This window comes from Paenibacillus sp. sgz302148, from assembly GCF_056120465.1.
Genome location: NZ_JBVYOJ010000013.1, coordinates 1 through 115,343 on the forward strand (window position 1 = coordinate 1; position 115,343 = coordinate 115,343).

Consider the following 115,343-nt stretch of genomic DNA (forward strand, 5'->3'; position numbering starts at 1 on the left):
AAGAAGTATCTCGATATGAAAGAGTACTACGATTGGCGAAAGACCCAAAATCCAAAAGTACCTGTGTAATCCTAAACGAGGATTTTACACACAATATTGGACTTGACCGATTTCCATAAAAATAGATGCAGATTCGCCGTTAATTGTTCCTTTTTTCGTTCAAACGCAGAAAATAACTGTATTTTTGCAGTTATGCTTGATTCCCAACTCTTTTACCAACCCTCTCTCCAGCTCTCCCCCATGCCCTCTCTTTCACTTTAACACTTTAGCGAACTTAAAACTTACCGGTTCCCGCTTATGGTCGGGCTGCTGAACAGTCTAAATCCGACTAGTAACCTAACCCAGTAATCATTGCGATTTACCCCAACAATCGAAAGTTGCAGTCCGGAACATCGTCCCAGGCTGCCACCATTTCGATCATTTATATCTCCAAGAAATTCATTACCGACCTTACATATTCATCCCATAAATAATTTTCGTTCTTAATGATCAGCTTCGGGATCCCCCACTTCTGTACGATGCTATGTACAAACTCCTGGTTGCTTCCCCACATGATGCCAGCCTGCTTAAAATCTTCGTCCGTATATAAGCCGCACCGGTCATGAGCGAACGCCGGTCCGCGCACCTCGCAAATCCAGCGCCAATTGCGCTCCACATCGACTTGATAGAAATAGATCAGCACCGGGTTCATCTCGCTCAGAATGTCCTGAAGTGACGCTGCAAACTCCAAAACCCGCTCATGCTCCATTCCCGTGTTGTAAGCGAAGCTGATTGTATCCTGGAACAACCAGCTCTCGATAATCGTTACTTCGTCGACAGCGCCTCGGTCTTGAACAAAAAGGCGGAACAGCCGCTCGACCTTCGATATGAACTCCTCCGCTTCCTCCGGGGAAGTGAGCGATTCATAGATTTTGTCATATACGCGCAGAGGATGGTTGTCCTCCATCTCGTGATAAAACCGGTTCGGCACCCCAAGGGCGTCAAGCCGATCCTTGATGTGTTGTCCTGTCGTCGATTTCCCGGAGCCAGGAATCCCGTCGATAATGATCAGTTTAGTGTTCAACATTTTGTTATGCTCCTCCTAGGATCAATGTTTCCATTCTCGTTCCAGAACGGAATACACGATTTCATTGCACCATTTTCCATTGCATAGACGGGTCTCTCGCAAAATTCCATCCTTGGTCATCCCGACCCGATTCATTAATTTCTCGGACATTTCGTTGTCCGCATTTGCATAAGCGACAATCCGATGCGAGTTCAACTCGGCAAAAGCATAGTCAATCAGAAGCTTGACCGCCTCCGCAGCCAAACCCTGCTTCCAATAGTTGGGATGCAGTGCCCAGCCAATTTCCCACTCTCTGATTTCCGCCCAGTTCATTTGAATGCTTACACGGCCGATTGGTTTTGTACTGCCATTCAAACATACTGCTAGCTTATATCGCTCGCGCTGATTGCTTATTGAATCATTTAGAGCTTTTTGAAAATCTTCTTGTATCCGTTTATCATCCGGTGCCTTGTTTTCATACCGGTAAGTGAAAGGATGCCGTTCCAGTTCCGCATAAGCGGATAGATCGCTTTCCGTAAAATCTCTTAACCATACTCTGCCACCTGTAAGCTTCAACGTGTCTCAACCTCTCGTTCAACGTAATCTAAGCATAGTCTAACACACGCTCTTGCTTTCTCTTTGGGAAAAAACGCTTATCAGCAAATACTCCTGCTTTCATCCGATGATGTATAATTGACTGGTTGATTAAAAATACCGGGAGCTGACAACCTTGAGCATAACCATTAGAAAAGCGAATAAAGCAGACGCGCCTAGCTTATCGAGTTTATTTATGGAACTGGTAGGGGCCGAATCCAACATCCAAGAAATGCAGCGGCAGCTTGAGATGATTTCAACCCAATCAAACTATTTTGTTGCCGTTGCATGTCATGGCGATCATATCGTCGGTACGGCGATGGGGATCGTTTGTCATGATCTCGTAGGCAATTGCGCCCCTTTTTTGTTAATTGAGAACGTAGTTGTTGCGCAAAACAGCCAGGGCCAGGGAATCGGCAAAATGTTGATGCAAGCATTGGAGGATTTCGCTAGCGCCAATCGCTGCAGCTATACGATTCTGGCTTCAAGCGACGAGCGGGAACAAGCGCACCGTTTTTATGAATCCATCGGTTATAGTGGGGTTAAGCGCGGATTTATTAAGCTTTTGAACGGACATCACTGAAGCTGGAGCAGCAACAGACCAACACATGCAAACGCCTATGCAGCACCTGATCTTTCAGGACGGCATAGGCGTATTTTCAACAACGCTTATCGGAAAAAGAACGACGCGCCGAACGTGACGACAGCGCCAATCAAAGCGGCATAATCGCCGGTGGTAAAAGAGTACTTGCGAATCGGCGTTTTCGCCTGACCGCTATGGTAGCACCTCGATTCCATTGCGACGGCCAGCTCCTTCGCCCGCATAATCGAGAAGACGAACATCGGGATCAGCATCGGCAGCACGCCGCGGAACCGGGACCGGACGCCTCCCCGCTGGAAGCCTGCGCCACGGGCGATTTGCGCTTTGCTGATCTTGTCGAATTCCTCGAACAGCATCGGAATGAACCGCAGCGCGATGGAGAACATCATGACCGCCTCGTGTACGGGAAACCTCCAGCGCTTGAGCGGTGCAAGCAGCAGCTCCATGCCTTCGGCGAGAATAATCGGCGAGGTCGTCCGCACAAGCAGCGACAATAACATGACGACGCCAAGAATTTGCTCGCACATCGCCACGCCGCTCACGACGCCCTCAGGCGAAACCCGAAGCGAGCCGACCGTGACGAAAACCGCATCGGGGGCAGGCAGCAAGAACGTATGGTAGATCATCGTCGATACGAAAAAAAGCGCCAATGACAACACGGTCCACCCCAGCATCCGCCACGGCAACTGAGCTAGCCCCCACAGCACGATGAGCAGCGCGACGAGCGCGCTTTTCCACAGCCAGTCCTGCCCGATCAGCAGACCGGCGGCAAGCAGGAGCGACGTCACGATTTTGGCGCGCGGATCACCTTGCTCCAACAAGGAATCGCGGCGTTGATACAATAAATAGCTTCTTCCCGACATCGCTCCGTTCACCTCCCTACCGTACTGGGCAAATGTCGTCGTTGCTCCGCGAGCAAAGCCGCGGTGTGCCGCACATCCCAAGGCCGATCTCCGGCGTCGATTCCCCGTTCGAGCAGCAGGCGGCGAAGCTGCAGCGGAACCGGCTCTTCCCAGCCGACCGCGGACAGCAGCGCGCGATCGGACAAAATGTCCGCCGGCCGCCCATCGGCGACGAGTCGTCCTTGGTCGAGCAGCAGCATACGCGAGGCGTGCCGCAATATTTCTTCCGGCTGGTGGCTGACCCAGATGATCGTCGTGCCCTGCTCGCGGTTCAACCGCGCAAGCAGCTCGAACAGCGTGCTGCGCCCTTGCAGATCGAGGCCGGCCGTCGGTTCGTCCAAAATCAGCACCTCCGGCTGCAGGACGATCGTCCCGGCGATCGCCGCTCTCCGCTTCTCGCCGCCGCTTAATTCGAACGGATTGCGGTCCTTGTATTGCGCGTAGTTCAATCCGACGCTGTCCATCGCCCAGCGCACTCGCTTCTCGATGTCGGCCGGAGCGTTGCGCAGTGCGAACTGCAGGCCGAAGGCGATGTCCGCATACACGGAGGGCGAAAACAACTGGTGCTCGGGATATTGAAAAATATACCCGATCCGGTCGAACCACTCCGGCTTCCGCGCCTCCCGCGGATCGGCGCCGTCCAGCAGCAGCTGGCCGTCCGTCGGCGACAGGAAACCTTTGATCAGCTGTATCAGCGTTGATTTGCCGGAGCCGGAACGCCCCGCTACGGCAAGGAACTCGCCGTGCTCGACGACAAGCGAAATCCTGCTCAGCACCGGCCGGGACAACGCTTCACCTTTCCCGGCTTGGCCCCGTTTTTTGCGGCGTCCGTATTGAAACGATACTTCATGCAACTCTAGCTGCATATTGCATTCACCACGCTATCGATTGTCGGAAGGGCAGGCACGGAAAGGCCTAGACCCTTCAGTTCATGAGCCAATGCCGGCACATACGGGATTTCCAGCCCACAGGCGGCGAGCAATCCCGGCTCGGAGAGCAGGTCGGCGGGCTTCCCATCGGCCATGACGGCTCCCTCCGCGAACAGAACAAGCCGGTCGGCCTCCAGCACCTCCTCCAGATGATGAGTAATATATATGAGCGCAAACGGCACTCGGCTGCGCACTTCGTGCAGCGCCTCAAGAAACTGCTTCCTGGACATCGGATCGAGCATCGATGTCGCCTCGTCCAATACCAAATATTGCGGCGACAAGACGAGCACGGAGGCCAAAGCCAGCTTCTGCTTCTCGCCGCCGGACAGCTCGCTCACGAGCCGGTCGGGGTCGTGGTGCAAGCCAACCTGCCGCAGCGCCCAGTGAATGCGCTCCTGCATTTCCTCGTGCGGGCATTGGATGTTGGACAGCCCGAACGCAATATCTTCGGCCAGCGTAATGCCGACCTGCTGGCTTTCCGGATTTTGAAACACGACCTGGACCTGGCGGCGGATTTGCGACAAAGCGCGAGCGTCGTCCGTCCTTATGCCGTCAACCTTGACGATGCCTTCATCCGGCAAAGCGATGCCGTTCAACAGCCGGGTTAACGTCGATTTCCCAGATCCGTTCGGCCCCAGGAAAGCGACGAACTCATTCGGAGCGATGGTAAGCGAAACTTGCCGCAGAGCCCAGCGGTCATCCTCCACACCCGGGTACCGGTACGACACATTGTCGACAGTGATCATCTTGATAGCCTCCTCTCGATCTCGCTACGTAGCGTTGACTGCTCCGTACACGGAACGCGGATCGGACGCGTCGAACGTGCCTTCCGCCGTGTCCGGGATTTGCCAGAAGTAATCGACGTTAACGCCCGCTTCCCTCGCGTAGGCTTGGAACTCTTCCATGAAGACGCCCTTCCCCGGATCGCAGGACGGACTGGATTGAATGCCGAGTCCACCGGCAATCGTATAACCGTGCTGCTGATAAACCTTCAATTGGTCGATAACGCTGGCGAGAATCGTGCGGCAATGTGCCCGAAACTCCGGCGTATCGTATTGCTCCCGCGTCATCGGCGGCCTCTCCGGCCCGAGGTACGTGAACTCCGGGCAAGGCAGCTGCACGATGCCGTAACCTTGATCATGGCACCAGTCGACCGCCGATTTCATGATGCCGGGACTTCGCGCCTCGACGGACACGACGGCGTTCTGGTTCAGGACGCAGTGCGACGTGACGATCAATACTTTGCTACGCTGCATGGGAATCGCTCCCCTTCGCGGAACGGGCCAACACCGACTTCGGGATTTGCTTCAGCACGTAGTAGACGAGCAGGCAGGACAAGATTTTATCCACCAGGTTGTCGAACAGCCTTGGAATAAATGCCGCCGTAAACACGCTGCTGCCGGACCCTTTCAGCCACAGCACGAAGACGTCGAGCGGTCCGCCGGTTAATCCGCCGAACACGGCCACCGCAATCGGCGTGCCGATGATCGGGCAGAGGATCGATAGGACAACGCCGGTAATAAGGGCGGAATAAAAGCGGAATCCGAATTTGACCGCCACGAAGCCAACGACCAGACCGATGACGCCGTTTACGAGTCCGAACGGAATCGACGTATACGAGCTCGTCACCCCAAGCACGAGATTCGTCAGAACCCCGACCAGGAAGCCCCAATACGGGCCATATACGGCTGCGATAAAAATCGTGCCGATCGCGTCGAGAAACAACAGCGGGATTTTCAAATTGCCTACCACCGTACCCGCCACCACATTAATGGCAACGGCCAAAGCGCCCAGCGTAATGATTGTCGTTGTGTTGCGATTCATCGTTAACTCCTCCTTGTTGTTATCAAATAGGCATGGTTATAAATAAAAAACTCCCGCAGTCATATAGCATTTGCGGGAGTCTCCAGTTCGTCCGGTCGACATATTATATTATTCCTATTTGATTAATATGAATTATTCTATTCCATTCTTTATGAAAAGTCTATGCTTCATTTTTTCCAAAAGTATATTTTTTTGTTAACGGGTCATCGGTTCCGATTGAGCTGGCTGTACAAAAAATCGACCACATGCATCGCCTGCATGTGCCGGCTCATGCCGTGCTTCTCGATGCCATGCTTCATCTGCAGAAGGCAGCCCGGATTACTCGTCAGCAGCACATGCGCCTCCGTCTTCTTGACGTGCTCCATCTTATGATCCAGAATGTTCCCGGCCATCTCCGGCTGCGTCAGGTTGTAAATGCCCGCCGAGCCGCAGCAGCGGTCCGACTCGAACATCTCGACGAACTCCGCTCCCTCCACGCGGCGCATCAGCTTTCTCGGGGCATCCGGACTGCGCATCACGTTGCGCAAATGACAGGAGTCCTGGTAGGTGATCTTGATCGTCTGCCCCTCGGCCGGTTTGCCGAATGAAGGAGGCAGATTGCCTTGATCCACCAGAATCTTGCTGATATCTACCGTGCGGGAAGCGAACCATGCGGCATCCTCTTTCCATTCCGGTTCATCGTGCAGCAAATGTCCGTAATCGACAAGCATCGCCCCGCAGCCGCCGGCATTGGAAATAATCCAATCGACGCCCGCTTCCTTGAACGTGCGGATGTTCCGTTTCGCCAGCTCTTTCGCGTCGGACTGCTCGCCGCTGTGCGCATGCAGGGCGCCGCAGCAATTTTGGCTCTCCGGAATGACGACGTCGAATCCGGCGGCATTCAGCAGCCGAACGGTATTGATATTCGTTTCGGTGAACAGGACATCCATGATGCAACCGCGGAACAGGCCGACGGTAGCGACTTTTTCGCCTATAGCCGGGTGGCGGGAGCCGATTTTTTCGATGACGCCTTTGGAGGACGCGTCGGGCAATATTTTCTCCATGTCCCGCATATGAGCCGGGAACATCTTCATAATGCCGACATTTCTTGCCACGCTGCGCAATCCCGACCGTTGATACAGCCGGAGCGCTCCGCCGACCAGCCGCATTCGGTTCTGATAAGGGAACACGCCTTTGAAAGCCGCTTTGCGCGCAAGCTTGACCCACCAACGATGGGAATCGGTATGCTTCTCCACGGCGTCCCTCGCCTGCTCGATCAGTTGGCCGTATTTGACGTCGGCCGGACATGCCGGCTCGCAAGCGCGGCAGCCGAGGCAATGGTTCATTTGCGTTTCGAAATGCGGGTCAGGCTCCATGATGCCGTCAACGACGGCTTTCATCAAGGCAATCCGGCCGCGCGGCGACTCGGCCTCGATGCCCGTTTCACGAAAGGTCGGACATGCCGGCAAACAAAAACCGCAGCGCATGCAGTTGGTCAATTGGTCGTAATCGAGCGTACGCTTTAACGTATCCGCCATCGGACTGCATGCGGGTGTCGCGCTCGGCAAGGCCGTTCCCACAGCCGAAGTGAGTTGTTCCTGTGTCTTAGCCATGATCGATGACCACCCTTTTGCGCGTTTCTTTGGCGAACATTTTGCCGGGATTGAGCAAGCCCAGCGGATCGAATGCCATCTTGATGCCGCGCATCATCTCAATGCCGGCGCTTCCGACTTTCCATTCCAGATAAGGCGCCTTCACCATCCCGACACCGTGTTCGCCCGTAATCGTGCCGCCCAGCCGGATCGCCGCTTCGAAAATTTCCTCGAACGCCGCTTCGACGCGATGCACTTCTTCCTTGTCTCGCGCGTCAGTAGTCGCTGTTGGATGCAGGTTGCCGTCGCCTGCATGGCCGAAGGTGCAAATTTGCACATCGTATTTTTTCGCAATCCGGTTAATCTCCAGCACCATGTCGGCAATTCGCGACCGCGGCACGGTAGCGTCCTCCAAAATCGTCGTCGGCCGCAGACGAGCGAGCGCCGTAAACGCGCTGCGTCTGGCAGTCATTAGCTTTAGCGCATGCTCCGGCGTTTCGGCCACTTCGACCCTTGCCGCGTTCTCGCCCCGGCAAATCGATTCGATGACCGCGATATCCCGCTCCACCGTCTCCATCTCGCCGTCCTGCTCGATCAGCAGAATGGCCTCCATATCGAGCGGCAAGCCCAGCTTCGCAAAATCGTCGACGACGCGAATCGTCGGATTGTCCATGAATTCCAGCGTCGCCGGGATCATCCGGTTTTCGATGATTTTGGACACGGTGCGCGCCGCCCCGTAGATGTCCTTATACATCGCCAGCATCGTCTTCTTGTACTTGGGCGGGGGAATCAGCTTAAGCGTCGCTTCCGTAATGACCGCAAGCGTCCCCTCCGAGCCGACGAGCAGCTTGGTCAAGTCGTAGCCGGCCACGTCCTTCATCAGCTTGCCGCCCGTGCGAATAATTTCGCCGCTGGCGAGCACGGCTTCGAGACCGATGACGTAATCTTTGGTCGTCCCGTATTTAAGCCCCCGAAGCCCGCCGGAGCATTCCGCGATGTTGCCGCCGATCGTAGAAATCGCCATGCTGCTCGGATCAGGCGGATAGAACAAGCCAAGACTCTCCACGTGGGTAATGAACTCCTTCGTGATCATCCCGGGCTGCACGGTCGCCGTCAAATTTTCCAAATCGATATCGAGAATCCGGTTCATGCGATGCATAACCATCACGATGCCGCCTTGCACGGGAACCGTTCCCCCGCACAAGTTCGTGCCGGAGCCCCGGCTGACGAGCGGAATGCGGTGCCGGTTCAGCACCTTGAGGATGGCTGCGACTTCTGCGGTACTTCCCGGGTAAATGACGCCGTCCGGGAGCGCCTGCTGCATCGGTGTTCCGTCATAGGAATGGGTAACAAGAGATTGGGCATCATCCCGAAAAAACGAATCGCCCACGATCGAGCGCAGCTCGCGTTTCACTTCTTCCTCCAGCACGATCAATACACCTCTTCATATGAAAATGAAATAACAAACAATTAATCAGGTCATCTGATGACTTTATGCAAAGATTAGTATACACTAAAATATATTGCATGAAAACCGCATTCGGAAGGAATGAAATAAATAGATGAATACGCTTCAGCCCAAACCGCTTAAAAACTCCGATTGGGTCATGCAGGACCTGAAACGAAAAATCGAAGAAGGCCTTCTGCTCGCGGGCGACCGGCTGCCGTCCGTCGTCGATTTGGCCGTTCAATATCAAGTCGGGCGTTCGACCGTTCGGGAAGCGCTCAGCTCCCTGAAGGCGATGGGCTTGCTCGACGTCCGGCAAGGAAGCGGCACGTTCGTCCGAGAGAAGCCGGCCGAGCACCCGCATCCGGCCAACCTGCACCCCGAATCGTGGGTGAGCCGCGCTCGATCGCTCAAGCATATTCTCGAAGTGCGCCGCGTCCTTGAAGTAGGGTGCGTAAATCTTGCCGCGCTCAATCGAACGGAACAAGACCTTGCATCGCTGACGAATATTCTTCGGGAAATGGAGATCAAGCTGGACGACGAAGTATTCGGCGAGCAAGCCGATGTGCATTTTCACGAAACGATCGCGCAAGCGACCCACAATCCCGTTCTGGCTGATTTGATGTCGTCACTGTCGCAGCAGTTTCACGATACGATGAAGGATACCCGCGCGTTATGGTTTTATGCCGAACGTTCCTCGGCCGAGCGCCTGCTTCGAGAGCACCGAGAAATTTACGAAGCGATCGCCGGAGGCGACGGCAAACGAGCGCAGCAGTTGATGGAGCGTCATATCGCCAAGGTCGAACGGGTATTGGATGAAAATCAGTATACGCATCCCGGAAAGCCGGATGCTGCCGAATGATGAATGCACGTCCATAGGCAGCCAACCTTTAATTTTCAGCCCCAATAAAGACAACGATGATGGAGCTATTCCCTTTTTTTGATTTATAATTTCCCTTCCCCCAATTTTCGCCGTCACTTGCGGTACGGTTCTCCGCGCCATCTGGAACGGCGAATTTTTCGTTTTATCTCAGTATACTGCGATTTTATAATGGGGATTTTCTTGTGCAGGTGCTACAAATCCGATTCGGTATCCGTCTTACAATCGAAAGGGGGGCGCGTCAACATGGAGGAAGGCGCTCAAGTACCCGAGCTGTTCCAACGCCTGTTCCGGGAGCATTATCCCGGAGTGGTCCGAAAGCTCTATACGTTGACCGGCGATTATGAGGCGGCGGAGGATTTGGCCCAAGAGGTGTTCCTACGGCTCTACCGGAGCCCTCCGGACCGGCTGGAGGCCGTCGGCGCTTGGCTGCACCGTGTGCTGACCCGGGTAGGCTACGATTATTTGAGACAACGTTCGTCGGACAAGGCGTTATTGGAGAAGGAAACCGCCCGTGTAGCGGCTTGGTCGGAAGGCGCCTCCCCTTCGGGAGAAACGGAGGTCATCCGCGAGTGGGAAATAGACGTGGTCCGCCGAGTGCTGCAGAAGCTCTCGGACCGTGACCACACCGCCCTCCTGCTTCGTGAGGAGGGGTACAGCTACGAAGAGATTGCCCTCCGGCTGGAGGTCAATCCGAAGATTGTCGGCACGCTGCTAGCCCGGGCGGAGGAACGGCTGAAGAAGAAGTACGGGCAGGAGGAGGAGCACTACGATGGCGGACGACGCGAAAAAGACCGGAAGGGAACCGGTTATTGATACGGATCGGGCTTGGGCTCGGTTCGAGAGGCTGGCGGGCCGGGAGCCGATTCCGGCGTTTTGGAATCAAGCGGAGGAAAGTCTACGTTCGAACGAAACTAGGTTCCAGGCACGATCGGAAGAGAATCCGAATAATCACGAGAAGGATAGTGCGGTTGAGATGAAACGGACGGAAGCATTCCGGGTAGCACAGGGGTCCTCGGTTGTCAGAGATTCAGGGACTCTAAGCTCGGCAAGGAATATCGGGACGAACGGTTCCTGGCGTACGGAGAAACCGGCCAAGCGTAAACTTCGGAGACTGGCAGCCGGAGTTGCCATAGCCGCAATAGCCATCGGTCTGTTCTCCACCCCCCTTGGGGACCGGGCGCTGGCCGCCATGCAACAAGCCTTTCGCATTCAGCACATGGTCGGAGTCGGGATCTCGGCGGACGACATGGCGGCCATCTCCGATCTTCTGGACCGTGGCTCGCCAGAGGGAGACCGGAGTTTCAACCTGGCCCAATACGGCGCTTTGACCCAGTCCGGTGGCGGGAAGGCCCGTACCATTACATGGGGCGAAGCGGAAAAACGGATGGGCGCCTCCCTTCTCAAGCTAGGGGATTCCACCGCCCCCGACTACCAGCCCGCTACCACGCTTACCTTCAAGCTGAATGTGAATGCGGTCAACCGGCTGCTCACACGTTTGGGCGGCACCACTACCCTGCCTGCCGAAGCGGACGGTAAAGCCATCCGGCTGAATATCCCGGAGGGAATCTCCACAGAGGGCACCTTGTCGGGCAAGCCGGTGCGGCTGCTCCAATTCGGCAAGCCCGAACTGACCGTGGAAGACGGCATCGATGCGGCAGCCGTCCGTGAAGCGGTACTGGAGCTGCCCGTCCTGCCTGACAGCCTGCGAACCAAACTGGCCGCCATCGGCGACTGGCGGAGCACTTTGCCGGTACCGGCCCCTGACAGCGTGACCACCAGCCTCCGGCTGGGCGATCATGATGCGGTCATGACTGCGAACGGCAAGAAACGTTTTCTGCTCTGGCTCGATGGGAATCGAATAAGTCTGCTCAGCGGGGAAGAGAAGGACTTCCCTATGGAATCCGCCTTCGAGCGGGCCGTAGAGGAGCTTATCCAGCCATGATGATCATAGAAACGGAACAATTGACCAAAACCTACAACGGCCGCGGCGGTTGCCGCGGCATCACCTTGCAGGTGCCGGAGGGCTGCATTTTCGGCCTGCTGGGACCCAACGGTGCCGGCAAAAGCACCTTCGTCAAAATGCTGGCCGGCCTCCACCGCCCCGACTCCGGGCTGGCCTTCGTGCTGGGGCAACCCCTGGGCCGGCCGGAGGCACGGCAAAAGCTCGGATATTTACCCGAGCTGTTCCGCTTTCAGGATTGGCTGACCCCGGCGGAAGTGTTGTCCTTCCATGGTCAGCTGGGAGGACTGCGCCCGCAGGAAACACGGGCGCCCGCTTTCCGCAACCGGGTCCGGGATACCTTGGAACTGGTCGGTCTGTCCGAAGCCTCGGACCGTCGGGTCGGTGGCTTCTCCAAGGGAATGCAGCAGCGCCTCGGCCTGGCTGCCGCCCTGCTCCTTGATCCCCAGCTGGTGATCCTGGACGAACCCGCTTCGGCCTTGGACCCCCTTGGCCGCTACGAGATCCGCAACCTTCTGAAGCGGCTTCGGGGCAAGGGCGTAACGATTTTCCTCAATACGCATCTGCTCGAGGATGTGGAGGAGCTATGCGATGAAGCCGCTTTTCTGTTCGGAGGCGAGCTGTTGGCCTCGGGACCGCTGCACGAGTTGCTCCGCGGCACCGGGGGAAGCGACGGCAACTGGCGCTTCCGGCTCGGCGGCTGGCTACCTGGGACGTTGGCGGAATTGAACGACGCCGGCATCGTCTCCCTGCTGCGCCTGGTCGAAGCCGATGAGAGCGGCAACGCTCTTCTGACCGCCCGCGTAACGGACAGGGAACAGGCTGGCTACCTGTGTTCTCTGTTCATCCGAAGCGGCCTGACGCTCTACGAGTCCGGCCCCGAGCCGAACAGCCTGGAGGCCTGGTTCCTCCGGATGGCCCAATCCCGACAAGGAGGTGTTCCGCAATGACCTCGTACATCTCCGTCACCTTTAAGGAGTTGACCCGCAAGCGGGTGTTCCTGGTTACGCTAATTATAACCTTCGTCTTTTTGATCGTGTTCGCCTTCGGGGTCCGGGAGTTGGCTGGCACGGTGGTGCAGAACCAGGCCTCCCCCGCCGAATCGCTGTTGAACCGAATGGTGCTTATGGTGCTGGGACTCTTTTTCGCACAATTCCTGACGGCCTTCTTCGTGCTTTTCTCAGCCATGGGGATTATCACGGGCGAACAGGAGAACGGTTTGCTGCTGGCCGTCGCTGCCCGTCCCCTCCCCCGCTGGAAGCTGTATCTAGCCAAATGGCTGGGCCATGCCGTCTGGATCACCGTATACAGCACAATCCTGTTCATTTCCGTGGTCTGGACCATCCACAGCTTCGCCGGACTTCCCATATTTGCGGGGGACTTGCTGCGAAGCTTCGGGCTTTTTATCTGGATGCCGCTTCTTCTCCTCTCGTTGACCATGCTGGGTTCCGTCTATTTGCCGATGCTTGGGAACGGGATCTGCGCCGCCCTGCTATACGGGTTTTCCCTGTTCAGCGGTCTGGTCGAAGGTGTAGCGTCCTATGGAGCGAGTCCCCCCGCACTGGACAAATTCCTCTTTCTAATCGGGCTGATCCTGCCTACGGATTCCGTCTACCGAAGAGGCCTTTACGAGCTTCTGGGGGGAGCGGATTTTGCCGGATTGGCGTTGTCCGACATGGGGCCTTTTTCCATGCGGAGTGTTCCTTCAAATTCCTTCCTCCTGTTTACGGTAGGGTATGCGGCGGTTCTGCTCCTCCTGGGGTGCCGGGCGTTCAGCCGGAAAGATCTGTAGTTTGATCGTTAGGATTTATACTAACTTTGAAAAGAGACGGCGGCAGCCCAGGACAATAATAAAGTCCTAAGCTGCCGTTGCGCCATTTCACGTAATGGCTTACTGCTTTTCTCGATCGTCATTCCGACCGGCCCGTATGCGGCGCAGGTCTTCGTTATCTGGCAGCTGGCAGTCATTCAGCCCTGCCTGTTCAAAGCGTCGATCGCAAAATCCAGCTCGAAATCGAGCCCTTTCAAATATTTCTCCTCGAAAGCCTCTTCATTGAACGGAATCTTCACATCCGGCGCCACACCACCCTCACCAGTATAGTCGCTATCGCCTTGAATCGTTTCATTGGCGTCAAGCGATCTGCCGTCCGGGAGATGGACCGAATACCCCTCCGGCATCCGGATCTCGATCGGGCTTGTCGCCATGCCGAAGGAGCCGTTCGTGCCCGTCCTCCCGACAATGGTGACGTTCGGCATTCCTTTCAGGGCAAGCGGCAGCCCTTCGCCGGAGCTGGTCGTCCTGCTATTGATCAGAACGGCGATTTTGCCGCCGTAATACGGCTGCTTCGGTTCGATGTACCGGGTTTCACTGCGATTGATCTCGAATCGGCCCGTATACCTGTTATAATAGCTCGTATACTCATAGAACCGCTTCTCCTTGACGAAATATCCCGCCAATCTAGTGACCAGCCCGTCATAACCGCCCGGATTGTCGCGCAGATCGATGACAAGGCCCTTGATCCGCTCCCGCTGGAACCGTTCCAATGCATCCTTCAGCGCTTGTTCGGATTCGGACCCGAACAACTCGGTAGGATACCTTCGAATTCGGATATACCCGTAGCCACCGTTCAATACTTTCCCTTCGACCGTGGCGCCGTCGTCTGCGCTTATCAGCGTTTTATACTGGTCGTCGTAAGCCTGAAGCGTCGCTTCGCGGACGTCGGTTTCGCCCCAATTGCGGAATGTGACCTGTATGCTTCGACCGATCGGCGCTCGGGTCAAAAACCGTTCTTGATTGCTCAGCCTCGCTTGTTCGGTAGCCCAAGGGCTGATCGGCGAAGCGGTGTCCGCCAAAGCCGCCTTGACGTCTTTCCCGTCCCAAGCGACAATCTCGGCACCCACCTTGATCCCGCTCCGTTCCGCCGGGCTGTCCTTCAGCACGAGGTTCATCAGTGCCCGCCCGTCATCCAGCCGGACGACGCCAATCCCGAAGCCGCCCCCGATCACTTGCTTCATCACGTTCGGATCTTCGTTCTTCAGCGCCACATGCCCGTCGTGAATCGAAAATACGTAATCCCGCAGCGCCTTGGCATACGCTTCCTTGTTATGGTCTTGCTCGGCTTGCCGAAAGATCGGTTCGAATTTCGCCTTCAGGGCGTCCCAGTCGAGCTTTTTCCATTCGCTGAACGGATATTCGACCGCAATTCGCGCATTCAGCTTCTCAAAAGCCTCGGCATATCCCATGCGACTAAAATCGCTGACGGGATTGTACCTCAACTCGCCGGCATAGATAAACCCGAGGGCGAGCGGAGCCAAGCCGCACAGGCAGAAAACTACCCGAACGATGCGGCCTCCCGCCTTATTCCAACGTGCCCCTGGTTTTATCAACCTTCTCACCGTGCACAAAAACACGATCGCCGTCACGGCATACAGCAAAATCGCGATATCGGACATATCGCCGCCGATCCAGCTTGCAATCGCGATGACGACCGCCGCCGCGGGCACAAAATCAACCCACCTGTGCAGCCGCTTCACTGGCAGGGCATACGCGACAAGCGCGCCGGCATTCATCAACAATAACATCGTTTGCAAGACGGTCAGCCATTTAAACGAATCGAAAATCCACGGAAATCCCATCCCATTCCTCCACCTCTGATTTTGAATAATCAATCGACGGTTCGAATTATAGGGGGGAAATCTGAAGATTTTGTCTAGAAATTTCTAATGTTTTTATGAAAAAAGCTCCTATTCGAAGCCTTCGATGATTGCCTACTCCACCCTGCGCTCGGCCAAATAATCCGCCGGAGCAAGCCCGGTCACCCGCTTGAACACGCGGTAAAAATACGACGGGTCCTTGTAACCGAGCGTTTCGGATATTTCCGCCACGGTAAGCGTCGAATGGCCCAGCATATAAATCGCCGTTTTGACCCTCTGCGCATGAACAAAGTCGCTGATCGTCTGCCCGGTGTGCTTGCGGAACAGCATCGCGGCATAGTTCGGGCTTTTGCGAGTGACTTCCGCCAGCTGCTCCTTTGTCACGTGTTCCCGGTAATGGTTCTGGATGTACGACTTCATGAGCTCGACCGTTTGCACCGTCACCGCGGCTGGCTCGCCTTGATCCATTTCCCTGTTGATATAAACAAGAAGCTCCGTACATAATGCCTGGCACATCGTTTCATAATACGGCGTCTTCTCGGCCCACTGCTCCATCATCACCCGGAGCCGCTCCACAAAAAGTTCATATTTGGTCGTACGCAGCCGGATCGTGTCCCGGGACTGCAGAATAGGCAGCAAATTTGGGCCTGGGTCAACCGTAAAACGGATGACGTATTTGGCGTGCATTTGTGTCGGAATGCTTTTGGCGTAAAAGGCGGTCCGGTCCGGAACGAGCAGCAATTGCCCTTTCTCCAGCACGATTTTATCCCGATCGATCCAATACACACATCGGCCATAAGTAACCCAAACAAAGTTCCAGCAGCTTTCCCGCTCGTCTTGCTCGACGAACCAATCGCCGGCAGGGCCGGATGTTATCGATTCAATGCGGATCATCCAGGTCACCTCCCCATCTGACTATAGTACATTTATCATACTATAGTTCATAGATTATTTCCTCGACTCGGACTACAATGATCGGGTAATGTTTAAAATCCAGACCAAGGGATGAGTGAATATGCGCAAAACAAAAATTCTTTGTACGCTAGGTCCGGCTTGTGATTCCGTTGCGACGCTTACGCAAATGATCGAAGCCGGCATGAACATGGCCCGCCTGAATATGGCGCACGGCGACCTGGATGAGCACCGCAGACGGATCGCGGCCGTACGGCAGGCGGCGGAGCTTGCGGGAGTCACCATTCCGATCCTGATGGACATCAAAGGCCCGGAAATCCGCATCGGCCAGCTGCAAGAGCCTTCTTACGAGCTGCAAATCGGCGACAAGCTCATCCTGACGACGGAGCAGATTGTCGGCGACTCTCGCCGCGTCTCCGTGTCGTATGCCGAGCTGACGCAGGACGTCGCTCCCGGCGCGCTTATTCTGATCGATGACGGCTCACTCGAGCTGAAAGTCGAAGCGATCGACGGCCGGGACGTCATTTGCCGGGTGCTTAACGCGAGCCAGTTGAAGCCGCGCAAAGGCGTCAACCTGCCCGGCGTCCACACTTCGCTGCCCGGCGTGACGGAACGCGACGTCATGCACTTGAAGTTCGCCGCCGAGGAGAACATCGACATCGTCGCGATGTCGTTCGTCCGTAACGGAGATGACGTGCGCACGGTGAGAGGGCTGCTGGAGAGCTTCGGCATCGGCCATGCGCCGATCATCTCCAAGATCGAAAACGAAGAAGGCTTGGATAACCTCGCCTCCATTCTGGAAGCGTCGGACGGCATCATGGTCGCGCGCGGCGATCTTGGCGTCGAAATTCCTTGCGAGGAAGTGCCGATTGCGCAGAAAACGATGATCGAGCAATGCAACCGCGCCGGCAAGCCGGTCATTACGGCTACGCAAATGCTCGACTCCATGCAACGCAACCCGCGCCCGACCCGCGCCGAAGTGAGCGACGTAGCGAACGCCGTCCTGGACGGAACCGACGTCGTGATGCTGTCCGGCGAGTCCGCCGCAGGCAAGTATCCGGTCGAGTCGGTGCGCATGATGGCACAAATCGCCGAGCGCGCGGAGGATACGATCGATCATGACCAAGCGTACCGGAAAATAAGCCAATCGATTGCCGCGGACAACGTCACGGAAATCGTATGCCAATCGGTCGTCGAAGCATCGCTTAAATTGGATGCGGCCGCGATCTTGACCCCGACGGAAAGCGGCTTTACGGCGCGCATGATCGCCAAATACCGGCCGAAATCGCCGATCATCGCCATGACGCCGAATAAGCAGGTGCTGCCTTATTTGACGATGATGTACGGAATTACGCCTGTTCTTGGCGTGAAGAGCGAATCAACGGATGAGCTCATCCACAATTCTTTGGAAGATGCCAAGTCCAAAGGACATATCCGCGAAGACGACTACGCCATTATTTCCGCGGGTATTCCGATCGGCCAATCCGGCTCGACCAACCTGATGAAAATCGTGAAAATTTAACGATCCGCAAAAGCCGTTTGCCGACCGACATTCTCAAATGTCGCGCCGACAAACGGCTTTTCTTTTTTACACGATTACGCAATGTAAAATATACTTGACATTATGAATGATATTTATTACATTGTGTATATAAAACTTAACTCAAGCTAAAAAGAAGGTAAAGGTGGTATCGTTCATGACCTATCAAGAAAAGAAAAGCATCGTATCGTTAATCAGCGCCATCCTCATTTTCGTATCGTATAGCGCGTACAAATACGTGCAGTATCCGGAGGCGGGGCTTGCGGCAACGGAAGCCTATCGTTATTGGGGCTCCTTCGTCCTCGTCCTGACTTTGGTTTCCATCGTTGCGCATATTGTGATCAGCATTGTTTTCAACATCGTCTTTCGGATAACGACCGGAGAGAAGGAACCGGCATTCGCGGACGAACTGGATAAACTCATTGAGCTAAAAGCGAACCGAAATTCTTTCTTTGTGTTTATCCTCGGTTTTCTTCTTGCCATGGGAGCGCTGACCATCGATCAGCCGTTACAAGCGATGTTCGTGATCCTGATCGCCTCGGGATTCATTTCTGATGTGACCGGCTCCCTTACGAAACTTTATCATTATCGGAGAGGAGTTTAAGATGGGTAAAAATCTTGTCGGCAATCACATCCGAAAACTACGATTCAATAATAACGAAATGACGCAACAGCAACTCGCTGACAAGGTAGGCGTTACAAGACAAACCATCGTGGCTTTGGAAAAGGGGAACTACTCCCCTTCTCTGGAACTGGCTTTTCGCATCGCTCACGCCTTCAGCTTGCCTTTGGAAGAGGTATTCTTCTACGGGGATAACAGTGAAGAGTAAGAACTAGGTATAAAGGAGAGGTCAAAAATGAATACAAACAAATTAGCGGCCAAAGTTGTGGGAGTCCTGTTTATCGTTGCGGCGGTTTCGTCGATCATAGGTGTCATTTTATACGATCCTATCTTAAACGGCCCCGATTACCTGATTAATGGTTCCGCTCATGCCAACCAAGTGATACTGGGAGCTCTTATGGAGTTAATTCTTGTCGCTTCGGCTGTCGGTACTTCGATTACAATGTTCCCGTTTTTAAGAAAATACAATGAGACGTTAGCTCTTGGACACGTTTGCTTCAGGTTTCTTGAGGCCGTCATCATCACGGTCGGCATCATCAGCGTACTGTCTTTATTGACCTTAAGTCGGGATTTTACAGCTGCAGCTGTGCCGGATCCCGCCTCTTTTCAAGCTTCGGGCACATTATTAAAAGCCGTACATGACTGGACATTCATGCTTGGGCCTAATTTTATGCTGGGTATAAATACGATGATGTATAGTTACATCTTTTATCGATCCGGACTCGTCCCCAGGTTTATTCCCATCTTGGGTATAACGGGATCAGCACTCGTTTTTATTGCAGCTTTGTTGGAAATGTTCGGTGTCATTCCTCAGCTTTCGGTTTGGGGTGCTATTTTGGCGCTGCCGGTTGCTGCGAATGAAATGATCCTCGCAGTATGGCTCATCATTAAAGGCTTTAACTTATCCGCGCTCAATAACAGCATACAACAGAAATTTGTAGGGTCGGAGTGTTGACTCCTTATTAAAAAAAATAGTGGAGCAGCATGCCGCGGCAGTTGCTCCACTTTTCGTTCATTAAAGGGCTGCCTTCCAGCTATAGTTCCTCCCCATATACGATCGACTCGATCCGTTCTATGCTAAGGTGGAATAGCTCCGCTAGCTTCTCCATGTCGATTCCGCTACGGTACCGTCTCACAATATCCGCGTTCCGTTCGCGTAACTCCTCCCGGCTTCCCGTCGCCGTTCCCCATGCTTTCCGCTCTGTGCATGGAATGTACAGATGCTTGCCCTGTACGTATTTTTGGATTTCTTCGATAAGCGATTGCGGGAGCACCTCTTTGGCGTTTACATACTTTTTCAACGTTCCGCAACCCGTCTGGTCATTCGATTTTGCACCGAAGGAGCGGAGCCTTGAAAATAAAAACCTTCAGCGAAAAGTTCGAGAAAACAGTCATAGTCCCGAGACGATACTCGACCGCTGGCAAAGATGATGTCCAATTGTTTCATCGAGGCGATCACAGCCTGTATAAATCGCCGCTTTTCACTGCGGGGTAGCCGATGCATCGGTCTGAAATGGATGCCAGTATCCCAAGCGCCATATCCGTCGTACGTTTTTCCATTACCTTTGTCCTTAAACCAGCTTACCTGATAGTAGGCAATGCCTGCAATCTCTCCGCTTTCCTTGTCCTTCATAGTCAAAAATACGTGATCCGGCGTCAAGCTGCCAAAGTTTGCACGAAACTCGTCGGCAAGGCACTCCTCACGGTCCTCGTTCAAAATACGTATAATATCGGATATTTCCGCCGGGTTCACTGGCTGAATGCCGTCTACGTTCAATTGTTCCGGAACATTCCATTCATCGACCTCCAGTTTGAGCAGCGCAAGGAAGTAGGGATCGGCCCGAAAGCCATAACGTTCCCAGAACGTGATCTCGTCATTGCGGATTTGGCCTGGATCTAATGAAATAAACCGGCCTATCAATTGTCCGCCGTGAGCCCGTGTTATTTCCGAGCAACGATCGAGCAAAGGCCTCAGCTCCTCTTCGCACCCGGACTCAAACCCTATGGAGAGAAGGCCGTTTTTATTATTCTCGGATACTCGAACGCCTGCAAAAGCAACGATGTGTTCGTCACGAATCGATACGAATCCTTGAATAGCCGCACAAGCAGCACGATCATTTCAGAAAAAAGAGCTGTGCAAATGCTCGGGTGATTCGACATAGTGCTTTTTTTGATCATGTCTAAGCGAGTTCTTGATCAGATCTCTGATACGGGAGAAATCGTCTGTATCCCGCAATTCTCTTATGATGCCGGTTGACATTGTACATCGCCTCCTTAAATTAAGGGAACTATGTACAGTTTTACTTATTTTGCCTTTACATTCAACATTGAGAAAAAGTAAAAAAAACTTTATTCATGAGGGACACTTCCAATCCGTATTCTGGCTTGCCTAGCCACTGACATTAGCCATACGCAATAGGCGATCATGACGAGCCGATTGGGCCAACCGATGAACACATCAGGACCGAATTTCCCGCCGTTTTGCGACAGCGTTACAACCAATATCACGATCATCAAGAGAAGACTCATCCAAATAAAATTTGCTGACCACAGAAGCGATCTTCGCGCCGGTGACCACGATGGTATTCGAGCCAGTGAACGGCTGATAAGTATTGCTGCAATCGTCTTACCGGGAATGCCAATCATCGCAGCCAAACCATGAAGATTGCCGTGGGTGGTCAACTCCTCCTTGCTTGCCGTCATGGGGTCCGCTGTAAATACGGCAGCTGCTGCTATCGCGACTCCGCTAATCAAAAGCAAAACTAGACCGATTTTGCCTCCGATAGTGCTTATCTGCGTGCGGATTGCTGCGAATAAGGCAATACTGCCTATGGACATACTCAGAAAAGCGAGCATCATGACCCAACCGTAACGTCCGATCGAATATTCGCTGACCATTCGCCACGAAGGATCAAACTCAGGTTTAAGGAAATGCAGAACAGCGAGCAATACGAGAAACGCAGCGGCTGCCCCCCATGTAAGCCGTGCCGCCGTCAGTGGAATCGACATCGCCTTCTTAGTCGTAACAGTTTGCATAACATAACCTCCCATAAATAATTGTTTTCTCCGTTATCTCCGTTTTCCTCGCTGTTCCGCATGTCTTTTCAACTACATTGGTAGTCGAAGCGCCTTATTGCTTAACGATTTGCCATGTGACGCCGAATTTGTCTATAACTTCGCCGTAATAGGCTCCCCAAGGCTGAAGTTCGAATGGATATTTGACTGCACCGCCCTCGCTGAGATTCCCATAGGCTTCCCGTGCTTCAGCCTCGCTTTCAAATGCCAGCGCCAGCGCAATGCCGCGGCTGCTTTCGGCCGGTTCAAAGGCATCGGACAAGAACAACGTATTCCCGCCAGCTACCGTCATCACCAAATGCATGACTTTGTCCTTGATCGCTTCCGGCGTTCCCGGCGTCTGACCGTAAGTCATCACCGACAAGATTTCGCCTCCGAGTGCTTTCCGGTACATATCGGCTTGGGATCGTGCATCTTTCGACATCAAATAAGGGGTTAGCTGTGCTTTCATGTTCATCAACCTTTCTCAGTGGGTTTGAATTTTGGCCTCTACCAACACAACGAACGAAGAGCGACAAAATCGACAGATCCTAAAAAAATTATTTTTTGTTTCAAATGATTCTGAGGATGCGAAGGAAATACATGAGATACATCGGAATGACCAAGAAGTTCTTCAATATAAACAATACGGATTTCGATAAATCCCGAACGTCAATCGAAGAGTTGCCAGCCAAATTCATTACCCAACCCACGACGGCTTCGCTGCTTATCGTCTCCGTCGCAAGCTTAAGGCCTGGAATAATCGCAAATTGAAACCAAAGGTATTGCCATACCGCCGTAGCGATCATTTCAGCAATGATCAGAAAGGTCAGTTCATGTAGAACAACCTTCTCTCGATTCTTCCATCCGATCCAAACAATCGCAACGAATAAGCCGATACGCAAGATCCATAGAATGACTTCGAGGGTTTCCGGGGTATAACCTGTGTACATCTGATAGCCCCTAATAACGGAAGGCACTAATGCCAAGATCACCAACACGATATTCGAAAAATAAAAAGCGAACCCCCAGGAAACGAAGCGAAATGGAGCCAGCAAGAAGCGTATAAGGGCTTGTCGAACGGCCATCGTTAATTCTCCCCTTTCATCACCATAGATAGATGAAATCCTCCTGATGCCGTGTTCACACGGAGAACATGTTCTCCGGTACCGGATTGGCCAAGCAAGCGATGATCGGATTTTTCCAGAAATTGAATTCCGGTCAGATCGATATCTCCTTTGCCCGTTTCGCTTTTGAAATCGACTTTCAAGGATTCCGGATAACGCTCAAATTTGACCTCCACATCACCTTTCGCCGTCTCCAGACGACAATCACCCGCGAATTCAGTACCCATTAGATGAATATCTCCCGTTTGGACGCTTACGAGTGTGCTTTTGCTCTCGATATCTTCAAGTTTGATATCAGCCACGTTCGATGTTATACGGATTGCCTCATATACCTTGCGAGGAAGGCTTACTTCGACCCTTTCACGATAGAATAGAACGCCGATATTGAAGCTAAAAGGGTCTTTCCTCGTCACTTCTATTTTCAGTTGTCCGTCCTCCTCTGATATTTCTACCTTATACAACTTTCCGCGGCTCTCTTTGCTCGCTTTTAATTCTGCTGTGACAGCATCCCCATCGGATGGCTTCACGATAATGTCCGTATCCGGAGAATCGATCGTGATTGTCCGAAGCGGTTGATTTGATTCAAACTGCTTGTGTGCCAGAGTATAGAACTGGTTGACGCCAGTAACCCGCAAGGTATAGATAACTCCGCTAATTCCAATTGCGAAAAGTACCAATGCGATGATGATGACCTTCTTCATATCGTTGCTTCCCCCTTTACAAGCTTAAGTTGGATCTTGGTTGAAGCGAGTGCCCACTTGCTAAGACGTTTCCCGATTAGGTACAAACCGGTTGCTCCGAGAATGCCCAAGCTGAAAAATGTGATGGATAAAAAAATATAGAGCATCAAGTCGGTACGGTCATAGAAAGGCATCGTCGCGAGTAGTGTCAGAGGTGCAATCAATAGCATCACAGGTAAAATGCAGATGAAGAGGAAACCGCCGATCGCAGCGAGTACGGGGATCAGTCCTATAAGTGCTTTTAAGCCGATGCTCATCGTAGCCGACACCGCACGCAGCATACCCGAAAATGATTTTGTCCGCTCCGCCGCAACGATCCGGTATTCGGCGATCAGTTCTTTGACGATCATACCGGGTTCGCCAAGCTTCCGGCTAATTTCCTCTTCGGTCAATCCGGCTTCCAATCCTGAAGCGAAATACTCTTCGAAATCGCTGATGATGTCGTTTCGTTCACTCATTGGCAGTCGCTTAAGTCCCGCTTCCAATCGAAGCATATACTTATTTTTGTTCACGCTTCATTTCCCCTTCGATGAAATTGTGAATCGCCCCAGAGAACTGATTCCATTCCTCCAGTAAATCTTCCATGTATTTCATGCCGGTATCTGTCATGGAGTAATATTTGCGTGACGGGCCTTCCGTCGAATCGACTTGGTAAGTGGATAGGAAGTTTTGCGCTTTCAGTCTGCGTAACAACGGATACAACGTCCCTTCGGCGATGTCAATTTGCTTGGAAATGCTCTCCCCTAGTTCAAACCCGTAATAATCTCTTTTTGAAATTAAAATGAGCACACAAAGTTCAAGTACGCCTTTTTTAAATTGAACATTCAAACTGCGGTCCCCCCCATATATAGTCATCATTCACTACTGAACTTTGTTCACTACCTCAGTTCAAGGATTAACTTAATTTTCCACATCTCGATAATAAGGGTAATAAAAATATTTCGCATCCGACTTGCGCCGCAAAATCTGCTGGACTTAAGTCGAGGCAGGCGGACCCAATTGCCTCATCAACTTAGCAATTAAGAAGAAATCACATTTCCAGCGGTATGGTAGTATGGAATCGTATCTGATAGGATATATAACCTGATGGAAGAGGTGTCAAGCATGCAAGACCGGAATTACACGATGGTGCAAGCAGGTCTGTTCGAGAAGCTGGGAAGCGTTACGGAAGCTCCTGCTAAGGGGAAATTTTTCTTGAAGGCTCCTCTTGAGTTAACCGGCATGGAGGTTTCGCTGAACCAGCTGCCTCCCCGGGGGGAGGTGCCTTTCTATCATAAGCACAAGGAGAATGAGGAGTTGTATGTGTTTATTCGCGGCCAGGGACAGGTTCAAATTGACGGCCACATTCTCGAGGTGACGGAAGGAAGCGCCGTACGCGTTGCACCGCAAGGTGTACGTGCTTTGCGGAATACGTCCGAGACGGAGGATCTGATCTTTATCGTCGTCCAGGCCAAGGAACACAGCTTGACCCAATGGGTGATGACCGACGGCATTATTCTCGAAGAACCTGTGAAGTGGTGAGTTAAACGAAAGGAACGAAGCTTTCAGTAAGTATGAAAGTCCTGAATATAAAAAGCCAACTAACGAACTCTTTCGTAGTTGGCTTGTATTATATTTTCCCTTATATCTGATTGACCTTGCTCATTTCTTCAAGCATACGTTTTCGAACGATGATGGGGTTAAGATCGGGAGAAGTAATGTGCTTCACATAAGATGAGGCACTATTCTCGATTTGGTCATCCATCGCCTTGACCGCGCCATACAATTTATAAGGCGGCAGGAACGCCATGCCGATTTGATTGGAAAACACTTGAATGGGTCGGACCAGTTCGCTGATCGTATAGCCGATTAAGCCACCCGACTGATAGGAAGCTTCATCGCTTCCAATCGACATGGCAAGAACGAGCTCTTTCCCCGCAACGGCTTTACCGCCCGCTCCGAACAGCCACGATGTCGTGAACACGTCATCGAGCCATTGCTTGAGCAAAGCCGGCGCGCTATACCATTGGATTGGAAATTGCAATACGATGCGGTCATGCCGCGCAACGAGGTCTTGTTCATTCTCCGCGTTGATTGCAAAATCAGGGTATGCCTTATATAGTTCATGAACCGTTATTTGATTCGGGTATTCACGCAATTCCGCCAGCCAGCGTTTATTTACGCGAGACTGTTCGATCTTCGGATGAGCTGCAACGACTAGTATTCTCATCGATCTCCTCCTTTTGCTTCGGCCTCGATGGTTTCTTTCATAACCTCTGCTCCGCGATTTACCCTCGCTTGAATCTCGGTACCCAGATGTTCCGGAAGGAAATCGGTGATCCATACGAGCTTGGCGTCGTTGTCGCCATGCGGGAGAACTTGGAAGGATGCATGATGATGCAATAGCGGCATGCGTCCTTCTTTTACCGCATACGCCATTCGACGTTCCTTTTCATCGATAGAAACGATGAGCTCGCGCACCATGCCGCCGTTTGGCAGAATGAGCGTTCTTTCGTGACCGTTCATAAGAGTGTTCTCGGTATAGCCGGGGACCAGACGATAATGAACAGCACCTACGTCGCTGACCGCATCCCATACTTGCTCAGGCGAGGCATCAATCAAAATCTCCTTGCGAATCGTTGGCAAATAATCACGCTCCTTGAGCTTATTATATTTTTGATTGAGTTATCAGTCAATATTAAGGTGTGAAAAATATTGACGTTTATGCAAACAGCCGCCGGCTCTAAAAGCCAGCGGCTGTCCATATTTCCTTACTTGACTTCGTTCAGGCGCTCTTCCAGGCGATCCCAAGTTTCGGTGATGCCCTGCAGCATGCCCATATCCATGACGGTCTTGAGAGCCTCCGCGGACACATATTCGCCGCGATTGACCAGCTTCGTCTTGCCGCCCAGATCGACGAATTCCAGCGTGACCTCGGTCGACGGCATGGAGTCATTCGAATTGCCTTCGGCATCCGAGAAGTAATCGGTATAGACGATCTTCTCCGGCTCGACAATTTCCTTATATACTCCTTTGCCCCAAGATTCCATGCCGTAAAATTGCCCTTGGTTCTGATCGACACACTTCATGCAGTAGTGCCAGGTGCCGCCTGGACGGAAATCAATGGTGCAAACCGGAAGCTCCCAGCCTCTTGGCCCCCACCAACGCTTCAGATGCTCGGGTTCTTTAAACATCTTAAACACGAGATCGCGCGGTGCGTCGAATACGCGCTCCAGCACCAGCACCCGATCGTTCTCTACTCTCGAAACCATTGCGTTGTTAGACATTGTAATTCCTCCTTGAATTGTATAAAATTTTTGGTTTTATAATTTTTCCTTGTTTTGCAGTTCCCGCAAGTATTGTTCCAGATTGTCCAATCTGTCTTCCATGACGCTTCCGAAGGACTTCACCCAAGAATCCAGCGCTTGGAAGGGCTCGGGCCGGAGCTTGTAGATCCGGCGGTTGGCTTCGGCCTTCACCTCCACAATCCCGCTCTCGCTAAGCACCTTCAAATGCTTCGAGGCTTGGGGCTGGCGAAGACCCAGCAGATCGGCGATCTCCCCCACGGTCAGGGGACCGTCCCGCAAAAGTTCGACGATCGCCATACGTTTCGGTTCGGCCAAGGCGCTCAGCGTTGTCATGTCCATGCCCGGATTCTTCCCTGACATGTCGCTCACCTCGTTACATGATGGTCTCTCGGTATCCTCTCATCCCCTTCATCATTATGGTCATCTTCCTGTTGATTTCAATATACACTATCAGGAATATTCCTGTCAAGGAATATTAGTAAAATAAATGGCGACGTTTCGTTGAGGATGCCATTTGAGCAGCATACCGCTGCAGACACCAAAAGGAGCTTGGTAAAGGGGAATAAGGTACAAAAAAACGATACTACTTAAGTATCGTTTGGTTATTTTTAAGCGATTCGTTCACGGCACTATTCGTTTCGATCACGGGCCTTTTTTATGCCCGGCTCTGCCGATACGCCTCCTTCACCCGTTCGATTTGGGCGAGGTGGTCACGGACATGCTGAACGCGGTATTCCAGCAGTTGCTTGAATGTGAACCGCTCCTGATCGACATACACCCCCACCCGCTCGCTTTGATCGCTAGTCAGATTGTCCAGAATCGTCTGCATACTGGAACGCAGCAATTTGAACAGAAGCAGATGCTGTTCTCGGTCCATTTGATCATACCCTAAGTTGTTCGCCCACACGTCTTGATCAAACGAAATCAGAATCGGCTCCTCCTCCGCCAATACTTTTTTCAACCGAGATGTAGACGAGATCTCGGAATCCGTCACATGTATGAGAATTTGATGAATGCTCCATTTGTCAGGTGCGGGCTTGTACCGAAGCTCCTCCTCGACCAATCCTTCAATGGCTTCCCGCAGCATTGCGTAGCCGCGACCGTATTCTTCAATCAACGCTTCCAAAAGTATCCCTCCCTTGTTTTCGAACCCGATTCCCACTTATTGTAGTACGATTCAGAGTTATTGGGAATTAAAAAAGAACAATTAGAAGGGGCAGCGGCTTTTCGAGTACCTAGAAGGCATGCAGATCAAGCTCAAGAAGACTAGTCGTTGAACGGCCCAGCGTACTGGATATATGGTTTACCGTTTAAAAGCAATCAATCGGAGAAGTATCGCGATTCATCGATAATTTCCCGCCATGGCCGATAGGTCGCCTCTACCGCCGATTTTCCGTTACGCCGCAAATATTCGTTTACGACCCGGTACCCGACCGAATAGCCGGCATATGCCGGGATGCCCGCCTGCGGATTGCCGAACATGTAGCCCATGATAACCGGAAACCCGGTCGTCGACAGCGCTTCCCGATAGATCGGTTTGACCTGCTCATGCTGTTCGTCGTCAAGCGAATGAACCCAGGGGCCTAGTTTGTCTTCCCCGTACATTTCGGCGGCAAAAGCTTCCGCCAGCCCCTCGACCACGATATATTGGCCGACTGTCGTATTCGCGCTCCACGGCTCGTAGGACAGCCGGACGTTATGGTGAAATTCGTGTGCGGTAATCGCAGGGAGCCGCGGCACGTTGTAGTCGCTCGGCCATACGAGCACAATCGCTTGTCCCGGCGTTCCGCCGAAGCCGGTGTAGCCATGCAGATGCCCGAACTTTGTAGGGCTCGCAAGGACTAGCGAATACTGGAGAGCATCGAGGAAGATGCCGTAATCCGTAGGTCGCAGTAGTCGTACTGCTTGTTCGATTGCTTCCAGGCATTTGTGCCAAGACCCGGCTCGCTCGAGCCAGGCGATTGCCTCTAGCCCTTCCTTGCCATCCGGATCCGGCGGGTACACCCCCATCAATCCTGTTGGATCCGATGTATCTTGCCCAGGCGGCATCTTCGCCAGCATCGATTCCCAGAACGGCCTGAGCGGCTCGATCACCAGTTCTCTGTAAATGCCCGATCTCTGCTCCGGCGCGGCCTCCAATACGAAACGTTGGTTTCGCAGTATATCAATTCCGTTAATAATCATCTATATTCCTCCCTAATACGAATCTCCATTGTCCGTTTCGAGAGAAGCATATACCTTTACGTAACGTGAATGTCAAGCTTACGAAAATCTTTTATAACGCATGATTCTAAGGTACATCGTTTTATCTTTGAACAAGAGGAAAGGAGTGATATCCGGCTTGAAATTCACTTCAATAATCCAAACTTTCCCTCTACGGTCCAATCCCATGTCCAATCCAATGGTACGCAAGCTGGGAAAGGAATGATGGAGCCGTTCGGCCGCTATAAGGGAAATGGCGTGAATGCGGCTCAGCGCTTCTTGTCGGCGAGGTTTCAAGATGCACCGATGAAGCGCTTCTTCCGCTTTCATGATCTCTCCGGCTGCATTGGTAATGACATAGCCCCTTGCCGCTACTTTTGCGAAGAGACCGGTTACGGTCCAAGGCGACTTCGAATTACGCTGCACCATGACCCTGATATCGAAGGGCTGGCCGTTTATGGTTAAGAGGGGAATCCGTTGTTGAACAATGTAACGATGATACCTCCGGAAAGAATAAATGGGCTGGATTCCGCGAAATATTGTTCTTTTATGTTCTGCATGAAGCTCGTAACGGCGGTTTGGTTTCGCCAAAACCTGAATCACGCCGTAACCGTGGCACCCTCGTCGCGGTTTGAGGAAAATGCCCTCATACTTATTCAACAGTGCTCGGACATTCTCTTTCCCCATCAGCCGTGTGTCCGGCAAGGCAACGAGAAGCCGGTTATCCTTCTTCATGATGCGGTAATGTACCCATTTGTCTCTTACCATGGTTTATGTTCCCCACCATATCCTCGACGTTTCAACCAATCCGGTTTACGGTAAAAGCACTTTCAGATACTTCAATTGTGGTATCCGCTATCAGATTAACGCGAACATCAAGCACATCACCTGCAGAAAGACTCAAATGGATCGTTTTGGCGACATGTGCCTGAAGAATAAGAGAAGTGTTATCGGAGGTGAATATATTACCGGTAAATTCGACTATAGAAACGGCGACTTCGGCATCTTGGACAAAAATAGAACCGGTACCTGCCTCCCCTATAAATGTATCTACGTCAAGCGTAAATCTTAAACTGATGGAAAGTTCATAAACTCCCGATTGCATAATGGTGATTGTATCTTTCATTGGATCTACGATTACATTTAAAGCGGGGCCTGGCGTGTCAAAATCAACCTTCGTCAGCTGTTGTGTTACTGTTTGTTGCACCGTTTGATAAAGAGAACCGAAAGCAGGCGGCGTGCCAGGTCCTGCCGGCCCGGCAGGGCCTTGTTGTCCTTGTACTCCTTGTTGTCCCTGCACTCCTTGTACGCCTTGCACTCCCTGTGCTCCTTGCGGCCCGGCTGGGCCTCGTGGGCCTTGTGGTCCTTGCGGACCCCGAGGACCTCTTATGGGGCGAATTCCCACTATGTTCAACCTCCTGGTATACAACCGAATTTGCCAAGCACATTTCATTTCAAAGCCGCCTCTTTCCGCAAAACACCTCCTTGTACATACAACACATCTTATGTGCAGCTAAACGGAAGAAGATTGGACGTGTATCTAACGAGGAGGTGCATGCATCCCTATTTATTTAAAATTAGTCAACCATCCTATTAGGTCCAACAGATTCATAACCGGAACACACTGTGTTGACATCGTGTATACAAACGGATTACAATTACCTTATTATTTTCAAGGGAGGCATCGGCGAATTGGATACGAATTTGCACATCCGCATATCCAAGGATCTCAAGGATAGTTTTCAACAGGTCGCAAAAGACAATAATAAAGATACTTCTTCTCTTGTGCGGGACTGGATTTCGGCTTATGTAGCCGAACATCAGAAATCCGATGAAGCCATCGCGGCTGACCTGTATATGGCAGGGTACCAGTTGCAACAAGCGCTTGGGGGGAGAGAAAAAGTCAGTAAGGAGTTTGCAAAACAATTGCAGGAATATTCCTTAACAGACCAGCCAAAATTCGCTCAGCTTATACTAACCACCTACTTGGACCTGGATCTGACCATTCCTTCGAGTGTCTCGAAAACGTACAAGGGGTTCGCTTATTCTCAAATGTTTTTGCTCGGCTTAATCGGGGATAAGCCCAAGGAAAGATGATCGTTTCATACCTGTGCATGTAAAGCTGAAAACAAGGAGTGATCACGTGAAGAAAAAAATAGGGCACGTTTCGATTTTGGTGCGAAACTATGACGAGGCTATTGATTTTTATATCAATAAGGCAGGGTTTGTATTGTTATCGGACAATAATTTCGGGAACGGCATGCGATGGGTAACGGTAGCGCCGTCAAAAGATTGTGAAACGGCGATTGTTTTCGTTGAAGCCAATACGAATGAAAAAGCCGAGAGGGTAGGCAATCAAGCCGCTAACCATGTGTTCCTAGTCGTACAAACGGATGACTGTTATCGAGATTATGAGGAAATGAAGTCCAAAGGGGTAAAATTTTTCGGCGAACCGAAGGAAGTTCCTTGGGGAGTCGAGGTCGTATTCGAGGACCTATACGGAAATCGACTCGATCTTCTCCAGCATAACGGATTCTAAAAAAAAGCAGCCACTCAAAAGAGTGGCTTTCATTATGGCTATTTTACATGCTGATCCGGTCTTTCGGCGGGTTTTTCGGCCAGAGCGTGTAGCTGAAGCTAATGACCGCGTCAATGGCAAGCACCACGGACCACCCTTTTACAAGGCCAAGGAGCGTTTCGGTTTGCTCGGGATTGCCCACGAACCAGATCATGCCGTACAACAGCGCCACGCCGATGACCCAGGCGAGCAAATGCCGGTACCACCCGACCCGCTCGCGGCGGGCGCGTTCCTGGCCGTACTTCGCCGCTTTTTGCGGGGCGGCCCCTCCGGCAAAACGATACGCGAACCGTTCGTCCGCCCAGCGAATCATCGAATGGCCGAAGGCGATCGTCACGCCGATATAGATCGCCGCCAAGCCGTGAAAGAAGTCCGCTTTGGCTCCGCCGCTCAAATCGACGACAGTAAAAATGAGCAGCAGCAAATCGATCACCGGTGTAAGCAGCAGCAGCACAGCGCCAAGCTTCTTCTGCCGAAAAATATACCGGGCGATTAAACCCGCTAGCACGACAACCCAAAAACCGATTTCACACGCCAAAATCAACCAACCGATCATGCTCTCGCTCCTCCAAATCCATTTCTTTCTTTTTAACACGATTGTATTATTTAATCTAGCACGATTGTATTAAAAAAGCAACACATGGTATACTAGGGACATGCCAAAAATCGTTGAGCACGACAAACGCAAGGAAGAGCTGGCCGAGGCCGCATGGCGGGTCATCCGGCGCGACGGGATCGAGCACGCTTCGGTACGCAGCATCGCGCAGGAAGCAGGCATGTCGGTCGGGTCCATGCGCCATTATTTCTCCACCCAATCGGAGCTGTTCGCCTTCTCGATGAGCCTGGTCGCCGAACGGGTGAACAGCCGGATCAGCGCCGTCCATTATACCGGGCATCCGATCCGGGACATACAGACGCTGCTGTTCGAACTGATGCCGATGGATGAAGAACGACATGCGGAAATGGAGGTTTGGTACGCTTTTACCGTCAAAGCGCTATCCGATCCGGAGCTTCATGGATTAAACGAAAAGATTTATTTGGAGATGCGAACAGGGATGGCGAGGATTATCGAGGGGCTCGTGCACACCGGCCTCGCAGCGCCCGACCTGAATCAAGAGGTCGAGATCGAGCGGTTGTCTGCGCTTGTGGACGGACTTTCCGTTCATCGCATCATTCAGCCGAATCATATTTCCACCGAAATGCTGCACCAAGTCATCGTTCGTCATTTGGAGTCGCTCTGTTTGAAGGAACGTTTGTGAAGCTGGCAGGCATTGGTGCTATTTTTTCACGCCGCACTGGTCATGGAAAGACGGCTTGCGCCGCCCATTGGCGCTTTTCGTTTACAGCTTGAGACCAATGCCTCGCCGCATTCTTCACCTTTAAGCTCAATGTCTTGTCGACCGGAATGTACAGGGGCGATCGAATTCCATTGCAATTCGTACAATGGAATCCTCTGATTTTTCGAGAATCAGGCAATCCATTGTAAAATGTGCAATCAAAATCAGCATAATCCACCTAAAAAGCCCGGTAAAATCATTTTTCATTGTACTCCATACAATGGAAAGTGCTAATAAGCTTAGCCAGTCTATTTTCCATTGCACAAAATACAATGGATTTGCTGCAAATTTCAAAAATGCGGGCAGCAAGCCTCCTCTTTCCACTGTATGCTGGAACGCGGAACCTTTACCGCCCCAAAAAATGCCCCTGTCGAACCCGACAGGGGCATTCCTTTATGCACATCCCTTTACACCAAATGGCATGCGACGTAGTGGTCGCTGCCGACGTTGCGAAATTCCGGTACCTGCTGCTTGCACTGCTCGACGGCGAACGGGCACCGCGTATGGAACTTGCAGCCGGACGGCGGATTTGCCGGATTCGGGATGTCGCCGCGCAGCACGATCCGCTCGCGCTTCAGCTTCGGAATCGGAACCGGCACCGCGGACAGCAGCGCCTTCGTGTACGGGTGAAGCGGATTGCGGAACAGCTCGTCCCGCGAAGCCGTCTCCATCATCGAGCCGAGGTACATGACGCCGATACGGGAACATAGATGCTCGACGACGCTCAGATCGTGCGAGATGAACAAATAAGTAAGCCCGCGCGTTTCCTGCATGCTGCGGAACAGATTGATGATCTGCGCCTGAATCGATACGTCCAGCGCCGATACCGGCTCGTCGGCGATAATCAGATCCGGGTTCAGGATGAGTGCCCGCGCGACACCGATCCGCTGCCGCTGCCCGCCGGAAAATTCGTGCGGGAACCGGTCGTACTGGAACGACGACAACCCGCAAGAAGCCATCACCTCGAGCACTCGGTCGCGAACCTCGTCCTTCGTCGCGAGACCGTGATCGAGCAGCGCCTCGCCGATCGCCTCCCCTACGCGGATCCGTGGATTGAGCGAGCTGTACGGATCTTGGAAGATGAGCTGCATTTGCGGACGAATCCGGCGCAGCTCCGTATTCGATAAGCCGTACACATCTTCGCCTTTGAACTTGACCTCGCCGGACGTCTTTTCGGTCAACCGGAGAATGGTACGGCCGACGGTGCTTTTGCCGCTGCCGGATTCCCCGACGAGGCCGAACGTTTCCCCCTTCCCGATCCGGAAGCTGATGTCATCCACCGCTTTGACGTGGCCGACGGTACGATTGAATAAGCCGGACGTGATCGGGAAATATTTTTTCAGATGATTGACTTCAACGAGCGCCTCAGACATGAGCTTCCACCTCCTCGTACAACCAGCAAGCGACTTTCTGCTTATCCCCTACCTGCCTTAACTGCGGCTGACGGGTGCGGCAAATCGACATGCATTGCGAGCAACGGTCGTGAAAATAACACGATTCCGTAAGCTCCAGCGGATTCGGCACTTGCCCCGGAATCGAATACAGCTGCTCCTGGCGCTGCCCGATAATCGGCTTCGATTTCAGCAGCCCTTGCGTGTACGGATGCTTCGGGTTCGCGAACAGCTCGGTCACTTCGCCTTCCTCGACGATTTTGCCGGAGTACATGACGATGACGTAATCGGCCATTTCCGCCACGACGCCAAGATCATGGGTAATGAGCATGATCGACATATTGGATTCGTCCCGGAACTTCCGAAGCAGATCAAGAATTTGCGCCTGGATCGTTACGTCCAATGCCGTTGTCGGCTCGTCGGCGATCAGCAGCTTCGGATTGCATGAAATCGCGATCGCGATCATGATCCGCTGCAGCATGCCTCCGCTCAGCTCATGCGGGTAGGCGTCGACGATTTGCGCCGGACGGGAGATGCCGACGAGCTCGATCAGCTCGATCGCCCGCTCGCGAGCCGCTTTTTTGCTAAGCCCCTGATGCTCCATGAGCGGTTCCATGATTTGTTTGCCGATCGTCAGCACCGGATTCAGCGAAGACATCGGCTCCTGGAAGATCATCGCGATTTCGTTGCCGCGCACCGTACGCAAATCCGCTTTGCCCATGCGAAGCAAATCTTTGCCGTCAAAACGGATGCTGCCGCCCTCGACTTTGCCGGACGGCCCTTCCACCAGCCCCATGATCGACATGGCCGTCACGCTTTTGCCGCAGCCGGATTCACCGACGATGCACACCGTTTCGCCTTCTCGCACGCGCAGGCTCACATCGTTCACCGCTTTGACCGCGCCGGCCTCGGTATAAAAATAGGTGCTGAGGTTGTCAATTTCGATTAAATTGTTCATCATCTTCACCTACTTTTTTTGTTTAGGATCGAGAACGTCCCGCAAGCCGTCTCCGAAAACATTGATGGCGATTACCGTCGTAAAAATCGCAAGGCCCGGCGGAATCCACAGCCATGGATGCTTCTCGAAATCGATCAGGTTGTTCGCCGCGTCGATCATGTTCCCCCACGTCGCCGTCGGAGGCATAACGCCAAGGCCGAAGAAGCTGAGCACCGATTCGCTTAAGATAGCGCCGCCGATATTGAGCGTGGCGACAACGATCAGCAGCGGAGTCAGGTTCGGCAGCAGATGGCGGAACAGCTTCCGCCGGTCGCTTAAGCCGAGCACAACGGCCGCCTGCATGAACTCGCGCTCGCGAAGGCTGAGCATTTGCCCGCGAACCAAGCGGGCGAGCCCCGGCCAGTTGACGAAGCTCAGCATCAGCATGACGATATACATCCGGTAATCGGTCGGCACCTTCCAGTCGGACAGCAGCGCGCCCAGAATGAACAAAATCGGCAGGCCCGGAATCGTCAGCAGCAAATCGGCGACCCGCATAATGATTTGGTCGACAACCCCGCGATAATAACCCGCGATGGCGCCAAGAATCGAGCCGATCAACACGGACAGCACCATCGAAGCAAGGCCTACGGTCAAGGAAATGCGCCCGGCCTGCAGCAGCCGGGTCATAACATCCCTGCCCAGCATATCCGTGCCCAGCCAATGATTCCAGCTCGGCGCGTTGTACATGATCGCCGTATTGATCTTGTTATTGCTGAACGGCGAAAATAACGGCCCGATGAAGCAAGCGATAAACATAAGCACGATAAAGAGGAAGCCGGACATGGCTAACTTGTTTTTAAGCAGACGGCGGAACGATTGCCGCCATAAAGACGACCGGGCTTGAACCGGTCTCGACACGCCGACCTCCGTCGCGCCGCCGGTAATGGATGACATGATAGTTACCCTCCTAAAGGCTTTCCGTAGGAAAGCCACTTCGTAAGCATTAGCTTAAGTTTTCCGAAGGAAAACTTACTTCGTAAGCATGGGCTAGGCTTTCCGAAGGAAAGCCACTTCGTAAGCATTCGCTTAAGTTTTCCGAAGGAAAACTTACTTCGTAAGCATGGGCTAGGCTTTCCGAAGGAAAGCCACTTCGTAAGCATTCGCTTAAGTTTTCCGAAGGAAAACTTACTTCGTAAGCATGGGCTAGGCTTTCTCTCCCTACAATCTGACGCGCGGGTCGGCGACCCGGTACAAAATATCCGAGATCAGCGTGCCGATGACCGTCAATATCGCGATAAACATCGTAAAGCCCATTAGCAGCGGATAGTCCCGCACGGAGAACGACTGCATATACAGCTGGCCGATGCCCGGCCAGTTGAAAATTTTCTCAATGATCAGCGATCCGCCGAACAAACCAGGCAGCTCGAAGCCGACAAGCGTAATCGCGGGCAGCAACGCATTGCGCAGCGCATGGCGGAACATCACCGTCCGCTCCTTCATCCCTTTGGCGCGAGCCGTGCGAATATAATCCTGCCGGATCACATCCAGCATGTTGCCGCGGAAATACCGGGTAAGCGATCCGACGCCGAGCAGCGTCATGACGATAACCGGAAGCGCCATATGGTGAATGACTTCTTTGACGTACTCCATGCCGACGGCATTGCTGCCGGTCGTCATCATGCCTCCGGGCGGGAGCCATTTCAGGTCGACGGCCATGATTTTGATGAGCAACAATCCGATAAAAAAAGACGGAATCGACATCGCGGCGAAAATGAAAACCATCACCAGCGTATCGAACCAGGAATATTGCTTATAAGCGGAAGCAACGCCAACAATGACGGCAATCAACCACGTAAAAAACGTCGATACCGCCGCCAAGAGAAACGAGTTCCATATATATTCGTTAAACAGGGTCAGTACGGGCTTCTGCTGCGCCAGAGAATATCCGAAATTGCCATGAAAAGCGTTGTTCATCCAGGTCAAGTAACGATCGATCAACGGCTTGTTCAAGCCGTAAATTTCCCGCAGCTCCGCCTTGCGCTCCGCGGTCAGCTTGATATTGCTCGAGACGAAATCACCCGGCGTGAGCGCGTACAAGAAAAAGATCAGCATCGAAGCGGCCAGCAAAATCAGAACCATATACATCAATCTTCGAATTAAATATCCACTCATGTTCGGGGCTCCTTACCTAAGCCGACCCCGGCCGAAACTCCATGGCCGGGGGGCGGAATAAATATTACTTCAAGCTCCAGTTTGGCACGCTGCCGGAAATTCCGCTATACGGATTAACCGTAAGCCCTTCGATGCGGCCGTTATACGCGTAGACCAATTTACCGTAGCTGGTAAAAATATAAGGGGCATCATCGTTGATTACTTGGTACAGCTCTTTGTATATTTTTTTGCGCTCTTCGATGTCGGTTGTCCCTAACCCTTTCTCATACAGCTCTTTAACCTTCGGATTATCGTAGCCTTTCACGTCGCCGTTCACAAAGGAGATGACGCCGTCGGAAGGATCAAGCATCAGCGACGTCGAGAACGAGACGAGATCGTAATCGCCGCTTTCGAATTTGGAGATCTGCGCGTTAAAGTCGGCGAATTGCTCCGCTTCGAACTGAACGCCGATAGCCGCGTAATTTTCTTTTGCCACCGCAATGAAGACATCCGTCGATTTTTTCTTCGATCCGATATAATGAACTTTCAGCTTCACGCCGTCTTTCTCGCGAATACCGTCGGTACCCGGCACCCAGCCCGCCTCATCGAGCAGTTGCTTCGCTTTCTCCGGATCATAGTTGTAAGGGTTGATGCCTTCTTCCGTGTACGACCAGGAGATCGGCGATGTCGGCACGTTTGCGACCGTTGCAGCGCCCTGAGTGGAATCCACGTAAATCGTTTTGCGGTCCAGACCGTAAGTGAGCGCTTGTCTTACCTTTTTATCTTTAAGCGGAGCGTGCTCCATGTTGAATTGGATGTAGCCGTAATTGCTTGGCGTGTACGAATCGATGTTCAGGTAGCCCAGGTTTTTCAGCTTTTCGATATTGTCCGCCGTCGCTTCGAATCTGCCGTAGTCCTGCTCTCCCGTTTCGATAAACTGCCAAGTGTCGCCTTCCGTCGTTTTATAGATGAAGTGCTCAAGCTTCGGCTTTCCTTTGTAGTAGTACTCGTTCGCCACGAAACGAACTTCTTGGCCCGGGATGAATTTCTCCAGCTTGTAAGGGCCGTTACCTACAGGGTTGGCATGCAGGTTCTTAATGTAGTCGAGCTGGCCGAATTTGTAGTCTTTGCCGTAATACGCTTTGGACAACACGTCGCCGCCGAGCACCTGCAAAGCCGTTGCGTTAACCTTCTCGAGCGTAACAGAAATCGTCTGCGGGTCGATCACCTTGATGCCTTCGATTGTTTGAGCTTTGCCTTCTTTGTAAGCTTGCCCGCCCTTCACACGCACCGCCGTAATGTCGACATCGCCGTCATAAGCTTTGTCATGCAGCAGCGTCCAGGTGAACGCCACGTCGTCTGCCGTGAGCGGAGAACCGTCGCTGAACTTGGAGTCTTTGCGCAGATGGAATGTATAAGTCAGTTGGTCAGGCGACACTTCGAAGCTTTCCGCCAAATCGGGAACCGGAATCCCTTTGTCGTCGACGGTTACGAGCGAAGCGTACAACAGCGAAGATACGTTGCCGTCATAACCGCTTTGCTGGAAATACGGTGTAAACGCCCCGCTCGGATCGGTTAGTCCGACGATGACCGTGTCCGTACGCTTCTTCGCAGGCTCAGGCAGCTTCGACAGATCCGTTGCCTTGAGCAGACCCGTAATCCCCCCGGATGCTGCAGGCGTTTCCGCAGCGTTTTGGTTTTGCGTTTGCGTCTGAGCTCCGTTGTCGTTAGCGGCTTTGTCGGCCGGAGTGTCGCTCGAGCAAGCGGATAGCGCCAGCGAGCTTGCGAGCGTAAGTGCAACCAGGGAATAAGCGCTTTTTTTCTTCATGTTCATCCACCTCATTGGTTTAATTAAAAATTCAATCAATAACTATTCCGATCTTCTAAGTATGAATTGTATCGCGATAGGGTTATTATAAAAACATTTTTCGGTTCTGTAAATAGAGAACCAGAAAAAATTTCTTTGTTCAAAGAATACGTCATCATTTTAAAAAATGAACTAAAAAACAAAAAAACCGCCTTCACCCGCGCGGAACGGTTGAAAGCGGCTTGCCCGGTCAGGGCTGCTCGATATAATCGATCAACAATTTCTGTAATTGCCGAAATGCACTTGATCTCAAGCTGTACTCGGTTAACGTCTCGCCTTCGAAATGGGCATAGATCAGGCCTGCGCTGCGCAGCTTGGAGACGTGGTCGTGCGTGATGCCTTTCGACAATTCGAGGTGCCGGACGATCTCGATGAAGCTGCGCGGTCCTTTGTTCAAGTAACGCAATATTTTGAGCCGGCTCTTCTCGCCTAGGCAGCGGATCATCCGGTATTCATGCGGCGAGATGAAGATTTCCTCATCGAAATAAATTCGCGCGGCATAATGGCAGATCGTAATTTTACCGTAATGGGCGACGACGTTTACCGGCTGAAAATGGTATTGCGGAATCAAGATGACTTCCTCCAGCCCGTTCACGGGCTTGAATTGCAGACCATACGTCGTCTCGTCGATAAATTCCGCCGTACTCAGCGCCGTAACCGTTTTCTTCCGCTCGTTCGCCACGTCGCGCAGCGCCCCGATGATAGCCGGATCGATATGCCGGAAATATTGCTCGTTCCACTGCGAGATAAGCGTCAGCATCCGTGAACGGAACGTGCCCATATGCTCGGGGAAATGATTGCCGTAATCGGACAGCAGCTCATACAGATCGCCGACCGTCAACCCTTCCAGCCAAGCCAGGAAATGTTCTGCGTCCGTGGCCGCCGGACATACATGCAAGAGCAAGTAGATCAGCTTCCAGTCCGTGCCGCCGACGTCCGTTTGATCAAGCAAGTCGGATAGTTCCGGCGTGAGCCGTGTTTGGGTTTCTTTCGCCCAAGTTGAAGTTAAGTCGATTTTTTTGTACGATTTGCGGCAGATGTAAGTATGAATGCTGCTGATCAGCTCATGCAGCGGCTCGAACTTCACGCTCACACGGTAATCCATGACGCACGCTCCTTTCCGTTACCACCATTAAACTTCACAACTTTGTCACGCGTCAAGCCATGCCCTATCCGAGTTGTCGACTTTTCCTCTACCTTTACCTTGAATCTGATTAAAAGCCTGTCGGAGTGAATGGCAAAGTTGCCATTCATTTCTTTATTCGGTATGCTAAACGTATGGCGAAACCTCAGCAGCAACGCGATATTCCGAACTTATTTCGCACATTTTTTATAAAGCAGGTGAATTGATGAAAAAATTTTTTGGGATCCTAATGAGCGTGATGCTCGCAACCGGAATCGTCCATTTTACGGATCGGGCTTCCGCAGCGGCGCCCTCGGCCGTCGTCTCCGGAGAATTGAAGGAAGAGAAGCTTACATTCGCTTATGCGGACGCAACCGGGAAACGGCTGCTAGGGTTCGAAAGCTCAAAACCGGGGCGATTCATGAAGGCGATTTATCCTCCCGGCAAATCGGTCGACATCAAGTATGTGAAGCAGCAGAAGGAAACCGCCAAGAGCAACGGCCGGCAGAACGAGTGGAATTTCGATCAGGATGGCGGCGAGTTATATTCGATCGTTAAAGGCAAGGTTACGCACAACGATTCGGTGCTGCTGGCGGAGAAGGATGCTTTTCAAGGGCATACGTTCTTGAACTACAAGCCGTTAAGCAAAGGCAGTTTCTCAAAAACGGTCGTCGCCCAAATCGAAAAGCAGAAGAAACGCAAGGTCGTCAGACAAGGGCTGATCGGCCAAGTTTCGGCGGACGTCCGCGTCGGGCTCGTCGAATTCGCGAAGGCGAAAGGCCAGAAGCCGTTGGCCAGTCTCGTCCTGTCGACGAAGAAAGGATTGCTGTTCCAGGATTTTGTCGGCAATGACGATTCGAATTCGACCTGGCGGGTGGATGACGGCGGTACGATTACTCCGGACATGTTCAAAATTTTGTTCGTATCCGAGTCCAAGCAAGGGTATAGCTTCGCTTATGAGTGGACCGGATTCGAAGGCTACTCGATGGAAGTGCTGCAGCAGAAGGGCAGCAAGTTAAGAAGCGTGCTGCATGGCGCAAGGTACGCCGCTCCGGTGTAGGGCGGAGCGGCCGTGACACGGCGGCGCCGCTAGCGCGTAAGCGGCTTGTGCGACTGCCGCGGGGCGCGGCGAATTCGTGGGCTTGTGCGCGAGCGGGCGACCGTTTGCCGCGGGCATGCCGGTTCGCGATCGGGCCTGTTCGCAGTTACCTTGGGGAGCGGTGAATTCGTGGGCGGCTTGTGCGCGAGCGTGCGCACGTTTGCCGCGGGGTATGCCGGTTCGCGGGCAGGCGCCTGTGCGCAGTTGCCGCGGGCGCGGCGAATTCGTGGGCGGCTTTTGCTCGGCTACAGAATCCTTTTTTAAAGATACGGGATGAAATACCTGCGATTTTACATCTATTTGTTCACGACGTTCAAAAAAGTATCCTATACCTGCAAAAATACAGTTATTACTCACGAAATCGAAGCCTCTGTCCGCCGCGAACCAAAATAAATGCACTATTGCAGGCGTTTCCTCGTACAATGATCATTTTCAACAAAACACCTGCACTTTTGCATCTATTCACTGGTGGCAGTAGGATAACGTCGATGTCTTCTCCACGAAGAATGCCCCTACACAACAAGGGGAAAGTATTCTTGCGAGAAGAACGTGCTCAAAAAAGGACAGCACCAACGGAAGTGTCCGCGCCCTTTTCGGTTTGCGGCATTCTCAAATTGGGCTGTCCTTTTCTTAGTGTGGGCATCGGATAACAAGTATGGTCACGGTGCGGCTCCTTTGTTCTCTCACTACTCACTACTCACTACTCACTACTTGTTACCTTACTCGCTATTCATTACTCATTAATCGTTACTCATTCCGCAGTACGTCCGTCGGCACCTTCATCCGTGCAACCTTCGACTTCCCACGCTGCCGCGGTTGCACCAGCTCAGCCGTAAACATGCCAAGATGTTTAGCGCTCCTTCACTCCGTACAACCCGGGCTGCCGCGGATACATCGGCACAGCCGTAAACATGCCAAATGGCTAAGCGCTCCTTCACTCCGTACAGCCTTCAACTTCCCGGGCTGCCGCGGATGCATCGGCACAGCCGGAAAGCGTACGGCACGGCTGGACACTGATCACTTTACTCCGCGTAGGCTTTCAGCGCGATAACTGCATTATGGCCGCCGAAGCCGAACGAGTTCGACAGGCCGATGCGCAGCTTCGCTTCGCGCGCCGTGTTCGGCACATAGTCCAGATCGCAGTCCGGGTCCGCTTCCTCCAGGTTGATCGTCGGCGGGATAATCCTTTCCTGCAAGCTTTTGACCAGCGCCACCGCTTCAACCCCGCCGGCAGCCCCGAGCATATGGCCCAGCATCGACTTGTTCGCCGTCACCGGAATGCGGTACGCATCCGCGCCGAACAGCTTGCGGATCGCCATCGTCTCCGACTTGTCGCCGAGCTCCGTGCTGGTCGCATGCGCACTGATCACGTCCACCTGATCCGGCGTGATGCCGGCATCCTTCAGCGCAAGCTTCATCGCCCGGTAAGCGCCGTCTCCTTCCGGATGCGTGGCGACCATGTGGTACGCGTCGGAGCTGGCGCCGTAGCCGATAACCTCCGCATGGATGCGGGCTTTCCGGCGAATGGCGTGGGACAGCGACTCCAGCACGACGATGCCGGCGCCCTCCGCCATGACGAACCCGTCGCGTCCTTTGTCGAACGGCCGGCTTGCGCGAGTCGGCTCCTCGTTGCGCCGTGACAGCGCCGTCGCGTTGCCGAAGCTGGCGAGCGAAATGTCCGTCACCGCCGCTTCCGCTCCGCCGGCAATGACGATATCCGCTCCGCCCGACCGGATGAGCCGCATCGCTTCGCCGATCGACGTGTTGCCGATCGAGCATGCCGTTACCGGCGACAGCGTTGGCCCAAGCGTACCCCACCGGATGCTGATCAACGCCGCGGCCATATTGGTGATCAGCATCGGCACAAGCGTCGGACTGACCCGGTCCGGCCCACGGCCGCGCAGCGTGTCGGCTTGCTCCAGCAGCGTCTGCAGTCCGCCGACGCCAGATCCGACATATACGCTGACCCGCTCCCGATCCACCTCCTCCAAGACGAGGCCGGAATCGGCAATTGCTTGTTCCGCGGCGGCGACAGCGAATTGGCAGAATCGGTCCATACGCCGTGCTTCCTTACGGCCGACCAAGCTCTCCACGTCAAAATCCCGGACCACGCCGGCAATCTTCGTTTTCAATGCGGAAGTGTCGAACGCATTAACGAGCGAAATCCCCGATTCGCCTCGAACCATCCGTCCCCACATCGTCTCGACATCGCTGCCAAGCGGCGAAACGACGCCCATACCCGTAACAACAACTCTCTCCATATCGATGCCTCCATTCAGCTTGTTAAGTTCAAACAATCGATTATGGCTTTATCTTGTCACAGTCCTTATCCTATTACAAGTTGTCATTTATTATAGTATAATGACTACTATGATACCCCCTTTTTATTTCTAGCGGAAGGAGCACATCGTATGAATAACCAAACTCGGCTTCAAGCTTTATCGTTATTCTTGAAGACGCAGCGCGCCAAAGTATCGCCCCAGGACGTCGGACTGTCGGCGGGAACACGCCGAAGAACGCCCGGTCTCCGCAGAGAAGAGGTCGCCCAGTTGGCGGGGGTCAGCTCTACCTGGTATACCTGGCTGGAGCAAGGGCGCGACATCCGCGTCTCGGCTTCGGTGCTGGACTGTGTTGCCACGGCCTTGCGGCTCACGGTCGACGAACGCAAGTATTTGTATGCGCTGGCGCTCGAAACAAGCTCCGCCGCAGGAGCCGCCGCCACCCAAGAGCAGCAGCCTGAAATCAGCTCCTCGCTGCAAAAAATATTGCGCGAGCTCCGCTCCTGCCCCGCCATCATCTCCGACAGGCGGTGCCAAATCGTCGGCTGGAACGAAGCCGCGGCGCATGTGTTCATCGATTTCGGCGTCATTCCGCAAGAGCAGCGGAACATGATTTCCCTGCTGTTCATGCGCAAGGAATTCCGCCGGCTCGCCGTGAACTGGGAGCATTTCGTGAGCGGGTTCTTGGCCATATTTCGCGCCTATTACGGGCAATACGTCGAAGACGAATGGTACGACCGCTTTCTGGCCGAGATGAAGCTCGCCCATCCGGACTTCCAGCGTTTGTGGGAGCAAAGTCGCGTCAGCTCGGCGCCGGAGGTGCTGATCGAATTCCGCCATGCCAAAGCGGGCAAGATGCTGTTCCAATTAACCTCGCTGCAATTGCAAGGCGACGCCGATTTGCGGTGCAGCATTTACACGCCGGCGCCGGATTCTTCGACGGAAGCGAAGCTGAAGCAGTTAATGGAGCGTAAGACGATCCCCGGCGGTACACCCGGCGAAGCATAAAAACACCGTCCCTGCTTCCGCTGGACGGTGTTTCTTATCCGTAACATTTTGCCTCAGGATTAGATCAGCATTCCGTATCCAGATCAAAATTCCAGCAAACCGTCGATCGCGATGTTACGCTGCCTGTTTTATTAACTCTTGCATACTCGAATTTGATCGTCGTGTAGAAAAATTTATATTCCTCAATCGGCAGCCCCCCGGCCGTGGTTGCCGCCATCGTTTGACGGGCGATGGTAACATCGGAAAACGTGATGATCAACTGGTCTACGGTTCTTCCGGCTTGACGGACGCTCAAAATCATATTAGGCAAATGGGTACCAAGGTAAAATGCTCTTAATAACGGCGTCGTCGACGAATCAATTGTTTTCGTTACGGTCAAATCCGACGATGGATCGGATTCGAATACCTCTTGGTTGATCGAGTAGGATAACAAGAGAATTTCGTTCGCGTGAAATCGATCCGTGCTTTCACCGGGAATATTCGGTATTTTCAAAAACAAATCAAGCGCCATTCCAGCCCCTCCTTGGTTTACGGCTTGTTGTTAAAGGCGTATAAACCGATTCCTCCACTTCAGGCGTCGTGATGCTTAATGCCCATCCGTTAGCGATCTCTCCTGCTTCTGCCGGAACATCCGCGGATACGAACAGTTTCCATTTCCCGTTCGGATTTTTGCCGTTGAAGTTGGCAAGCGCGATGCTTGCCGAAGTCGTAGGCGCCGGAGCCGGGAGACTCTCGCGCCCTTCATAATTCGTTGGTCGGAACGTGTCGGGGGTAAGCGGGCCGTCCTTCGGAATAAAGCCCGCTGCGTTATCGTCAAATGTGACCGTAACATTGGTTACGCCGGGGACCCCTCCGCCCGCGCCTGACATCAGGATTGTGTTGGTAACCCCGTCAGGACCAACAAGCATAATATCCACGTCAACCGGAGTATCGAGATTCAGATTAAATAGCGTGACTGTCACCTTTGCAACCGTCCCTCCCACGCCGGAAACGGAAACGGGAACGACGGAAGGATAAGGAGCACCCGGACCAGCAGACCCTGCGGCAGCCGGCACAAGAATCCGACTATTGTTCGCGAATGTAAACGTGCCGCCAGGCAGCAAAGTGCTGACTCTTCTGAAAGAGCCAGGGGTTATTTTGGCCTTGACATGAATTTTAGGCCTGACTTTTACTTTCACGCATACGGCTTTTTTTCTTCCAGGAATGCAATGTTTCTTCTTCCTGCAAGGAGCAACGATGATCCTGTTTCGGCACCGTTTAATTCTTCTGAGCGGACATCCCATCCGCATACACCCCCCATTGGATTTTTACATCCTACGTTTCGTGCTGTAGGGGGAAGTGGACGTGTACCTAAAGCCCGGTTAGACGAACATGTATTTTCGTGAAAAATAGGTGTTTGCCGGGTGAGCATCCGCGTATTTTTACAATCGCAAAAAAAGACGTATCTTCAAGAAACACAACCATCAGACCCTCGGGTATACCCCTGATACGCAAAAAACCCGGCGGCCAAAGCCAAACCGGGTTGTCGGTTTCATCCTGTTTCATAGCATCCTGTGCCATTGCTTCATCTCATCATTCTTCCACGGCAAAAATCGAATCCACGATAATCGGCAAATTGTCCCTCACCGAAACAGCGCCGAATACCGAGCGGGCATGACTGCCCTTGTCCCCGAACACGTCTAACATCAAATCGGAAAAGCCGTTCAACACTTTATGGTGCTCCTCAAACAACGGATCGGCATTGACGAAGCCCTGCACTTTGACGACTTGCTTCACCCGCTCCAGCGATCCTAAAGCCGATTGTACGACGGCGAGTACCTCGATCCCCGCTTGTCTGGCAAATAAATATCCTTCTTCCGTCGTGAATTCGCGGCCGAGCTTCCCCTTCGGGTTTCCGGCGGGTCCTTTCCCCGATACGAACATCAGGCCGTTATGGATGACGAAGTTCGCATATTTCGCCGCGGGCTCACTCGCCTCAGGCAATGCAATGTTTAATGCCGCTAATCGAACCGCAATGGTTTGTTCGGACATGCCATGCCCCTCCTCTCGCTTGAGGAACATTATATACCAAAGGTTCCCACTTCGGTTATTTCAATTTGCGCCGCATCACGAGCGGCGCAGCCGCCGCGCACGCAATCGCGCAGAAGATCGGAAGGTATTTAATGCCCAAAGCCTTCTGGAATACCAGGTACCCCACGATGCCGATCAGCTCCGAAAGCAGCAGCCCGCCGACAAGGCCGCCGATCAAACCCAAACCAATCGAATACACAAGCTTCATGCCTCACTCCCCCTGGATTTGGACGTCAACCCTCGCGATTGCGAGGCAACCCGAATCGACAACCCGAAAATGACCATCGCCAGCACCGGGTGTGCCGCCGCGATCCAGGGTTGAACGCCGCCGATATTCGCCGTCATGTACATGGCATAAATCAGAGCAAACAAAGCCGTGCTGTACCAGCGAAGCCGGACGGGCACCTTCCCGGCAAAGCCGGCCGCCAGCATGAGCAGCGGTATGAATCCGATCCAATGGACGAAGCCCGAATGGCGTGCCCAGTGAGATGGATCTACAAAAATGGACATGCCGGCCAAAAAAATTTGAATCGTTATGCAAATCGCAAAAGCCGCCGAAAGGATGAAAAAAACGATGCGGGCGGCACGGACTCCCCCGGACACCTGAGTATCGATTGCACTCTTCATATACCTCGCCCCTTCTTATCGTTAACAAGACTATCTTATCAACGCGATGTTGCGAACTTGTGAAGGTGTTTTGCGATTCCGGTGAAATTTTACCGGTGGCCGAGGCTAAGGGGTATAATATTGAACATACATGTTGGCGATCGGGAGTGTGGAGGATGGCAGGGCATACGTTGCTGCTTGTGGATGATGAGGATCAAGTATTGACGATTATGGAGACTTTTTTGCGGCAGGAAGGATTTCGGACATTTACGGCCAAAACGGGAAAAGAAGCTTTGAAGGCAGCGAGGGAGAAGAAACCGGATCTTGTCCTGCTCGACTGGATGCTGCCGGAAATGAGCGGCATTGCCGTATGCCGCGAGCTGCGGGCGATGGGCCCGATGGGCATCATCATGGTTACCGCCAAAACCGAGGAAACCGATAAAATCATCGGCCTCGAGATTGGCGCGGACGACTACATCACGAAGCCGTTTTCTTTGCGCGAGTTGGCCGCCAGAGTCCGCTCCGTGCTGCGGCGTACCATCGGGCATCAAGAGATCGAAGAGACGATGCGGCGCGGGGAGTTGACGATATCGGAGGCGCAATGCCGCGTCAGCAAACGCGGCGAGGACATTCCGCTTACGCCGACCGAATTCAAGCTGCTGCTCACGCTTGCCGCGAAGCCAGGCATTGTATACAGCCGGCTGCAGCTGCTGCAAGGGGCGCTGGAAGACGATTTTCTGAACGACGAGCGGACGGTGGACGCGCACATTAGCCATATCCGCAAAAAAATCGAGGATGATCCGTCGAATCCCGTTTACATCCAAACGGTGTACGGCTTCGGCTACCGGTTCGGGGACCGCGTATGAGCGTTCGGTCCAAGCTGTTCTTAACGATCGCCGCTTTTATTGTCGGCATGGGGATCGCGTATGTTTTTATTACGCAAATCGTCTTGAGGGACACCTTGCATCTGTTGGTCGAATCCTCGCGGAAAGACGAGATCAAGACGCTGTCGGATGCGATGACCGATTATTATACTTCCCATCACGAGTCATGGGACGGGGTTGATCGGCTGGATTGGAGCAGCTTAACCGCCGGGACGAACAAGCTTGATGTTAGTATCCTGCTGGAATCGGGGAATTCAGGGAACGGATCCGGAGCTCAGGCTGCGCAGAAGTTGGCCTCATTCGGAGAAACCGGCGCCAGCACGGTGAAGCTGTTCGGTATTCGAAGCAAGGTGCAGCTAGGCGGTCAAACGATTGCGACCTTGTACTACTACGACAACAATGTCGGTTTTATGTCCAAGCTGCGCATCGGCATACTCGACTCGGCCACCATTCTGCTCATTATCGACTCGGTCATTTTTATATTGATCTCGCTGCTTGTCGCTTATTGGTTATCGAAACGGCTCACGAAACCGCTGCGATCGCTTATCCCGATCATCGATCGGCTCGGCCAAGGCGAGCTCGGGATTCAGGCTCCCGTCCTGACGAAGGACGAATACGGCAAAGTTGCGGAAGCGTTCAACGCCATGTCGCTGCAGCTGCATCATGCGGAGCAGCTTCGCAAAAATCTCGTTGCGGACGTCGCGCATGAGCTGCGCACGCCGCTCACCATCGTACAGGGCAAGCTGGAGCTCGTTCAGCAGCACGGCCAGCCTGTCGTGCCGGAGAGCTTGCTGCCGCTGCAGGACGAGCTCATTCGGCTTACGCGACTTGTCGACGATCTGCACCAATTGTCTCTGGCCGAGGCCAATAAGCTTCCGCTGGATCTGAAGCCAACCGAGATGGCCTCGCTGCTGCACCGCATCGTTGAACGGATCTCGCCCGATGCCGAGAGCAAGCGAATTGCCGTCGTTATCCGGCTTGAATGCGCGGCCGTGGATACGATCACACTCATTGATCCGCACCGGATCACGCAAGTGTTCTTCAATTTGCTTGTGAACGCGGTTCGTTATACGCCGGAAGGCGGCAGCGTGACGGTTACTGTGGGGCGAATAACGCCACGGCATGAGGATAACGGCAATGCGAGGCATAACCGGCAACAAGAGGATGATCGCGCGCAGCTGCGCATTGCGGTGGCCGACACCGGAATCGGCATCGATGCCGACCATTTGCCCCTGCTGTTCAACCGCTTCTACCGCACGGATGCGGCGCGTGATCGCCATAGCGGCGGCATGGGACTTGGGCTTGCGATCGCCAAGGAATTTGTCGCCGCCCACGGCGGGACGATTGCGGTGGACAGCCACCCGGGGGACGGGACGACTTTTATCATTACTTTGCCGGTGTTGGAAGTTGGATCTTCGAATCATTGATGCCGCGAAAAAGACTCTTGCAATTGCCCAACCGGCTGCTTGCAAGAGTCTTTGCTTGTACATGCTGAAGCTTGAGAGCATCTAGCCCGCTGTAAACTGGTAGGCCGTCTGCTTCTCCCAATACCGATGGAATCGCCCTTGGCGGCGGAGCAGCTCGGCGGGAGGGCCGCTCTCGACGACGGCGCCGTCTTCGATGAATACGACCCAGTCGGCCTGTCGCACGGTGGAGAGACGGTGCGCGATAATAATCTTCGTGCACGAATCAGCCCATGCGCCCAAATCCCGCTGGAACGATTCCTCCGTCTCCACGTCGAGCGCCGAGGTCGGTTCGTCCAGAATGAGCATCGAGGCGTTGCGCATAATCGCGCGTGCAATCGATATCCGCTGTTTCTGCCCATGCGACAGCTTGATACCCCGCTCGCCAACCAGCGTGTTGTACCCTTCCGGCAGCTTGCTGATAAACTCGTGCGCCTGCGCCAACCGGCAAGCGCGTTCCATCTGCTCCTGCGTAGCGTTGTCGCAGCCGAACGCAATATTATCCGCGACGGTGGAATCAAACAGGTAAATATCTTGCGACACTAGCGCCATGCCGCTGCGCAAAGAAGTCATCGAATATTGATCGAGCGGTATGCCGTTAATCGCGATTTGTCCTTGCCGCGGCTCGTAGAACCGCTGCAGCAGCTTGATCAGCGTGCTTTTGCCGGCGCCGCTCGGCCCGACCAAAGCAAGCGTTTGCCCGGCCCGGACGGTGAAGGAAACGTCGGATAACGTGAGACGGTCGTCCCTGTAGCCGAAGTCGACATGCCGGAACTCAATTTCCGGCGCATCTTCCGCGAGCGGAATGCCGCTTTCGACATCCTCCTCCGGAAGGCCCATCACATGATGAAGTCGGTTCGCGCCCGATAAGAAACGCTGTAAATTATTAATGACGTCAACAACCGTCGTAAACGGCTCGGCGACTTTATCGAGCAGCGCAATAAACGCCACAAGCCCGCCGACACCGATTTGGCCGCTTGCCATCATGACGGCGCCCACGCCGAGCCCGACAACGTACCCAATTTGCCCCGGGGCGTCTTTGCAGATGGTACGGATCGAGTTAATTTTCGTCAGCAGCACGTTATAGGCAACGCCTTTGCGCTGAATATCTTGCATTTTTTCATCGACACGACCTTCCAGTTGGTTCGCCTTCACCTCGCGGATGCCTTGGAGCGTCTCCCCGATCTGGAAAAATACGTCGCGGGTCACTTCGTTCTGCAAGCGAATCGCCTCGAGAAACTTCGATTTCAGGACAACGTTGCTGAGCAGCTGCAGCGGACCGATCAAAAAAGCGATGATACCGAGAACCGGATGGACGGAGAGCAAATAAATGCCTACGATGATAAAAGAAATCGGCAGGGCGATGAGCTTTTGGATGTCGGAGACGAGGAAGTTTTTGACGATTTCCAGTTCGTGATGCATGACGTTGACGGAGGTGGAGCTATGATTGGCTTCATGAAAGCCAAGCGGAAGACGCTGCAAATGGTTCAATATGTTGCGGCGCATCTCGTACACGACCGATTCGTTCAAGTACGAGCGCAGCCATTCGTTCCAGAAGCGAAGCGCCATCGTGCATACCGTAAGTCCGACGAATACGGACAACAGCACGGTTAATGTTTTGGCCGGGATGTTCGGCGCAAGGTCGAACAAGCGGCGACCCGTCTCCGCGAACAGCAGCGATACCAGAGTTAAACCGATCTGCGTTCCAATCGCTCCGACGTACAACCAGCGATATTTGCGAACCGATCTTACAAAATGAAGGAACACCGGGTCGCGAAACAAACCGAAAACCGTTTTCTTCTCGCTCAACAAAACTGCCTCCCTATATGGATTTGGATTACAACAATAACGTATCGATGATGCGATGATATTGCATGAGATGCGGGTCAAGCTGCCGGATTCCGTACCCTTTCAGAAATTCGGCGACTTCCTCGCTGCGTTTCGTGTATACGGTTAAGCTTTTGACCGCATAGTAAATATCGTAATAGGGGTCCGCGATACCTGCTCCTCCCATATCGATAAACGCTTGGATTTTGCCGTTGTCCACGATCACATTGCCCGACCCGTAATCCCCATGGGTAAAAACAAGCTCGCGATCGGACGGCTTGTGCCGTTCCAAATAGTCTAACAATCGTTCAACGCTAGAATCGGGAAAGGCAGCCTTTGCCGATTCCTCTGTCTCCCTCCTTCTCTCCAGCATATTGCTGCGCACCATTCCGATCAAGCGATCCGGCGTAAAATCCCGAAACGGACAGTCCTCGGCCGGAACGTTATGTATCGTCCTCAGTCCTTCGCCGAGCAAGCGGCCCATGCTTTTCTGACCGGCTCCCGGCTCATAATCTTCCGCCGTATCCCCTTCGATATATGCCATGACGACATATTCCATGTCATCCATTTCCTCATAACCGATGACCCGGGGAACGGGGACTTTGCCGTAAACCCACCGGAGTCTTTCCGCGTCGTCAGCCAACCTTCCTGCGTGCTCCTTGCTTTTCATTTTCAACACGTATTGCTCTGCGTTCCTCATTTCGATCTTGTAAGTGGCCTGGTAATGACGACCTTTATCGATCGGGATGATGTTTGTGATGTTCGGTAGGTCGATCAGATGGCTCGGCAGCTTGAAGGCAAGATGGCTATTGTCCATCATAACCTCCCGATGGCTTCAATCAGCTTGTCCCGGACCGAATCCGGCTCATTAACGACTTTGCTCTCAGGCTCTTGCCAACCGAACCCATCATTCCGGTACCTTGGAAACAGATGTAGATGAAAATGATTTAGATCGTTAAATACGCCGCCGTTCTGCATCATGCTGATTCCGTCAGGCCTATAAACTGCTTGAAGAGCATGGCTAATCCGTGAAGCAGCATCCATAACGGAGGCCATCAACGCGGCATCCATGTCGATCAGCTCGCGGACATGGGCTTTGGGCAAAATTAACGTATGTCCCTCGTTGATCGGGTCGATATCCAGAAAGCAGCTCACATGCTCATTTTCAAAAATAATCCGGACCTCTTCAACGCCATTAGCCAACCGGCAGCCTAAACAATCCATGCTCTTCTCCCTCATTTCGTCCCCGTTCCGCTTAATATTTTGAAAGCTCCCGGCGGGTCGGTTTCTATGAAATGTTTGATTTGAATCGCACATTCCCGGGCAGACCGTTCATTCGTATGGACTTCGATGTCGTACCTGCTATGTCGGTGCACGATATCGATTTGCGCCTTGGCTAAGCCGATCGGCCGGTCTCCGCGCGCACGTTCCCTTCGTTCGAGTTCACCCAGCGGACACCTTACGCCGACAAAATAAGCTCGCGTATCCTGCAGCAATTCTGCGCATTCCTTCAGCCAACCCGGCTCGACCAATACGTGATCGACGACAATGTTTTTGCCAATCCTGCAAAATGCAGCGATGTAATGGTGAAACAACGAGATGACCGGCGTTTCGATCATTTCGTCCCTCTCGATGGTTTGCACTTCTTCTCTCGAAAGCTGTGTACCGAACATATTCAACAACATGTCATTAACTCCTGCAATCGCGTTATCGACGGAAAGGTACATCCATTCCCCTCCCAGCAACTGGAGCAGCTCGTTCGATAGGCTTGTTTTGCCCGAACTGGATGTGCCGTTCAGAAAAATAATTGTTCCGTTATTCAATCTTAATCGATCCCCTTTGCGCTCTAAGCGTTCACGAACTGATTTTAATAATCAACTACAGGCGAAACATTCTATCAAATCGTAAAATTTTAACTTTTCAAAATCTACTTTAACCCCATATTCTTCATAAAACCGATTTACCCACTCCGCCCCAAAATTTCGGATCAAACTACGATGGATTGCGGATAGATCGCGATACTTATCTGAGATACCGGCATCTGCCAGATCGATAAAACCGCTGATAACTCCATCTTTTATGACGATATTGGGCACGGAATAATCCCCATGTGTGAAAACTAGCTCCTCCTTCACTTCACTACGCATCCTTTGAATGAAACCATATAAATTATCGATTCCATCATTAAATTCTTCTTCGATCTCAGCTATGTTTACTAATCCTGCATTAAGCCTTTGTTCAATCAATTTCAATCTTCCGCCTAAAGAATAATCAAAAGGACAATTTGCTATGGATAGCGTATGAATAGATCGTAATCCTTTGGCTAGAACGGCTACGGTTGCTTGAATATCGCTCTTAAAAATCTCATCCGTAGCGTCTTTGCCTTCGATTTCGGACATTAATAAATATTCGTATTCCTGGTCCTTGGAATAATAGAGTACATCCGGCACAGCGAGCTTACCCTTAAGCCATAGTAATCGATCTCTATAATTTTCTAACGGTTCCCTATGGCCGACCGGCAATACCTTCAGATATCCCGTAAATTCTCCTTGAGTACGGTAAGTCGACGCCCCTGAGTATGGAGCATCGATAGGCTTCCAATTTGAGTTATGCAAAATCTCAGCCAAATCGCTTGGCAGCACATAATAAAAATTTTTCAATGAAAATATCCCCCTTCTTAAAAGGTCTCATTCGCTTGAAGCTCCCCTAACATCATAACACCCTCCCCTTGATTCCTCTGGTAAAAAAAGATTCTAATTATTCCTTCTCGACTCCAAATATCACCCGATGGGCGGTACAAAAACAAAAAAAGGACGCCGTTATTGACGTCCTTACCCTACCCATATTTTTATTTTTTTCTAAGGCTCTGTTTATTTGCGAATAGAACAACCATATAATAGGGTATACGATATTTTTTCGATATTTCCATGCTTGTCGCTTTTGGTTTTTTTGCTAATTCATTTTGGATTAAAGATAGCATTTTTTCTTTTTTCAAATTAACTACCTCCATATTAAATGGGGATAATTGCAATACCGGCCGGGGCATTTCCTACTTTAATCTTATCGATTACTTTTTGTTTCCTTGTAGCAATCACTGAAACGGTGTTTCCTAGAAGATTAGTAACATAAGCGAATTTGCTATCCTTTGTAATCGCAACAAGAAGCGGACCCTTGCCGGCGGGAATCGTTTTAATGACCTTATTTCTACAAACGTCAATTACGGATACGGTGTTGTCGGCAATATTGGCAATATAAGCAAACTTATTATTGGGAGTAACAGCAACACCAACTGGTGCATTCCCAACTCTAATCGTTTTTACGATTTTTTGTTTCTTCGTATCAATGACGGATACCGTATTATCGAATTCATTGGTGACATAGGCGATTTTTCCATTGTTAGCAAATGCAATTTGCTGCGGTCCATCTCCGCTTTTAATCGTTTTGACCTTCTTACGATTTTGCTCATCGAATATACTTATTGTATTGCTTACAAAATTAGCGACATAAACTTGGACTTTCCTCCTACACTGATTTTGCAGTACGGTAACCCCACCGGGACTGTCCCCCACCTTGATCGTATCAACAATCTTCTTACCCTTTAAATCCAAGACGGAAACTGTATCGTCAGCGCTATTTGTGACATAAACGAATTTTTTCGAGGTTGTAACATCGTTTGGAGACTTCCCAACGACTGTCGTGCGAATCACTTTGTTGGTTTTTCTGTCAATCACCTGAAGAGTGTTGGAGCCATTATTGACAACGTAGGCAAATTTCCCTCCCGGTGAAACTGCAGCTTCAAACGGGTTAACTCCTGTTTTGATCGTCTTGATCACTTTTCTTATTTTCGTGTTAATAATCGACAATGTATTATCTTGAACATTTGTGACGTATGCAAACCGAAACGGTACTTTGCAAGGATTTTTCACTTCCAAAGTAAATTAACTCCTTTCTACAGCCAGTGTAGAATATCATATTCTAGCCTTTGACCATAGGAATCAGCACGTATCTCTATAAATAGCCCATTATTACTAGAACGGCATAGACATTAGATTGGTATATCCGGATTAAAGGTGTTCAGTTATGCAGCAAAAAAGGACGCTGGAGTGACGTCCCTTCGATTTGCATGCAAAATACCGGGAAATGGGGAAATAGCCGAGCAAAACACCCGGCTAAGCCGGGTTTCCACCCGCTAGCCGGCAGCCTCTTGATACCAGGCCGCCTGTGCGCGGAACATCGCGGCGTATTCGCCGCCTGCGGCGAGGAGCGTCTCGTGCGAGCCCTGCTCGACGATGCGCCCGCCTTGCAGCACGACGATCCGGTCGGCGAAGCGCGCCCAGCCGAGCCGGTGCGAGACGAACAGCACGGTGCGGCCGAGTGCCAGCTCGCGGAACGAGCGATACAGCTCGGTTTCGTGCTGCGGGTCGAGCGCCGCGGTCGGCTCATCGAGCACGAGCAGCTTCGCGTCGCGCAGCGCCGCCCTTGCAATGGCGAGCCGCTGCCACTGGCCGCCGCTCAGCTCGCGGCCGCCTTCGGACGTGAGCCCGGTCCGGGCGTCAAGTCCGCCGGGCATCGCTTCGAGCGCTTCGGCCCCGCTCGTCCGTAGCGCTCGGCGCAGGGCTGCGTCGTCGACGGCGGCACCCGGCAGCCCGAAGCCAACGTTGTCGCGCAGCGTCGTCTCGTACCGGACGAAGTCCTGGAACGCTGCGGACATCGATTGGCGCAGCAGCGCCGGGTTCAGCTCCGCAAGATCGACCCCATCCCATGCGATCGTCCCCGCCGTTGGTTTATATAGGCCGAGCAGCAACCGGACGAGCGTCGACTTGCCCGCCCCGTTCTCGCCGACGAGCGCTACGGTCACCCCGGGCTCAAGCGTGAGCCGGATGCCGTTCAGCGCCGGTTCGGCCGCGCCCGCGTAGCGATAGGTCACATCTTCGAATGTGATCCGGCCTATGGCTCCGGGGGCCTGTTTATGTGGCAACGGCGACGAAAAGACGCGTGGATGAGGCGAACCTTCGGTTGGGCGTTGCAGCGCGTACGATGGGGAGCCTTCTGGATGGCGCGGAAGTACAGTGGCGGAAGCATCCACTGACCTTCCAAGTCCGGGTCCGGATTCTGATTCTGATTCCGGTTCTAATCTTCGACCTGATCCTAGTCCCGACTCCGGCGCTTCGCTTAAAAATTCAACCAGATCATACAGCTTGGCCCCTTGGATGTAGATTTTCCCGACCGGAAAAGCCAATCTTCCGGAAATACCGTGAGCTTGCCGCATCGCCTGGAATACGACAACGAGCGTACCCGTAGTCACACCGCCTGACTTCAGCTGCAACGCCAGCCAAACGATCACCCCGAACAATCCTGTAATCTGCAGCGCGGATACGATCATGCCGCGCCGAATCTCCCTCCGATTCGCGTTCGTGCGCAGCGACAGCGACTGGCGCATCAACCCGCTCCATTTATCAATAAGATAATCCATCGAGCCGGAAATACGCATATCCCTTACTGTCTCGGGCCGGACGATCGCATCGCGCAAGTAGTCCGATTCCCTCCCGGACCGCGTCAAGTCCCGGTTAAGCCGTCTTTTGACCAAGTCCGATTCGAGGCGGATGCCGAACGAAACCGCAAAAACAAGGACAAGCGCAACCCCAACGACCGGGTGCGCCATCGCGGCAACCGCGACCAAGCCGATCAGCTCGCAAACAAGCTGTACCGTCGCGATCGTCTGCTGCAGCGCGCCGAACAAATCGGCGCCTGCCGTCGATTCCGCCCGCTGCAGCCGATCCGCATAGTCGGGATTGTCCATGCGTTCGAGCGGAACGGTTACCGCCTTCGCATGCACCTCCGACTGGATGAGCATCGTCGCCCGGTCGCGGAGCCGCGCATCGATCATGCCCTGCACGGTGGCGAGGATAACTCGAAGCAGCGCCGCGGCGGTCAACAGAACAAGCGGCCCTGCCGCTAGAGTGAGCAGCGTCGCCCAATCCCGTTCGCCTGTGCTGTTTGCAATAACGTCGATTAGTTCCTTCTGCGCCGCATAATGAAACACAACGAGCAGCCCCAGGCCCAGCGGAACGCCCAGCCATACCGATGCAAGCACGGGCATGTCACGCCAAATCCTGTACAACAGCCTGAGCAAGCTGCGAGCAGCCCCAGCGCGTGAATGTCGTTTCATCCCCATCCCTCCTCACACGTACCATGATGCTTGCAAATCAAACATTCGCCGGTATTCCCCGTTCCGCTCCATCAGCTCGGCATGCGTTCCCTGCTCCACCAGCCGTCCTTCTTTCAATACCCAGATAACGTCCGCCAGCTTCGCCGCACCGAGCCGATGTGTCACTAGCAAGGCCGAACGGCCTTCCGTTACGCGCAGGAACAAATCGAACGCCTCTTTCTCGGCCTGTGGATCAAGCGCCGCGGTCGGCTCGTCGAAGAAGACAAAACCCGCGTCCCGCAGCAATGCACGGGCCGTCACGATCTTCTGCCATTCGCCGCCCGACGGCTCAATCCCGCCGAATGTCGCGCCTAGCTGGACATCCAGGTCGTCAAATCGGCAGCCCGTGCATTGCAGCACATCACGCAGTCGATCATCATGTCGCAGCTCGGATAGCTTGCCGAGGGCGACATTCTCGCGAAGCATGACGTACAACCGAGCAAAATCCTGAAACACAGCGGACACCTCATGCCCCACCGTATCGGCTGCCCTCTCCTCTCCGGGCCTGAAGGCGCTCCAAATCACTTCGCCTTCATCCGGGGCGTACAATCCGGTTAACAGCTTGACCAGCGTGGACTTGCCGGAGCCGTTTTCGCCTACGAGCGCTACGCGGCAGCCTTGCGGAATCGCCAGATCGATTCCGTCTATCGTATCGCGAGCTGTACCGGGATAACGGAAGCGAAGTCCGCTTGCCCGCAGCGATATGCCCAGCTTGCTCCCTATCGCCATCCTGGGGGGATGTGCGGCCGCAGCTAAAACCTGTGAGCTTGCGGAAATAGCTCTTGGTTGTTCGATATCCCGCAACATCGGCTGTAACCCTGATGCCCCTTCCGCCTCGCCGGCACTTTCTTGTTTTCGCGATCCCCCCGTGTTTAACGCGTTCAGCATCAAGCAGCCCCGATCCCGCTCCAATTCCATATATGCGCGGAAGTCCTCCCATCGCATCGACAGCTTCCGAATGTTTACGATGTGGCCGACCAGGCTCGGCAGCTTGGACAATAACATCGTTAATGCCATGAACAATAAGGCAAAATCACCTGCGCTCAGCTTCGCTCCACCGGGCAGCAGCACGAGCATCGCAACGAGCACGCCGCCGAGCAGCGCCATGAGCAGCTCCGGACCGAGCTTGCGAAGCTCCGCCGAACGAACGGCGCGGAACGTCTCCCGTGACTGGCTTTCGGCCAGCACCGTCCATCGCGATGACAGCAGCGGGCCCAGCCCGAACAGGCGGACCTCCTTCGCCGCATCTCTGCGCGTCATCAGCTCGGCGTAATGGCGCAGCAGCCTTCGCTCCGGCGTCTGCTGACGCGACAGCCGCTCGATGCTCTGCGCCGATCGGCCGGATGCCCGAGCCAGCACCAGCGCAGCCGCACCCGCGGCAATCACCGGCAGCCATTGCCCGTAATAGAGCAGCATCGCGATCAGCGCAGCCGATTGCAGAATGAGCTGCAGCAAGTGCACGCCGGTGTTGTATAACTCGTACAGCGAAACTTGCAAAGCCCGCTCGCGCAAATCTTTGATCTTCGGCGACTCCACAGATGCAAGCGGCAAACGAGCCGTATGCCGCAAAATAAGCCGCTTCTCCTCCAAGGCGCCTAGCTCGCTTAATCGCGTCATCGCCATCGGAATCGGCACGCCGAAACCGATGTTGCCTACGAACAGCAGCGCCGCGAGCCAGGCCGCCTCTGCAATGATCGGCGCTATCGATGACGCGGGCGTCCACATCTGCACTTGATGAATAAGCGACTTGACGAGCAGCAGCTCCAGCGCCATGATCGGAACCGAAATAATTAATGCCGCCGCGAGTACGAGTACCGGTTTTTTTTCCAACCGGTACAAGGTGCCCGCAGCATCCCAAAAACTTTTGAATGATAGTTCTATGCCGATCCTTCTCCCTCCATCGCCAAAAACATGACCAAGATATGGTTACACTTGCCGGCCGGCATGAAATAAGATATAGGAAAATCGAGGAAAAATATAGACTTATAATGATCGCTGATTTATAATACTATTATAAGGAGCCTGGAACAGGTATCTGTATTTGAATTCACCCAGAAACGAGTTTCGACACCGCTTAGGTGTTTTTTTATTTTTCCGATAACGACGCTCATTCGCGCATCTGTCGTTATATCACTGCCTAACCTATGAATCGAATTCCAAACCCTGCGGCCCGGCACACAGCCAAAGCTGCGCATACGATCCCCTTGAACGGTCGGCATTTTGACCTTTCATGCGGGACTTTTTTTATCTCTTCCATTGACCCAAAATCCCCTCGCATTGACTTTATTTCGCAGGACAGGTACAAAGAAAGGAAGAAGTGCGACACTTCAAGGAAGGTGAGCCACGTGACGAAAATATTGCTTGTTGACGACGATCCGCATATCCGCGAGCTTGCGGCCTTATATTTAACCGACGAAGGGTTCGAAATCATCGAAGCCGCCAACGGCGAGGAAGCTTGGGATTACGTTGCGGGAGGCCATCCGTTCGATATGGTTATTCTCGACATCATGATGCCGAAGCTCGACGGATGGGAGCTGTGCCGCAAGCTGCGCGAGCGCGGGGAGTTTCCGATCTTGATGATTACCGCCAAAGCCGAACAGGATTACAAAATCAAAGGGTTTCACTTAGGCACGGACGACTATTTGACCAAGCCGTTCGATCCGCTCGAAATGGTGCTGCGGGTCAAAGCGCTGCTCAAGCGTTATCGCATTGCCGCTTCGCAGAAGGTGGAGCTGGGCGAGCTGACGCTCGACAAGCTCGGGTATCTAATCATCGACCGCGCGAACCAGGAGACGATTACGCTCCCGCGCAAGGAATTCGAATTGCTGTACCAGCTTGCCAGCCATCCCGGACAACTGTTCACCCGCGCGCAACTGATCGAACAAATATGGGGGCTCGACTATGAGGGCGACGAGCGAACGATCGATACGCATATTAAGCGGCTTCGCGAACGATTCGCCGGGTACGAAACGACGTCGTTCCGAATCGTGACGCTGCGCGGCCTCGGCTATCGGCTGGAGGTTTCCCGTGATTAAGTCGCTATACGTCCGGGTCGTGCTCGTATTCATCGGAGCGGTGATTCTAAGTCTAGTCGTCGCTTTGTCGGTGTCGCAGACGATCTACATGAATAAGATCAAAGGCTCGATCGAAAACGAACTGATTGCAACCGGCAAAAATATTATTCGTTCGCTTCAGATTTCCCCGGTCGGCGGCATCGAGGAATACATGAGCCAGGCCGCGATCCCTACGACCTTCAATATCGAGGTTTTTGATGCGGATAAGCGGCTGGTTTACTTGAACAACGCCAAAACGGACATTACCGCCGACCAGCTGCAGGCCGTGTTGAACGGAGGTGTCTATAGAGGGAATGTCCTCTCCAGCCAGGAGCATGGACCGGACCATATGCTGATCGGACTGCCTTTCCAGCTTAAAGCCCGTTCTTATGCGCTTTTCCTGTCGCCCAGATTTGAAGTATTGATCCGCACGTTCCAGGAGGTTGTCCGTACGCTGCTGGCGATCGCCTTGGTCGTAGGCAGCTTGTTGATCCTGATCGCCGCGCGTTATATCGTCCGGCCGCTGCGCATTTTAACCGAAGCGACCCGCAAAGTCGCTACCGGCAATTTCAACGTATCGATCCGCTCGAAGAGCAAAGACGAGGTCGGACAGCTGACGAGCAGCTTCAATGACATGACCAAACAGCTCGCCGCGCTCGATCAGATGCGAACCGATTTCGTCAACAGCGTCTCCCACGAAATCCAATCGCCGCTTATGTCCATCTTAGGTTTCACGAAAGCGCTCAAAAACAAGCAGATGGACGAACAAAGTCGTTTGCATTATTTGACGATTATTGAAGAAGAGAGCGAGCGTTTGTCACGCATGGGCCAAAATCTGCTGCGGCTATCCTCCCTCCAATCCGAGCATCCGCCCGTCTCTCCGCGAAAGTTCCGTTTGGATGAGCAGCTTCGCGGCACGATTATCGCGAGCGAGCCCCAGTGGACCGCCAAGTCGCTAGAGATCGAATTGGATCTGGAAGAAACGATCATCGAGGCGGACGAGGATTTGCTCAACCAGGTATGGACGAATTTGCTGCATAATGCCGTCAAGTTTACCCCAAACGGGGGACAAGTCCGCATATTTCTTGAATGTGAGGGGGAATGGGCGGTCGTCCGGATGGCCGACAGCGGAATCGGCATCGCGGAAGAAGAGCGGAACCGTATTTTCATTCCATTCCACAAAACGGACAAATCCAGAGATACCGCCGTCAAAGGCAACGGCCTCGGATTATCGATCGTCAAGCGCATCGTAGACCTGCATCATGGCGACATTTCGGTCGGAGGAGCCGTTAACGAAGGAACCGTCATCACGGTGAAGCTGCCGCGTTCATTCGGACATTTGTAAGGTTCCGTACACATTCGGTACAAATTCGGATGATATACTCCTCTCATTGAAGAGAGGAGAGAGAGCATGGGTTACTTGAGCAAGATAAGCTTAAAAAACGGCGTGGCGGTCATTATTTTATGTATTCTGGTGACTGTCCTCGGTCTTTATTCGACAACGACGATCAAGCAGCAAACGTTCCCCGACGTCAGCTTTCCTGCGGTGTTCGTGCAGGCGGTTTATCCCGGCGCATCGACGGAGGAAATTGAATCGGGCGTCACGAAGCCGATCGAGGATAGCTTGATGGGACTGCAAGGATACGATACGTTAACGAGTACGACGTCTGAAAATGCGGCGAGCATTTTTCTCCAATATCCGTTCGGCAAAGATATGGACAAGATTGCGACGGAAGTCGAAGCTGCGGTGGCCAAAGTTACGCTGCCAAGCAAAGCGACCGTTGCCGTCAAGCGACTTGCGGCAAATTCGATGCCGATCTACTCCGCGGCTGTTTTCTCCGCGAACAACGATCCCGAAGGACTGCAGAAGCAGCTGGAAGAAGAGATCGTCCCGAAGCTGCAGAAGCTCGAAGGCGTTAACTCGGTCGAGCTGCTTGGGACAACAACGGAACTTCTGAATATTGTCGTGGATAAAGAGAAAGCAAGCCAATACGGCATTTCGCTAAACGCGATCCAAAACGCGATTCAAGCGCTTAGCTACGCGGTTCCCCTTGGTACCGTCAATCAGGATGATACGACGATTCCGATTCGACTGGTCGGAAAAATCAACGGCATCGCGCAAATCGAAGATTTGAAGCTGCAAGCGGGCGGCGGACAAAATCCCGCCGGGCAAGCGCAAGGCCAGATGAATCAAGGCAAGGCGCAAGCCCGCGCCAATACGGGCCAAGGGAACGGCAATTTGGGCTCCGCGGCGCAATATACAGCCTCGCCTCCCGTGATCCCTGCCACTGTGAAGCTGTCCGATATCGCCGAGGTGAAGACCGTTTCGAAGCAGGACCAGATTTCGCGCTTCAACGGCAAAGAAAGCTTCGTCATTCAAGTCGTGAAAACGCAGGATGCGAACACGGCCGATGTCGCCGATGCGGTGAACGCTTTGCTTGCCGATTATGGGAGCAAGGCAGGCATGGATTTACACGTGATCAACGACCAGGGAGCGGCCATTAAGGAGTCCGTCTCCGGCCTTGTGCGCGAAGGATTGTTCGGCGCCTTGTTCTGCATATTGACGATTTTCCTGTTCCTGCGCAACGTGCGGGCGACGCTCATTTCCATTCTTTCGCTGCCGATTTCGGTTTTTGCGACGATCGCTTTATTGGATCAGATGGGGTTTACGCTCAACATCATGACCCTGGGCGGTATCGCGGTATCGATCGGTCGAATCGTCGACGACAGCATCGTCGTCATCGAGAACATCTACAGATGGCGCCAAGAGAAAGGAACCGAGCTGAGCGGCAAGGAGCTTGCCTATAAAGCGACCAAAGAAGTGATCAGCGCTGTCGGATCATCGACGCTTGCGATGGTGGTCGTGTTTCTCCCGCTCGCCTTCGTAACCGGCATTATCGGCGAGTTTTTCCGGCCGTTCGCCGTTGCGGTGTGCATCGCGATTCTGGTGTCGCTATTCGTTTCCATGATGCTCATCCCGGTGCTTGGCGCGAAATTTTTCAATAAAGTAAAGCCGCATCCGAAGGAAGGCGCTCTCGTTCGCGTTTACGAGCGGGTGCTGCGCGGCGCGCTGCGCCATAAAGCCACCGTGCTGATCGCGTCGATCGTTCTGCTCATCGGCTCGTTCGGTACGATCCCGCTGCTCGGCATCTCCTTCCTGCCGTCCGGGTCCGCGCCGGCGATTCAAATCGAACTCAGCTTGCCGGCCAAGGACGGGCTGGACCAAGTGAACAAAGCCAGCGAACAGGTCGACAACTATTTGGCGGCGGTTGAAGGGGTGGACAATTACCAACTGTCCATCGGCATGGGGGGAAGTGGCAGAAGAGGGCTCTCAGCAGGAACTCCCGCCAATAAAGCGACTTACACCGTGACGCTCAAAGAAGGAACCGATACAAACGCTTTAATCGACCGCGCGACCAAAGATATTACGGCTTCCGTTAACAAAATCGTTCCGAATACGGAGGTTGCCATCAAGGAATCGCAATCCCAGGGACCGCCATCCGGCAACAATATCGATGTCAGCCTGTATTCCGCCGATATGGAGGCATTAGCCAAGGCGGCAGGTCAAGTGGAAGCACTGATGAAGCAACGGGACGATTTGAAAAATATAACGAACAATTTGAATGATGTGACTCCGAAGTGGGAGCTGACGATCAATCAAGCGGGCAAAGACGCCGGCGTATCCTATCTTCAGGTCATGCAAGCCGTCAGCGAGCAATTGAGGCCGATCGATGCGGGCACTTATACGCTGGACAGCAAGGAATGGAACTTGACGCTTTCCTATAAGCAGCAAATCAACACCAAAGATCAACTCGAGAACGTGATCATCCCGACAATATCCGGCAAGAAGAAATTAGGCGAAATTGCCGATATTAGCGAAAGAACGGCGCCCATCTCCATTAACCATGACAGCGGCAAAACGTATGCCCAAGTTAGCGGAACGGTCAAAGGCTCGAATACGGCCGCGATCACGAAAGAAGTGCAGAAGGACATCGACGGCTTGACGCTTCCTGCCAATGTGGAAGTGAAATACGGCGGCGGACTGTCGATGATCAAAAGCGGATTCCAAAGCATCCTGCTAGCCATGGCCGGAGCGATCGGCCTCGTTTTCCTTGTCATGAGCGTTACGTTCGGCGGGTTGCGGACACCTCTGATCATTTTGTCTTCGTTATTATTTGTTCCGATCGGATCGTTTGGCGCCCTGCTGATTACCGGCCAATCGTTGTCCATGAGCTCGATGATCGGCATGCTGATGCTCGTCGGCATCGTCGTGACGAATGCGGTCGTCATGCTGGATCGCGTCGAACGGAACGCCAAGTCCGGCATGGAGCTGAAGGAAGCGATCATCGAGGCGTGCAAAACGCGGCTAAGACCGATACTGATGACCGCTTTCGCCACCATTTTGGCGCTGCTGCCGCTGGCGTTGTCTCACTCGACGACGAGCTTGATTTCCGGAGGCTTGGCAATCACGGTCATCGGCGGCTTAACGACTTCGACATTGTTGACGTTAGTTTTCGTGCCTACCCTTTATCTGTTGACGGGCAGAAAGCGCAAGTTTGTCGAAGAACATTTCTAAGCTGAATCGTGGCACGGCTGACTGAAGAGCCGCGCCTGCTAAGAATCGAATCTACTACGAAAATCCCCCTTGAACAGCCGATCGTTTGACCAATCGCATTCAAGGGGGATTTCATTTTTAACGTATAATCATCGTCCGTGGTCCGGACTTGCGGATCTCCTCGCTTACGTCGCCGAATTTCTCGAAGTTAGCGGAGAACCGCTCCGCAAGCATACCGGCCGCCCGATCGTATGCGGTCTGCTCCTTCCATGTGCTGCGCGGATTCAGCAGCTCGCTTGGCACGCCCTTCACCTGATCCGGTATCATCAGATTAAATACCGGGTCAGCCGTATAAGTCGCCTGTTCCAACGAGCCGTCGATCGCCGCGGAGACCATGGCCCGGGTGTACGCAAGGTTCATCCGCTTGCCTGTGCCGTAGCCGCCGCCGGACCATCCCGTGTTGACGAGATAGACACTCGCTCCATGCCGATCGATTTTATCGCCCAGCAGGTCGGCATATACTTTCGGCGCTTGCGGCAGGAACGGCGCCCCGAAGCAGGCGGAGAACGTCGCCTCCGGCTCCGTAATGCCGCGCTCGGTGCCCGCCAGCTTGGACGTATAGCCGGATAAGAAATAATACATCGCCTGTTCCTTCGTCAGCTTCGCGATGGGCGGCAGCACGCCGAAGGCGTCGGCCGTCAGGAACACGATCGTTTTCGGATGGCCGGCAATGCCGGGAATAACGGCGTTCGGAATATAGTCGATCGGGTACGCCGCTCTTGTATTTTCCGTCCGCGAGCCGTCACTGTAATCCGCAAGCCCGGTCGTTTCGTCGGCAACGACATTTTCAAGCACGGTGCCGTACCGGATCGAATCCCAAATTTGCGGCTCCTTCTCCTGCGATAATCCGATGGTCTTCGCGTAACAACCGCCCTCGAAATTAAAGACGCCCGTATCGGACCAGCCGTGCTCGTCATCGCCGATTAAACGGCGATCCGGGTCGGCGGATAACGTCGTTTTGCCCGTGCCGGACAAACCGAAGAATAAAGCAACATCGCCGCTTTCGCCGACATTGGCGGAGCAGTGCATCGGGAACACGCCCTTAAAGGGCAGCAAATAATTCAGAACGCTGAATATCGATTTTTTCATTTCGCCCGCATATTGCGTCCCGCCAATCAGGACGACTCTCTTCTCGAAGGAAACGATAATAAACGTTTCGGAGTTCGTCCCGTCCACGGCAGGATTGGCTTCCAGTCCAGGCAGCGCCATGACGGTGAATTCCGGTTTATGCGCCCCGAGCTCATCTTCCGTCGGACGTATAAACATCTGATGGACGAATAAATTATGCCAAGCATATTCGTTAACGACCCGAATCGGCATCCGGTATTGTACGTCCGCTCCGGCGAAACCGTCGAATACGAACAGCTCTTTATCGGCAGCATAAGCCAGCGCCCGCTGATATAGCTTGTCGAAGCGTTCAGGCGCAATCGGCTGATTGACGGTGCCCCAGGCTACATGATCGACAACCGATGAGTCCTTCACGATAAATCGATCCTTCGGCGAACGTCCCGTATATTGTCCGGTCGATACCAGCAGTCCCCCCGTCGACGAAAGACGGCCTTCGCCTCGCCGAATTGCGGCTTCAATCAGCTTCGGCACCGGCAAATTGACATGGATGTCCGAAGAGCCCGGAATAGCTGCCTGTATATCCTTTTTGCGTTCCAACCTAAGTTCCTCCATCTGCTTGCTCCTCCATCCGCTTGATCAATCATTCCAATAAGCCTTAAACTGCCACCGCATCTCTGGCCGCTTGCTTCGCTTTATCAACAACCAAATTCGCAAGACCGACGACTCTGCATGCATACGCCCATTCATTGTCGTACCAAGCCAGAACCTTGATCTGCCGGCCATGCTTCATGATCGACAAACCGTCAATGACGGCGGAATGCGAATTGCCGACAAAATCGGCGGAAACGAGCGGTTGCTCCGAATATCCGACATACCCGGCGAACTTCCCGGTAGCTGCGGCTTGGAAAACCTGCTTGATTTCCTCGATCGTCGCCTCGTTCTCGACCTCCACCGTCAAATCCACCAAGGACACGTCCTGCGTCGGCACGCGCAAGGATAATCCTTCGATATGGGGGGCAAGATGAGGAAGTACATCCTGAAGCGCCTTGCGCACGCCGGTTGTCGTCGGAATGATCGACTGCGTGCAAGCACGCGCTCTTCGCAAATCCTTGTGAGGATTGTCCAGCAGGTTCTGGTCGGACGTCACCGAATGAACGGTCGTCATCCAGCCGTTCCGCACTTGAAATGCGTCGTCCAAAATGTTCAGCACCGGCGCAACGCAGTTCGTCGTGCAAGATGCGGCGGACAATATACGATGCCGGTCCGGATCGTATTGCTTCTCGTTTACGCCCATTACGACCGTCAGGTCCATTTGCTTGCCCGGAGCCGTAATGATAACGGTCTCGGCACCTGCCGCCATATGCCGCTTGGCGCCTTCGCGGTCGTTGAATTTACCGGTGGCGTCCATCACCAGATCTACGCCCAGCTTCGCCCAAGGGATGAGCTCGGGCTCCCGTTGGCTGACGAATTCGATTAAGCGATCGTTAATTCGCAGTTTGCCGTCCTCTACACCGATGTCGGCATCCCATGTTCCGTGAACCGAATCATATTTCAGCAAATGCGCGATGGTCTCGACCGGATAGGTGCTGTTTACCGCCTTCAAATATTTCACGAGATGATCTGATTTGAACATGCTCCGGATTAATAACCGTCCAATACGTCCAGTACCGCTAATACCTATTCCTGTCATCGAAATCCCTCCTAGGTGTTCGAGAAATATGACTCACGTTTCTCTTTGATGATTGTATTATACTTATATATGATGTATTAATGCAAGTGTAAATCCTTGTATATGACGTATTATTTGAATTGTGATACGTCTATGTATCGTAATTCGGCAAAATAAGCCCTCGTCATCGTTCAGTATTCCCCCGATTTCCATTCATCCGATAAAATGTTCTCGGCCAAAATTTGTATGGGCCCGCTCGTACGATGAATGACCCTGCGAATACAAAAAGCACCCATTCCGCAGAATGGATGCTCCCTGTTGGATCATAAACATTTCCTTCTAAAAAAGCTGGCTACCGCTGCTCCAGCGCTTTCTTCGCAATTCGCTTGTACGCCATCCAATGCTCCGCATCGCTGGAGAAATAACCTTCCCCCACGATCGTTTCCAGGGCGCCTCTTAAACGCTGGACCTCATCCATTAAATATTGGATGTCGTCCACCGCCATGTGGCCGGAATCTGCGTAATGCTGCTTGGCGATGCGCTTGCGAATGACATCAATTCGGCTCATGGATTCCCCTCTTCACAGCGATGTTGTTAGCTGCCGAGCCCCCGCCGCGTTAGCCTGCGGAGCAATCTCGCGCCACTCGTTTCTGCCTCGGATGGTTCGGCAGTTCGTTCACGGAAATTATCAGCTCGTTTTTCTTCTTCGGCTTCTGCCAGTACTTCTCGCTGCCCGGCAAATCGTCGAACCACGCGGCATCCGCCGGACAATCGAGAATCATAAACTTCCCGTATTGGTCGTCCCTCGATTGATGGTATTTCAAATAAGCTTTGCCGTTTTCGATCGCGAGTATTTCGATTTTGCCCGACGTATGGCTCATCGACAATCGGACCCGCTTGCCAAGACCCGAGGTTCTGGCCTTCGCCTCTTCGACGAGACGGTAAACCCGTTCCAGCGGCAGGACAAAATCGCGGTTTCCGGCAACCGGACGGTTGATGAAAAAATAATATGGCGTTACGCCGGCCCACGAAAGCTTATCCAGCAATTCGCCGAGTACGGCGGCATTGTCGTTGATCCCCCGCAAAACGGGCGTTTGGTTCACGACGATAGCCCCGGCTTGATGCAGCGCATCAAACGCCCGCTTCGCTTCCGGCGTAATTTCCCGGGGGTGGTTGATGTGCGCCATCACATAAATGCGGCGGTCTACGCTGGAGTAAGCTCGAATCGCTTCCAGCAGCTCGTTGTCCTCGTAGATCCGCATCGGGTTGAACACCGGAATTTTCGAGCCTAACCGAATGATCTTCACATGGTCGATCGCTCTCAGCCTCTCGAATATGCCCTTCAGCTTCGCAGTCGAAAGGATCAGGCTGTCTCCGCCGGTCAGCAGAACATTGTTGATCTCCTTATGCTTCGCGATGTACTCCAGCCCCGGATCGACATTGGACATCGCTTCGCTGACGTCGTTGCGGAACAGCCTCTTGCGGAAGCAATACCGGCAGTACGCCCCGCATACTTCGGAGACGATTAATAAAGCGGTCGTTTTATATTTATGCTGACAACCGGGAACGACGTAATTCGTATCTTCGTCCGAAGCGTCCCATCTGCCGTATTCCGACAATTCGCCTTCATTCGGAATAATCAGCTTTTTGATCGGGTCGTTCGGATCGCTCCAATCGATCAGATTCAAGTAATAGTCGTTGACCCGGAACACGAATTTTTCGGTAATCTGTTTGAGCTTAATTCGGTCACGCTCGGGAATTTCGGTAATTTTGTCAATGTTCGTAATGTACTTTGGCTGCGCCATGCTTTCATCCTCCTTGAATGGTTATAGTGTCACGACTTCTTCAAGTGATATAAAGCGTGGATATCCCTCCTTTACGGATAGATCATAGTTGCGGGAAAAACAAAAATGACCCTGCATGCGGCGAAAGTCAAGACGCTATAAAGCATCCTGAAGATCGCTGCAATCGGGTCAATTGAACGCAAAAAGACCCGAATACACGGGTCAGCTAAAGTGTAATTGAACATGCAACTGTGACCCACCTACTGCTGACGAGGTTAGCTGTCGGGCTTGGGAAAGTGGTCCCCTACATGAATTCATGATTCGCCCCAAAAGAATGGTTCCCCCGCTTTCCGATTGAATAACCGGAAATTAAGCGTATTTTCATCTTACCGGAACATGGCATGGCAGTCAAGTGTTTGAGCGTGATTTGGGCCGAGCCAAAGGGGCCGCTTCATGTCGGCTGAAGGGGCGCCACACCGGCAAGGTCGGCTACCGGCTCTTGATGAGCAGCTCGACGGCTTGCGCGACCAGCTTGCTCGTATCGCCGCCCGCTTGCTGCTCTTCTAGGATGCATTGCTCCAAATTCACGGCGACGATGTACGCGATCGCTTTGTCGGATGCGCTTCTGACGGCGGACAATTGGCTGACGACATCTTTGCAGTTCGCTTCCTCGTCCATCATTTTGAGCACGCCGCGAATTTGACCTTCAATGCGCCGCAGCCGCCGTTTGACGTCTTCATCGTATTTCATGCCGGACCGACCTCCCTTCTCCGAATGCTCACCTTATATAAACAAGTTCACCTTGGCCTCCGCTGCATCGCCGAGATAAGCCGCGACTCCCGCGTATTCGATGCCGTCCAGCAGCTCTTCCTTTTGCAAGCCGAGCAAGTCCATCGTCATCGTGCACGCGACGAGCTTGACGTTCATCTCTTGTGCAAGCTCGATCAGCTGCGGCAGGCTAAGCGCATTATGCTTCTTCATCACGTGCCCGATCAGCTTCGGACCAACGCCGCCGAAGTTCATGCGGGACAAGCCCATCCGCTTCGCTCCTCTCGGCATCATCCTAGCGAACATCCGCTCGAGCCAGCCTTTCTTCACTTGCACAGGCTCGTCTTTGCGAAGCGCGTTCAGTCCCCAGAAGGTGAAGAAGATCGTCACCTCATGATCGTAAGCAGCCGCCCCGTTCGCGATAATAAAAGCGGCGATCGCTTTATCCATATCTCCGCTGAACAAAACAATGGTCGTTTTCTCTTTGTTCGTTTCCATCTTGGAGCAGTTTCCCCTTTCGATTATAGTACTTATACACGTAACCGTATATATTGCGCGCAAAAAAAACGATAGCTTGGCGGCCTGCTGGCCGTTGCGACAGGCCGCCGGCAGCGGATGAGCGCGTAATGCGCTTCGAATACAGGTTGTCCGTACAGGTTCCGGTCACGCTTTTCGCACGTAGAACACGTATACGCCATCGACCTCTTTGTGCTCCAGCATCTCGTGCTTCGTCTGGCGTACCCATGCCTGAAAATCGTTGACCGAGCCTTTGTCCGTCGCGAGCAGCTCCATGATTTCCCCCGATTGCAGCGAGTCCATGCCTTTCTTCGCTTTGACGATCGGCATCGGGCAAGCCAGTCCTTTGGCGTCTATCGTTACGTTTGCTTTCATACTCGTTCAGCCTCCTAATAGTGGTTATCGTTATTCATGATGATGAACGGCGCAGCGGTTCGGACCGATTTCCAGCTCTACGGCGCGTTCCGGCTCGACTTGAAGCTCTCCGCGATTGATCGCGATAATATCTTCGAAGTTCGGCGGCTTCTCCGTCGATGCAGCACCCGCAACCTGTTCCGTAAAGGCATCCCTGTCCTCGTTCCGCATGATGTCGTTGCGTTCCCGGATATCGCCAAGCGCTCTGCCGACGATGCCGTCGCCGTTCATTTCCGAGATGTCCGCATAATGCGCCGGCAGGACAAGCACGTCATCCGGCATCGTATTGATCCGGCGAAATACGGTATCGTACAAATCATGCGCCCATTCCTCGGCCTTGCCTCCAAGGTCGGGACGCCCCAATCCGCCGACAAAAATCGTATCCCCGGACATCAAATACTTCCCGTCAACCAGAAATGACGTCGAACCCGGCGTATGTCCCGGCGTGGGGAGCGCCAGTACTTCGACATCCACTTGGCCGATGCGGATGGAAGCGTGATTTTCGAGCGGCTCGTAGTTCAGATTCGTCCCTTTCACTTCTCCGGAGGAGATCAAGTAGACGGCTCCTGTTCGCGCGGCCAGCGCGGCTCCGCCCGATATATGATCGGCGTGCAAATGCGAATCGACCACATGGGAGATCATGAACCGATGCTGCTCGGCTAACCGGATATACTCTTCAATCCGATGGCTCGGGTCGATAATCATCGCTTGACCGCCCGATATGACGGCATAGGATAGACAGCCCTTGGACAGCCGATTGATTTGCAGCACTTGAACCTTTTCGTTCGCGGCAACCTCCATCGGAACATAGAATTGGCTCCATGCCAGCATGCCGTCCAGGAGTACCGCGGCGCGGTAACCTTTCGCATCCAACATTTCGGCTACGAATTGCGCCGATCCGCCTTTGGCGCAAACAACGACCATTTCTTCATCCTTCGGCAGCGGCTCCAGTACCGCTTTGTCCTCCTCGAGGAATGAAAAATACGGAATGTTGACGGAGCGCACTTGATGACCTTCGATTTTCCAGTTGGCGAAATCTTCTTCGTTGCGTACGTCCAGAATGAACGCGCCGCCGGTGCCATTGATAAGCTGATGCAGCTCCCGCGCGTTGATTTGCCTTATTGCCATCGGTAACTCCTCCTTGGTTTTAAAATCTTACTTCGCAACAGACCCGCTTGCGGATCAATTCTGATCCATCGGTCCGTTCCACTGCGACATGCCGGGCAACACGTTGCTTACATGCTTAAAGCCTTTCTCCGCTAGAAGCTGACAAGCCATATCGCTTCGGTTGCCCGTGCGGCATACGACATAATAGTGGTGCTCCGGATCCAGCTTGCCGCACTGCGCCTCCAGTTGGCCCAGCGGGATCGATATCGCGCCGGGAATGTGGCCGAACGCATATTCCGCGGGTTCGCGCACATCGAGGACAAGAATGTTAGCGTCACGGCCGTGGGCCTCCTCATTGGAGACTGTGTGCGGAAATTTACGTTCTTCCCTCATCTCCTCGGCTTCCGCCTTGCGTATATAATGCCGGAACACGCCGTCTGTCTCGATCAGTCCGATATACTCGTGTCCCGTCCGTCCGGCCCAGCTTTTCAAATCGGCCACCGAGCCTTTATCCGTCGCCCTAACTTCAAGTACATGGCCCGGCTGCATTTCGTCGATCGCCTTCTTCGTGCGGACGACCGGCAGCGGGCACGCGAGCCCTTCGCATACCAACGTTTGATTTGCTTGTAATGATGTCATTTTGATTTCCTCCCGTTTATAAAATGAATCGTTTCATCCCATCAGAATATCCCACCAAATCTTCACTACGGTTGCCGTGATTAGCAGCACTAGGATCCATTGCAGCACCTTCGTATTGAGCCTTTTGCTGATATGCGCCCCGATCGGCGAAGCGATTACGCTCGCCACGATCATTGCGGCGGCCGGAATGAGCAGCAAATGCCCGCCCATAACTTTACCAACGGTGGAACCGATGGAGGAGACGAACGTGATGGCAAGCGACGAAGCGATAGCGACCCGTGTCGGAATTTTCAAGACGACCAGCATGATCGGTACCGTAATGAATGCTCCCGCAGCGCCGACGATGCCGGACAAAATCCCGACAATCGACGCGGCCGCAACCGCGGTCCATCGATTGAAGGAAATCCACGTCAGTTCTCCGCTTACAAGCTCGTCTCCCTTCTTTGGCATAAACATCATGAACGCCGCGATTAGCGCCAACACGGCGTAAGTCATATTAATCGCCCCATTGGGAAGGTATTGCGAACCGAAGGCGCCGATGAAGCTGCCAAGCAGAATGGGAATGCCCATCGATAAGACAAGCGGCAGATGAATGTACTTTCCTTTCCGAAAAGCAAGCATGCCGGCCAGCGTTGCGAAGAATACCTGCACCGCGCTAACCGCGGAAACTTCTTGCGCGCTAAAAGCGATAAAGCCGAGCGCGGGCGGAATATATAGCAGCATCGGATATTTGATGATCGAACCGCCGATACCGACTATGCCGGAGATCAGTGAACCGACAAACCCGATGAGAAACAGCGTGACGATAAAACTCCAATCCAACGCGTTTACCTCCTTTCCGGGATCCATTCAATACGTATACCCCTATGGGTATATTGAAACTATATTCGATTGCGCAAATGTTTGTCAAACCCATTTTTTTGCACGGCGACATTTCTCGATTTCTTAATTTTTGCCGCTGAATTCTTAACGATTATTAAGGAAAAATCACCCATTGTTAAGTGGACGCTGCCCGGACAACCGCCTTACGATAAGGAGGTACATCACATAGAGACAGTAACCAGATTAGGAGAGAGAGGATGGAACCATCGTGTTGAAACGAATGGCTCTCGCTTTGACGGCGGGAACGTTGGCATTAACGCTAAGCGCCTGCGGCTTGTTCGGAGGCAAGGATAAGCAGGTGTCGCAAAAGGAAAATAATCAGAAAGCTACGGTGAAGGTATCTTATTGGGACGAGCAGTCGTTCATGCAAAAATACGGCTACATGTTCATGGCGAAATTTCCGAACATTGACGTAGAGGTTGTTTCGACGCGCATGATGTATCAGGAGAACGGCGGAGATAAAAATTCCACCCAGCTGCTGCGGGAATTTGTCGAGAAAGAACAGGTGGATTTGTTCATGCTTCGCCCCGATGAACTGAACCTTTTGTCGGCGGACGGGTTCCTGTACGAGCTGGACCCTGTCATCGCCGAAGACGGCTACGATATGTCATCGATCCAGCCGGCGATCGCGGAATATTTGAAGCTGAAAGGGAACGGCAAGCTGTATGGCTTAGCTCCGACCTTCGACAGCAAAGCGTTGTTCATCAATAAAGATTTGTTCGACAAAAACGGGATCGAATACCCTAAGGATAAAGCGAACTGGGAGGATATTGTCCAGCTTGCGCAGCGATTTCCGACAGGCGGCGACCCCAAAACGCGTGTATATGGCTATGCCGCCCAGGAATACGAAAGCGATCCTTTTTCGTTCATGCAGAAGGTTGCCCTCGACAGCGGTCTGAAACTGCAGACCAAAGGGAAAGCAACGGTGCAGACGCCGTCCTGGAAAAGAATTGTCGAGCTTGTTGCGAATGCCTATAAGAGCGGATCGATCTATCAGGCCGACATGAACACCGACATGATGAGCGAGGAGGAATGGCTGCTGCGCGATCCTTTTGTGGCGGGACGCTCAGCATTAACGCTCGGCGATACATACATGCTGTCTAAATTGAATCAGGCCGCATCCGTGCTGAAAGACCGGAAGTTCAACTGGGAGATCATTCCCGCTCCGCAAGGCATCGATGCGGCACAGGGAACGAACTTCTCGCTGAACGAGCTGTTCGCGATTCGCGCGAAGTCGCCGAATGCACGCGCGGCATGGGAGCTGCTGAAATATATGGCCGGAGACGAAATCGCCCGCGTGCAATCGAAAGTGCCGACGACCCTCTGGGCGCGTTCGGGCTACCAGAAGCTGAAGGACGGTAAAACGCTCGATGCGTTCTATGAATTGACCTATAATCCAAGCGAGGTGCCGGAAGGCGAGGACAAATTTGCTGCGGTCAACTACATGGTACAGGGGCCGTTTAATGTAGAGTTCAAAGAAATCATCGCGGGCACGAAAGGCGTGGACCAGGCGTTAGCCGCCATGGAGAAAGCGACGTTCGAGCAAATCGACACCTTGAAGCAGAAGGAAAATAAACCTGCGGCCCCATAAGCAGCGGGGCACGCGCTAGAGCGCCAAGCCATGAAGCACGACCGGCTTGGCGCCCTTGCTTGTCTCAAATTTGCTCGCCATCCCCTGATTCGCCTGCGTCATGGACGACCTCAACCTCCATCTGCCGCAAACTCCCCCGTCCCCCGGTCGATGGGGTCTTCTTCAATCAGAAAAAACATGCTGAATTTCAGAAACGAATTTCTGATCTTCGTTGAACTCTGCCAACAAAACATGACCATTCAGAAATTATTTTCTTCTTTTAGCCAAAACTTTCTGAATTTCAGCCAAAAGTTTCTGAATACCAGCATTTGAGTCAATTAGGACTGTAAACTTAGAAAAAACATTCTGAATTTCAGAAATAAATTTCTGACCCGTACATATTACGTCATATATGCGAAAAAGCCCCGGAAAGCAACTTCTCCTTTCCAGGGCCTTACATCAGGCCGGCGCCGGCCGCTAATCACGGTCGATATAAAAATTGCGGTCAATTAATCTAATCAAAAGTCGCCGCCGGAAGCGACATACGAGTCGATCATGGCGATGATTTGATTGCTGAGATCGAACGCGTTGCCGACCGACTGCCGCTTGGCGAAATATTCGGCCGCATTGTCTCTCGACAGCATCCCGCTCAGGAAATCAAGCTGGTTGTTGGTCAAGACGATGACCGATAGATTCTGCGCCGGGTAATACGTCAGCTGCGCCTGGAAGCCGATGTCGTCTCCCGTGTGGAACACTTTCGCCGGACCGTGCCGTTCATCGATTTCCCAGCCGTAGCCGTGCTTGAAGAGCAGCGTTTTCTCCATGCGGCCTGCAGTTTCCGGCTTCAGGATCGTCCCGTCGTGCAGAGCTTCCATGAACTTGGCTAAATCGCCTGTTGTCGTGACCAAGGCTCCGTACGACATGTTCTCTTCGTTTAACTCCTTGGCCGTTGCGGCATGCTCCACATGCGGCTTGGCGAGATCCGGCGCGTCCTTGGCGGTTAAGGTCGAGCGTTTCATGCCTGTCGGATCAAATATCTGCTTCCGCACGAAATCGGCATAAGATTCCCCGGTTATCTTTTCAATGATAAGACCAAGCAACAAATAGTTCGTGTTGATGTACTGCTCGTTCGTCCCCGGCTCAAAAGCTAACGGAAGTCCGCTGACCAAATCGATTTGCTCCGAAATTTTCACCGTACGGGAAGCGACCTCAAGCAGATCCTCCCTCTTCAGCGCCCCGCCTTTCTCGAGGGCCTTCCGTTGAACGAGCACATCCGTATAGTTTGCAAGTCCCGACGTATGCGACAGCAGATGCTTGATCTTGATCGGTTTCCAGGCCGCGATATCCGGGAAGTACTTGGCGATCGAATCTTCGATGGACAGCTTCCCTTCCTCCTCCAGCTTGGCAATGGCGACGGCCGTCAAAATTTTGGTCAGCGAAGCCGCCTTATATTGCGTTTGCTCCGTGTTGGGAAGAGACTTTGCATCATCGGCCAGCCCGTAACTCCCGGCAAAGATCGTTTTTCCCGCCTGAGTGATCAGAACCGAGCCCCTGAAATCTTTGTTTTCCGCATACTGTTCGATGTAAGCATATAGGTTATGCTTGAACGGCATATTCGTCGTGCGCAGATTAACTTTTTCCTCGGATCGATCCCACGATAATCTCCCGCCGAGCTGCTCGGCCAAGCTCCGGAGCGGCAAGCGGACGACGCCGTTCGAATCTTGCGTCACCGCCGTCTCGAGCGGAACAACCTTCCCGTTAACTTGGGCTGCGGCAGAGCCGATTTCCAATTCGACAAGACCGGCTTCGCTCGCAACGGCGATCTTCTTGCTTGAAGGGATGTGTACGACGCTCAGTCCGAATACGGCCGCAAAATCTTGTAACGACACAATCGTGATTCCCTGGCGAATCGTCGGAGCATAAGACGACGGCCACTCTCCTCCGTTTAGTGCGATCCCCGCCTCAATCGGATTCTCCACCGCCGACGCGAACGCGCTGCCGGACGACATGACGAGCGGCAAACAAATCGCGGCCGCCACAATGCTTTTTTTGAACATGCAAGATTCTCTCCTTTAATCTCTTTCTCATGTGCCTTTCTCTTCTAAGCTAGCAAAAAAAAGTCATCGTGGCGTAGTGACTTCCGGTCATAAAAAAGTCATCCGGGCACACGAAAAAGACGTGAGGAACAATCCTCACGCCTTCACATCATATGACCCGCCCGGGTTACCCAAGCTTCTTCTGTGCCCGCACAAAAACGGGAACCGCGCAGTGGACGACCGTGCCGCGGTCCGCGCTTGACTTAATTTTCAGCGTTCCGTTCACATTGGCCATCCGCTCCGACATCGATTGAAGCCCGAAGCCATGGGTCAAGCTTTCATTCCCTTTGCCGTTGTCCTCAATCCATAGGCCGACCTGCTCTCTCTCGAACGCAAGCTTCACTCGCACGGCGGATGCCATGCCATGCTTCTTCGCATTCGTCAGCGATTCCTGCATGCAGCGGATGAGCGCGATGCGAACCTGCTCCGAAACCGGATATTCGTCGCCTGCGGTTTCCATCGTTACTTGGGTACCCGTATGCAAAGCGAACTCGCTTCCGATCTGGGAGAGGCTCGAAGCAAGCGACTGCTCGTCCTTGTCCGGCGCGATTTGGTGTATGTGTCTTCGCACCTCGTCGAGACCGCCCCGCGTCACGTTCAACAGCTCGCGCAGGCTTTTTTTCGCTTCGTCCGGCGATAGATCGATCAAATAATAAACCGCGTCCATCCCCGTAATCGTCGTCGTAAACGTATGCCCGACCGTATCGTGCAAATCCCGCGACAGCCGGTTCCGCTCCTCCAGCAGCGTCAGCTTCTCGATCTGCTTGGCGTATACTTCCAGCGTTTGATTTTGCTGCTGGATGATGCCATACATGCCGTTGATTTTTTGATAGGAGGTCACCAGCTTTTGAAAGCAGAAGCCGAAACCGTACAACACAGCCAAATTGGCCATTTGATCGAGTAACTGATCGAGCGGCAGATCGGGAAATCCGCCCGCCACCACGATCGGATAAATTCCGATGGCAACAAGCGCCCACAGCGCGTGCCAACCCATGGCGAAATATCCGAGCGTCAGCACAGGGACATGAAAGAAGGAGAAGATCGTGTCGTTCGCCGGAATGATCATATACAGCGCCCCGGTGATGAGCAGCTCGGCGATAACCGGGATGTACCGCGGGACCCGTCTGAACAGGTAAAGGGCAAAAGGCACGCAGCATGAAAGGACGTAGCCCGCTACTCCGACAGCCAGAACAGGACTTGCGCCGATGCTATAGTGAAGACTTACGATGCCTAACACGCCCCATATCGCGCGTATGCCGAAAACTACATAGTCGAACCAATGCCGCGGTTGATTGAGCAAAGCCAAGAGGGTCACAGCCTTTTTTGTCGTTTACTGTAAGTATAACGGATGCCCCCTTGGCAAATCTACGCTATTATTCGACAACCTCATCGATTTCGGTCGATAGTTTTTTAATCAGCTTATCCAACTTTTTGTCGTCCGGGTGCTCAAGCTCCGCTTCTTCGCCGATGTCGTCCAGCAAGGCCGCGATCGCCTGGCTCTTCTCCAGCACCTCGTCGCTCCCTTTCCACTTCATGAGCCCCGGGTCCAAATTGTTAATAAAGTCCGTTTCCTTCTTCATCGCTTCCACCGTCTCGGCAAAGTCTGTGGCATCGGCTTCGATTCTGGCATCCTGCAGCCGATCGTTTAATTTGTCCAGCTGTTTCATCGATTTGTCGATATCCTTCACGTAGTTAACCGTTGCGCAGCCGCTAGAAAGGATGGTAATGAGGATAAGCAACAAAAAACCGTATAAACGATATTTTGTAAACAAAATGTACACCTCCGATTGAGCGTTAGATAAGGTTAGACGCGAACGTCGCGTTTCGTGAAGACGCCGCAGGATACGGCATGGAACAGGACGAAGTATACGGCCAGCACCGCGACCGAGAAGCCTAACGTCATGCCCGGTAGTGGCGAATTCCCGTCCAAATACGGCGTCAGGTCGGTATTGGCGAACAGGATGTATTTCGCCCACTCATATTTTGCGACAAGCATAGTCAGGGGCTGCCCCAGGAACAGGAACAACATCGACAGCGCAATAGCCAGCGAGCTGCTGCGGAACACCGCCGACAGCATAAAGGCGAACGTTGCAATCATGAGCAAGTTGACCGATTTCAGCAGGTATGTCCCCAGGACATGCAGGCCCATTGAACCTTCTTGCACTTGGCCGTCCTTCACGGAGAGGTAAATGTCTCCCGTGCCGCCGAAGCCGTGGACAAAGCCGCCGATGAGGGTTGATCCGGCAAACGTCAGCGCCAGCATCAGCACGCCAAAGATCAATACGGCTGCGTATTTGGCGAGCAGAATTTGAATTCGGCTGACCGGCCGTATGAGCAGCAGCTTCACGGTGCCCCAAGTAAATTCGGAGGCGACGATATCGGAAGCGATGATGACGACGAACAAGGTGGCGACTTGAATGACGGGCAGCCATTCGGACACGACGGACCACATCGATTTCATCGGCGCGATGCCGTGCTCCAGGCGGTAATTGTTGAGCTCGATCGAATCCTTGATTTGCTGCTTGGCCTTATCCGGCAAAACCGACGCCTCTTCCAGCGCTGCCTGGGATTCTTTATTTTCCTCGATGAGAGCCGAGCGCCAGTCGCCGGAATCGCCTCCGAACTGAACGAAAGCGAGTGGCAGCAGGATCGCAATCAATTGCAATGCGAAAAGCACCCACGTTCGCGCTCTCCTGTAAATTTTCATATTTTCATTCGCTACGAGCCTGATCATTGAATGCTTCCTCCCGTCATTTCCAAAAACTTGTCTTCCAGCGACTTGCTCCGTTTGGCGATGCCGTACACCTGAATGTCTTCATGGACAAGCCGTTTGTTCAATTCGGCGACCTGATCCATGCCGAGCAAGACGAGGAACCCGTCCTCCGTAAGCTCCGCTTCCGCCCCGGCAAAATGCGCCAAGACGCAGCGCAAGGCGTCCTTCGGGCGATTGACCTGAAAGGCTACCGCCGTATGCGTTTCCTTCGTCAGCTGGGCGACCTCTTGAATCTCGATCAGCTCGCCGTGCTGGATAATCGCGACCCGATCGCACATGAGCTCCATCTCCGACAGCAGATGGCTCGATACGATGACCGCGATGCCTTCCTCATGAGACAGCTTCTTCAGATAGTCCCGCAGCTCCTTGATGCCGGCCGGGTCGAGACCGTTCGTCGGCTCATCCAGAATGAGAACCGAAGGGTTGTGCAGAAGCGCTTGCGCCACGCCCAGCCGTTGGCGCATGCCGAGCGAATACGTCTTCACCTTGTCCTGGATCCGGTTTTCCAGGCCGACAAGCTTAACGACCTCGTCGATCCTAGCTTTCGTTATGCCCGGAATCATGCGGGCGAAATGAACAAGATTGCGATAGCCCGACAAAAATTTGTACAGCTCCGGGTTTTCGACGATGGCCCCGACATGCTTCATCGCCTTGCTGGGCTCCTTGGCCACGCTCGTCCCTTGTATCGCAATGTCGCCGCCCGATATCGACATCAAGCCGACCATCATCCGGATCGTCGTTGTTTTGCCCGCGCCGTTCGGTCCGAGAAATCCGAAAACTTCGCCCGGGTACACGTCAAAGGTCAAGCCTTTCACGATGTCTTTTCCCCGGATCGTTTTCCTCACTTGGTTCAGACGCAGAATCGGGTCCTTTTTTTCATGCATCGCCATTCGTTATACTGCCTCCCGTTTGTATGATCGTTATGAATGTACCGAAAAAAAGTCATGAGGACGGAGTGACTTTCGGCTAATAATCGTATGACTATCCGCGCCGCGTAACCAAATATTCGCCTCCGTCATGCGGTCGTCGTAGTCATGCCCGGGGGTGAAGCGAACCGTTCCTTGAGCGATCTGCGCGTATGGATCAGCATGACGGGCACCAATTGATCCGTCCGCCGATCGATCCGCTCTTTGCCTTCCGGATGGAGGACGGCGAGCAGCAGCCGCAAATACCGGGTCGACGTCCACTCGAACACCTTGGACCGAATGCGCTGCTGCTCGAAGCCAAGCCCGTGCGTAAGGCCGCGGTGAAGCAGCGTGACGCCGATCAGCGCTTTCACTTGCACGAATTCGCCCCGCCGGTCAAGCGCAGCATGTATTTCCCCCAAGGCGTCGCGCAGCGAGCGCGCGATGCGCAGCGCCGCGCGGTCCGACCCGCCGGCATGAAGATGCTCCAGCACCTTCGCATTGTCCAGATGGAGCTCGGCAATCCAATCGCCGCGCCGGATACACGTGCCGTCCTCACACACGATGTTATCTCCCCGATGCTTCTTCACCATCACCTTGCATATCCCATATTGCATCGTATGGAGGCTGCTCCAGCGCGCCATGACGCCAAACGCCCCTTCCCACGCCATCCATACGGTTCGCATCATTTTTTTGCCCGCGGTTCCCAACATCACGCAGTCATCCCTTCCGTTTCCCATGATTCCGCACCAAATCGTGCCTTCTGGTATACACTTTAGCGAAATAAGGTCATGATGACGCAGTGCCATTCGGCTAGAAATCGGTCACATGACGATATGACTGCGATCACCTTCGGGCGATCGGGCACAGCAAAAAAATCCCGCTTCATCCGATGAGCTGCATCGGGGCGGGATTAGCCGGTGTATATTATTGGATCGCAGCTTCGCGTTTCTCTGCATGGCCCCGGTTCAGCTTGAGGCCCAAGATCGCGATGATCGTCAGCATGATCAGCGTATTCGCGAGCCCGTTCTCGAAGCCGCCCGCTCCCCCGCTGATCCACTCATTCGGGCCGAATTCAATCTTAACGAGGCGATCGGCTTCTCCGAACAATCGATTGAAACTATTCCAGGCAAAATGCATGCCGATCGGCAGCCATAACGAACCCGTCAGTTCCCGAAGCAAAGCAAGGAATATCCCTGCCAATACCAGATTGAGCAATTCGAAGGGGTGCGACAATACATCGTGTCCCAAGGAATGGCTGACCGCAAACGGAACGGACGAAACGACAATCGCCGCCCATGGCCCGTAGCTTGTCTTGACCATGCTCTGAATATAACCTCTGAACAATATTTCTTCGGAAAACGTATCGCATAGAGCCAAAAATATGCCGACCGCCAGCGCTGTCAAGATTGTCGCCTGGGCGTCGTACGAAACGATGCTCGCCTCGCCGACGCAATATACCGCGATGATCGTGACCATCATGAGCAAGATGCCGTAAAAGAAACCTTTCGCCGATAATAAAACTCTCCCCGGCCCTTGCAAGCCGAGCGGCCATTCGCGGTCCCGCTTGAAGACCGCCAGCATGATCGCCGTAGCGCCGAGAATGACGAACAACGATTTGGGGCCGTTCGTCAGATACACCAATTGTTCCGGCAACTGATCCGGATCCGGCATAATAACGGTCAACATGAGATTAAAGATGATACCTAAGACGATACAAATACCAAACGCTAAAACTATTTTCCCTGCCACTTGCAAAGCTTTCAAAAAAAACGCCTCCCGTAAATCTGTTATCGTATTCAGCTCGTATGGCCGTTGATTACAGTGTACGGGGCAAAAGTCACAAGCGATCAGTGCCGTTTGGTCACAATGCGGATTCGTGACTCTTCTTCAAAATCCCGGCGTCCCTTGCTTTTTGCGTGGCTTCGAGCCGGCCCTTCACGTTCAATTTCGAATAAATGTTCGAAATGTAGTTCTTTACCGTCCCTTCGCTCAAAAACAGAGCTTCCGCGATCTCCTGGTTGCGCAGACCAAGCGCCAGCTTCTTCAGTACGGCGATTTCCCGGTCGCTGAGCCCGGATCCGAATGATTTGATCCGGGCCCTGTTCTCGCCTGCCGAATCCCGATCATGACTGCCTTGTCCTTCTTCCGTTTGGCCGGCTGTCTTGGGCATGCTCAACTGCCGGATGAAGTCCGAGGCCATTTCTTGCGAAATCAATGTTCCGCCCGCATGAACGACACGGATTCCCGCAATGAGATTTTTGGGGTTGATCGCTTTCAATAAATACCCTTCGGCGCCGCCCGCCAAAGCCGCCATGACATAATCGACCTCTTTGTACGAAGTGAGCATAATGATTTTGACGGAAGGGAACTTTGCCTTGATCGCCTTCGTTGCTTGCACGCCGTCTTGGTTCGGCATATGGATGTCCATCAAGACGACATCCGGAAGCTCGCGCTCGCAATAACGAGCCGCTTCCTCGCCGTCCTTGGCGAGGCCGACCACCTTGATATCGTCCTCCATATCCAGCACGATGCTTAAGCTTTCGAGAATCAATTCCTGGTCGTCCGCTATCACTATTTTGATCATGAGACTTGTTCTCCTCTTATCGGTAATTGACATTTGACTTCGGTTCCTTGCGGGCGAACGGACGCGATCTGGAATCGCCCGGACAGCTGCTCCACGCGCTCCTTCATGGAAGCCAGACCAAATCCGAAGACGATTTGCTTGTTTCCGAGTCCGTTATCGAGAATCGTCATGGACACGTCATGCGGCGAATAGTTCATGCGTACCCGGATCTCGGAAGCTTTCCCGTGCTTGACCGCGTTGGTGAACGATTCCTGGATAACCCGGATCAGCGTTTGCCTCACCCGGTTTCCCATTTCCTCTTCGGATCCGGAAATTTGCAGATCGATTGCCGTGCCCGTATATTCTTGAAAGCTACGGATCAGCTTCTGGAGCTGGTCCAAGAACGTTTCCTCCTCCTGTTCGCCCATGGCGTGGACGAGGTTTCTCATTTCATGCAGATTCGTTTCGGTCAAATCCCTTAATCGAAGCAGCTTTTCCTTGGCCGCTACGGGCTTGTTGTCCATCGTAAGAATGGCCGCATCAAGCCCCATGATGAAGGAAATATAAGAATGCCCGAGCGTGTCGTGCAAATCTTTGGACATCCGGTTGCGTTCCTCGAGCAGCGTCATTCGTTCGATCTGCTTCGCGTATTGGGTCAGCAGCCTGTTCTGTTGTTCGATCTCCCGAATCAGCTCGTTATTTTCACGGTACGCATCGGCGATAAAGCCGACCCACAGTCCGATGCCAAAAAAGAGCAGCTCATCCGCGACCAAACCGGCGACGTCTTGGAACGGGATGCCGCCCAGCGCCGAACTGACGAAGGACAGCGACAGCAATATCGGCGACAAAATAAGCATTTTCCGTGGCAACAGGTAGCCGACGGTAAGGATCGGAATGAGAAAAAAGTTGGTCCCTTCCCCCGTGAGCGTCAGCAAATAAACGTACAAAGACCCGCCGATTGCGGCCTCGGAAAGGCAAAACAATTGTTTGTTGGCAGCAAGGCGAGGAACCCAGAACGTGCATGGGACGACATACGCGGCGGCGACCCATATGACGGTCAACACGATCGATGCGTCGAACTGCTCATTGCGCAGAAGCTGCAAAAGGTACACGATATACCAATAGGACCGGAGGCCGAATATTCCCCAGTCCATCAAATCATAAACTTTCTTCATCCTACCCCCGCTCCCGCCTTGTGAAATACCAGAATCCGCCCGAGCCCCCGTAAGGCTAACCCGCATGATGGGCGATCACCAGGTCGGTCAACGCAATCTTTAAATTGTTCAAGCTATAAAATCGTGTTAATTCAAGGTTGTTATTCACACGTATGGCTATTTATTGTTTGATAAAGATAATGCTGGACAAAAATAAGAGGATTCCGACAGTCCAGCCTGCCGTTGGCGCATATTCGACGGTGTCTTTGAGTGCAAATCCGAGCATGACGGATATGATGGCCAGCATAAGAACAACAATGATTCCGCGGCGTTTGTTCATCCTTCGCTCCTCCTCGGTTGATATGGTTCGGTACCGGTTAGCGATACGTCACATATTTGTTCCTGCTATCTTGAGTGAACGTTCTTCTTCTCCAGATCACCATCGTTAACGCGAGATAACATAGGCCGACGACAATGCTCATATCACCGCTGATATACTTGGATGCTTCGGCGTGGTTGACGGTAATATAGCCTAAAATGATCCAGACGAGATTGTGCGTCGTATGCAGCATCGACGACGTCCATACGCTGCCGGTACGAAGGCGCAATTCACCGATCACGGGCGCGAGGAACATCGTGCTCAGTACGGTCAGGGGCAGGATCAACCACAGATTTTCTCCTGCGTGGTACGCGTTCGTATTGAGGATGAGTGGGAAGTGCCATACCCCATGGATGACGCCGTTCAGCAGCATCGCTGGTTTACGGTTCATGGATTTCAGCATGACGGGCAGCAAGTAGCCGCGCCATCCCAACTCTTCGCCCATCGATTGCGTGAGCGTCGCTTTTACATACGTAAACACAAGCACCAGCGGAAGATAGGCCCAGCTTACGCCTTCGAAGCTTTCGCCGACGACAATGGAGGACAAGCCGGTAGCCCATACGATGCCGAAGCTGAGGGCAAGCGGGATCGCAGGCACGACCAAAGCGAACAACCAACCCCGGAGACCGAGCTTGTGGAGGCCGAGCATGGCCCAGCCCGCCTTGGTATATCCGTCCCGGGTGACGACCAGCATCATGATCAGGACGGCGATCGTCGGCGTCATCATATACCAAAAGGTGTCAATGCCGGAGATGTAGCTGAAGCTCAAAGCAAGGAGAAGCACAAGTACGGTAAATGCAATTGCTTTCGTCGAATCTTTCATGGAGGAAAACATGTTAATCTAGCACCTCATCTATTGTTTAGTCGCGGCATTTTGCGGCCGCATCCCTAAGGTACAGAAAAAAAGTCACATGCAGTAGTGACTTACGTGGTGTAAAAGTCATGATATCGACGCACATCTTCAACATGACTTTGTAAGCCTCAGAAAGTCACTATGCGACTATGACTTTTTTTCGGTATCATAGAATTACAACAATTGAAGAGCAGGGAGGGAAAAAGCGACAATGCAAGAAATCAAAATCATGATCGTCGAAGATCAGGAGATTATCCGCAAGAGCTTGGGGATCGTACTTAATCTCAACGCCGATATTAACGTAGTCGGAACGGCGGAGAACGGCGCGGTTGCCGTGGAAATGGCCGCGCAGCTTCTGCCGGACGTTATCCTGATGGACGTGCAAATGCCCGTCATGGACGGCGTCGAGGCGACGGAACGGATCAAGAAAAGTTACCCGGACGTGAAGGTCATTATGCTGACCACGTTCCAGGATGCGGACGTCGTATCCGGGGCGCTGCACGCCGGCGCGGAAGGCTATATTCTGAAAGCGATCGATCCGATGGATCTGGCCGCGGCGCTTCGACTCGTCCATCGCGGTGAAACGATGATTTCCCAGGAGGTGGCGAAAGCGTTATTTACCCGTTCGTCGTCGACGACAGGGGCTTTCGTGAAGGAGTCGGATTACGGGTTGACGGACCGGGAGACGCAAGTGCTGAAATGCATCTCCGACGGACTCGCTAACCGCGACATTGCCGAGAAGCTGTTTCTTTCGGAGGGAACCGTGAAAAATTATATTTCCAATATTTATTCGAAGTTGAATGTGCAGAATCGCGCGTCCGCGATGAAGAAGGCGACGGAGGAAAAGCTGTTTTAATAAATATACGTTTGCAGGAATATTCCTTTTGTGGTATATATAAATTATGGAGGGAGGAACGAAAGTGGGTCAAAATCCGCGAAGGACAAAACGGCCCGACTACGACATGTTGTCCAAACTTCTTGTTCAAGCATCCGGTTCTCCCTAAGAGATTCCTATATGAAGTTCATGACGATGAGGAGGTATTATCATGTCCGACAATCAAGTAACCGGTAACGAATTGGTCATTACCCGCGTCTTCGACGCCCCGCGCGAGCTCGTATTCAAAGCTTGGACCGAGCCGGAGCGCCTGCAAAAATGGTGGGGGCCCAAAGGCTTCGCACTCGAAATCGTCAAGCTGGATCTTCGTCCGGGCGGGATGTTCCTTGGCAGCCAGCGCTCTCCCGAGGGGCACGTCATGTGGGGCAAGTTCGTTTATCGCGAAATTATCGCGCCGGAGAAGCTAGTGTTCGTCCAATCGTTCTCCGATGAGGAGGGCAATACGATCCGGGCTCCTTTCAGTCCGGTTTGGCCGCTCGAAATTATCAATAACCTGACACTGGAGGAGCAGGACGGCAAAACGTTGCTCACGTTTCGGGGCGGCCCGATCAACGCTACGGAAGAGGAACGGCAAGCCTTCGAGGGGATGCGGCCGATGGTGCAGCAAGGCTTCGGCGGCACGTTCGATCAGCTCGACGCTTACTTGGCGGGGAGTCAATCCTAATACGTCACAGCCAACGAAAAAACATCGCGGTTTGCGCGATGTTTTTTCGTTTTGGGCAAATAAGCCAAGATCATCCAACCGTGACCATGGACCACACGCATCGCTTGACCCGCTTTATTCTTTGATCGAACCGATCATCACGCCTTTGGCAAAATATTTCTGAATGAACGGATACACGAGTATGATCGGCGCCACGACGATCACAATGGTCGCCATTTTCAGCGAGTTGCCCGTCACCTGAATTTTGTCGAGCATGTCGTATTGCTTCGTTCCGGCCGCTTGCTCCAGCGTTTTGCGAAGCGCATCCGCCCGGGTGAGCATTTCCTGCAGCAGCGTCGATAGCGGTCTCAGCTTGCTGTCCCGAACGTAGAACGCGCCCGTAAACCAATCGTTCCAATGCCCAACGGCGTTAAACAGCGCAATCACGGCAATAACCGGCTTGCTGAGCGGCATGATGATGCGCATGAAGATCGAAAAATCGTTATACCCGTCAATCCGGGCCGACTCTTCGAGACTTCCGCTGATTTGCTGGAAGAACGTCCTCATGATGATGATGTTCCACGCGCTGTACAACCCCGGCACGATATACACCCAAATCGTATTCGTCAGATGCAAATCCTTGAGCAGCAAATAATACGGAATAATCCCCCCGCTGAACAGCATCGTGAAGAAGATGAGCATCGTAAACATTCGGACGCCCGGCATCGTTTTGCTTTTTAACGCATACGCTGCCATCGCGGTCAAGAATACGCTAGCCACCGTACCGACGATCGTGCGGAACAATGATATGCCGAAGGCGCTCACGATATTCGAGGAGGAGAACACTTCCTTGTAATTTTCAAGCGACCAGTCTCTCGGCCAGAAATAAATGCCACCACGCTCCGCATCTTTGCCGGAATTGAAGGACAACGCCAAAATATTCAAAAACGGAAGAATGATCGACAGGCATAACACGATGATCGATACATAGATGACGATTTTGATCACTTTTTCTCCTGCGGAACTTTTGTAAAATTCATTGCTCACGTCATTGCCTCCTTACATTCACCCTGATAAGAGAGGCCGGTTTCATCGAAACCCGACGAAACCGGCCGGCAATAGCTCAAATGTGAATTACAACGCTACTTTCGTTTTTGGATCGGAGTCTTTTTGCTCAAGCAAATCTTCGTATTCTTCCAAGCCGGAACCCTTCAATTGCTCATACGCGGAATCGAGGATTTTCTTGGCCTCATCCGAATTTTTCGCGTAGTACGCGCGAATGATGCTTTCGTCCCAGTTGTCGAGCGCCGCTTTTAACTCTGCGCCTTTGTCGAATTCGCCGAAGAACGCGCTTGGTGAATAGTTATCCGAAACTTCCGCAGATTTCCGCTTCTCGTCCCAGCCCCAGTATTCGGCGATTTTTTGCGGTCCTACGTTCGATTCCGGGTGTACGGATTCGGCATATTCGCTCTCTCCGAAATCCGCGATCCGGTCGATGTCGGTGTTGCCGAGAATTTCGCCCCAGTAGTTGCCTACGCCCGCGAATCCAAGCGCTTTTGCCGCTTTCGGATCTGTTTCTTTCAAGTCGAGCACTTCTTTCTTCACGACCGGGTTGCCTTTGGCATCCAGCGTGTAGTCTCTTCCTTCAATGCCGTATTGCCACAGCAGCTTCCCTTCGCGGCTTGCCAGGAAGTCGGCCAGCTTCACGATGTCTTCCGGATTTTTTGTCGTCGACGGAATCGCCCAAGCGCCGCCTGCCGTTTTGTAATCCAGCTTCATTTGGTAAGGCTTACCGCCTTCGTTCAGCGGGCCCATCGGCAAATAATGCATGTCTTTATTGAAATCCAGGTAGTTGTGCATATCGGCCACAATCGCAAACGAACCGTTCAAGATACCTTCCGTCGCGCGGTTTTCGTCCATCGTGTAAAATTCCGGGTTCATCAGCTTTTCGCCGAGCAGCTTCTGGACGTATTCCACCCGCTTCATCGGGATGTCCGTTTGGCTCTCATGCACAATCTTGCCTTCACTGTTCCGTTGGAACGCTTGGTTGATGCTTAAAGTCAAATCGCTGTACAGCGCCTTAACTTCTTTGCCGCCCCAATATCTCGGCCCGATGACGGAAACTTCTTTACCGTTGTTGTCTTTGAAATGGCCGGCCTCAATTTTTTTGGCCACCTCGTACATTTGCTCGGACGTCGTGATCGTTCTCGGATCGATGTTCAGCGCATCGGCAATATCTTTGCGGATATACGGACCGCCGACCCATTTTCTCGTTTCATAACCGGTTTCTCTGGAGATGTTCATGTGCATGAAGTAGGCGGCACCGTTAAATTCAGGACGGAACATAACGCCGTTTTGCGTATCCAGCGGCAGGTAGCCGTCTTGCAAATATTTGCTGTACACTTTCGTATCCTTCATGAAAGGAGCCAGGTCGGTGAACATGCCTTCACGCGCCGCTTTCAGCACGACCGGCATTTCCGGACGACCGCTATGGTTCAAATAAAAAGCGATGAAGTCCGGCAGGTCGCCTGAAGCTAGCCCGGCAATGAGTCCGTCAATCGAATGCTCGGCAGGCATAATATTGAATTCGAAATCGATACCCGTCTTATCCTTGATTTGCTTCACGATTTCCGGGTTCATCTCTTCGGTATAATCGTCTGCACCCATAAAAATCAAGCCTTTGATCTTCCGGTCGGCAATCCAAGTTGCCGGTTTCCCGGAATTATCGCTGCCGTTCTCCTGCTGTGTCTGTTCTTTGCCTGTGTCGGCCGGCTTCTCTTCTTTCGGGGAGCAGCCTGCGAATACCATCGACGCGATCAGCGGAATGGCCAGCATTTTTGCCCAAATCTTGTTTTTAAGCATGTGTTAATCTCCCTCTTTGTCTATATTGTTTATATGGAAAAACGCAGACGCGTTTCTCTCCCGGAATAAGGTTGAATCTGGTACCGTTACCAGAGCGACGAGTCGGACAATTTGCGCGCCAAACGATTGGCGATAATAACAAGAATCAAACCGACTAGGCCTTGCATCATGCCGACCGCTGTCGCATAGCCGTATTGGCCCTGCTGCAAGCCGACGCGGATCACGTACGTATCCAGAATATCCGCCAGCTCGGAATTACCCGGCATCCGGAGAAGGTACAGTTGATCGAACCCCGCTGACAGGATGCTGCCGAGCGACAGAATGAACACGATCATGATCGTCGGCCGAATCGACGGAAGCGTAATATGCCATACTTCGTTCCATTTGCTTGCGCCATCGATTTTTGCCGCTTCATACATGTCCTGATTGATGCCGGCGATCGCCGCCAAATAGATGATGGAATCCCATCCAATGGTTTTCCAGATATGGCTGCTGAACATGATCGAGTAAAAATATTTCGCCTCGTTCATAAAAAACGTGCTGCCGTCCCCGCCGAAATAAGAGATCGCTTCATTCAACAAGCCCGTGTCCGGCGCTAAAACCCGCTGCACGATCCCAACGATGATGACCCAAGACATGAAATGCGGCAAATACGAGATGCTCTGGGCGATATTCTTGAACCACCGGTTTTTGATTTCATTGAACATAAGCGCAAGCAGGATCGGAAAAGGCAATCCGAGAAAAAGCTTCATGCAGCTAATGATTAACGTATTTTTAATCAAGGTCAGGCTGCGGAAGTCTTTGAAAAAGTTTTCAAAATAGGTGAACCCGACCCAAGGGCTGCCGAGAATGCCTTCGTTAAACTTGAACTCCTTGAATGCGAGCAGCAATCCGCCCATCGGAATATACGAGAAAATGACGAACGATACGATACAAGGCAGAAGCATCAAGTACAAATAGCGGTGCAGCAATATTTTGGACCACCAGTATGCCCATCCTCGTTTGTTGCGAAGCCCCGTCGTTACGGATGGAACTTGTGTTGCCAATAAAACCTCTCCCTTCTTTCAACCCCTGCGATCACTGAATATTCCATGGTGAGCTCTGATCCTGTATGGTACCGATACCAGATGCGGCAAAAAATAAAATCATCTACATGTCATTCATCACGCGATTCGTCGCCACAAATGTTGGAAGTTTTTGATTCGTTACTATTGTTGTGGTATTTATATTGTAGTTTTCGTTTGTTATCGGGGTGTTATCGGAATAATAAGGAATCGTGAAGGCGGTGTGGTTTGTTGAGGAGAAAACTGCGCTGAGAGAGGAAGCGCAGACATAAGAAAGAAGATCATCCTCCATTCGGTCAAAGTAGCCCGTATGAAGGTGATCTCTTCTGAAGTCTTGAAACGATTAATGTACACGGACAAAAATGCTTCCGGGCAATCCGATCGGCCTGAATCTCGTCATCACGGCTTTCCTTTGGCAAGGTAAGCATCCATAATGTCCCGCGGCACCATGCTCCCGCCCGTCGCCCAGACGATATGCGTGCCGTTGCCCAGTTTGCTGTCGAGGCCATTCGCCTTTAGGTAGGATTTCCCGTCGTCCGAATGCATGACCCAATGCGGCCCCGGCATTCCGGCCAATGCGGAAGGCTCCAGTTCGATCCGTTCCGCTTCGCTCAGCGTGTACAGCAAGGAATACAACGTGCTGTCTTGCACGGTAAGCAGTCCGCTAATGAGCGGCTCGATCGTTTTCCCGACAAACCGGGAAGGCCTGCTCACCGCAAGTCCATCCGCGTCCGTTCGGTTGTCGATGCCAAAATCATACACCGAAACTTGATCGTGAAGCCCGGTCATCAGGCCGAGCAGCATGCAGGGGGAATGGGTCGGCTCGGCGAAAAACGCGTGCACATTGTCCTTGTACAGCAGCTTCAGGCCAAAAGCGACGCCTCCCGGGCCGCCGCCTACGCCGCACGGCAAATACACGAACAGCGGGTGCCGCTCATCCACCGGAATGTTCAGCTGCTCCAGCTGCGCTTTTAACCGTGATGCCGCTACCGCATACCCTAAGAACAAATGCTTCGAATTTTCATCGTCGATAAAATAGCAATTCGGGTCCGCATCCGCCTGCTTGCGTCCTTCTTCCACCGCCTTGCCGTAATCGGAGGCATATTCGACGACCGTCACGCCCCTGCTGCGCAGCAGCTCTTTTTTCCATGCCTTGGCGTCCGCCGACATATGAACCGTAACCGAAAACCCTAATTTGGCGCTCATGATGCCGATGCTCATGCCGAGGTTGCCGGTTGATCCGACCGCGATCGAATACCGGGAAAACAACGAACGGAAACGGTCGGAGGCCAGAATGGAGTAATCGTCATGGACGGATAGCATGCCGTGGCTCATGGCGATCTGCTCCGCATGCACCAGCACTTCGTAAATGCCGCCGCGCGCCTTGATCGAACCGCTGACAGGCAAATGGCTGTCGCATTTCAGCAGAAGACGGCCCGGCATCGCTTGATCGTCGAACCGCCGTTCCAGTTCGCGCTGCATGTTTGGAATCGGCACAAGCGGCGACTCGATGATCCCGCCTGCCGCTTCGGTTTCCGGAAAAGCCTTGGCGATGTAGGGTGCGAACCGCTTCAGCCGTTGCTCCGCATCCGTCACGTCGGCCTCCGTCAGCGAAAGGTTTGCTTGGTTGAACGAAGTATGCCGGGGATTGATCCAAAATGTCTCCTGTGTGGAGACGATATCCTTCAGCAGCGGGTATTCCGCGATCCATTGGCTTAACGTTTTGCCTGCGACTACCTTGTTGTCGTTCATGTTGTCATTCATCGTCTGCCTGCCTCCGATTGTCGATGTGCCGCTTGCGCGGAACAACCTATTTTATCCATAAATGTGTTTGTCAGCGCTGTCGAAAATAGATGGAACTCCGGAATATACGTCTATATCAACGGCTATCCCGATCATATACTATCGAGGTTTTCCCCGTCAACGAGGGTTCCCCACCCGCGTACCGGATACCGCGAACTAAAGAAAGCTCCTACTCGGACCTTCTCCACGATTTATACTTTCTTATCGATTAGAGAAACCGTCGATTCCGGCTTGGCCCGCCAGCGAAACGATCGTTTGGTCGCCAAGGCGATCCCGGCAAACACAAGAGAAATGCCGAGAAAGTGGTACCAATAAAAATGCTCGTGCAAAAATAAAACCGACAATCCAATCGCGCTGGTCGGCATCAAAGCGGTAAATACCGCCGAGGAGCCGGCCGAAATTTTCGCCATGCCCTGGTTGAGCAAAATAATCGCGAGGACAGTGACGACGATGCCCGAATACAGAATCAACATCCATTCCGTGGCTCCAACCTTGGCGAAGTCGCTATAGGCCACATCATACAAGGAGAACGGCAGGAATAGCGCCGCCCCGTATATGCTGGTCATGGCCGCCATCGCAATCGGGCTGGCCTGCTTCGAGGCAAGCTTGCCGAACGTGACGAAAACGGCCTCCCCCACGACCGCACCCAAGATGAGCAGATTCCCCCATAACGACTGCAAGCTCCAGGACGTGTTGAACATGCCGCCAAACACATTGATCGCAAGCGCCCCGAACACCGCGCACGCAATACCCAGGCTTTGATTCCAGCGCAGCTTCTCCTTAAAAACCACGAAGGAAATCAGCCCGACGGCCGCGGGCGTCAAACTCGTAATGATACCGCCTTCCATTGCCGTCGTAAAGGTCAAGCCGTACAGCATAAAGATGCTGAACAAAAACACGCCGAAAAACGATTGAGCAAAAAAAACGAGCCGGTCTTTCTTCTGAACCGTCGGAAACCGCCTTTCCCGGAGCAAAACGATCGCGGTCAGAACGATCGCGCCGATCAGCAGCCTGAGCTCGGAAGCCAGGAAAACCGGAAACACGCCGGCAAGAGCTTTGTTGACGACGACAAAGCTGCCGATCAGAATCATGGATGTCGCGACTTTGATGTAAGGAATCGCAGCTTTCATAGCAAGTCTATGCCTTCTTCACGAATTCGGATTTTAATTGCATCGCGCCGATGCCGTCGATTTTGCAATCGATGTCATGATCGCCCTCGACCAATCGAATATTTTTCACCTTTGTGCCGATTTTGACGACGAGCGAGCTTCCTTTCACTTTCAGGTCCTTGATGACCGTGACGGAATCGCCGTCGTTCAAGACGTTCCCATTGGCATCTTTGACAACCCTTTGTTCTTCGCTGCTTTCCGATGCCGATTCCAGCGACCATTCATGAGCGCATTCCGGGCATACCAGCAAACTCCCGTCTTCATACGTATATGCAGAATTACATTTTGGGCAATTTGGCAAATTAGACATGATATGATTTCCCCCGTTAGTATGAATTGTGTGCCTATAGATCATATATCTTAAGGGGTAATCCTGCAACTGATTTCAGTCCGCAGAGATGCCCTCTACCCGAGCCTTGGAGCGGATTTCCAGATCTCGAGAAGCTTGCTCGGCAGCTTGAAGCCGGTCCATCGCTTGTTGTTGTCCGGTACCGGAAGATAACGCGGCGCATTCTCGAAAAGCGAAATGCTTGCAGCCCAAGCATCGGTTGAGATCAAGATGACCTAGCGCATACGTGATAGCATCGCCGGTATGATCGAAGAAGCGCTCTTCCCCGATCTTCAGGTCCAACCCGGTTTTCTTCAAATAGGCTTTCGGCTGAGGTTGAATGCCCGATATCAGTATGCTGCAGCCGGCATCGTTCAAATGCTTCACGATCTGGGCAAGGTTCGCTTCACCGGTCGCGTCGATGAAAGGAACTTTCCCCATACGAAGCAGCAGTATTCTCGGAGGCACCCGCAGTGTTTCCATGATGGATCTCTCGAACGAATGGGCCGCACCGAAGAATAGAGGCCCTTCAATTGTATAAATGCCGACTTGGGGACAGTCGTGGCCTTCCTTCACCATATAAGGCTTTACTTTCTCGTTCTTCATGGACGGATCGGGCAAAACCTTCGTAACCGCCAGGCTATCCCGCATTCGTTTCACAAATAGGATAACGGCAAGGAGCAGCCCTACCTCAACGGCTGTCGTCAAATTCGTCAACACCGTAAGCAGGAACGTGATGACCAGAATGACCGAATCGCTCGTTTTCGTTCGGAGCACGTGGGCAAAATGTCTCCGCTCGCTCATGTTCCAAGCGACCATCATAAGTATAGGCGCCATGCTGGCTAACGGAATGGCCGAAGCGAGCGGCGCAAACAAGACCAAGACGAGCAAAACGACGAGTGCGTGCACCATGCCCGAAACCGGAGAGGCGGCGCCGTTCTTAATGTTCGTCGCCGTGCGCGCAATTGCGCCGGTGGCGGGAATTCCGCCGAACAGGGGGGCGGCTATGTTGGCAATCCCTTGCCCGATCAGCTCGCGGTTGCTGTCGTGCCTGCCGCCTGACATGCCGTCGGCGACGACGGCTGACAGCAGCGATTCGATTCCGCCGAGCATCGCGATAACAAAAGCGGACGGCAAAAGCTGGTTGATCGTTTCAAGCGAAAGATGCGGGAAGGCGAAGGCGGGAAGCGTATCCGGAATCGCGCCGTAGGTCGAACCGATGGTGGCTACTTTCCCGCTGAAAAACAGCGTCGCGACGAGCGTCGAAACGATAAGCCCGACTAACGATGCCGGGAGCTTCGGGAACATTTTCGGAACAACGATCAAGACGATGAGGCCGATCACCGCGGTGATGACGCTGTACACATTCAGCGTAGTTAGGTGAGTTATGATTTCCCGCATATTGGAGATAAAGTCTTCATGACGCTTGATATGCTCAAGTCCCAAGAAATTCGCGATTTGGCCGGAGAAAATGATGACCGCGATCCCGGACGTAAACCCGATCGTCACCGGCCGCGGAATGAATTGAATGAGCATACCGAGCTTGAATATCCCCATCAGAACAAGAATAATCCCCGCGAGCATGCCTGCGAGGAGCAATTTGTCATAGCCGTATTGCAAAACAATCGCCAACAAAATCGGCACGAACGCTCCGGTCGGACCGCCGATTTGAAACTTGGACCCGCCAAGCATGGAGATGAGGAACCCTGCGATGATGGTGGTATAGATTCCGAATTGAGGCTTCACGCCGGATGCGATGGCAAAAGACATCGCGAGCGGAATGGCAACGACGCCAACAATCAGCCCCGCAACAAGGTCTCTGCGCAACGCTTGGAGGTTGTATCCTTCAAATCTCCCCGACCATTTCATATAAACCCTTCTTTTTTCATATATTTGATTATTTGAATATAAGGGAAATATACACCCGCCCGTCGTCCGCTGTCAATCAACGAATCCTTGCTCAATTCGTTCAAATTACGCCCCCAAATAAATAAAAACAAGGGTTCTTGTTTGAATTCAAGATTTCCCTTGTTATTTGGCCGTTGTTATTCATTTCTCATCGTTTCCAATAGCGAGATGGCATCTACGAGATGATTGTCGAAGATGCGCCGGGCGACCTCGAGTAGATCTTTGATCAGCGGGTCCCTCAGCGAATAAATGACCGACGTCCCCTCCTTGATCCCGCTCACGACGTTCTTATTGCGGAGCACCGCAAGCTGCTGCGACACGGCCGAACCTTCGCTTCCCAAGATGGCTTGAAGCTCGTTGACGTTTTTGTCCCCCTCGGACAACACCTCAAGTATCCGAATCCGCATCGGATGGGCCAGCGCCTTGAAAAATTCCGCCTTGAACTGCTGAATTTCACGATTCATGGAACGATTCCCCTTACCTTCGAACATTTGCATATATCAAATAGAATACCACATCTAACAAGCCCTTTGTAAGAAAAGCTTCTATTCAAAGCCACTGCGTTATCTTCGGAAAACTTATAATTCTATTCTGGTAAAAAAAGCGATAGCAGGTATAATGTTTTTATATTCAAATAATCAAATATATGAACGTTAATAAAAAGAGGCTTATGAGCAGGAAAGGTGGACATCATGTCTGTGAATCCCCAACCCCCGGCGAATCCGCAGGATTTATCGGTCATAGAAGATTATACGGCCAAACAAAAAGTCATCGAGGCCGGCCTTGCCTTTCTCCATGGGATAGGGGCGGATCATATATGTCAAGTTTGTATTCCTAGCGGCGGTTCCTGTTGCTTGGGCTGTCAATCGTTGAAACACGGCGTCGGTTGTCAAGAACGGAATACGAGCTGCACGGCTTGGCTATGCGGGTTTCTGAAGTATATTTATTACGAAGCCGGCCTGCTCGGGGAATGGGAACGCTTCTGGGAGCAAATCCCGGGACGGTCATACAGGGAAGACTATACCCCCGACTATATTCCAGTCAGCCAATGGCTGGAATCACCCGATCTCCGCTTTGTATCCGAAGCATTCGCGGAGGATTTGAAAGAGCTGAAGCCGCTGCGTGATCCGTTCTGGCTGCCGGAGCTGAAAGAGAAACTGGACCGGTATGTCGATCGTCTTGGGGACTATTCCGATTCGGAAATCCGAAGAACGGTCGAGAAGAAACTGAAATCGCTCACGAAGGATTTCCGCCGTTTTCGAGCGGCGATTGAGCAGCTGTAGAGACCAGGCCAGGCATGCAACCCAACAAGGGACTGCCGTGCGGCAGTCCCTTGTTTCCGTTTACGCCGGAACGATCGCTCCCGCTTCCAATTTGAACACCTTGTCGGCGTATTCCAGAACGGCCTCGCGATGAGCTATAACGAGCACGGTATGCTGACCGGCTAGGCGGCGGATCGTTTGCATGATTTTCGCCTCGCTCTCGCCGTCCAATGCGGAAGTCAGCTCATCCAGCAGCAAAATATCCGCCTTCTTGACCAGAGCTCTTGCTATGGCAATTCGCTGCCGCTGACCGCCCGAGAGGTTCCCTCCATCGTCAGAAAGAGGCGTTTGGTACTTCTCCGGCAAGCTGTCGATATAGTCGTGAATTTCGGCTGCCCGAGCCGCGGCTTCAATCTCATGGGGCGCCGCATCTTCATTGCCGATCGCAATGTTCTCGGCAATCGTCCCCCGGAAGAGCCGCGGATTCTGCGGAACATAGGCGATGCATGCCCTCCATGACGCCATATCGGCTCCCGCTTCTTTGCCGAAGATGGTTATTTTGCCGTCACTCGGGCTGTACAGCCGAAGCAGCAGCATGGCTAGCGTCGATTTTCCGCCGCCGCTCTTCCCGACTAGAGCCGTAACCTCTCCTTTGTTCAGCGTAAATGATACATCTTTTAGGATCGGTTCGTCGCTCCGGTAACCGAAAGATACATGGCTCATTTCCAAAGCTGAACGCGGGGAGGCTTCCGAACAGAGTGCATATTTATCATCCCGGGGAACTTCCTCAGGTTCATCAAGCAGCTTCAACAATCGCTCGACACCGGCTAAGGAGGACTGCATCCCCGCCAAACTCATCGGAAAGAGCGAGAATAAATCACCGGTCGCAAACTGCAGCGTAGAGACAACGACCACCGAGCCCCAGTCCGTCAGCCCTTCCTGGACCATAAACGCGCCGACGATCAATATGCCGAAGGTGGATAGTCCGTTGATGATGCCAACGAAGCCGTTCATTTGCGCTTGCCGATCGGAAAGCGCCAGCTGGCACTCGGTTTCGTGCTTTGTCGTTTTCGCGAGCTTGTTGCCCATAAGAGCACCAAGGTTATATAGCTTCACCGTGCGCATTCCTTTCAGAATGTCCAGAAATACGGTGGTCGTTTGCCCGGCATGCTGCTGCAACCGTTCGCCGATCCGCCCGAGCGGCGCGCTGTACCGGCCCGCTACCCAAGTCGAGCCCGCTCCGAGAAGCGAAGCAACGATGGCGAGTCTCCAGTCGATGACAAACAGCATGACAAGACCGGTAAATCCGATGCAGAAATTTTCAAGCGTTTTGTATAATTGCCCGTCATAGATCTGCTCCAAGCAATCGAGGTCGTTCGACAAATGAGAGAGCGCCTCCCCCTTCGAATGCTCATCGTAATAACGATACGGCAGCTTCAAAAGATGCGCCGACAGCCTGCTGCGAATCCGGAACATCGCCTGTTTGCTCGCCCAAGCCGCGGCATAGGTCGCAATCGGCGATGCGATCCAAAACAACAACGTCGAAACGATCATCCAGAATAACACGCGATCAAAAAGCGAACCGTCGGCAAATTCAATCGCATTGATAACCCGTTTGTTCATGATAGGCCCAATCACGACACCTACTACGCTTGAAGCCAGACACATGCCGAGGAAACTTAAATAAACGGACTTTCTCTTGCTCATAAGCTCCAGGCTGCGGCGCAAGACCCCTAGTTTATAAGTGCGGCTCAGAGAGCCGCGCAGGGAACGCTGCTTACGCGGCTTGTTCATACGGCCACCTCCTCGGTTCCTTCCGGCGCGTTCGCCGCGAGGATCGTTCTCATAAAGTCGGCGTTCGACTGCAGTTCATCCCAAGTGCCATCCCCGGCAATCGTTCCGTCCTGCATGAACAAAATCCGGTCCGCAAGCCGAATCGTAGAGACGCGGTGCGCCGCAACGAATACGGTTCGGGTTGCCGCTATCTCGCACAGCAGGTTGTGCAGCCGCTCCTCGGAAGCTCCGTCGAGAGCTGAAGTCGGTTCGTCCAGCAGCCAGATCGGAGCATTTTTCAAATAAGCTCTTGCCAGACCTAACTTCTGCGCTTGGCCTCCCGACATCGCGGATCCGCCGTCGCCAATGAGGGTATCCAGACCTTGTTCCTTCTGAATCGCAAACTCGTAAACTCCCGCTTCCTTGGCCGCAGCAACGAGCTCGTCGTCCTCCGCATCTTCTTTGCCTACACGAAGATTATCGAGGATGGAAGCGGAGAACAGATGAATGTCCTGCGGCACAACGGAAAACCAGCCGCTAAGGCTGCTTTGGCTCAGATGCGACGTATCCTGCCCGTTCATCCGAATGCTTCCTTGATCCGGACGATACAATCCGGACAGCAGCGATAATAGCGTTGTTTTGCCGCTTCCGCTTCCTCCGACAATCGCCGTCATGCCCGGTCCTTGCACTGTAAAAGAGACGCCTTGGAGCACGGCAGCCGCTGGGTGGAACGCAAACGCCAAATTCTCGACGGCGATCGAGGGATGGCCGCGATCAGGTTCCGAAGCCGGCGGTTCAGTTTTATCCTCTACCACCGGTAGGTTTAGCACGTTATGGATTCTTTGCAAAGATGCTGCGGACCGATTGAGGTTATTCAGCATAAAAGGCAGCATCACCGTCGGAGGAATAATGTAGCTGAGCAGCTGCGTCATGGCGATGAACTCCCCCAACCCGAGCCGTCCTTCTACAGCCAATAAGCCGCCAACGATCATAAAAACAAGGTTCGGCGTATTGGCAACGGAAAGGCAAGCGGGCTGGAGCAGCGCATCCCAAAATTTAATCCGTTTGTCGGTTTCGTATAACCGTTCGAACGTAACATCCAGCTTCGCCGTCATGCGGCGTTCCATGGCAAACGACTTGATGACGGGAAGCGAGGCCAGCGCCTGCTCTACGGCCGTCAGCGCCTCCCCTTTCTGTTCGGAGGAAATCGGATAGAGGGCGTTCATGCGGCGGTTGATTCGGCCCGCGAGGAACATCCCCATCGGCGTGTAAGCGAAAGTAACCAGTCCGAGCCACGGATGAAGCATCAGAAGATATCCGAATGCACAACCGGCGGTCAACATCTGCGTGACAAGGGAGAACATATCGCTAGATAAAAAAGAAGAAATTTGTATGCAATCGCTATTCATGATGGAAATCGCATCGCCTGACGATGTAGCCTGAACGGTCCGGTAATCGGCGTTCATCAATTTCGCCGCTACATCGCGCTTAATGTCACGCCCCGTGTAAGCTCCGAGCCTTCCGGAAGCCATGCCGGACAAGCCTCCGAACAGAGCGGATGCCGCCACAACCAGCACGAACAATAAAGCCGTACTTGGCGTTAAATCGCCGCCCACCGCCTGGGTTACGAGTTGTTGGGTGAAAGAAGTGAGCACAAGAGCCGCTGATGCGGATGCGACGGACAACAGCAGGCAAGAAACGAGCCATTTTTTATGAGGGGCGGTTATCTTGTAAAGGGGCACAAGGGCAGAAAAAGGCCGTGAGTCTCGAAATTTGGGCATAGAAAAACCTCCGTTTGAAAGTAGGGTTAGAAGCATGCAGCTCAAATAAACCTTGGCAGGTTCGTTGAAATGCAGATTACCTTAACTTTGCAAACAGGAGGTGAATAAACATACGTAAGCCTCGTTTCAGGGTAGATGAAAGACAATACAACTGTAACGGAATAAGGATCGAGCGTCAATTGCCGAGACTTTGTTATATTTGTTTTTTCCGATGTTATTCGTTAGCCTGCGCTCTTCACCGCGTATGGAGACGGGAATATGTGATCTCCGGACTCTTGCTTGGCATACAATTCTTTATAATAGCCGCCTAACTCCAGCAAGCTATGATGGCTGCCGCTTTCGACGATCCTTCCTTCTTTCATCACGAAGATCGTATCGGCATCAAGCACCGTGGAGAGCCGGTGCGCCACCATAACAATCGTTTTGTCCCGCTTGATTTGATCGATGGACTGCTGCACAAGCTTTTCGCTTTCGTTATCCAGCGCGCTGGTCGCTTCATCGAGCAGAATAATGTCCGGATCCTTCAAGAACACGCGCGCCAGCGCGATCCGCTGCTTCTGGCCACCCGACAGCTTGATGCCTCTCTCGCCGATTTCCGTATCGTAGCCCTTCGATAACGAGCTGATGAACTCATGGGCAAAAGCTTGCTTCGCCGCCGCTTCGATTTCTTCATCCGTCGCGTCAAGCTTCGCCATCCGGATGTTGTCCTTTACCGACGAGCTGTACAAAAAGCTGTCCTGCGTCACGATGCCCATTTGCTCTCTGAGGCTTGCCAGCGAATAGTTCCGGATGTTCACGCCGTCGACGAGCACTTTGCCCCGGCCTGCATCGTACATCCGCGTCAACAGCTGCAGCACCGTGCTTTTGCCGCCGCCGCTGCCTCCGACGAACGCGTACGTTTTGCCTTTTTCGATGCGGAAGGAAAGATCCTTGAGCACTTCATCGCGCCCCTCGTAAGCGAACGACACGCGACGAAACTGGATGGAATCCGCAAATTTCGTTAGCTGCACCGGTCTTTCGATTTCCCGGATGGATGACGGCGTGGCGAGAAAATCGAACACCCTCTGCAGCGCGACGCTGCCTTCGGTGATCGTCGGGAACGCTTGAACCAGCGCGCTAATCGGACTTCTCATCCGGTCCACATAAGCGAAAAAGGCGATCAGACTTCCTAAGGTCAGGCTTCCGTCGATGACGAAGACACTTCCGACGGCGACGACGATAAAAGGGGTCGCATCGCTCAGGACGTTCACGCAAGCCAAGGAAATCGCGTTGATGACGGCTTGCTTATCCGTTAGTTTCTCGTAGCGCTCGAGGTGACGGTCCAGCTCCTGTTGGTCCTTTTTTTCCGAGGAGAACAGCTTGGATAAGAAGCTGCCTTGGATTTTTTCGAAAATAAAACCGGTTAACACGGTTCGGTAGCTCATCATTTGGCGCGTCGTTTTTTTCAGCTTCTTGGAAAGCAGGTGGGCGAGCGCAAATTGAATGCCGGTGAGCAATACGGCGAGCAGCGTCAATTTCAGGTTCAAAGTCAGCATCACGACGACGACAAAGAAGAGTACGATCGTTTCAATCCAGACGTTGGAGAAAACGGCCGTCATGAAGCCTCTTATTTTTTCGATATCGTCGAAAAATCTTGTGCCGATCTCTCCGCTCTTGTTATTCGCGAAATATTGGGCGTCCAGCGCGTATACTTTGTTGAACGCGTCTTTGCGCAGCGCTTTGATGATGTTGTTATTGCCCTTGTTCATGAAATATTGCCTGACGTATTCCATCGGCCCGCGAACGAGGAATAATACGGCAAGCATCGCTCCGACGATGAACAGCAGCTGCTCAAGCTTGTCGGCCCGGGACAATGCCTCGTTCTGCAGCAGGCCGTCGAACAAATATTTGATCACAAGCGGGATCGACAGCGGTATTAGAAACCGGAACAAGCTCCCGGCGAATCCTAATAAATACTGCTTACTCTCCTTCTTCGCATAAGGCAAAAAGCTTCGAAATACGCTCAAATGAAAGACCCCTTTCTCGCTCGCCGTATCGGCCTGAAATCATCTTATCGTGAAAGGAGAATCCGCAGCGCGCAAACGATAGACACCGCAACGCAAAAAATTGCGGCCTCCGCGCAAAGTTTGATTAGACGCAGAAAGCCCCGCAGCCGGTAACCGATCAGACCTTGTCAACGTCCTTTCGATATTGGGCCAAGGGGCCTCAAACATTGCTATGGAACATTTACAACATAAGAAACCGTAAAGACGCGGTTGTTTCTTTGGAATTGTCCCCATATTTTATAGATGCCGCTCTTCGGGAACGACGTCTCGAAAACCGCATCCGGTCCCGTGCCTTGACCTTCGTCCGCATGCACGTGCACATACTGCTCTCCGTCCTCCGTCAAGACGACGACGTGCCCGATGGCTCCTAAATAAGGCTGCAGGTCGGTGATCGGTTGCCCCGTTTTTTCATCGCGGATGGAAAACGTCAGCGTCAGCTCTTTGTTCGCCGCCAGCGGATCGATAGCAAGCTTAACCCGAATCCCGTCCACAGTTTTGTCCAAACTCGCGTCCGGGACGACCGGGATCGGCTTGGCGCTTTCTCCATCGATCCGAACCCACTCCATCTTCGTCATGGCATCGCCGCCGGCCGGCTTGAAATCGGCGATCAGCCGGTATTCGCCGCCCGCGGGGAAGTCGTTCTCGATTTCGAATACGCCATTGCCTTTATACTCGGGATGGATATGGTTGAAGTAAGACAAATCCTTGCTAATGACCATCAAATGCAGCAGCTTCTCGTGATTCGTGTCGAATTTGTCGATCCGCCCGCCATCCTTTTTCTTGATCTCAACGCGAATGAGCTGTTTGCCGGCCGTTCCGCCCGATCCGGATGCCGGGTCGCCCTCTACCTTCCAGAGTGCCCCAACATCGTCGGATAAAATCCTTTGGCTGACGGGTGTCACTTGTTCGTTCTCCCATGACTTCTCGGTTCCGCAAGCGGACAGCATCAGCATCAGCATCAACATCAGCATCATCGCCATGACAATCCAAATCGTTTTTTTATTCATATCGAAGCGCCTCGCTTAACCGGGTTTTGGCCGCTCTCGAAGCTGGCGTGAAGCTTGCGATCAAGCTGATCGCGATGCCGAACAAGCCGATGGCTGCAATGATGATCCACGATACGCCGAACTGGTAGGCGAGCGAGTTAATCTCAAGAAACGTCGAGGTGAGATAGATCAACGCTATGCCGAACAGACAGCCGATTACGGTAGCCGCAATCCCGATGCCGAAGCCCTCCAGATTGACCATGCCGATCACTTGCCTGCGCGACACCCCGACCGCACGCATCATCCCAAGCTCGCGAATCCGCTCCATAATGTTGATCAACAGCGTATTCGTAATTCCGATGGCCGAAATAATAATCGATAAAATGATCAGACCGTTGACGACGCTGAACGACCCGGTATACATGGAGCCCACCATCGAAACGATGTCTTCGGGGCCGAACATCGTCTCGGTCCTTTCCCCGAATCGGCCGAAAATATTTTCACGGAGCTGCAGCGGGGAAGTCGCCTGGTCTTTGACGATCAACACGTTCTTGTCGTATTTCAGACCGAAGTTTTCCCTGAACGCTTCTTCCTTCATGAAAGCGCCGTAACCTCCGTTTTTCATCGTGCTGACAAGGGCAACGACCTTAAACGTTCTGTTGCCCTTGAGCGTCGCAAGCTCAATGCTTTCCCCAAGCTTGCCTCCCCAGGACTCGTAAGCGGCTTTGTCCAGGACGATTTCATCTTGACCCAGACGACGAATCAATTCACTGCGTGATTCGTCCGAAACGAACAGCGGGAATCGGTCGACCCACTCCCCTACCCCGAACACCGGAAGCTTGCGCTGCTGGCCGTTCAAAGACCAAACCGCGGAATAGAGCCCGTACGGCTTGGCGTCGGCGACGCCTTGAATTTGTTTCAATTGTTCCACATCCGTTTTCTCCGTGTGGTGGAAGTGGATATCCAAATTTCCTCCGTAGGAGGAATAAACGACTTTTTCGTAAGACTGAACAAAGGACGAGTTGATCGAGCTCATCATCACGACCATCGCGATGCCCCAGCAAAGAATGACCGAGGTCATCGACGTTCGGGCCAGATTTCGTCTCAAATTGCTTGCGGCGATTTGGCCGCTGAATCCGAACAACACTCGATATACCGGCCGCAACAGGAATATAAACCATGTAAACAGGGTCGGATAAACAAGCGCGATCCCTAGCAGTAACGGTACGATCAGGAGCAAATGCTTGATGAAGAAGCTCGAGACGATCAGCAGCACACCGAGGATCACAAGCCACCACTTGCGGGAAGACGTCTCGGTGCGGTTCTCCTTGAGCACCTCGATTACGCTGGTCTTGCCGACCTGGCGAATCGGGACCAGTGCCGCCACGAACGGAACGAGCAAACCGGCCAATACGGCAACTGCCAAACCTTGAACGAGCACCATGCTGCTGCTTTCTTCGTAGATGCTGAACACCTTATAGATTAGGTTGGTCAGAAGGTTCGCGAAGCCGTAACCAAATAATAAACCGATGATGGTTCCCGCGATCGACAACAGGAATACCTCGCGCAGGACAACAGCCCGCAGCTGCTCAGGCAAATACCCGATCGTCTTGAGCACGGCAAATTCCTGCTTCCGTTCTTTGACGCTGACGTACAGTGTATTGAAAATGATAAAGCCGCTAAGGACGATGCCCAGAAATCCGGCCAAATAAAGCGCCATAAAAAACGTCCCCGATTGGCTGACGGAGCCGAAATCGACCAAAACCGGCTGCATGTACATGTTGCCGTAATGTTTGATCAGCTCGTCCGCCTGCCGCTCCATTTCACCCCGGCTGGAATCATGCAGTGCTTTGATGTGCACGGTCTGAATTTTGCCGTCCAGTCCGAACCAGTCCTGCAAAACGGAGAGCGGTACGGCAACAGCCCAATGATGGTACTTCGCCATCATCCAGCCGGAAGGGCCCATTAGCTCAACCGTATATTTTATGATGGCCGACACTTGGATCGATTTCGTTCCCTGCGACGTATCGAATGAAATCGTATCGCCCACTTTGGTGTTCCATGCCTTGGCCGTTCGGTCCGTAATTACGGCCCCGCTCCCCGTCAAGCTGCCTTCGACCACTTTGAAGTTGGTCAGCGGCGTATCCATCTTGCTGTACCCGCTCAGCTCCACTCTTTTCTGGATGCCGGAAATCCCTTCTTGCTCCAGATGCAGCTTCGTATTTTGCTTTAACACGGCGATCGCGGCCGTATCGTTCAGTTTTTCGGCATCCTGGAGTATGGCTTCCGGCATATAAGCCTCCGTACCGGAAATAAGGTAATCGGCTTTGCCGAACGCCGCTTGCAAATACAGCGGAAATGTCCGCTTCGCCGTATCGACGGAAGCGGTCACCGCGAAGGTGGACGCCACGCCGATGACGATCGACAGCAAGGTGAGCAGCGTTCGAAGCTTGCGACGCATCAAGTTGCGCCATGCGATTTGCCAAATATTCAACGTCCTGCCCCTCCTTCGCGAACGACTTCGCCGTCGCGGATCATAATGATTCGGTCCGCCGTTTCCGCGGCCTGGCGGTCATGGGTGACCATCACGACCGTAATGCCGTCTTCCTTGTTCAACCGTGACAACAGCTTAAGCACGCCTTCTCCGTTCGTTTGGTCCAGGTTTCCCGTCGGCTCATCGGCCAAAATCAGCCCCGGCTTCATCGCCAGCGCCCTTGCGATCGCTACGCGCTGCTGCATGCCTCCGCTTAGCTGCGAAGGGAAATGCGACTCTTTTCCCTCCAGATTGACATCACGCAGCAGCTGCTTGACCCTTGCCTCGATCTCCGACGACGGAGCCTTATTGGCCGACAAAGATAGGCCGACGTTCTCCGCCACGGTCATCATCGGCAGCAGCTGATAATTTTGAAACACGAAGCCGATTCTCGTTCGGCGGAACAATGTCAGCTGCTTCTCATTGAGGTCGTTCAACCGCACGCCGTCGACAACGACATCGCCCGAGGTCGGCAGATCCAGGCCGCCGATCAATTGCAGCAGCGTGCTTTTGCCGGAGCCGCTCGGTCCCATGATGGCGATGAACTCCCCTTTTTTAATATGGATATCGTTTTCCTTCAAGGCGGTGTAATTGCCCGCTTCCAAAGCGAACACTTTGGATACTTTGCTCAGCTTGATCATGAAACATATCTTCCTCTCTATGGTTAGTGAAAATTTGTCGATCGGTATGAAGCTATTCTAAGGTGAAAACGATCCGGCCAACGCGCAAACGATGAACCTATGCCCGCAAAAATTTGCGGCCACCGCGCAATGCCGCGGTGGCCGGATTTTCTTTTCACGTGTTCATTTGTTTACTTGCCTGCATTCGACTTTTCCAATTGCCCTGAATCCCGGAGCCGCATATTCATAAACACCAGGGCCAATGCAACGACCGTGAGGATTACCCCAAGCAGTCGAAATCCAGCGAAGCTGAACGCACCTCCCATGATGATGCCGGTCAACAACGAAGATAAAATGGTGCCTAGATATCTCGATGTATTGAATAGTCCGGATGCTACACCGGTAATTTCTTTTGGAGTACTTCGAAACAAAGCCGCTTGCATGCCGACCGCGTTCAGCCCGTTGCTAATCCCGAATGCGGCTAACGCCAAGCTCACGCTGATCACCGGTGAAGTTTCGGTCAATGTCACGATCCACACGGAACCTAGTGTCATCAGTACTGCGGATACAAGCAATGCGGGCCTGGGTCCGGATTTATCGATCCATCGTCCTGCAATGGGAGAAGCAACAAGCGAGCTTAAGCCTAAGGTTAGCATTAGAATCCCTGTATGGAACTCGCTGACATGGCGAACCATTTGCAAGTAAGACGGAAGCCCGAAAAAGAGAGCGTAAAAAAGCAAGTTAACCAGCATGAATTGGACATTGACCCAAGTCATGGCGGGATATTGGGCGAAAGTGCGCAGAGGAATAAAGGGCGACGTCGTTTTTAACTCGTGCCGTACGAAAGCCCACAGCGCCACGAGGCCGATCAACCCAACCATGATATTCCATAACGAGACATGCCCGGATGACTTTGCTGACAATAAGCTAACGAGCAGGGCGACCAGACCCACCGTGAAGAGCAGGATCCCAGACGCGTCAATCAAACCCAACCATTTACGAAAGGACATGTGGCGTGTAACGGATGCTGTCGGTTCGTCCTTAGGAATCATCCTCCAAGCTAATAGAAAGCTCGCCGCCACGAACGGAATGTTGACGATAAAGATCGCCGTCCAGTCCCACCACTGAATCAAGACCCCGCCGGCAAATGGGCCGATTGCCGCTGCCCCGGATAGGAAAATCGACAAAACGGACAGCGCAGTCGCTTGTTTCTCCGTAATATGAATTCGTACAATCGCCATTCCAACCGCAACCATCATGCTTGTACCGATCGATTGCACGATGCGGGATACGATAAGCCACCCAAAATTCGGCGATAATGGAGCTAGTAAAGAAGAAACGAAGGATACAACCAGACCGGCAAGAAATATTTTCCTGCGGCCGAATAAATCGCTGGCCTTGCCCATGACGGGTTGAGCGATTGCGCTCGCAATGTAGAAAGAAAAAATAATCCAGGAAACAACGGTAAAATCAAGGCGGTACACATGTTGCAGCCTTGCAATGGCAACAGCAATCATCGAAGAATTTAACGGGTTTAATAATATCCCTAGTCCAACGGATATCATCAACCACCTGCTACGAGCATTCATCTGGGGCCCCCCTAGCGTAGTATAATGATATCTTACTCGAGACCTCCTATTTACTCCAACGCATTTTATGTTATGATTTCATTGATTTGAAGGAATGAATGGGGGTTGCGACATGGAGCTTCTTCAACTGCAATATTTTCTCGCGGTAGCTCGATTGGAGCATATGACCGAAGCCGCACGAAGTCTGCACGTGACTCAATCTTCGCTAAGCAAAACGATCGGGCGCCTAGAAGAGGATTTAGGGGCCCCTCTATTCGATCGAACAGGGCGGAAGCTGCGATTGAATGAGTTCGGAAACAGATTCCTTCGCCGTGCGGAAAGGGCTTTGTTTGAATTGGAACAGGGGAAGCAGGAGATTCGCGATTGGTCCAGCCCGGAACACGGCACACTCGAATTGGCGGTGACCACGGCAAGTACGTTACCTAATATCCTTCGAGAGTTTCGGAAAAAGCGGCCTTATGTCCAATTTCATGTGCAAATGCTAAGTATGCAGGAAATGGTTACGCTCCTTCATCGAGGAGAGGTCGATTTGTGTTTATCTTCGCCTCCTGTCCAAGAGGATGACATTGAATGTCAAATCGTATTCATTGACCCTATCCTCGTAGCGGTTCCCAAGGGGCATCGGCTGGCGAACCGAAGCAGCGTATCCTTGACAGAACTAAGGGATGAATGGTTTGTCGGTGTAAAAAAAGGCTACGGTACTCGCGATTTCGTAGACTCCAAATGCCAATCGGCTGGATTTGTACCCAAGTATGTGTATGAGGGAGATGAACCTGCAAGACTAAGCGCTCTAGTGGAAGCCGAAATTGGCCTGGCCTTCATACCAAGCACGGCAAGGAATTCGCGGGAACATATCCATTATCTCCAAATAGAGAATCACGAATGGGTACGTGAGATCGCCTTATTATGGCACAAGAGCCGGTACATTTCGCGGGCCGCTCTGGAATTCCGCGAGGTCGTTGTGGAATATTTTGAGGCGATATCCAAACGAGCGGATTAATCATGCTTTGTTAGGGGGATTTTTATGCTGATGGCAATATTCGTTTTCGTGCTGGCTGGTCTCGCAGAAATAGGCGGGGGGTACTTGGTTTGGTTATGGTTACGAGAATCAAGACCTCTTTGGTATGGGGCGCTTGGCAGCCTGATCCTTATTTTGTACGGCATCATTCCAACTCTTCAAAGCTTCCCATCCTTCGGGCGAGTCTATGCTGCTTACGGCGGCGTTTTTGTGGTGCTGGCGGTATTGTGGGGATGGCTTGTTGATAAAAAAACGCCCGATCTGTACGACTGGTTAGGAGCCGCCGTTTGTATCGTCGGTGTCTCTATCATATTATGGGCGCCTAGAGGAGGATCATAATTTCTCCTTTATTTTCTACTGTCCTGCCCTTTACTTCAACGAATTGGAGCAGGTCGCCGCGGCGCCTGGAGTAAGGCTACCCTACAGTAACAAGAAATATATCGTTAAAGGACAAGAACTTATAGTTGTGCTATTTTATCAGAGCAAAGGCTGCCGGATCGATCTGCCGGCAGCCTTTGCTAGTTGTTTATTGAGCTCTCGTTGCTCGTTATTAAATAAATTTGTTTGTCTGTTTTTATTCAGTGTCTTCGTCGCTTTTGTACTCCAAAATATCACCCGGCTGACAATCCAAAGTCTTACATATCGCTCCTAATGTTGAAAAACGAACCGCTTTTGCTTTCCCATTTTTCAGAATGGAAAGATTCGCCATAGTAATTCCAACCCTCTCCGAAAGTTCTGTTACGCTCATTTTCCTTTTTGCCAACATCACATCAACATTGATGATAATCGCCATGATATTCACCTCAGATCGTTAAATCATTTTCTGATTTTATATGAATTGCTTCTTGTAAAAGTCTTTGGAGAACAGCAGCGAAAACGGCGATCACCATAGAGGCGAAAATAATGACCAATCCGATTGGCATGAAACTTGGAGGGTCAACTTTCCTCGCCATGAGATAGTAGAGTGGCATACCTAGCAGGTACAAGGTACTGATTGTGATGGCACAGTATTTTATATTCTTTAAAGCCTTTACGGATAATTCCGAGAACGCTTGGTTCTTATCAATATAGCTTAAAAGTTTAAAAGCTTGATACAGAGCAAAGTAAAAAGGTATTGCTGCCGCGTACATATCGATCAAAACGAGAGATCTCATATAAGCAATATCCGGATACGATTCTCCAGCAAAATTCCCGATCTTAGGCACCAAAAATATGCACAATGCAAGAACTGGGATTCCAATAAGAATATCAGCTATCTTCAAAAAGAGTGTTGTTCCCCGTTTCATAAAGAGCACCTCGCTAATTTAATTATATAATGACTCTAACACACAATTTATTGTTTAACAATAAATTTGTATCGTTTTTTATTATATTGTTAATGGTGCCCTTTGCTTCAACGAAATGGAGCAAGTCGCCGCGGTGCCTGCTCCATTTCACTATCGTTCTTCGTTGGTTGAATCATTAATTTGTACTATTGAGATCATAAAAAAATCCTTCTTGTATTTCACATAACTACAAGTTATTATATTTTCAGTAACAGCTGTTTCAAAAAATTTGAAAAGAGGTGGACAAAATGAAAATGCCAATTAAACATTTAACTGATAAAATCATTTTGTCCGCATTGACTTTTTAACGTTACTCATACGTTAACTTTGTCTTTTCGCGCCGCTGATTTTATCAGCGGCGTTTTATTTTGTCCACCCCAAGAGGGAGAAAATATTGAAAAGACTTTTATGGTATCTCAACCAAATCACGGACAACAACACAACTACATTTCGTTATACGGTTGTTGCGGACGGTAGTCCTGTGCAAAAAGAAATTTACGATGGTGAGTGCGCAGTAACATACCTCAAGCCCTGCGGCGAAGTGCTTAACTCTGACCGCTTGGAAATACGGCGCGAGCCTGTCTATTGGCGCAATGGTATTTCATATACTTTTGAGCGCACAAACCGTATGGCTCTTGACCGTCCTACAGTCACAATAGCGATTCCCGTAGAGCGCCTCGGCATTACGGATTTTACTCCCGCCGCCGCTGATTTTTGCCTACGCAGAATCGCGTCTTATTTTGAAAAAGTAAATACCGAATACGCAAACAAAGCCCGTCCGGACAGCGATAACGGAAAATTTTATATCTACTCGCCCGGCGGAGAGGTTCTTGCTCGCAATGCGGCATATTTTGCTTTGCGCCCGGCGAAGGATTATGAGAACGGGCGAGGTGCGGGGATTATTGTGACAAAATTTATCGACCCGCTGCCGGATAAGATGTGCATCTGTGTTCGGATTGAAATACAACTTCCACACGGTAAACTCAAGAGAATGCGGAAAATGCTTGTGGGTCATTTGCCCGATGAAACGGAGCGGTTCGTCCGCGAATTTGATAGCGAAGGGTTGCGTTCAGCACTCGCGCTCGAAGCAAAGCAAAACTCGATTCGTAAATTTTTGCGTGAGGAAAATTATTGTGCGTTCATCGCCAATGGAAGCATACTGGCAAGAGAGAAAGGTACTGCATTGCCAATGAAGGAAGCGCTGCCGTTCCAGAGTACAACCGAGGACGAAATCGAAATTGCTGGTGTGCGTGGTATGGGGATTCGGCATGGTGTAACGGTTATTACCGGTGGCGGATATTCCGGCAAATCCACTATACTTAATGCCGTTTCGGCTGGAATATACAACCACGTTGCGGGCGATGGGCGTGAGTTGTGCATAACCGATAACAGCGCCGTTACGATAACAGCGGAAGATGGACGCGCTGTTTCAAACTTGAATATCTCGCCGTTCATAAAGTGGCTTCCCAGCGGCAACACCAAAGTTTTTTCAACAGCTCACGCTTCCGGCTCTACATCACAAGCCGCAAATATAATGGAGGCTGTAGATTGTGGCTCAACGCTTCTTCTTATTGATGAGGATAGAAGTGCGACTAATTTTATGATTCGTGACGCGCTAATGAAAGAGCTTATTGAAAAAGAGCCGATTACACCGTTTACCGACCGTGTACGCGAACTATCGGTGAGCGGCGTGTCAACAATATTGGTAATCGGCGGAAGCGGCGAATATCTTTCTGTTGCGGATAAAATCTACATGATGGATGACTTCGTAATTCATGATGCGACTTTGCGAGCAAAAAGTATCTCGCCAGAAATATCAAAGCCGCCGAGCAGCGCAGACTGGACAACTCGGAGAGCTTTAACGAGCCGTTTCACGTCATATCCTGAAGGAAGCGGCTCCGAAAGGCTTGAGGTATCCGATACAGGCTTCATCGTTATTGGTGATGAACGTATTGACGTTCGCGCACTGCACGATATCGCAACAGCGGCGCAAGTGGATGCTCTTGCTTTTATGCTTCGGTTCTTGGCACGCGGAGCTGATGATGGCAACGAACTTGAAACTCTTGCGCTTGCAATGCGTGGTCTTACTCGCAAAATGACCTCGCGTGAGATTGATGTTGCCGAGTGCGTGGGTAAGTTATACGCACAAATCGAACAAGAGGGTATCAATATAGTCGATTCGGGCTTTTTTACAACAATGAACCGTTTCCTGGACTTACCTCGTGAATTTGAGTTGCGCGCTGCCATAAATCGTATGCGCCGCGTAACTTGGTCAGCTACACAGAAAATCAAATAAGCGGTAAAACGTAATGCGCTTTGTGGACAACATTTATCACAGAGCGCATTGTTCAATATTCAAGCCAAAGTAAAAATCCGAACCCGTTAGAATTCCTGTAAAATGAATAATTCGCTCTTTGCACAAAAACGAGCGCCTCGGTACGATGGGGTTGCACACGAGGTCATTGCCTCAAAAAGCCCATCCAGGAGGTCGCTCTACTATGAAGTTTAAAGCTCAAGACAAACAAAATCAACTCATTGAAAACATTTCCTCATCCCATCTTGTTGTCGGGGTGGATACTGCCCAGGAGAGTCACGTCGCCCGTGCGGTTAGCTTTCGGGGAATTGCTCTGGGATCGCCGCTGGAATTTGGCAACCACGACGAGGGATTTCAGCTGTTCGGCCGCTGGATTCGAGATCTGCTCAAGTCCTTCAAGCTAAGCAAAGTCATCGTCGGTAAAGTGGCTCGAATGCTCGTCAGTCTAGCAAAGAGCAACGAAGCATACAGTTCAGCTAAAGTGTTTCCGCAAGCGGCTTAAGAGCGTTATTTCACCAGTTGATGCATTCGCAGGATGACAAGAAGCGCGGAGTATCGGAAGACGTTACGCAAAAGGGCTCGGACCCGTTCCGTTAGAAAAACCGACCTCCACCCCTTAGTTAGATGTGACGAAGGAATGATAGGGCTTGACCCGTTGAGACATGGGAGTGAAAATCGCTGGGGGCGACATGGAGACGTGCAGAATATGGAACAAATTAGGCGATGTGCTTCTCGCCTTTGTTCCTGCATGCCCTTTTGAGTTACACCAAGCAACCGTCTCCTCTGCTTCCTTCTTATCTGACACCTAGCTAAAGGCGAAATCCTGCGAATTCATGAGTCTGAGTGAGAAAACTAAATCATATCGAGGGAGCTTAACGAAGTATTGAAG

At 52.6% G+C, this 115,343-nt stretch carries 115 protein-coding genes, 1 pseudogene and 1 riboswitch (1 of these 117 running past the window's edge); of the genes and pseudogenes, 29 read left to right on the forward strand and 87 right to left on the reverse strand.

Annotated elements, in window-relative coordinates; translation table 11 throughout:
- Positions 1-421: 421 nt before the first annotated feature.
- Positions 422-1,066, reverse strand: coding sequence for a P-loop NTPase family protein (locus AC0LWM_RS19360; protein WP_474676636.1), 645 nt, complete (start codon positions 1,064-1,066; stop codon positions 422-424).
- 21 nt (positions 1,067-1,087) lie between these two features.
- A complete protein-coding gene (locus AC0LWM_RS19365; RefSeq protein WP_474676637.1) occupies positions 1,088-1,621 on the reverse strand; it encodes a GNAT family N-acetyltransferase in 534 nt (177 codons plus the stop codon).
- Between the two features lie 154 nt (positions 1,622-1,775).
- On the opposite strand from AC0LWM_RS19365, the gene AC0LWM_RS19370 reads away from it, so the two are divergent.
- Positions 1,776-2,222, forward strand: coding sequence for a GNAT family N-acetyltransferase (locus tag AC0LWM_RS19370; RefSeq protein WP_474676638.1), 447 nt, complete (start codon positions 1,776-1,778; stop codon positions 2,220-2,222).
- Between the two features lie 86 nt (positions 2,223-2,308).
- Here the strand turns inward: AC0LWM_RS19370 and AC0LWM_RS19375 are convergent, their stop codons facing one another.
- From AC0LWM_RS19375 to AC0LWM_RS19405, 7 genes are all read right to left on the reverse strand, one after another.
- On the reverse strand, positions 2,309-3,103 hold the full coding sequence (locus AC0LWM_RS19375; RefSeq protein ID WP_474676639.1) for an energy-coupling factor transporter transmembrane component T family protein: 795 nt from the start codon (positions 3,101-3,103) through the stop codon (positions 2,309-2,311).
- A gap of 8 nt (positions 3,104-3,111) precedes the next feature.
- Positions 3,112-4,008: an energy-coupling factor ABC transporter ATP-binding protein gene (locus AC0LWM_RS19380; RefSeq protein WP_474676640.1), complete on the reverse strand. Its 897-nt coding sequence runs from the start codon at positions 4,006-4,008 to the stop codon at positions 3,112-3,114.
- A complete protein-coding gene (locus AC0LWM_RS19385; protein WP_474676641.1) occupies positions 3,999-4,817 on the reverse strand; it encodes an ATP-binding cassette domain-containing protein in 819 nt (272 codons plus the stop codon). The genes AC0LWM_RS19380 and AC0LWM_RS19385 overlap by 10 nt, the downstream gene beginning before the upstream one ends.
- Positions 4,818-4,841: 24 nt before the next feature.
- Positions 4,842-5,327 carry a CD3072 family TudS-related putative desulfidase gene (locus AC0LWM_RS19390; RefSeq protein WP_474676642.1) on the reverse strand — a complete coding sequence of 162 codons (486 nt, stop codon included), beginning with the start codon at positions 5,325-5,327 and terminating at the stop codon, positions 4,842-4,844.
- Positions 5,317-5,895, reverse strand: coding sequence for a CD3073 family putative ECF transporter S component (locus AC0LWM_RS19395; RefSeq protein WP_474676643.1), 579 nt, complete (start codon positions 5,893-5,895; stop codon positions 5,317-5,319). The genes AC0LWM_RS19390 and AC0LWM_RS19395 overlap by 11 nt, the downstream gene beginning before the upstream one ends.
- Before the next feature lie 203 nt (positions 5,896-6,098).
- Entirely contained in the window at positions 6,099-7,412 is a 1,314-nt protein-coding gene (locus tag AC0LWM_RS19400) for a (Fe-S)-binding protein (protein ID WP_474676827.1), read from the reverse strand.
- A 67-nt stretch (positions 7,413-7,479) separates the two neighbouring features.
- Positions 7,480-8,895: an FAD-linked oxidase C-terminal domain-containing protein gene (locus tag AC0LWM_RS19405; RefSeq protein ID WP_474676644.1), complete on the reverse strand. Its 1,416-nt coding sequence runs from the start codon at positions 8,893-8,895 to the stop codon at positions 7,480-7,482.
- A gap of 133 nt (positions 8,896-9,028) precedes the next feature.
- On the opposite strand from AC0LWM_RS19405, the gene AC0LWM_RS19410 reads away from it, so the two are divergent.
- The 5 genes from AC0LWM_RS19410 to AC0LWM_RS19430 all read left to right on the forward strand — a co-directional run bounded on the left by AC0LWM_RS19410 (position 9,029) and on the right by AC0LWM_RS19430 (position 13,548).
- Positions 9,029-9,775 (forward strand): FadR/GntR family transcriptional regulator, encoded by a 747-nt coding sequence (locus AC0LWM_RS19410; protein WP_474676645.1) that lies wholly within the window; start codon positions 9,029-9,031, stop codon positions 9,773-9,775.
- Between the two features lie 264 nt (positions 9,776-10,039).
- Positions 10,040-10,609 carry a sigma-70 family RNA polymerase sigma factor gene (locus AC0LWM_RS19415; RefSeq protein ID WP_474676646.1) on the forward strand — a complete coding sequence of 190 codons (570 nt, stop codon included), beginning with the start codon at positions 10,040-10,042 and terminating at the stop codon, positions 10,607-10,609.
- Complete coding sequence (locus tag AC0LWM_RS19420; RefSeq protein WP_474676647.1) at positions 10,566-11,738, forward strand: hypothetical protein; 1,173 nt, start codon at positions 10,566-10,568, stop codon at positions 11,736-11,738. Before AC0LWM_RS19415 ends, AC0LWM_RS19420 begins: the two co-directional genes overlap by 44 nt.
- Positions 11,735-12,706: an ABC transporter ATP-binding protein gene (locus AC0LWM_RS19425; RefSeq protein WP_474676648.1), complete on the forward strand. Its 972-nt coding sequence runs from the start codon at positions 11,735-11,737 to the stop codon at positions 12,704-12,706. The genes AC0LWM_RS19420 and AC0LWM_RS19425 overlap by 4 nt, the downstream gene beginning before the upstream one ends.
- Complete coding sequence (locus AC0LWM_RS19430; protein ID WP_474676649.1) at positions 12,703-13,548, forward strand: ABC transporter permease; 846 nt, start codon at positions 12,703-12,705, stop codon at positions 13,546-13,548. Before AC0LWM_RS19425 ends, AC0LWM_RS19430 begins: the two co-directional genes overlap by 4 nt.
- Before the next feature lie 176 nt (positions 13,549-13,724).
- On the opposite strand, the gene AC0LWM_RS19435 is transcribed toward AC0LWM_RS19430, so the two are convergent.
- Together AC0LWM_RS19435 and AC0LWM_RS19440 are read right to left on the reverse strand one after the other, a co-directional pair.
- The gene (locus AC0LWM_RS19435) at positions 13,725-15,392 is read right to left on the reverse strand and encodes a S41 family peptidase (RefSeq protein ID WP_474676650.1); all 1,668 of its coding nucleotides are present in this window, start codon (positions 15,390-15,392) and stop codon (positions 13,725-13,727) included.
- Positions 15,393-15,524: 132 nt separating this feature from the next.
- A complete protein-coding gene (locus AC0LWM_RS19440) occupies positions 15,525-16,304 on the reverse strand; it encodes a helix-turn-helix domain-containing protein (protein WP_474676651.1) in 780 nt (259 codons plus the stop codon).
- Between the two features lie 121 nt (positions 16,305-16,425).
- Here AC0LWM_RS19440 and pyk point away from each other — a divergent pair, with 121 nt between their 5' ends.
- The 4 genes from pyk to AC0LWM_RS19460 all read left to right on the forward strand — a co-directional run bounded on the left by pyk (position 16,426) and on the right by AC0LWM_RS19460 (position 19,439).
- Positions 16,426-17,844 (forward strand): pyruvate kinase, encoded by a 1,419-nt coding sequence (gene pyk, locus AC0LWM_RS19445; protein WP_474676652.1) that lies wholly within the window; start codon positions 16,426-16,428, stop codon positions 17,842-17,844.
- Positions 17,845-18,019: 175 nt separating this feature from the next.
- Positions 18,020-18,466 carry a hypothetical protein gene (locus tag AC0LWM_RS19450; protein WP_474676653.1) on the forward strand — a complete coding sequence of 149 codons (447 nt, stop codon included), beginning with the start codon at positions 18,020-18,022 and terminating at the stop codon, positions 18,464-18,466.
- A 1-nt stretch (position 18,467) separates the two neighbouring features.
- On the forward strand, positions 18,468-18,692 hold the full coding sequence (locus AC0LWM_RS19455; protein WP_474676654.1) for a helix-turn-helix transcriptional regulator: 225 nt from the start codon (positions 18,468-18,470) through the stop codon (positions 18,690-18,692).
- 27 nt (positions 18,693-18,719) lie between these two features.
- Complete coding sequence (locus AC0LWM_RS19460; RefSeq protein WP_474676655.1) at positions 18,720-19,439, forward strand: DUF4386 domain-containing protein; 720 nt, start codon at positions 18,720-18,722, stop codon at positions 19,437-19,439.
- A 79-nt stretch (positions 19,440-19,518) separates the two neighbouring features.
- Here AC0LWM_RS19460 and AC0LWM_RS19465 read toward each other — a convergent pair whose 3' ends face one another.
- From AC0LWM_RS19465 to AC0LWM_RS19500, 8 genes are all read right to left on the reverse strand, one after another.
- Entirely contained in the window at positions 19,519-19,785 is a 267-nt protein-coding gene (locus AC0LWM_RS19465) for a CD3324 family protein (protein ID WP_474676656.1), read from the reverse strand.
- Entirely contained in the window at positions 19,782-20,450 is a 669-nt protein-coding gene (locus AC0LWM_RS19470) for a hypothetical protein (RefSeq protein WP_474676657.1), read from the reverse strand. The genes AC0LWM_RS19465 and AC0LWM_RS19470 overlap by 4 nt, the downstream gene beginning before the upstream one ends.
- Positions 20,451-20,833: 383 nt before the next feature.
- Positions 20,834-21,520, reverse strand: coding sequence for a DUF998 domain-containing protein (locus AC0LWM_RS19475; RefSeq protein ID WP_474676658.1), 687 nt, complete (start codon positions 21,518-21,520; stop codon positions 20,834-20,836).
- 94 nt (positions 21,521-21,614) lie between these two features.
- A complete protein-coding gene (locus tag AC0LWM_RS19480) occupies positions 21,615-22,010 on the reverse strand; it encodes a VOC family protein (RefSeq protein WP_474676659.1) in 396 nt (131 codons plus the stop codon).
- A 100-nt stretch (positions 22,011-22,110) separates the two neighbouring features.
- A complete protein-coding gene (locus tag AC0LWM_RS19485) occupies positions 22,111-22,626 on the reverse strand; it encodes a hypothetical protein (protein WP_474676660.1) in 516 nt (171 codons plus the stop codon).
- A gap of 2 nt (positions 22,627-22,628) precedes the next feature.
- Positions 22,629-23,366 (reverse strand): DUF4097 family beta strand repeat-containing protein, encoded by a 738-nt coding sequence (locus AC0LWM_RS19490; protein WP_474676661.1) that lies wholly within the window; start codon positions 23,364-23,366, stop codon positions 22,629-22,631.
- Positions 23,363-23,917, reverse strand: coding sequence for an HAAS signaling domain-containing protein (locus AC0LWM_RS19495; protein WP_474676662.1), 555 nt, complete (start codon positions 23,915-23,917; stop codon positions 23,363-23,365). The genes AC0LWM_RS19490 and AC0LWM_RS19495 overlap by 4 nt, the downstream gene beginning before the upstream one ends.
- Positions 23,904-24,233 carry a PadR family transcriptional regulator gene (locus AC0LWM_RS19500; protein ID WP_474676663.1) on the reverse strand — a complete coding sequence of 110 codons (330 nt, stop codon included), beginning with the start codon at positions 24,231-24,233 and terminating at the stop codon, positions 23,904-23,906. The genes AC0LWM_RS19495 and AC0LWM_RS19500 overlap by 14 nt, the downstream gene beginning before the upstream one ends.
- 276 nt (positions 24,234-24,509) lie before the next feature.
- Between AC0LWM_RS19500 and AC0LWM_RS19505 the strand changes: the two genes are divergently transcribed.
- Positions 24,510-24,926: a cupin domain-containing protein gene (locus AC0LWM_RS19505; RefSeq protein ID WP_474676664.1), complete on the forward strand. Its 417-nt coding sequence runs from the start codon at positions 24,510-24,512 to the stop codon at positions 24,924-24,926.
- 100 nt (positions 24,927-25,026) lie between these two features.
- Here the strand turns inward: AC0LWM_RS19505 and AC0LWM_RS19510 are convergent, their stop codons facing one another.
- The 8 genes from AC0LWM_RS19510 to AC0LWM_RS19545 form a co-directional block, all read right to left on the reverse strand.
- Positions 25,027-25,614 carry an NAD(P)H-dependent oxidoreductase gene (locus AC0LWM_RS19510; protein WP_474676665.1) on the reverse strand — a complete coding sequence of 196 codons (588 nt, stop codon included), beginning with the start codon at positions 25,612-25,614 and terminating at the stop codon, positions 25,027-25,029.
- The gene (locus AC0LWM_RS19515; protein ID WP_474676666.1) at positions 25,611-26,030 is read right to left on the reverse strand and encodes an SRPBCC family protein; all 420 of its coding nucleotides are present in this window, start codon (positions 26,028-26,030) and stop codon (positions 25,611-25,613) included. The genes AC0LWM_RS19510 and AC0LWM_RS19515 overlap by 4 nt, the downstream gene beginning before the upstream one ends.
- 125 nt (positions 26,031-26,155) lie before the next feature.
- Entirely contained in the window at positions 26,156-26,671 is a 516-nt protein-coding gene (locus AC0LWM_RS19520; protein ID WP_474676667.1) for an SRPBCC domain-containing protein, read from the reverse strand.
- 36 nt (positions 26,672-26,707) lie between these two features.
- Positions 26,708-27,052, reverse strand: a complete 345-nt coding sequence (locus tag AC0LWM_RS19525) for an ArsR/SmtB family transcription factor (protein ID WP_474676668.1) — start codon at positions 27,050-27,052, stop codon at positions 26,708-26,710.
- 295 nt (positions 27,053-27,347) lie between these two features.
- Positions 27,348-27,818, reverse strand: a complete 471-nt coding sequence (locus tag AC0LWM_RS19530) for a DinB family protein (RefSeq protein WP_474676669.1) — start codon at positions 27,816-27,818, stop codon at positions 27,348-27,350.
- A 194-nt stretch (positions 27,819-28,012) separates the two neighbouring features.
- A complete protein-coding gene (locus AC0LWM_RS19535; protein ID WP_474676670.1) occupies positions 28,013-28,876 on the reverse strand; it encodes a DUF2268 domain-containing putative Zn-dependent protease in 864 nt (287 codons plus the stop codon).
- 78 nt (positions 28,877-28,954) lie between these two features.
- A complete protein-coding gene (locus AC0LWM_RS19540) occupies positions 28,955-29,662 on the reverse strand; it encodes a YheC/YheD family protein (RefSeq protein WP_474676671.1) in 708 nt (235 codons plus the stop codon).
- Between the two features lie 31 nt (positions 29,663-29,693).
- Complete coding sequence (locus AC0LWM_RS19545; protein ID WP_474676672.1) at positions 29,694-30,212, reverse strand: hypothetical protein; 519 nt, start codon at positions 30,210-30,212, stop codon at positions 29,694-29,696.
- Between the two features lie 374 nt (positions 30,213-30,586).
- Here AC0LWM_RS19545 and AC0LWM_RS19550 point away from each other — a divergent pair, with 374 nt between their 5' ends.
- Both AC0LWM_RS19550 and AC0LWM_RS19555 read left to right on the forward strand, forming a co-directional pair.
- A complete protein-coding gene (locus tag AC0LWM_RS19550; protein ID WP_474676673.1) occupies positions 30,587-30,991 on the forward strand; it encodes a hypothetical protein in 405 nt (134 codons plus the stop codon).
- Between the two features lie 46 nt (positions 30,992-31,037).
- Positions 31,038-31,433 carry a VOC family protein gene (locus AC0LWM_RS19555; protein ID WP_474676674.1) on the forward strand — a complete coding sequence of 132 codons (396 nt, stop codon included), beginning with the start codon at positions 31,038-31,040 and terminating at the stop codon, positions 31,431-31,433.
- A 43-nt stretch (positions 31,434-31,476) separates the two neighbouring features.
- Here the strand turns inward: AC0LWM_RS19555 and AC0LWM_RS19560 are convergent, their stop codons facing one another.
- The gene (locus AC0LWM_RS19560; protein WP_474676675.1) at positions 31,477-32,028 is read right to left on the reverse strand and encodes a hypothetical protein; all 552 of its coding nucleotides are present in this window, start codon (positions 32,026-32,028) and stop codon (positions 31,477-31,479) included.
- A gap of 100 nt (positions 32,029-32,128) precedes the next feature.
- Here AC0LWM_RS19560 and AC0LWM_RS19565 point away from each other — a divergent pair, with 100 nt between their 5' ends.
- Positions 32,129-32,731, forward strand: a complete 603-nt coding sequence (locus AC0LWM_RS19565) for a TetR/AcrR family transcriptional regulator (RefSeq protein ID WP_474676676.1) — start codon at positions 32,129-32,131, stop codon at positions 32,729-32,731.
- 485 nt (positions 32,732-33,216) lie between these two features.
- Here the strand turns inward: AC0LWM_RS19565 and AC0LWM_RS19570 are convergent, their stop codons facing one another.
- The 6 genes from AC0LWM_RS19570 to AC0LWM_RS19595 all read right to left on the reverse strand — a co-directional run bounded on the left by AC0LWM_RS19570 (position 33,217) and on the right by AC0LWM_RS19595 (position 40,263).
- A complete protein-coding gene (locus AC0LWM_RS19570) occupies positions 33,217-34,182 on the reverse strand; it encodes an ABC transporter ATP-binding protein (RefSeq protein ID WP_474676677.1) in 966 nt (321 codons plus the stop codon).
- Complete coding sequence (locus AC0LWM_RS19575) at positions 34,175-35,158, reverse strand: ABC transporter ATP-binding protein (RefSeq protein ID WP_474676678.1); 984 nt, start codon at positions 35,156-35,158, stop codon at positions 34,175-34,177. The genes AC0LWM_RS19570 and AC0LWM_RS19575 overlap by 8 nt, the downstream gene beginning before the upstream one ends.
- Before the next feature lie 9 nt (positions 35,159-35,167).
- Positions 35,168-36,094, reverse strand: a complete 927-nt coding sequence (gene opp4C / locus AC0LWM_RS19580) for an oligopeptide ABC transporter permease (protein ID WP_474676679.1) — start codon at positions 36,092-36,094, stop codon at positions 35,168-35,170.
- Between the two features lie 264 nt (positions 36,095-36,358).
- Positions 36,359-37,312, reverse strand: a complete 954-nt coding sequence (locus AC0LWM_RS19585) for an ABC transporter permease (protein ID WP_474676680.1) — start codon at positions 37,310-37,312, stop codon at positions 36,359-36,361.
- Between the two features lie 64 nt (positions 37,313-37,376).
- Positions 37,377-39,119 carry an ABC transporter substrate-binding protein gene (locus AC0LWM_RS19590; protein ID WP_474676681.1) on the reverse strand — a complete coding sequence of 581 codons (1,743 nt, stop codon included), beginning with the start codon at positions 39,117-39,119 and terminating at the stop codon, positions 37,377-37,379.
- A 229-nt stretch (positions 39,120-39,348) separates the two neighbouring features.
- Positions 39,349-40,263, reverse strand: coding sequence for an ArsR/SmtB family transcription factor (locus AC0LWM_RS19595; protein ID WP_474676682.1), 915 nt, complete (start codon positions 40,261-40,263; stop codon positions 39,349-39,351).
- A 244-nt stretch (positions 40,264-40,507) separates the two neighbouring features.
- Here AC0LWM_RS19595 and AC0LWM_RS19600 point away from each other — a divergent pair, with 244 nt between their 5' ends.
- Complete coding sequence (locus tag AC0LWM_RS19600) at positions 40,508-41,341, forward strand: hypothetical protein (RefSeq protein WP_474676683.1); 834 nt, start codon at positions 40,508-40,510, stop codon at positions 41,339-41,341.
- A 1,061-nt stretch (positions 41,342-42,402) separates the two neighbouring features.
- Here AC0LWM_RS19600 and fabF read toward each other — a convergent pair.
- A complete protein-coding gene (fabF, locus tag AC0LWM_RS19605; protein WP_474676684.1) occupies positions 42,403-43,641 on the reverse strand; it encodes a beta-ketoacyl-ACP synthase II in 1,239 nt (412 codons plus the stop codon).
- Between the two features lie 150 nt (positions 43,642-43,791).
- On the opposite strand from fabF, the gene AC0LWM_RS19610 reads away from it, so the two are divergent.
- Entirely contained in the window at positions 43,792-44,667 is an 876-nt protein-coding gene (locus AC0LWM_RS19610) for a helix-turn-helix transcriptional regulator (RefSeq protein WP_474676685.1), read from the forward strand.
- Between the two features lie 64 nt (positions 44,668-44,731).
- Here the strand turns inward: AC0LWM_RS19610 and AC0LWM_RS19615 are convergent, their stop codons facing one another.
- The 5 genes from AC0LWM_RS19615 to AC0LWM_RS19635 all read right to left on the reverse strand — a co-directional run bounded on the left by AC0LWM_RS19615 (position 44,732) and on the right by AC0LWM_RS19635 (position 47,364).
- Positions 44,732-45,178 (reverse strand): Hcp family type VI secretion system effector, encoded by a 447-nt coding sequence (locus AC0LWM_RS19615; RefSeq protein ID WP_474676686.1) that lies wholly within the window; start codon positions 45,176-45,178, stop codon positions 44,732-44,734.
- Positions 45,168-45,770, reverse strand: a complete 603-nt coding sequence (locus AC0LWM_RS19620; RefSeq protein WP_474676687.1) for a hypothetical protein — start codon at positions 45,768-45,770, stop codon at positions 45,168-45,170. The genes AC0LWM_RS19615 and AC0LWM_RS19620 overlap by 11 nt, the downstream gene beginning before the upstream one ends.
- A gap of 469 nt (positions 45,771-46,239) precedes the next feature.
- A complete protein-coding gene (locus AC0LWM_RS19625) occupies positions 46,240-46,698 on the reverse strand; it encodes a RidA family protein (RefSeq protein ID WP_474676688.1) in 459 nt (152 codons plus the stop codon).
- A gap of 55 nt (positions 46,699-46,753) precedes the next feature.
- Positions 46,754-46,945, reverse strand: a complete 192-nt coding sequence (locus AC0LWM_RS19630) for a DUF5957 family protein (protein WP_474676689.1) — start codon at positions 46,943-46,945, stop codon at positions 46,754-46,756.
- A complete protein-coding gene (locus AC0LWM_RS19635) occupies positions 46,942-47,364 on the reverse strand; it encodes a DUF6220 domain-containing protein (RefSeq protein WP_474676690.1) in 423 nt (140 codons plus the stop codon). The genes AC0LWM_RS19630 and AC0LWM_RS19635 overlap by 4 nt, the downstream gene beginning before the upstream one ends.
- Positions 47,365-47,519: 155 nt before the next feature.
- Between AC0LWM_RS19635 and AC0LWM_RS19640 the strand changes: the two genes are divergently transcribed.
- Together AC0LWM_RS19640 and AC0LWM_RS19645 are read left to right on the forward strand one after the other, a co-directional pair.
- Complete coding sequence (locus AC0LWM_RS19640; protein ID WP_474676691.1) at positions 47,520-48,209, forward strand: response regulator; 690 nt, start codon at positions 47,520-47,522, stop codon at positions 48,207-48,209.
- Positions 48,206-49,654, forward strand: a complete 1,449-nt coding sequence (locus AC0LWM_RS19645) for a sensor histidine kinase (RefSeq protein ID WP_474676692.1) — start codon at positions 48,206-48,208, stop codon at positions 49,652-49,654. Before AC0LWM_RS19640 ends, AC0LWM_RS19645 begins: the two co-directional genes overlap by 4 nt.
- An 81-nt stretch (positions 49,655-49,735) precedes the next feature.
- On the opposite strand, the gene AC0LWM_RS19650 is transcribed toward AC0LWM_RS19645, so the two are convergent.
- The 8 genes from AC0LWM_RS19650 to AC0LWM_RS19685 all read right to left on the reverse strand — a co-directional run bounded on the left by AC0LWM_RS19650 (position 49,736) and on the right by AC0LWM_RS19685 (position 59,564).
- Positions 49,736-51,499, reverse strand: coding sequence for an ABC transporter ATP-binding protein (locus AC0LWM_RS19650; RefSeq protein ID WP_474676693.1), 1,764 nt, complete (start codon positions 51,497-51,499; stop codon positions 49,736-49,738).
- Positions 51,500-51,527: 28 nt separating this feature from the next.
- The gene (locus AC0LWM_RS19655) at positions 51,528-52,334 is read right to left on the reverse strand and encodes an aminoglycoside 3'-phosphotransferase (protein WP_474676694.1); all 807 of its coding nucleotides are present in this window, start codon (positions 52,332-52,334) and stop codon (positions 51,528-51,530) included.
- Entirely contained in the window at positions 52,334-52,741 is a 408-nt protein-coding gene (locus tag AC0LWM_RS19660; RefSeq protein WP_474676695.1) for an HIT family protein, read from the reverse strand. Before AC0LWM_RS19660 ends, AC0LWM_RS19655 begins: the two co-directional genes overlap by 1 nt.
- Positions 52,742-52,752: 11 nt before the next feature.
- Positions 52,753-53,340, reverse strand: a complete 588-nt coding sequence (locus AC0LWM_RS19665) for a chloramphenicol phosphotransferase CPT family protein (protein ID WP_474676696.1) — start codon at positions 53,338-53,340, stop codon at positions 52,753-52,755.
- 51 nt (positions 53,341-53,391) lie between these two features.
- Positions 53,392-54,177, reverse strand: coding sequence for an APH(3') family aminoglycoside O-phosphotransferase (locus AC0LWM_RS19670; RefSeq protein WP_474676697.1), 786 nt, complete (start codon positions 54,175-54,177; stop codon positions 53,392-53,394).
- Positions 54,178-54,528: 351 nt separating this feature from the next.
- Positions 54,529-55,443, reverse strand: coding sequence for a YVTN family beta-propeller repeat protein (locus tag AC0LWM_RS19675; RefSeq protein ID WP_474676828.1), 915 nt, complete (start codon positions 55,441-55,443; stop codon positions 54,529-54,531).
- Positions 55,444-55,706: 263 nt separating this feature from the next.
- Positions 55,707-57,686 (reverse strand): ABC transporter ATP-binding protein, encoded by a 1,980-nt coding sequence (locus tag AC0LWM_RS19680; protein ID WP_474676698.1) that lies wholly within the window; start codon positions 57,684-57,686, stop codon positions 55,707-55,709.
- A gap of 12 nt (positions 57,687-57,698) precedes the next feature.
- On the reverse strand, positions 57,699-59,564 hold the full coding sequence (locus tag AC0LWM_RS19685) for an ATP-binding cassette domain-containing protein (protein ID WP_474676699.1): 1,866 nt from the start codon (positions 59,562-59,564) through the stop codon (positions 57,699-57,701).
- Between the two features lie 506 nt (positions 59,565-60,070).
- Here AC0LWM_RS19685 and AC0LWM_RS19690 point away from each other — a divergent pair.
- The 3 genes from AC0LWM_RS19690 (at position 60,071) to AC0LWM_RS19700 (ending at position 65,354) form a co-directional block, all read left to right on the forward strand.
- Positions 60,071-60,760: a response regulator transcription factor gene (locus AC0LWM_RS19690; RefSeq protein ID WP_474676700.1), complete on the forward strand. Its 690-nt coding sequence runs from the start codon at positions 60,071-60,073 to the stop codon at positions 60,758-60,760.
- Positions 60,753-62,123 carry a sensor histidine kinase gene (locus AC0LWM_RS19695; protein WP_474676701.1) on the forward strand — a complete coding sequence of 457 codons (1,371 nt, stop codon included), beginning with the start codon at positions 60,753-60,755 and terminating at the stop codon, positions 62,121-62,123. Before AC0LWM_RS19690 ends, AC0LWM_RS19695 begins: the two co-directional genes overlap by 8 nt.
- Positions 62,124-62,189: 66 nt before the next feature.
- Complete coding sequence (locus AC0LWM_RS19700; RefSeq protein WP_474676702.1) at positions 62,190-65,354, forward strand: efflux RND transporter permease subunit; 3,165 nt, start codon at positions 62,190-62,192, stop codon at positions 65,352-65,354.
- A gap of 117 nt (positions 65,355-65,471) precedes the next feature.
- On the opposite strand, the gene pckA is transcribed toward AC0LWM_RS19700, so the two are convergent.
- From pckA to AC0LWM_RS19750, 10 genes are all read right to left on the reverse strand, one after another.
- Positions 65,472-67,073 (reverse strand): phosphoenolpyruvate carboxykinase (ATP), encoded by a 1,602-nt coding sequence (gene pckA / locus AC0LWM_RS19705; protein WP_474676703.1) that lies wholly within the window; start codon positions 67,071-67,073, stop codon positions 65,472-65,474.
- 43 nt (positions 67,074-67,116) lie between these two features.
- Positions 67,117-68,151: a type I glyceraldehyde-3-phosphate dehydrogenase gene (gene gap / locus AC0LWM_RS19710; protein ID WP_474676704.1), complete on the reverse strand. Its 1,035-nt coding sequence runs from the start codon at positions 68,149-68,151 to the stop codon at positions 67,117-67,119.
- Between the two features lie 331 nt (positions 68,152-68,482).
- The gene (locus AC0LWM_RS19715) at positions 68,483-68,698 is read right to left on the reverse strand and encodes a hypothetical protein (protein WP_474676705.1); all 216 of its coding nucleotides are present in this window, start codon (positions 68,696-68,698) and stop codon (positions 68,483-68,485) included.
- A 49-nt stretch (positions 68,699-68,747) separates the two neighbouring features.
- Positions 68,748-69,935 (reverse strand): KamA family radical SAM protein, encoded by a 1,188-nt coding sequence (locus AC0LWM_RS19720; RefSeq protein WP_474676706.1) that lies wholly within the window; start codon positions 69,933-69,935, stop codon positions 68,748-68,750.
- A gap of 229 nt (positions 69,936-70,164) precedes the next feature.
- A riboswitch (cyclic di-AMP (ydaO/yuaA leader) is annotated at positions 70,165-70,300 on the reverse strand.
- Positions 70,301-70,403: 103 nt separating this feature from the next.
- Positions 70,404-70,664, reverse strand: a complete 261-nt coding sequence (locus AC0LWM_RS19725; protein ID WP_474676707.1) for a metal-sensitive transcriptional regulator — start codon at positions 70,662-70,664, stop codon at positions 70,404-70,406.
- A 33-nt stretch (positions 70,665-70,697) separates the two neighbouring features.
- A complete protein-coding gene (locus tag AC0LWM_RS19730) occupies positions 70,698-71,180 on the reverse strand; it encodes a DsrE/DsrF/DrsH-like family protein (RefSeq protein ID WP_474676708.1) in 483 nt (160 codons plus the stop codon).
- Between the two features lie 165 nt (positions 71,181-71,345).
- Positions 71,346-71,573, reverse strand: a complete 228-nt coding sequence (locus AC0LWM_RS19735) for a sulfurtransferase TusA family protein (protein ID WP_474676709.1) — start codon at positions 71,571-71,573, stop codon at positions 71,346-71,348.
- A gap of 30 nt (positions 71,574-71,603) precedes the next feature.
- Complete coding sequence (locus tag AC0LWM_RS19740; RefSeq protein WP_474676710.1) at positions 71,604-72,740, reverse strand: MBL fold metallo-hydrolase; 1,137 nt, start codon at positions 72,738-72,740, stop codon at positions 71,604-71,606.
- Between the two features lie 54 nt (positions 72,741-72,794).
- A complete protein-coding gene (locus AC0LWM_RS19745; RefSeq protein ID WP_474676711.1) occupies positions 72,795-73,358 on the reverse strand; it encodes a sulfurtransferase TusA family protein in 564 nt (187 codons plus the stop codon).
- A 33-nt stretch (positions 73,359-73,391) separates the two neighbouring features.
- Positions 73,392-74,180 carry a sulfite exporter TauE/SafE family protein gene (locus AC0LWM_RS19750; protein ID WP_474676712.1) on the reverse strand — a complete coding sequence of 263 codons (789 nt, stop codon included), beginning with the start codon at positions 74,178-74,180 and terminating at the stop codon, positions 73,392-73,394.
- Positions 74,181-74,448: 268 nt separating this feature from the next.
- On the opposite strand from AC0LWM_RS19750, the gene AC0LWM_RS19755 reads away from it, so the two are divergent.
- Complete coding sequence (locus tag AC0LWM_RS19755; RefSeq protein WP_474676713.1) at positions 74,449-75,831, forward strand: ABC transporter substrate-binding protein; 1,383 nt, start codon at positions 74,449-74,451, stop codon at positions 75,829-75,831.
- 497 nt (positions 75,832-76,328) lie between these two features.
- Here the strand turns inward: AC0LWM_RS19755 and AC0LWM_RS19760 are convergent, their stop codons facing one another.
- From AC0LWM_RS19760 to AC0LWM_RS19810, 11 genes are all read right to left on the reverse strand, one after another.
- Positions 76,329-77,867 carry a serine hydrolase domain-containing protein gene (locus tag AC0LWM_RS19760; protein WP_474676714.1) on the reverse strand — a complete coding sequence of 513 codons (1,539 nt, stop codon included), beginning with the start codon at positions 77,865-77,867 and terminating at the stop codon, positions 76,329-76,331.
- Positions 77,868-78,033: 166 nt separating this feature from the next.
- Positions 78,034-79,212, reverse strand: a complete 1,179-nt coding sequence (locus AC0LWM_RS19765) for a sensor histidine kinase (RefSeq protein ID WP_474676715.1) — start codon at positions 79,210-79,212, stop codon at positions 78,034-78,036.
- A gap of 67 nt (positions 79,213-79,279) precedes the next feature.
- Positions 79,280-79,678 carry a hypothetical protein gene (locus tag AC0LWM_RS19770; protein WP_474676716.1) on the reverse strand — a complete coding sequence of 133 codons (399 nt, stop codon included), beginning with the start codon at positions 79,676-79,678 and terminating at the stop codon, positions 79,280-79,282.
- A 32-nt stretch (positions 79,679-79,710) separates the two neighbouring features.
- Positions 79,711-80,640 carry an ABC transporter permease gene (locus tag AC0LWM_RS19775; RefSeq protein WP_474676717.1) on the reverse strand — a complete coding sequence of 310 codons (930 nt, stop codon included), beginning with the start codon at positions 80,638-80,640 and terminating at the stop codon, positions 79,711-79,713.
- On the reverse strand, positions 80,637-81,563 hold the full coding sequence (locus AC0LWM_RS19780; protein WP_474676829.1) for an ABC transporter ATP-binding protein: 927 nt from the start codon (positions 81,561-81,563) through the stop codon (positions 80,637-80,639). Before AC0LWM_RS19780 ends, AC0LWM_RS19775 begins: the two co-directional genes overlap by 4 nt.
- Before the next feature lie 131 nt (positions 81,564-81,694).
- Positions 81,695-82,297, reverse strand: a complete 603-nt coding sequence (locus tag AC0LWM_RS19785) for a YkoP family protein (RefSeq protein WP_474676718.1) — start codon at positions 82,295-82,297, stop codon at positions 81,695-81,697.
- Between the two features lie 214 nt (positions 82,298-82,511).
- Positions 82,512-83,351, reverse strand: a complete 840-nt coding sequence (locus AC0LWM_RS19790; protein ID WP_474676719.1) for a CPBP family intramembrane glutamic endopeptidase — start codon at positions 83,349-83,351, stop codon at positions 82,512-82,514.
- A gap of 97 nt (positions 83,352-83,448) precedes the next feature.
- Positions 83,449-84,171, reverse strand: a complete 723-nt coding sequence (locus AC0LWM_RS19795; protein WP_474676720.1) for a response regulator transcription factor — start codon at positions 84,169-84,171, stop codon at positions 83,449-83,451.
- The gene (locus AC0LWM_RS19800; RefSeq protein WP_474676721.1) at positions 84,168-85,325 is read right to left on the reverse strand and encodes a sensor histidine kinase; all 1,158 of its coding nucleotides are present in this window, start codon (positions 85,323-85,325) and stop codon (positions 84,168-84,170) included. The genes AC0LWM_RS19795 and AC0LWM_RS19800 overlap by 4 nt, the downstream gene beginning before the upstream one ends.
- A gap of 160 nt (positions 85,326-85,485) precedes the next feature.
- On the reverse strand, positions 85,486-85,644 hold the full coding sequence (locus tag AC0LWM_RS19805) for a hypothetical protein (RefSeq protein WP_474676722.1): 159 nt from the start codon (positions 85,642-85,644) through the stop codon (positions 85,486-85,488).
- 37 nt (positions 85,645-85,681) lie between these two features.
- Positions 85,682-86,518, reverse strand: coding sequence for a CPBP family glutamic-type intramembrane protease (locus tag AC0LWM_RS19810; protein WP_474676723.1), 837 nt, complete (start codon positions 86,516-86,518; stop codon positions 85,682-85,684).
- Positions 86,519-86,747: 229 nt separating this feature from the next.
- On the opposite strand from AC0LWM_RS19810, the gene AC0LWM_RS19815 reads away from it, so the two are divergent.
- Both AC0LWM_RS19815 and AC0LWM_RS19820 read left to right on the forward strand, forming a co-directional pair.
- Complete coding sequence (locus AC0LWM_RS19815; protein ID WP_474676724.1) at positions 86,748-87,392, forward strand: response regulator transcription factor; 645 nt, start codon at positions 86,748-86,750, stop codon at positions 87,390-87,392.
- Positions 87,393-87,582: 190 nt separating this feature from the next.
- Complete coding sequence (locus tag AC0LWM_RS19820; RefSeq protein WP_474676725.1) at positions 87,583-88,095, forward strand: SRPBCC family protein; 513 nt, start codon at positions 87,583-87,585, stop codon at positions 88,093-88,095.
- 114 nt (positions 88,096-88,209) lie between these two features.
- On the opposite strand, the gene AC0LWM_RS19825 is transcribed toward AC0LWM_RS19820, so the two are convergent.
- From AC0LWM_RS19825 to AC0LWM_RS19860, 8 genes are all read right to left on the reverse strand, one after another.
- The gene (locus AC0LWM_RS19825; protein ID WP_474676726.1) at positions 88,210-89,121 is read right to left on the reverse strand and encodes a carbohydrate ABC transporter permease; all 912 of its coding nucleotides are present in this window, start codon (positions 89,119-89,121) and stop codon (positions 88,210-88,212) included.
- A gap of 87 nt (positions 89,122-89,208) precedes the next feature.
- On the reverse strand, positions 89,209-90,936 hold the full coding sequence (locus tag AC0LWM_RS19830; RefSeq protein WP_474676727.1) for an extracellular solute-binding protein: 1,728 nt from the start codon (positions 90,934-90,936) through the stop codon (positions 89,209-89,211).
- A gap of 86 nt (positions 90,937-91,022) precedes the next feature.
- Positions 91,023-91,982 carry an ABC transporter permease gene (locus AC0LWM_RS19835; protein WP_474676728.1) on the reverse strand — a complete coding sequence of 320 codons (960 nt, stop codon included), beginning with the start codon at positions 91,980-91,982 and terminating at the stop codon, positions 91,023-91,025.
- 417 nt (positions 91,983-92,399) lie between these two features.
- A complete protein-coding gene (gene dsdA / locus AC0LWM_RS19840) occupies positions 92,400-93,752 on the reverse strand; it encodes a D-serine ammonia-lyase (RefSeq protein ID WP_474676830.1) in 1,353 nt (450 codons plus the stop codon).
- A 242-nt stretch (positions 93,753-93,994) separates the two neighbouring features.
- The gene (locus tag AC0LWM_RS19845; protein WP_474676729.1) at positions 93,995-94,933 is read right to left on the reverse strand and encodes a DMT family transporter; all 939 of its coding nucleotides are present in this window, start codon (positions 94,931-94,933) and stop codon (positions 93,995-93,997) included.
- 7 nt (positions 94,934-94,940) lie between these two features.
- Positions 94,941-95,282 (reverse strand): zinc ribbon domain-containing protein YjdM, encoded by a 342-nt coding sequence (locus AC0LWM_RS19850; RefSeq protein ID WP_474676730.1) that lies wholly within the window; start codon positions 95,280-95,282, stop codon positions 94,941-94,943.
- 75 nt (positions 95,283-95,357) lie between these two features.
- Positions 95,358-97,169, reverse strand: coding sequence for a SulP family inorganic anion transporter (locus AC0LWM_RS19855; protein ID WP_474676731.1), 1,812 nt, complete (start codon positions 97,167-97,169; stop codon positions 95,358-95,360).
- Between the two features lie 176 nt (positions 97,170-97,345).
- Positions 97,346-97,672: an ArsR/SmtB family transcription factor gene (locus tag AC0LWM_RS19860; protein ID WP_474676732.1), complete on the reverse strand. Its 327-nt coding sequence runs from the start codon at positions 97,670-97,672 to the stop codon at positions 97,346-97,348.
- A gap of 228 nt (positions 97,673-97,900) precedes the next feature.
- Here AC0LWM_RS19860 and AC0LWM_RS19865 point away from each other — a divergent pair, with 228 nt between their 5' ends.
- Positions 97,901-98,491, forward strand: a complete 591-nt coding sequence (locus AC0LWM_RS19865; protein ID WP_474676733.1) for a hypothetical protein — start codon at positions 97,901-97,903, stop codon at positions 98,489-98,491.
- Between the two features lie 60 nt (positions 98,492-98,551).
- On the opposite strand, the gene AC0LWM_RS19870 is transcribed toward AC0LWM_RS19865, so the two are convergent.
- From AC0LWM_RS19870 to AC0LWM_RS19900, 7 genes are all read right to left on the reverse strand, one after another.
- Positions 98,552-100,264, reverse strand: coding sequence for an ABC transporter ATP-binding protein (locus tag AC0LWM_RS19870; protein WP_474676734.1), 1,713 nt, complete (start codon positions 100,262-100,264; stop codon positions 98,552-98,554).
- Positions 100,261-102,024, reverse strand: coding sequence for an ABC transporter ATP-binding protein (locus AC0LWM_RS19875; protein WP_474676735.1), 1,764 nt, complete (start codon positions 102,022-102,024; stop codon positions 100,261-100,263). Before AC0LWM_RS19875 ends, AC0LWM_RS19870 begins: the two co-directional genes overlap by 4 nt.
- Before the next feature lie 221 nt (positions 102,025-102,245).
- Positions 102,246-104,030 carry an ABC transporter ATP-binding protein gene (locus AC0LWM_RS19880; protein ID WP_474676736.1) on the reverse strand — a complete coding sequence of 595 codons (1,785 nt, stop codon included), beginning with the start codon at positions 104,028-104,030 and terminating at the stop codon, positions 102,246-102,248.
- Between the two features lie 209 nt (positions 104,031-104,239).
- On the reverse strand, positions 104,240-105,076 hold the full coding sequence (locus AC0LWM_RS19885) for a hypothetical protein (protein WP_474676737.1): 837 nt from the start codon (positions 105,074-105,076) through the stop codon (positions 104,240-104,242).
- A complete protein-coding gene (locus AC0LWM_RS19890; RefSeq protein WP_474676738.1) occupies positions 105,069-107,549 on the reverse strand; it encodes an FtsX-like permease family protein in 2,481 nt (826 codons plus the stop codon). Before AC0LWM_RS19890 ends, AC0LWM_RS19885 begins: the two co-directional genes overlap by 8 nt.
- Positions 107,546-108,229: an ABC transporter ATP-binding protein gene (locus tag AC0LWM_RS19895; protein ID WP_474676739.1), complete on the reverse strand. Its 684-nt coding sequence runs from the start codon at positions 108,227-108,229 to the stop codon at positions 107,546-107,548. Before AC0LWM_RS19895 ends, AC0LWM_RS19890 begins: the two co-directional genes overlap by 4 nt.
- Positions 108,230-108,399: 170 nt before the next feature.
- Positions 108,400-109,797, reverse strand: coding sequence for an MFS transporter (locus tag AC0LWM_RS19900; RefSeq protein WP_474676740.1), 1,398 nt, complete (start codon positions 109,795-109,797; stop codon positions 108,400-108,402).
- Between the two features lie 112 nt (positions 109,798-109,909).
- Here AC0LWM_RS19900 and AC0LWM_RS19905 point away from each other — a divergent pair, with 112 nt between their 5' ends.
- Both AC0LWM_RS19905 and AC0LWM_RS19910 read left to right on the forward strand, forming a co-directional pair.
- Positions 109,910-110,797, forward strand: coding sequence for a LysR family transcriptional regulator (locus AC0LWM_RS19905; protein ID WP_474676741.1), 888 nt, complete (start codon positions 109,910-109,912; stop codon positions 110,795-110,797).
- 24 nt (positions 110,798-110,821) lie between these two features.
- The gene (locus tag AC0LWM_RS19910; protein WP_474676742.1) at positions 110,822-111,154 is read left to right on the forward strand and encodes a YnfA family protein; all 333 of its coding nucleotides are present in this window, start codon (positions 110,822-110,824) and stop codon (positions 111,152-111,154) included.
- A 235-nt stretch (positions 111,155-111,389) separates the two neighbouring features.
- Here AC0LWM_RS19910 and AC0LWM_RS19915 read toward each other — a convergent pair whose 3' ends face one another.
- Both AC0LWM_RS19915 and AC0LWM_RS19920 read right to left on the reverse strand, forming a co-directional pair.
- Positions 111,390-111,608 (reverse strand): helix-turn-helix domain-containing protein, encoded by a 219-nt coding sequence (locus AC0LWM_RS19915; protein ID WP_474676743.1) that lies wholly within the window; start codon positions 111,606-111,608, stop codon positions 111,390-111,392.
- Positions 111,609-111,618: 10 nt separating this feature from the next.
- Positions 111,619-112,101 (reverse strand): DUF2975 domain-containing protein, encoded by a 483-nt coding sequence (locus AC0LWM_RS19920; protein ID WP_474676744.1) that lies wholly within the window; start codon positions 112,099-112,101, stop codon positions 111,619-111,621.
- 433 nt (positions 112,102-112,534) lie between these two features.
- Between AC0LWM_RS19920 and AC0LWM_RS19925 the strand changes: the two genes are divergently transcribed.
- Positions 112,535-114,436 carry a P-loop domain-containing protein gene (locus tag AC0LWM_RS19925; protein WP_474676745.1) on the forward strand — a complete coding sequence of 634 codons (1,902 nt, stop codon included), beginning with the start codon at positions 112,535-112,537 and terminating at the stop codon, positions 114,434-114,436.
- 202 nt (positions 114,437-114,638) lie between these two features.
- A pseudogene (locus AC0LWM_RS19930) lies at positions 114,639-114,875 on the forward strand (IS110 family RNA-guided transposase); the annotation flags it as partial.
- Between the two features lie 431 nt (positions 114,876-115,306).
- Here AC0LWM_RS19930 and AC0LWM_RS19935 read toward each other — a convergent pair.
- A protein-coding gene (locus tag AC0LWM_RS19935) for a DUF1835 domain-containing protein (RefSeq protein WP_474676746.1) crosses the window boundary here: on the reverse strand, positions 115,307-115,343 show its final stretch. It continues 1,037 nt past the right edge of the window; only the last 37 of its 1,074 coding nucleotides appear in the window; its start codon lies beyond the right edge, outside the window; its stop codon occupies positions 115,307-115,309.

Bases quoted from the DNA above. Each gene is read 5' to 3' on its own strand.
- AC0LWM_RS19385 (WP_474676641.1), bottom strand. From the start codon at position 4,817: ATGATCACTGTCGACAATGTGTCGTACCGGTACCCGGGTGTGGAGGAT.
- AC0LWM_RS19505 (WP_474676664.1), top strand. From the start codon at position 24,510: ATGCAAGACCGGAATTACACGATGGTGCAAGCAGGTCTGTTCGAGAAG.
- fabF (WP_474676684.1), bottom strand. From the start codon at position 43,641: ATGGAGAGAGTTGTTGTTACGGGTATGGGCGTCGTTTCGCCGCTTGGC.
- AC0LWM_RS19915 (WP_474676743.1), bottom strand. From the start codon at position 111,608: ATGGCGATTATCATCAATGTTGATGTGATGTTGGCAAAAAGGAAAATG.
- AC0LWM_RS19760 (WP_474676714.1), bottom strand. From the start codon at position 77,867: ATGTTCAAAAAAAGCATTGTGGCGGCCGCGATTTGTTTGCCGCTCGTC.
- AC0LWM_RS19875 (WP_474676735.1), bottom strand. From the start codon at position 102,024: ATGCCCAAATTTCGAGACTCACGGCCTTTTTCTGCCCTTGTGCCCCTT.
- AC0LWM_RS19795 (WP_474676720.1), bottom strand. From the start codon at position 84,171: ATGATCAAAATAGTGATAGCGGACGACCAGGAATTGATTCTCGAAAGC.
- AC0LWM_RS19645 (WP_474676692.1), top strand. From the start codon at position 48,206: ATGAGCGTTCGGTCCAAGCTGTTCTTAACGATCGCCGCTTTTATTGTC.
- AC0LWM_RS19655 (WP_474676694.1), bottom strand. From the start codon at position 52,334: ATGGACAATAGCCATCTTGCCTTCAAGCTGCCGAGCCATCTGATCGAC.
- AC0LWM_RS19635 (WP_474676690.1), bottom strand. From the start codon at position 47,364: ATGAAGAGTGCAATCGATACTCAGGTGTCCGGGGGAGTCCGTGCCGCC.
- AC0LWM_RS19660 (WP_474676695.1), bottom strand. From the start codon at position 52,741: ATGGATTGTTTAGGCTGCCGGTTGGCTAATGGCGTTGAAGAGGTCCGG.
- AC0LWM_RS19640 (WP_474676691.1), top strand. From the start codon at position 47,520: ATGGCAGGGCATACGTTGCTGCTTGTGGATGATGAGGATCAAGTATTG.
- AC0LWM_RS19560 (WP_474676675.1), bottom strand. From the start codon at position 32,028: ATGATCGGTTGGTTGATTTTGGCGTGTGAAATCGGTTTTTGGGTTGTC.
- AC0LWM_RS19630 (WP_474676689.1), bottom strand. From the start codon at position 46,945: ATGAAGCTTGTGTATTCGATTGGTTTGGGTTTGATCGGCGGCCTTGTC.
- AC0LWM_RS19485 (WP_474676660.1), bottom strand. From the start codon at position 22,626: ATGGCCGTTCGACAAGCCCTTATACGCTTCTTGCTGGCTCCATTTCGC.
- AC0LWM_RS19440 (WP_474676651.1), bottom strand. From the start codon at position 16,304: ATGATCCGCATTGAATCGATAACATCCGGCCCTGCCGGCGATTGGTTC.
- AC0LWM_RS19910 (WP_474676742.1), top strand. From the start codon at position 110,822: ATGCTGATGGCAATATTCGTTTTCGTGCTGGCTGGTCTCGCAGAAATA.
- AC0LWM_RS19725 (WP_474676707.1), bottom strand. From the start codon at position 70,664: ATGAAATACGATGAAGACGTCAAACGGCGGCTGCGGCGCATTGAAGGT.
- AC0LWM_RS19400 (WP_474676827.1), bottom strand. From the start codon at position 7,412: ATGGCGGATACGTTAAAGCGTACGCTCGATTACGACCAATTGACCAAC.
- AC0LWM_RS19425 (WP_474676648.1), top strand. From the start codon at position 11,735: ATGATGATCATAGAAACGGAACAATTGACCAAAACCTACAACGGCCGC.
- AC0LWM_RS19575 (WP_474676678.1), bottom strand. From the start codon at position 35,158: ATGAACAATTTAATCGAAATTGACAACCTCAGCACCTATTTTTATACC.
- AC0LWM_RS19830 (WP_474676727.1), bottom strand. From the start codon at position 90,936: ATGCTTAAAAACAAGATTTGGGCAAAAATGCTGGCCATTCCGCTGATC.
- AC0LWM_RS19625 (WP_474676688.1), bottom strand. From the start codon at position 46,698: ATGTCCGAACAAACCATTGCGGTTCGATTAGCGGCATTAAACATTGCA.
- AC0LWM_RS19820 (WP_474676725.1), top strand. From the start codon at position 87,583: ATGTCCGACAATCAAGTAACCGGTAACGAATTGGTCATTACCCGCGTC.
- pckA (WP_474676703.1), bottom strand. From the start codon at position 67,073: ATGGAGGAACTTAGGTTGGAACGCAAAAAGGATATACAGGCAGCTATT.
- AC0LWM_RS19395 (WP_474676643.1), bottom strand. From the start codon at position 5,895: ATGAATCGCAACACAACGACAATCATTACGCTGGGCGCTTTGGCCGTT.
- AC0LWM_RS19600 (WP_474676683.1), top strand. From the start codon at position 40,508: ATGAAAAAATTTTTTGGGATCCTAATGAGCGTGATGCTCGCAACCGGA.
- AC0LWM_RS19730 (WP_474676708.1), bottom strand. From the start codon at position 71,180: ATGGAAACGAACAAAGAGAAAACGACCATTGTTTTGTTCAGCGGAGAT.
- AC0LWM_RS19810 (WP_474676723.1), bottom strand. From the start codon at position 86,518: ATGTTTTCCTCCATGAAAGATTCGACGAAAGCAATTGCATTTACCGTA.
- AC0LWM_RS19700 (WP_474676702.1), top strand. From the start codon at position 62,190: ATGGGTTACTTGAGCAAGATAAGCTTAAAAAACGGCGTGGCGGTCATT.
- AC0LWM_RS19435 (WP_474676650.1), bottom strand. From the start codon at position 15,392: ATGGGATTTCCGTGGATTTTCGATTCGTTTAAATGGCTGACCGTCTTG.
- AC0LWM_RS19480 (WP_474676659.1), bottom strand. From the start codon at position 22,010: ATGAAAGCACAGCTAACCCCTTATTTGATGTCGAAAGATGCACGATCC.
- AC0LWM_RS19430 (WP_474676649.1), top strand. From the start codon at position 12,703: ATGACCTCGTACATCTCCGTCACCTTTAAGGAGTTGACCCGCAAGCGG.
- AC0LWM_RS19855 (WP_474676731.1), bottom strand. From the start codon at position 97,169: ATGAAATGGTCGGGGAGATTTGAAGGATACAACCTCCAAGCGTTGCGC.
- AC0LWM_RS19570 (WP_474676677.1), bottom strand. From the start codon at position 34,182: ATGTCTGAGGCGCTCGTTGAAGTCAATCATCTGAAAAAATATTTCCCG.
- AC0LWM_RS19565 (WP_474676676.1), top strand. From the start codon at position 32,129: ATGCCAAAAATCGTTGAGCACGACAAACGCAAGGAAGAGCTGGCCGAG.
- AC0LWM_RS19785 (WP_474676718.1), bottom strand. From the start codon at position 82,297: ATGTTGGGAACCGCGGGCAAAAAAATGATGCGAACCGTATGGATGGCG.
- AC0LWM_RS19610 (WP_474676685.1), top strand. From the start codon at position 43,792: ATGAATAACCAAACTCGGCTTCAAGCTTTATCGTTATTCTTGAAGACG.
- AC0LWM_RS19510 (WP_474676665.1), bottom strand. From the start codon at position 25,614: ATGAGAATACTAGTCGTTGCAGCTCATCCGAAGATCGAACAGTCTCGC.
- AC0LWM_RS19460 (WP_474676655.1), top strand. From the start codon at position 18,720: ATGAATACAAACAAATTAGCGGCCAAAGTTGTGGGAGTCCTGTTTATC.
- AC0LWM_RS19870 (WP_474676734.1), bottom strand. From the start codon at position 100,264: ATGAACAAGCCGCGTAAGCAGCGTTCCCTGCGCGGCTCTCTGAGCCGC.
- AC0LWM_RS19415 (WP_474676646.1), top strand. From the start codon at position 10,040: ATGGAGGAAGGCGCTCAAGTACCCGAGCTGTTCCAACGCCTGTTCCGG.
- AC0LWM_RS19475 (WP_474676658.1), bottom strand. From the start codon at position 21,520: ATGCAAACTGTTACGACTAAGAAGGCGATGTCGATTCCACTGACGGCG.
- AC0LWM_RS19525 (WP_474676668.1), bottom strand. From the start codon at position 27,052: ATGTCAGGGAAGAATCCGGGCATGGACATGACAACGCTGAGCGCCTTG.
- AC0LWM_RS19595 (WP_474676682.1), bottom strand. From the start codon at position 40,263: ATGGATTACCGTGTGAGCGTGAAGTTCGAGCCGCTGCATGAGCTGATC.
- AC0LWM_RS19390 (WP_474676642.1), bottom strand. From the start codon at position 5,327: ATGCAGCGTAGCAAAGTATTGATCGTCACGTCGCACTGCGTCCTGAAC.
- AC0LWM_RS19860 (WP_474676732.1), bottom strand. From the start codon at position 97,672: ATGAATCGTGAAATTCAGCAGTTCAAGGCGGAATTTTTCAAGGCGCTG.
- AC0LWM_RS19845 (WP_474676729.1), bottom strand. From the start codon at position 94,933: ATGAAAGCTGCGATTCCTTACATCAAAGTCGCGACATCCATGATTCTG.
- AC0LWM_RS19905 (WP_474676741.1), top strand. From the start codon at position 109,910: ATGGAGCTTCTTCAACTGCAATATTTTCTCGCGGTAGCTCGATTGGAG.
- AC0LWM_RS19720 (WP_474676706.1), bottom strand. From the start codon at position 69,935: ATGGCGCAGCCAAAGTACATTACGAACATTGACAAAATTACCGAAATT.
- AC0LWM_RS19455 (WP_474676654.1), top strand. From the start codon at position 18,468: ATGGGTAAAAATCTTGTCGGCAATCACATCCGAAAACTACGATTCAAT.
- AC0LWM_RS19520 (WP_474676667.1), bottom strand. From the start codon at position 26,671: ATGTCTAACAACGCAATGGTTTCGAGAGTAGAGAACGATCGGGTGCTG.
- AC0LWM_RS19420 (WP_474676647.1), top strand. From the start codon at position 10,566: ATGGCGGACGACGCGAAAAAGACCGGAAGGGAACCGGTTATTGATACG.
- AC0LWM_RS19900 (WP_474676740.1), bottom strand. From the start codon at position 109,797: ATGAATGCTCGTAGCAGGTGGTTGATGATATCCGTTGGACTAGGGATA.
- AC0LWM_RS19680 (WP_474676698.1), bottom strand. From the start codon at position 57,686: ATGAAACGACATTCACGCGCTGGGGCTGCTCGCAGCTTGCTCAGGCTG.
- AC0LWM_RS19590 (WP_474676681.1), bottom strand. From the start codon at position 39,119: ATGAAGAAAAAAAGCGCTTATTCCCTGGTTGCACTTACGCTCGCAAGC.
- AC0LWM_RS19410 (WP_474676645.1), top strand. From the start codon at position 9,029: ATGAATACGCTTCAGCCCAAACCGCTTAAAAACTCCGATTGGGTCATG.
- AC0LWM_RS19775 (WP_474676717.1), bottom strand. From the start codon at position 80,640: ATGATCAGGCTCGTAGCGAATGAAAATATGAAAATTTACAGGAGAGCG.
- AC0LWM_RS19585 (WP_474676680.1), bottom strand. From the start codon at position 37,312: ATGAGTGGATATTTAATTCGAAGATTGATGTATATGGTTCTGATTTTG.
- opp4C (WP_474676679.1), bottom strand. From the start codon at position 36,094: ATGTCATCCATTACCGGCGGCGCGACGGAGGTCGGCGTGTCGAGACCG.
- AC0LWM_RS19380 (WP_474676640.1), bottom strand. From the start codon at position 4,008: ATGCAGCTAGAGTTGCATGAAGTATCGTTTCAATACGGACGCCGCAAA.
- AC0LWM_RS19450 (WP_474676653.1), top strand. From the start codon at position 18,020: ATGACCTATCAAGAAAAGAAAAGCATCGTATCGTTAATCAGCGCCATC.
- AC0LWM_RS19865 (WP_474676733.1), top strand. From the start codon at position 97,901: ATGTCTGTGAATCCCCAACCCCCGGCGAATCCGCAGGATTTATCGGTC.
- AC0LWM_RS19885 (WP_474676737.1), bottom strand. From the start codon at position 105,076: ATGAATAAAAAAACGATTTGGATTGTCATGGCGATGATGCTGATGTTG.
- AC0LWM_RS19745 (WP_474676711.1), bottom strand. From the start codon at position 73,358: ATGACATCATTACAAGCAAATCAAACGTTGGTATGCGAAGGGCTCGCG.
- AC0LWM_RS19850 (WP_474676730.1), bottom strand. From the start codon at position 95,282: ATGTCTAATTTGCCAAATTGCCCAAAATGTAATTCTGCATATACGTAT.
- AC0LWM_RS19920 (WP_474676744.1), bottom strand. From the start codon at position 112,101: ATGAAACGGGGAACAACACTCTTTTTGAAGATAGCTGATATTCTTATT.
- AC0LWM_RS19780 (WP_474676829.1), bottom strand. From the start codon at position 81,563: ATGCATGAAAAAAAGGACCCGATTCTGCGTCTGAACCAAGTGAGGAAA.
- AC0LWM_RS19375 (WP_474676639.1), bottom strand. From the start codon at position 3,103: ATGTCGGGAAGAAGCTATTTATTGTATCAACGCCGCGATTCCTTGTTG.
- AC0LWM_RS19540 (WP_474676671.1), bottom strand. From the start codon at position 29,662: ATGGTAAGAGACAAATGGGTACATTACCGCATCATGAAGAAGGATAAC.
- AC0LWM_RS19360 (WP_474676636.1), bottom strand. From the start codon at position 1,066: ATGTTGAACACTAAACTGATCATTATCGACGGGATTCCTGGCTCCGGG.
- AC0LWM_RS19815 (WP_474676724.1), top strand. From the start codon at position 86,748: ATGCAAGAAATCAAAATCATGATCGTCGAAGATCAGGAGATTATCCGC.
- AC0LWM_RS19805 (WP_474676722.1), bottom strand. From the start codon at position 85,644: ATGAACAAACGCCGCGGAATCATTGTTGTTCTTATGCTGGCCATCATA.
- AC0LWM_RS19535 (WP_474676670.1), bottom strand. From the start codon at position 28,876: ATGATTATTAACGGAATTGATATACTGCGAAACCAACGTTTCGTATTG.
- AC0LWM_RS19895 (WP_474676739.1), bottom strand. From the start codon at position 108,229: ATGATCAAGCTGAGCAAAGTATCCAAAGTGTTCGCTTTGGAAGCGGGC.
- AC0LWM_RS19740 (WP_474676710.1), bottom strand. From the start codon at position 72,740: ATGGCAATAAGGCAAATCAACGCGCGGGAGCTGCATCAGCTTATCAAT.
- pyk (WP_474676652.1), top strand. From the start codon at position 16,426: ATGCGCAAAACAAAAATTCTTTGTACGCTAGGTCCGGCTTGTGATTCC.
- AC0LWM_RS19735 (WP_474676709.1), bottom strand. From the start codon at position 71,573: ATGAAAGCAAACGTAACGATAGACGCCAAAGGACTGGCTTGCCCGATG.
- gap (WP_474676704.1), bottom strand. From the start codon at position 68,151: ATGACAGGAATAGGTATTAGCGGTACTGGACGTATTGGACGGTTATTA.
- dsdA (WP_474676830.1), bottom strand. From the start codon at position 93,752: ATGAACGACAACAAGGTAGTCGCAGGCAAAACGTTAAGCCAATGGATC.
- AC0LWM_RS19715 (WP_474676705.1), bottom strand. From the start codon at position 68,698: ATGAGCCGAATTGATGTCATTCGCAAGCGCATCGCCAAGCAGCATTAC.
- AC0LWM_RS19615 (WP_474676686.1), bottom strand. From the start codon at position 45,178: ATGGCGCTTGATTTGTTTTTGAAAATACCGAATATTCCCGGTGAAAGC.
- AC0LWM_RS19800 (WP_474676721.1), bottom strand. From the start codon at position 85,325: ATGAAGAAAGTTTATGATTTGATGGACTGGGGAATATTCGGCCTCCGG.
- AC0LWM_RS19490 (WP_474676661.1), bottom strand. From the start codon at position 23,366: ATGAAGAAGGTCATCATCATCGCATTGGTACTTTTCGCAATTGGAATT.